General features: G+C 31.2%; 93 protein-coding genes and 1 tRNA gene (1 of these 94 running past the window's edge). 30 read left to right on the top strand and 64 right to left on the bottom strand.

The window, feature by feature from the left end:
* Window positions 1-851, bottom strand: an 851-nt coding sequence (locus tag L0U77_RS03670) for a Clp protease ClpP (protein ID WP_233900759.1), incomplete at its 3' end; no start/stop codon positions are given.
* A 139-nt stretch (window positions 852-990) separates the two neighbouring features.
* Between L0U77_RS03670 and L0U77_RS03665 the strand changes: the two genes are divergently transcribed.
* The 7 genes from L0U77_RS03665 (at window position 991) to L0U77_RS03635 (ending at window position 9,156) form a co-directional block, all read left to right on the top strand.
* Window positions 991-1,437 carry a helix-turn-helix domain-containing protein gene (locus L0U77_RS03665; RefSeq protein WP_193700375.1) on the top strand — a complete coding sequence of 149 codons (447 nt, stop codon included), beginning with the start codon at window positions 991-993 and terminating at the stop codon, window positions 1,435-1,437.
* A complete protein-coding gene (locus L0U77_RS03660; RefSeq protein WP_233900758.1) occupies window positions 1,437-3,020 on the top strand; it encodes a hypothetical protein in 1,584 nt (527 codons plus the stop codon). The genes L0U77_RS03665 and L0U77_RS03660 overlap by 1 nt, the downstream gene beginning before the upstream one ends.
* Window positions 3,020-3,445 (top strand): phage protein Gp36 family protein, encoded by a 426-nt coding sequence (locus tag L0U77_RS03655; protein ID WP_172505908.1) that lies wholly within the window; start codon window positions 3,020-3,022, stop codon window positions 3,443-3,445. Before L0U77_RS03660 ends, L0U77_RS03655 begins: the two co-directional genes overlap by 1 nt.
* A 46-nt stretch (window positions 3,446-3,491) precedes the next feature.
* Entirely contained in the window at window positions 3,492-6,002 is a 2,511-nt protein-coding gene (locus tag L0U77_RS03650; protein WP_233900757.1) for a phage portal protein family protein, read from the top strand.
* Between the two features lie 144 nt (window positions 6,003-6,146).
* A complete protein-coding gene (locus tag L0U77_RS03645; RefSeq protein ID WP_233900756.1) occupies window positions 6,147-8,126 on the top strand; it encodes a phage tail tape measure protein in 1,980 nt (659 codons plus the stop codon).
* Between the two features lie 2 nt (window positions 8,127-8,128).
* A complete protein-coding gene (locus L0U77_RS03640) occupies window positions 8,129-8,635 on the top strand; it encodes a phage virion morphogenesis family protein (RefSeq protein ID WP_193707874.1) in 507 nt (168 codons plus the stop codon).
* On the top strand, window positions 8,632-9,156 hold the full coding sequence (locus L0U77_RS03635) for a hypothetical protein (protein WP_233900755.1): 525 nt from the start codon (window positions 8,632-8,634) through the stop codon (window positions 9,154-9,156). Before L0U77_RS03640 ends, L0U77_RS03635 begins: the two co-directional genes overlap by 4 nt.
* On the opposite strand, the gene L0U77_RS03630 is transcribed toward L0U77_RS03635, so the two are convergent.
* From L0U77_RS03630 to L0U77_RS03550, 17 genes are all read right to left on the bottom strand, one after another.
* Entirely contained in the window at window positions 9,153-9,458 is a 306-nt protein-coding gene (locus L0U77_RS03630; RefSeq protein WP_233900754.1) for a hypothetical protein, read from the bottom strand. The genes L0U77_RS03635 and L0U77_RS03630 overlap by 4 nt on opposite strands.
* Window positions 9,459-9,866 (bottom strand): hypothetical protein, encoded by a 408-nt coding sequence (locus tag L0U77_RS03625; RefSeq protein ID WP_193700410.1) that lies wholly within the window; start codon window positions 9,864-9,866, stop codon window positions 9,459-9,461.
* Between the two features lie 64 nt (window positions 9,867-9,930).
* Window positions 9,931-10,164, bottom strand: a complete 234-nt coding sequence (locus tag L0U77_RS03620; RefSeq protein WP_233900753.1) for a hypothetical protein — start codon at window positions 10,162-10,164, stop codon at window positions 9,931-9,933.
* Window positions 10,165-10,203: 39 nt separating this feature from the next.
* Window positions 10,204-11,253 (bottom strand): nucleoid-associated protein, encoded by a 1,050-nt coding sequence (locus L0U77_RS03615; RefSeq protein WP_233900752.1) that lies wholly within the window; start codon window positions 11,251-11,253, stop codon window positions 10,204-10,206.
* Between the two features lie 45 nt (window positions 11,254-11,298).
* Window positions 11,299-11,457, bottom strand: a complete 159-nt coding sequence (locus L0U77_RS03610) for a hypothetical protein (protein ID WP_193706195.1) — start codon at window positions 11,455-11,457, stop codon at window positions 11,299-11,301.
* Window positions 11,458-11,536: 79 nt separating this feature from the next.
* A complete protein-coding gene (locus L0U77_RS03605; RefSeq protein WP_145993217.1) occupies window positions 11,537-12,103 on the bottom strand; it encodes a hypothetical protein in 567 nt (188 codons plus the stop codon).
* Entirely contained in the window at window positions 12,030-12,530 is a 501-nt protein-coding gene (locus tag L0U77_RS03600) for a hypothetical protein (protein WP_145993216.1), read from the bottom strand. Before L0U77_RS03600 ends, L0U77_RS03605 begins: the two co-directional genes overlap by 74 nt.
* A 7-nt stretch (window positions 12,531-12,537) precedes the next feature.
* A complete protein-coding gene (locus L0U77_RS03595; protein WP_101917429.1) occupies window positions 12,538-13,143 on the bottom strand; it encodes an N-acetylmuramidase family protein in 606 nt (201 codons plus the stop codon).
* The gene (locus L0U77_RS03590; protein WP_101917427.1) at window positions 13,143-13,400 is read right to left on the bottom strand and encodes a hypothetical protein; all 258 of its coding nucleotides are present in this window, start codon (window positions 13,398-13,400) and stop codon (window positions 13,143-13,145) included. The genes L0U77_RS03595 and L0U77_RS03590 overlap by 1 nt, the downstream gene beginning before the upstream one ends.
* A 75-nt stretch (window positions 13,401-13,475) precedes the next feature.
* Window positions 13,476-13,943 (bottom strand): hypothetical protein, encoded by a 468-nt coding sequence (locus tag L0U77_RS03585; protein ID WP_233900751.1) that lies wholly within the window; start codon window positions 13,941-13,943, stop codon window positions 13,476-13,478.
* A gap of 99 nt (window positions 13,944-14,042) precedes the next feature.
* Complete coding sequence (locus tag L0U77_RS03580) at window positions 14,043-14,681, bottom strand: hypothetical protein (RefSeq protein ID WP_233900750.1); 639 nt, start codon at window positions 14,679-14,681, stop codon at window positions 14,043-14,045.
* A 4-nt stretch (window positions 14,682-14,685) separates the two neighbouring features.
* Window positions 14,686-14,856: a hypothetical protein gene (locus L0U77_RS03575; RefSeq protein ID WP_193705848.1), complete on the bottom strand. Its 171-nt coding sequence runs from the start codon at window positions 14,854-14,856 to the stop codon at window positions 14,686-14,688.
* On the bottom strand, window positions 14,853-15,164 hold the full coding sequence (locus L0U77_RS03570) for a hypothetical protein (protein ID WP_193705849.1): 312 nt from the start codon (window positions 15,162-15,164) through the stop codon (window positions 14,853-14,855). Before L0U77_RS03570 ends, L0U77_RS03575 begins: the two co-directional genes overlap by 4 nt.
* Window positions 15,165-15,175: 11 nt before the next feature.
* On the bottom strand, window positions 15,176-15,811 hold the full coding sequence (locus L0U77_RS03565) for an ATP-binding protein (protein WP_232122269.1): 636 nt from the start codon (window positions 15,809-15,811) through the stop codon (window positions 15,176-15,178).
* Between the two features lie 2 nt (window positions 15,812-15,813).
* Window positions 15,814-16,755: an AAA family ATPase gene (locus L0U77_RS03560; protein ID WP_233900749.1), complete on the bottom strand. Its 942-nt coding sequence runs from the start codon at window positions 16,753-16,755 to the stop codon at window positions 15,814-15,816.
* A 5-nt stretch (window positions 16,756-16,760) separates the two neighbouring features.
* A complete protein-coding gene (locus L0U77_RS03555; RefSeq protein ID WP_233900748.1) occupies window positions 16,761-18,857 on the bottom strand; it encodes a hypothetical protein in 2,097 nt (698 codons plus the stop codon).
* A 62-nt stretch (window positions 18,858-18,919) separates the two neighbouring features.
* Window positions 18,920-19,129 (bottom strand): hypothetical protein, encoded by a 210-nt coding sequence (locus L0U77_RS03550; RefSeq protein ID WP_233900747.1) that lies wholly within the window; start codon window positions 19,127-19,129, stop codon window positions 18,920-18,922.
* Window positions 19,130-19,204: 75 nt separating this feature from the next.
* On the opposite strand from L0U77_RS03550, the gene L0U77_RS03545 reads away from it, so the two are divergent.
* Window positions 19,205-19,594: a hypothetical protein gene (locus L0U77_RS03545; RefSeq protein WP_232113437.1), complete on the top strand. Its 390-nt coding sequence runs from the start codon at window positions 19,205-19,207 to the stop codon at window positions 19,592-19,594.
* 690 nt (window positions 19,595-20,284) lie between these two features.
* Here the strand turns inward: L0U77_RS03545 and L0U77_RS03540 are convergent.
* On the bottom strand, window positions 20,285-20,851 hold the full coding sequence (locus L0U77_RS03540) for an RNA methyltransferase (protein ID WP_233900746.1): 567 nt from the start codon (window positions 20,849-20,851) through the stop codon (window positions 20,285-20,287).
* Between the two features lie 64 nt (window positions 20,852-20,915).
* On the opposite strand from L0U77_RS03540, the gene mutS reads away from it, so the two are divergent.
* From mutS to L0U77_RS03515, 5 genes are all read left to right on the top strand, one after another.
* A complete protein-coding gene (mutS, locus tag L0U77_RS03535; protein WP_101918419.1) occupies window positions 20,916-23,525 on the top strand; it encodes a DNA mismatch repair protein MutS in 2,610 nt (869 codons plus the stop codon).
* Window positions 23,526-23,550: 25 nt separating this feature from the next.
* Entirely contained in the window at window positions 23,551-24,867 is a 1,317-nt protein-coding gene (locus L0U77_RS03530; RefSeq protein ID WP_233897539.1) for an MATE family efflux transporter, read from the top strand.
* A gap of 79 nt (window positions 24,868-24,946) precedes the next feature.
* Entirely contained in the window at window positions 24,947-25,723 is a 777-nt protein-coding gene (locus tag L0U77_RS03525) for an enoyl-CoA hydratase/isomerase family protein (protein WP_233900745.1), read from the top strand.
* A gap of 2 nt (window positions 25,724-25,725) precedes the next feature.
* The gene (locus L0U77_RS03520) at window positions 25,726-25,917 is read left to right on the top strand and encodes a hypothetical protein (RefSeq protein WP_193700250.1); all 192 of its coding nucleotides are present in this window, start codon (window positions 25,726-25,728) and stop codon (window positions 25,915-25,917) included.
* Window positions 25,918-26,023: 106 nt separating this feature from the next.
* Window positions 26,024-26,476, top strand: coding sequence for a 6-pyruvoyl trahydropterin synthase family protein (locus L0U77_RS03515; RefSeq protein WP_101918422.1), 453 nt, complete (start codon window positions 26,024-26,026; stop codon window positions 26,474-26,476).
* 239 nt (window positions 26,477-26,715) lie between these two features.
* Here the strand turns inward: L0U77_RS03515 and L0U77_RS03510 are convergent, their stop codons facing one another.
* The 5 genes from L0U77_RS03510 to L0U77_RS03490 form a co-directional block, all read right to left on the bottom strand.
* Window positions 26,716-27,471, bottom strand: a complete 756-nt coding sequence (locus tag L0U77_RS03510; protein ID WP_233900744.1) for an LVIVD repeat-containing protein — start codon at window positions 27,469-27,471, stop codon at window positions 26,716-26,718.
* Window positions 27,472-27,476: 5 nt separating this feature from the next.
* Window positions 27,477-27,962 (bottom strand): hypothetical protein, encoded by a 486-nt coding sequence (locus L0U77_RS03505; RefSeq protein ID WP_233861718.1) that lies wholly within the window; start codon window positions 27,960-27,962, stop codon window positions 27,477-27,479.
* 116 nt (window positions 27,963-28,078) lie between these two features.
* The gene (gene pth / locus L0U77_RS03500) at window positions 28,079-28,645 is read right to left on the bottom strand and encodes an aminoacyl-tRNA hydrolase (protein ID WP_193700253.1); all 567 of its coding nucleotides are present in this window, start codon (window positions 28,643-28,645) and stop codon (window positions 28,079-28,081) included.
* A gap of 115 nt (window positions 28,646-28,760) precedes the next feature.
* Window positions 28,761-29,336 (bottom strand): 50S ribosomal protein L25/general stress protein Ctc, encoded by a 576-nt coding sequence (locus tag L0U77_RS03495; protein ID WP_101918426.1) that lies wholly within the window; start codon window positions 29,334-29,336, stop codon window positions 28,761-28,763.
* A gap of 25 nt (window positions 29,337-29,361) precedes the next feature.
* Window positions 29,362-30,303, bottom strand: a complete 942-nt coding sequence (locus L0U77_RS03490; protein WP_233861716.1) for a ribose-phosphate pyrophosphokinase — start codon at window positions 30,301-30,303, stop codon at window positions 29,362-29,364.
* Between the two features lie 150 nt (window positions 30,304-30,453).
* On the opposite strand from L0U77_RS03490, the gene L0U77_RS03485 reads away from it, so the two are divergent.
* Window positions 30,454-30,535 (top strand) — tRNA-Leu (locus L0U77_RS03485).
* 732 nt (window positions 30,536-31,267) lie between these two features.
* Here L0U77_RS03485 and L0U77_RS03480 read toward each other — a convergent pair.
* The 7 genes from L0U77_RS03480 to L0U77_RS03450 form a co-directional block, all read right to left on the bottom strand.
* Window positions 31,268-32,179 carry a DUF6371 domain-containing protein gene (locus L0U77_RS03480; protein WP_233900743.1) on the bottom strand — a complete coding sequence of 304 codons (912 nt, stop codon included), beginning with the start codon at window positions 32,177-32,179 and terminating at the stop codon, window positions 31,268-31,270.
* Between the two features lie 146 nt (window positions 32,180-32,325).
* Window positions 32,326-33,465 carry an AAA family ATPase gene (locus tag L0U77_RS03475; protein WP_233900742.1) on the bottom strand — a complete coding sequence of 380 codons (1,140 nt, stop codon included), beginning with the start codon at window positions 33,463-33,465 and terminating at the stop codon, window positions 32,326-32,328.
* A gap of 230 nt (window positions 33,466-33,695) precedes the next feature.
* Window positions 33,696-33,992, bottom strand: coding sequence for a helix-turn-helix domain-containing protein (locus L0U77_RS03470; RefSeq protein ID WP_233900741.1), 297 nt, complete (start codon window positions 33,990-33,992; stop codon window positions 33,696-33,698).
* Between the two features lie 274 nt (window positions 33,993-34,266).
* Window positions 34,267-35,655, bottom strand: coding sequence for a tyrosine-type recombinase/integrase (locus tag L0U77_RS03465; protein WP_233900740.1), 1,389 nt, complete (start codon window positions 35,653-35,655; stop codon window positions 34,267-34,269).
* A 270-nt stretch (window positions 35,656-35,925) separates the two neighbouring features.
* The gene (locus tag L0U77_RS03460) at window positions 35,926-36,237 is read right to left on the bottom strand and encodes a hypothetical protein (protein WP_233883098.1); all 312 of its coding nucleotides are present in this window, start codon (window positions 36,235-36,237) and stop codon (window positions 35,926-35,928) included.
* Window positions 36,227-36,601, bottom strand: a complete 375-nt coding sequence (locus L0U77_RS03455; protein ID WP_233897549.1) for a hypothetical protein — start codon at window positions 36,599-36,601, stop codon at window positions 36,227-36,229. Before L0U77_RS03455 ends, L0U77_RS03460 begins: the two co-directional genes overlap by 11 nt.
* Window positions 36,602-36,643: 42 nt before the next feature.
* Window positions 36,644-36,976, bottom strand: a complete 333-nt coding sequence (locus L0U77_RS03450; protein ID WP_101918430.1) for a hypothetical protein — start codon at window positions 36,974-36,976, stop codon at window positions 36,644-36,646.
* Between the two features lie 412 nt (window positions 36,977-37,388).
* Here L0U77_RS03450 and rimK point away from each other — a divergent pair, with 412 nt between their 5' ends.
* Window positions 37,389-38,759, top strand: a complete 1,371-nt coding sequence (gene rimK / locus L0U77_RS03445; RefSeq protein ID WP_233883102.1) for a 30S ribosomal protein S6--L-glutamate ligase — start codon at window positions 37,389-37,391, stop codon at window positions 38,757-38,759.
* Window positions 38,760-38,886: 127 nt separating this feature from the next.
* On the opposite strand, the gene L0U77_RS03440 is transcribed toward rimK, so the two are convergent.
* The 5 genes from L0U77_RS03440 to L0U77_RS03420 form a co-directional block, all read right to left on the bottom strand.
* On the bottom strand, window positions 38,887-40,002 hold the full coding sequence (locus tag L0U77_RS03440; protein WP_233897550.1) for an NTP transferase domain-containing protein: 1,116 nt from the start codon (window positions 40,000-40,002) through the stop codon (window positions 38,887-38,889).
* A gap of 1 nt (window position 40,003) precedes the next feature.
* Window positions 40,004-40,480, bottom strand: coding sequence for a cyclic pyranopterin monophosphate synthase MoaC (gene moaC, locus L0U77_RS03435; RefSeq protein WP_233883106.1), 477 nt, complete (start codon window positions 40,478-40,480; stop codon window positions 40,004-40,006).
* A 4-nt stretch (window positions 40,481-40,484) separates the two neighbouring features.
* On the bottom strand, window positions 40,485-41,726 hold the full coding sequence (locus L0U77_RS03430) for a molybdopterin molybdotransferase MoeA (protein ID WP_233900739.1): 1,242 nt from the start codon (window positions 41,724-41,726) through the stop codon (window positions 40,485-40,487).
* A gap of 63 nt (window positions 41,727-41,789) precedes the next feature.
* On the bottom strand, window positions 41,790-42,830 hold the full coding sequence (locus tag L0U77_RS03425) for an aldo/keto reductase (protein ID WP_233900738.1): 1,041 nt from the start codon (window positions 42,828-42,830) through the stop codon (window positions 41,790-41,792).
* Window positions 42,831-42,959: 129 nt separating this feature from the next.
* Window positions 42,960-44,147, bottom strand: a complete 1,188-nt coding sequence (locus L0U77_RS03420) for a phosphoglycerate kinase (protein ID WP_233900737.1) — start codon at window positions 44,145-44,147, stop codon at window positions 42,960-42,962.
* Between the two features lie 203 nt (window positions 44,148-44,350).
* Here L0U77_RS03420 and L0U77_RS03415 point away from each other — a divergent pair, with 203 nt between their 5' ends.
* The gene (locus L0U77_RS03415) at window positions 44,351-44,773 is read left to right on the top strand and encodes a molybdenum cofactor biosynthesis protein MoaE (protein WP_101918437.1); all 423 of its coding nucleotides are present in this window, start codon (window positions 44,351-44,353) and stop codon (window positions 44,771-44,773) included.
* Between the two features lie 15 nt (window positions 44,774-44,788).
* Here L0U77_RS03415 and L0U77_RS03410 read toward each other — a convergent pair whose 3' ends face one another.
* The gene (locus L0U77_RS03410) at window positions 44,789-47,563 is read right to left on the bottom strand and encodes a PD-(D/E)XK nuclease family protein (protein WP_233900736.1); all 2,775 of its coding nucleotides are present in this window, start codon (window positions 47,561-47,563) and stop codon (window positions 44,789-44,791) included.
* A 76-nt stretch (window positions 47,564-47,639) separates the two neighbouring features.
* Here L0U77_RS03410 and L0U77_RS03405 point away from each other — a divergent pair, with 76 nt between their 5' ends.
* A complete protein-coding gene (locus L0U77_RS03405) occupies window positions 47,640-48,434 on the top strand; it encodes an amidohydrolase (RefSeq protein WP_233900735.1) in 795 nt (264 codons plus the stop codon).
* A 68-nt stretch (window positions 48,435-48,502) separates the two neighbouring features.
* Here L0U77_RS03405 and L0U77_RS03400 read toward each other — a convergent pair whose 3' ends face one another.
* The 12 genes from L0U77_RS03400 to L0U77_RS03345 form a co-directional block, all read right to left on the bottom strand.
* Window positions 48,503-49,483 carry an acyl-ACP desaturase gene (locus tag L0U77_RS03400; protein WP_101918440.1) on the bottom strand — a complete coding sequence of 327 codons (981 nt, stop codon included), beginning with the start codon at window positions 49,481-49,483 and terminating at the stop codon, window positions 48,503-48,505.
* 38 nt (window positions 49,484-49,521) lie between these two features.
* Window positions 49,522-50,253, bottom strand: a complete 732-nt coding sequence (locus L0U77_RS03395) for a lysophospholipid acyltransferase family protein (protein ID WP_233883116.1) — start codon at window positions 50,251-50,253, stop codon at window positions 49,522-49,524.
* A gap of 73 nt (window positions 50,254-50,326) precedes the next feature.
* A complete protein-coding gene (locus L0U77_RS03390) occupies window positions 50,327-50,734 on the bottom strand; it encodes a hypothetical protein (RefSeq protein WP_101918663.1) in 408 nt (135 codons plus the stop codon).
* A 155-nt stretch (window positions 50,735-50,889) separates the two neighbouring features.
* Window positions 50,890-53,646, bottom strand: coding sequence for a TonB-dependent receptor (locus L0U77_RS03385; protein WP_338126506.1), 2,757 nt, complete (start codon window positions 53,644-53,646; stop codon window positions 50,890-50,892).
* 138 nt (window positions 53,647-53,784) lie between these two features.
* The gene (pgi, locus tag L0U77_RS03380; RefSeq protein WP_233900734.1) at window positions 53,785-55,356 is read right to left on the bottom strand and encodes a glucose-6-phosphate isomerase; all 1,572 of its coding nucleotides are present in this window, start codon (window positions 55,354-55,356) and stop codon (window positions 53,785-53,787) included.
* A 20-nt stretch (window positions 55,357-55,376) separates the two neighbouring features.
* Complete coding sequence (locus L0U77_RS03375; RefSeq protein WP_233883119.1) at window positions 55,377-56,642, bottom strand: peptidoglycan DD-metalloendopeptidase family protein; 1,266 nt, start codon at window positions 56,640-56,642, stop codon at window positions 55,377-55,379.
* Window positions 56,643-56,774: 132 nt separating this feature from the next.
* Complete coding sequence (locus L0U77_RS03370; RefSeq protein WP_233883126.1) at window positions 56,775-57,569, bottom strand: DUF3108 domain-containing protein; 795 nt, start codon at window positions 57,567-57,569, stop codon at window positions 56,775-56,777.
* A gap of 101 nt (window positions 57,570-57,670) precedes the next feature.
* Window positions 57,671-58,591, bottom strand: a complete 921-nt coding sequence (locus tag L0U77_RS03365) for a tryptophan 2,3-dioxygenase family protein (RefSeq protein ID WP_233899940.1) — start codon at window positions 58,589-58,591, stop codon at window positions 57,671-57,673.
* A gap of 101 nt (window positions 58,592-58,692) precedes the next feature.
* Complete coding sequence (gene hppD / locus L0U77_RS03360) at window positions 58,693-59,853, bottom strand: 4-hydroxyphenylpyruvate dioxygenase (RefSeq protein ID WP_233900733.1); 1,161 nt, start codon at window positions 59,851-59,853, stop codon at window positions 58,693-58,695.
* Window positions 59,854-60,083: 230 nt separating this feature from the next.
* Complete coding sequence (locus L0U77_RS03355; RefSeq protein WP_233898646.1) at window positions 60,084-61,244, bottom strand: homogentisate 1,2-dioxygenase; 1,161 nt, start codon at window positions 61,242-61,244, stop codon at window positions 60,084-60,086.
* 410 nt (window positions 61,245-61,654) lie between these two features.
* Entirely contained in the window at window positions 61,655-62,461 is an 807-nt protein-coding gene (locus tag L0U77_RS03350; RefSeq protein ID WP_233898647.1) for a formate/nitrite transporter family protein, read from the bottom strand.
* 18 nt (window positions 62,462-62,479) lie between these two features.
* Window positions 62,480-62,815, bottom strand: a complete 336-nt coding sequence (locus L0U77_RS03345) for a 2Fe-2S iron-sulfur cluster-binding family protein (RefSeq protein ID WP_101918450.1) — start codon at window positions 62,813-62,815, stop codon at window positions 62,480-62,482.
* Window positions 62,816-62,990: 175 nt separating this feature from the next.
* On the opposite strand from L0U77_RS03345, the gene L0U77_RS03340 reads away from it, so the two are divergent.
* The 6 genes from L0U77_RS03340 (at window position 62,991) to L0U77_RS03315 (ending at window position 69,370) form a co-directional block, all read left to right on the top strand.
* Window positions 62,991-65,309 (top strand): carboxypeptidase-like regulatory domain-containing protein, encoded by a 2,319-nt coding sequence (locus L0U77_RS03340; RefSeq protein WP_233900732.1) that lies wholly within the window; start codon window positions 62,991-62,993, stop codon window positions 65,307-65,309.
* A 1-nt stretch (window position 65,310) separates the two neighbouring features.
* Window positions 65,311-66,039: a DUF4198 domain-containing protein gene (locus L0U77_RS03335; RefSeq protein ID WP_233899942.1), complete on the top strand. Its 729-nt coding sequence runs from the start codon at window positions 65,311-65,313 to the stop codon at window positions 66,037-66,039.
* A 91-nt stretch (window positions 66,040-66,130) separates the two neighbouring features.
* Window positions 66,131-66,463, top strand: a complete 333-nt coding sequence (locus L0U77_RS03330; protein WP_233861692.1) for a hypothetical protein — start codon at window positions 66,131-66,133, stop codon at window positions 66,461-66,463.
* Window positions 66,464-66,466: 3 nt separating this feature from the next.
* The gene (locus L0U77_RS03325) at window positions 66,467-66,769 is read left to right on the top strand and encodes a hypothetical protein (RefSeq protein WP_101918454.1); all 303 of its coding nucleotides are present in this window, start codon (window positions 66,467-66,469) and stop codon (window positions 66,767-66,769) included.
* Entirely contained in the window at window positions 66,769-68,838 is a 2,070-nt protein-coding gene (locus L0U77_RS03320) for a PepSY-associated TM helix domain-containing protein (RefSeq protein ID WP_233900731.1), read from the top strand. The genes L0U77_RS03325 and L0U77_RS03320 overlap by 1 nt, the downstream gene beginning before the upstream one ends.
* 10 nt (window positions 68,839-68,848) lie before the next feature.
* Entirely contained in the window at window positions 68,849-69,370 is a 522-nt protein-coding gene (locus tag L0U77_RS03315; RefSeq protein WP_233883139.1) for a flavodoxin, read from the top strand.
* Here the strand turns inward: L0U77_RS03315 and L0U77_RS03310 are convergent.
* The 8 genes from L0U77_RS03310 to L0U77_RS03275 all read right to left on the bottom strand — a co-directional run bounded on the left by L0U77_RS03310 (window position 69,367) and on the right by L0U77_RS03275 (window position 74,819).
* Window positions 69,367-69,705: a 2Fe-2S iron-sulfur cluster-binding family protein gene (locus L0U77_RS03310; protein WP_101918457.1), complete on the bottom strand. Its 339-nt coding sequence runs from the start codon at window positions 69,703-69,705 to the stop codon at window positions 69,367-69,369. The two genes, L0U77_RS03315 and L0U77_RS03310, sit on opposite strands and share 4 nt — an antisense overlap.
* A gap of 2 nt (window positions 69,706-69,707) precedes the next feature.
* Entirely contained in the window at window positions 69,708-70,604 is an 897-nt protein-coding gene (locus L0U77_RS03305; protein WP_233900730.1) for a sterol desaturase family protein, read from the bottom strand.
* A 13-nt stretch (window positions 70,605-70,617) separates the two neighbouring features.
* The gene (locus L0U77_RS03300; protein WP_233900729.1) at window positions 70,618-71,673 is read right to left on the bottom strand and encodes an NAD(P)/FAD-dependent oxidoreductase; all 1,056 of its coding nucleotides are present in this window, start codon (window positions 71,671-71,673) and stop codon (window positions 70,618-70,620) included.
* Window positions 71,674-71,873: 200 nt separating this feature from the next.
* Entirely contained in the window at window positions 71,874-72,110 is a 237-nt protein-coding gene (locus L0U77_RS03295; RefSeq protein WP_101918460.1) for a NifU family protein, read from the bottom strand.
* Window positions 72,111-72,138: 28 nt separating this feature from the next.
* Window positions 72,139-73,269 (bottom strand): Mrp/NBP35 family ATP-binding protein, encoded by a 1,131-nt coding sequence (locus tag L0U77_RS03290; protein WP_233897566.1) that lies wholly within the window; start codon window positions 73,267-73,269, stop codon window positions 72,139-72,141.
* Between the two features lie 297 nt (window positions 73,270-73,566).
* Window positions 73,567-73,893, bottom strand: a complete 327-nt coding sequence (locus tag L0U77_RS03285; protein WP_233899948.1) for an MGMT family protein — start codon at window positions 73,891-73,893, stop codon at window positions 73,567-73,569.
* Window positions 73,894-73,904: 11 nt separating this feature from the next.
* Window positions 73,905-74,576 carry a tRNA (guanosine(46)-N7)-methyltransferase TrmB gene (gene trmB, locus L0U77_RS03280; RefSeq protein ID WP_101918462.1) on the bottom strand — a complete coding sequence of 224 codons (672 nt, stop codon included), beginning with the start codon at window positions 74,574-74,576 and terminating at the stop codon, window positions 73,905-73,907.
* Between the two features lie 24 nt (window positions 74,577-74,600).
* Entirely contained in the window at window positions 74,601-74,819 is a 219-nt protein-coding gene (locus L0U77_RS03275; protein ID WP_101918463.1) for a DUF6341 family protein, read from the bottom strand.
* Window positions 74,820-74,861: 42 nt separating this feature from the next.
* Between L0U77_RS03275 and L0U77_RS03270 the strand changes: the two genes are divergently transcribed.
* Window positions 74,862-75,764: a DUF6427 family protein gene (locus L0U77_RS03270; RefSeq protein WP_233897569.1), complete on the top strand. Its 903-nt coding sequence runs from the start codon at window positions 74,862-74,864 to the stop codon at window positions 75,762-75,764.
* Window positions 75,765-75,918: 154 nt separating this feature from the next.
* On the opposite strand, the gene upp is transcribed toward L0U77_RS03270, so the two are convergent.
* Complete coding sequence (gene upp / locus L0U77_RS03265) at window positions 75,919-76,572, bottom strand: uracil phosphoribosyltransferase (protein WP_101918465.1); 654 nt, start codon at window positions 76,570-76,572, stop codon at window positions 75,919-75,921.
* A gap of 60 nt (window positions 76,573-76,632) precedes the next feature.
* Complete coding sequence (locus L0U77_RS03260) at window positions 76,633-77,415, bottom strand: alpha/beta fold hydrolase (RefSeq protein WP_233897570.1); 783 nt, start codon at window positions 77,413-77,415, stop codon at window positions 76,633-76,635.
* Window positions 77,416-77,575: 160 nt separating this feature from the next.
* On the opposite strand from L0U77_RS03260, the gene brnQ reads away from it, so the two are divergent.
* A complete protein-coding gene (gene brnQ, locus L0U77_RS03255; protein ID WP_193706426.1) occupies window positions 77,576-78,862 on the top strand; it encodes a branched-chain amino acid transport system II carrier protein in 1,287 nt (428 codons plus the stop codon).
* Window positions 78,863-78,918: 56 nt separating this feature from the next.
* The gene (locus tag L0U77_RS03250) at window positions 78,919-79,158 is read left to right on the top strand and encodes a hypothetical protein (RefSeq protein WP_101918468.1); all 240 of its coding nucleotides are present in this window, start codon (window positions 78,919-78,921) and stop codon (window positions 79,156-79,158) included.
* 120 nt (window positions 79,159-79,278) lie between these two features.
* Here L0U77_RS03250 and L0U77_RS03245 read toward each other — a convergent pair whose 3' ends face one another.
* The 3 genes from L0U77_RS03245 to L0U77_RS03235 form a co-directional block, all read right to left on the bottom strand.
* Window positions 79,279-79,782 (bottom strand): DUF3575 domain-containing protein, encoded by a 504-nt coding sequence (locus L0U77_RS03245; RefSeq protein ID WP_101918469.1) that lies wholly within the window; start codon window positions 79,780-79,782, stop codon window positions 79,279-79,281.
* A 185-nt stretch (window positions 79,783-79,967) separates the two neighbouring features.
* The gene (feoB, locus tag L0U77_RS03240) at window positions 79,968-82,082 is read right to left on the bottom strand and encodes a ferrous iron transport protein B (RefSeq protein ID WP_233861678.1); all 2,115 of its coding nucleotides are present in this window, start codon (window positions 82,080-82,082) and stop codon (window positions 79,968-79,970) included.
* A 23-nt stretch (window positions 82,083-82,105) separates the two neighbouring features.
* Complete coding sequence (locus L0U77_RS03235) at window positions 82,106-82,330, bottom strand: FeoA family protein (protein WP_101918472.1); 225 nt, start codon at window positions 82,328-82,330, stop codon at window positions 82,106-82,108.
* 137 nt (window positions 82,331-82,467) lie between these two features.
* Between L0U77_RS03235 and L0U77_RS03230 the strand changes: the two genes are divergently transcribed.
* From L0U77_RS03230 to L0U77_RS03220, 3 genes are all read left to right on the top strand, one after another.
* Window positions 82,468-83,616, top strand: a complete 1,149-nt coding sequence (locus L0U77_RS03230) for a DNA polymerase III subunit (RefSeq protein ID WP_233861676.1) — start codon at window positions 82,468-82,470, stop codon at window positions 83,614-83,616.
* A 75-nt stretch (window positions 83,617-83,691) separates the two neighbouring features.
* Window positions 83,692-85,104 (top strand): sensor histidine kinase, encoded by a 1,413-nt coding sequence (locus L0U77_RS03225; protein ID WP_101918474.1) that lies wholly within the window; start codon window positions 83,692-83,694, stop codon window positions 85,102-85,104.
* Between the two features lie 22 nt (window positions 85,105-85,126).
* On the top strand, window positions 85,127-85,909 hold the full coding sequence (locus L0U77_RS03220; protein WP_233897571.1) for an enoyl-CoA hydratase/isomerase family protein: 783 nt from the start codon (window positions 85,127-85,129) through the stop codon (window positions 85,907-85,909).
* Between the two features lie 74 nt (window positions 85,910-85,983).
* Here L0U77_RS03220 and L0U77_RS03215 read toward each other — a convergent pair whose 3' ends face one another.
* Both L0U77_RS03215 and L0U77_RS03210 read right to left on the bottom strand, forming a co-directional pair.
* The gene (locus L0U77_RS03215; RefSeq protein WP_101918476.1) at window positions 85,984-86,649 is read right to left on the bottom strand and encodes an HD domain-containing protein; all 666 of its coding nucleotides are present in this window, start codon (window positions 86,647-86,649) and stop codon (window positions 85,984-85,986) included.
* Between the two features lie 105 nt (window positions 86,650-86,754).
* Window positions 86,755-87,744: an aspartate-semialdehyde dehydrogenase gene (locus L0U77_RS03210; RefSeq protein ID WP_233897572.1), complete on the bottom strand. Its 990-nt coding sequence runs from the start codon at window positions 87,742-87,744 to the stop codon at window positions 86,755-86,757.
* Window positions 87,745-87,995: 251 nt separating this feature from the next.
* Between L0U77_RS03210 and trhO the strand changes: the two genes are divergently transcribed.
* Window positions 87,996-88,401 carry the 5' portion of an oxygen-dependent tRNA uridine(34) hydroxylase TrhO gene (trhO, locus tag L0U77_RS03205; RefSeq protein ID WP_233861670.1) on the top strand. The gene runs 626 nt beyond the window's last position, so only the first 406 of its 1,032 coding nucleotides appear in the window; it begins with the start codon at window positions 87,996-87,998; its stop codon lies off the right edge, out of view.

Below are 88,401 nucleotides of genomic sequence, written 5' to 3'. Positions count from 1 at the left end.
GCGTAAACTTCTCTTTGCGTAGCATCGAATAGTTTATCCTTTTCGGCAGTATCTAAAAGGGCTTTTATTTCACCTTTTTTATAATCCGCCAAGGCAGTTTCAGCAACTTTACGAGCTTGTGTTTCTGTTTGTAATTGAGCTTGTACCGCCGTTATAATAGCAGTATCTGAACTTTGTGCGGTAACTTCTGCTAAGCCTAAAGCCGTAATCAGTGGTTGTTTCATATTTGTTTTTTTTATCGTATTTGCTTTATTAATTGGTGTGGTTAACAAGGCTGCATATCTACTAGATACTTCTGAAATTTGTAAAGCGGTAGGGTCTTCAATAACTACTGGAAGTTTTACAACCGCAGGAATTATTTTAGATACCAAGCCTAAAGCCAAACATTTTTCAGCATCAAACCAATTATCACCAACTAACCATTTTTTTACTTCTGCCTCTGGTAAACCTGTTTTTGCGACTAACTTTCTTACAAAATCTTTTTCCATCGAACGCAATAAGTCTACTTGTTTTTGAATTTCATCGGCAGTACCACGAGGGTTTGCCGATGGCGCATGAATCATTAAATGTCCATTATCTACTATTTCAACATATTCAATAGCAGTTGTAATTATCGCACCCATACTTGCCGCAATTCCATCAACTACCAGTTTTTTAATTTTTGTTGATTTATTTACCGCATTAAAAATCAAATTACCTCCAAAAACATCGCCACCAATAGTATGTATATGTGCCTCTACGTCGTCATATTCAGCTTCTATTCTGTTTAGGCATGAAACAAAATATTCGCCATCACCTTCCCAAATTCTGCCGTATGCTTGTATTTTATTTCTAAAGGTTGTTATAATCATTTTAACGGATGTTTTTACCTAATTTTCAGCAAACATAAAGCTGTAATATGGATATAAAAACTACTTAAGTAATCGTTGCAATACATTGAAAATAAGTAGTTTGTTTTTTTGATTTTTGTTATAAAACACATAATAATCAATGGCTAAAAGAACAAATAATGAACCTATAAGAGCAATCGCACAACGAATGTTCGTGGAGGAAGGACTCAACGCAAAAGCCATTGCCATTGCGTTGGATAAAACAGAACAAACTATCGGAAGGTGGCGTAAAGGTTTTGGTGATAATCCTATTAATTGGGATGAAGAACGAAAACAGTTTTTAGCAACGCCTCATAATATTCGCAAATTAATTGCCAAAGAACTTTCTCAACTTGTAGAAGGAAAAAAAGCCGAGCTAGATATGAAAGCAATTCAGGCGGCTATTAAGGCTTTGCAAGATATGGCAGATGAAACATCTGTAGAAGTTGTATATACAGTATTCAAAGAATTTGATAATTGGATGGCAGAGCAAGAACCTGAAATTGCAATTAGTTTTTTAGAATGGCATAAAAATTATTTATTACACAAAGCAAAACAAACATCATAATGAGCGCTATCGGATTAAATACAGCAATGGAAAAGTTGCTAAAAAGTTATGATGCTCACTGTAAATCAGTAGAGCAATCTACTTTTATAGACCTTAACCAAACACCAGCCGAACGTAGAAAGAAAATAAAAGCCTTAGAAAAAGACTATATTACTTGGTTTCAAGAGATGTTTCCGCAATACGCAAAAGTTGAAAGTGCTTGGTTTCACAAAAAAATAGCAAAGCTTTTAATAGATAATGATGTTTGTAATTTACTAGCTGAAATATATCGGTCTGGAGCAAAATCGGTGCATTTATGTATGGGTATTCCGTTGTATTTGTACGTTACTAAACGAATGAAATTTATGCTTTTAGTTGGGCAAACTGAACCAAAGGCAAAAAAACTAATTTCAGATATTCAAAGTCAATTAACACACAATCGTAGATTTTTACATTATTACGGTAAAAAATTTAAGTTTGGCGATTGGGCTTCTGGTGATTTTACCACAACCGATGACGTTAAATTTATTGCCATGGGTATTGGGCAATCGCCTCGTGGTTTACGTGAAGGAAATGAACGACCTGATTATATTGTTGTTGATGATGTAGATACAAAAGAACGTTGTTATAATGATGTTCGAAGTCAAAAAGCAGCTGAATGGGTTTGGGAAGACTTAAAAGGAACTTTTGATGAAGGTGGTAAATTTCAACGCTTTGTAGTTGCTAATAATAACTTTCACAAAAATACTGTAATCAATCAGCTAAAAGCTGACTTTACGCTAAATAATAAAAAGGCAAAGGAATTTGGTTTTAAGAAAAAACACTTTGTAGTAACCGTAAATGCCGTTAAAAACTTAACCACTTTCGAACCTAATTGGCCCGCAAAAACAAGTGCAGAATATTGGCGTGAAAAATACCATTCTACGCCGCATCGTTCTTTTATGCGTGAATATATGCACAAGCATATTGTGGAAGGTGCTATTTTTAAAAATGAATATATCAGTTATAAAAATAGATTAAAATACAGCCAATATGATGCTTTATGTTTTTATGGCGATTTATCGTACAAAGATGCTGGAGATTTTAAAGCGATGGTTTTCGTTGGAAAAAAAGGACGTGAATTTCATTTATTAGATTGCTTTGTTAGGCAAACATCTCGATACAATGTAGCAAAATGGTTATATGAAAAGGTAGAAGATGAAAATTTACTTCAATACAATATTCAATATATGATTGAAGGACTTTTTGCTCAAGATGAATTTGTAAGCGATTTTGATGCCGTTGGCGATGAAATGGGCTGGTATGTTCCTGTTGTTGCCGATAACAAAAGCAAAAGCGGAAAGTTTGATCGTGTAGAAAGTATGGCAGGATATTTTGAACGTAAAAATGTGTTTTTTAACACTAAAATAAAAGACACCATTGATTGCCTTGAATTACTAGATCAATTATTAGCCTTTCAAAAAGGAAGTGGTGTGCATGATGATGCACCAGATAGTTTACAATCTGCAATTGCAAAATTAAACACGTCCGCTTTTATTAATTCAACACCTCCAAGAACTACCAGCCGAAAAGAATTAATCAAAAAACAAAAAAACAGATTTTAATGGCATTTATAACTGATGACGATTATACCGTTTTGGTACGTAACGAGGTAAAAGAAATTTTACTTGAAAATTATTCTGAAACAAAATTAAGAGGTGCCGAACAAATGGCATTGGCACAAATTAGAAACTATTTAGCAGGTAAATACGACGTAAACGAAATATTTAGTCAAGTAGCTGAAGCTCGAAATAGTCATATTTTAATGATAGTATTGGATTGCGCCTTGTATCATTTATACACAAGTACTGTACCTCGAAGCATGCCCGATATTCGTTCGGCTCGTTATCAAGATGCTATTGATTGGCTTAAACTTGTAGCTTCTGGAGATACCACCGCAGATTTGCCAAAAAAAACAAATGAAGAAGGGGAAGTTTTACAGGGCATAAAATTTACATCAAAACACAAACCCGAAAACCATCGTTGGTAAAAACAATATTTAAAACGGCTTTAAAAGCTATTTAAAAAGAAAGAAAATGAAAGTATTAGGATACGATGTAAATATAAAAAAAGCAAGCATTTTAGCGAAAGCTGAAACTCCAAATAATTCAGGAAAACGAAACCCTGGTATTATCAAAATAGCACAAGGTTTTAAAGATACTAGCCGTAAAGATATTCAGAAATGGAGACAAGCTTTACAATTAATGCAGCATCCAGAAGAACCAAAATTTAATGCGTATTATGATTTAATTTCCGATTTATTAACCGACGGACATTTACAGTCGCAAATACAAATGCGTAAAATGTCAACATTAAATTCCAATTTTCAAGTTATTAATCGTAAAACGAAAGATATTAATGAGGATCTTAGTTTTACTTTACAACAACAATGGTTTTATGAATTTTTAGAACACGCAATAGACCATATTATTTTTGGAACTACATTAATTGAGTTTTCTGAATTTCAAAATGAAAAAATAAAACACACGATTATACCTCGCAGAAATGTTGTTACAACGCAAAAGAAAATATTTCCAGACTTGCAAAAACCTCAATTTATAGATTATGCAAATCCAATGTTTGAAAATTGGTTAATTCAAATAGGCAAAAACGGTGAGCTAGGTATTCTAAACAACATTATTCCGAACCTTATTTGGCTACGTAATGTAATGCAAGCATGGGCTGAATTTTGTGAGAAATTTGGATTGCCACTGATAACAGCAACGACCAATACAACGGACACAAAAACCATTAATAATGTTCACGCCATGCTATTACAGTTAGGCGAAGCTTCCGTTGGTACTTTTCCGACTGGAACAGAAATAAAATTTCAAGAGGCAAACAGAACGGACGCTTACAACACCTATTTACAGTTTATAAAAACCAATATGGATATGGTAAGTAAGCAGTTAGTTGGTTCTACAATGCTATCCGACCAAGGTTCTAATCGAAGTCAAACAGAAGTACACGAACGTACTTTAGATAAAAAAATAGCACAAGCCGATAAGCGTTTAATTTCATTTATAATTAATGACCAATTATTTCCATTACTCGAAGCACAAGGCTACAAAATAAGCCCCGAAGATATGTTTGAATTTAAACCTGCAGAAGAAGTTTTAAATTTAAAAGACCTTTGGAGTATTACTGATGGCTTGCTAAAAAGTGGGCATGAAATACCTTTAGACTGGCTTTCCAAATCGTTCAATATTCCTATTGATAGTAAAAAAAAAAGCATAACGATAACTCCAAATAAACCCATAATTGCACTATCAGAACAGCGTTATCCTACGAGTTGTTGCCCAAGTACAATTGTTGCCGTTGGTGGTGCTATGGGTAGGTTATTAACCAAATTAAACAGCCAATTAATAAAAGAAATATACAATAAATCAGATACTTCAGGTATTGCTGGAAAAATGATTGTTTTGGAAGCTTTGGAGTTATTTAAAGGGTTGAAATCTAAATTTTCAAGCACTACACAATACACAGGACCTGATTTACTAATGCTTCAAATGATGGAATATAATCTGTTTGAATTTACGGCAAGTAAAACCGAAGCTCGACTATCGGCAATGACTAATTTATTAATTGATAAAGAAAATAAAAAGCTTCGCGAGTACAGCGATTTTAAAGCATTGTGTGAAAAAGAAACCAAAGAATTTAACAGCAATTGGCTACAAACAGAATATAATTTGTCGGTAGCCGTTGGGCAAAATTCAGCAAATTATATTCGTATGATTAATGAAAAAGATAACGGAATCTCTTTTGTACAATACCAAACTATTGGCGATGGAAGTGTACGAAATTCACATAGGGCATTAGATGGGCGTATTTTTAATTTGTCTGATAAAAATGCCATGGATTTATTACCTCCAAACGGCTATGGTTGCCGATGTGAATTTGTGCAATATATAGGAGATACCAAAGGAAAAGTAACAACAGGAAAATACGCCAAAGAATTATTAGTAGAACAAGACCCTAAATATAGAAACTCACAATTTGAAGTAAACCGTGCAAATTTAAAACAGGTATTTACAAAAAAACAATTTTATACCGATATAAAAGGACTTCCTGAAAAATTAAATAAAATGACTTTTGATAAATATGGCTTAAAAGCTCATGCAAGTTTTAAAGATTCTTTAAAGAATATTGAACTAGATGATACCATTACGAAAGAAAATGTAAAAGAATTGTTTAAAAAAGAAAAAGGCGAAACCTACATGGGGTTTGAAGATTATTTAGGTAGAAAAATGACTTTAGATAAAGCTATTTTTGATGACCATATAGAAAATCATTATTTAAACGAAAAAGAACAAAGAGATAAAATATTTCCGCATATAAAAGATATTCTTAAAAAACCTGATGAAGTTTGGTATTATGACACTAATAACAATGGTCAAAAATTTCAGTCAAGATATATTAAATTTTATAAGGATAAAGTAATAATAATTGATTGTGATTTAGACGAAAAAAAAGGCTTAAAAATTAAAACTTGGTATCCTATGAAAGCAATAGAAAATAAAATAAGAAAAGGTTTAAAAATAAAATAGAGGTAAGGAATTTATAAAACTTAGCCCGTGTAAACTCATAAAAGAGCCGACTGTATTCACCGCTATGTTCCTCTAACAGTGAGCGATATTAATAGAAGTTTTACAAATTCCTACTACAAATATACAAAATATAAAACAAAGATTATGGCAAAATCAAAAATGACCATGTTATTAGATTTAAGCACCAAACTTTTTGGAGGTAAACTTCAAAAATTACAAAGCAAATTTGATAAATTTGGAACTAAAGTTGGTGGAAAAATAGACAAACTAAGATTAAAATATCAAGGTTTTATTGATGAAATACCAGGATTAGGGCGTGCAATGGATTTATTAAAAAACCCAATGGCATTGGCTACCGTAGGAATACTAGGCGTTGGTATTGCTTTTGGAGCACTCGCCACAAAAGGCGTGCAAGCCGCCGAAAAGTTTGACACTGCTTTTTTGCCCATTAAACAATTGAACCTCGATAAATCAAAAGCAGAGCTCGATAGTTACCGCTCCAAAATTAGAGATGCCGCTTTTGATATTGGTACAAATCTTGGCGATTCTACTAATGCAATGTACGATTTACAATCTGCTACTGTTTTATATGGTAAAGATGCTATTGATGTTTTTAAAAAAGTAGGGCGTTACTCTCAAGCAACTGGAGCTGATTTAGGCGATTCGATGAATTCCACCACAAAAGCAATGAAAGCCTTTGGTATTGGTGTTGATGATATTGATGCCTTATTAGCTTCGAACGCTAAAACCGTGCAAACAGGTATTGTTACTTTTGATGAACTAGCCAAAGTACAAACGGAATATGCAGGTGCAACAAGTGCCGCAGGGCAAAGTGTTGATGTTGGTAATAAGGTTTTTGCGATGTTTACATCGATTAGTAAAAATGCTGATATTGCAGCAGGTCAAACAAAAAACTTTTTTGATGGTTTAGGTGCTCAAGGTTCAAAAATAAAAAAAGAACTAGATATTGATATATTTGGTGTAGATGGCAAAATGAAAGATGCCGATAAGTTATTGATTGATATTAGTCAGAAGTTTAAAAACATGACGGATAAAGAAATAACTGATACCATTAATAAAATTGGAGGTCCTGAAGGATTACGAACCGCATTAGCAAAAGTAAAAACAGGAGCTGATGATATGGTTAAAACTTTTAATGCTTTTGATAGCTCTAAATTCAGCCTAAAAGATGCCCTAAAAAATGCAGAAGGCGACTTTGGTCAAATGAAAGAACTATTTGGTAATCGGCTTGAAATGGTATTTTCTAAAATAGGTGAAAAAATAATACCGATATTGGCTAGTATATTTGGGTATTTGGCAAGGGTTTTGAATTTTATGTATAAAAATTTTAACAGCTTAGAGACCGTATTTGATGCACTTATTATAGGTATAGGAACATATATTGGTTTACTTGGCGTATTAAAAATTCAATCTTTATTAGCCGCCGCTGGTTCCGTAACATTATCGGGAGCTTTAGCTCTTGTTCAGTTAGGTTTACACGGTATTAAACTAGCTATTTTCTCAATACCTATTATAGGATGGATTGCTTTAGCAGTGGCTGGTTTTGTTGTTTTATATCAAAAAGTAGATGGATTTAGAGCTTTTATTAAGGGAATGGTTGGTGTAGTTAAAGGGGTTCTTACAACTATTGGAAATGGTTTTAAGGGGCTAGGTAAAATTATTGCGGGGGCTTTTACTTTAGATTTAGATAAAATGAAGGAAGGAGGAATGATGTTAGGCGATGCACTTAATCCAAACGTACAGGCGGTTAAATTAGGAACTGCTTTTGAATCTGCCTATAATTCTGAAATGGATAAATCGAAGAAAAAAACAGAAGAAACCGAAAAAACGGGTGAGGCTATAAAAGAGCCAAAAAAAGACCTATACGGAAATCCAATTACACCAAAAGGAAATACTGATCCTAAAAAAACATTAACAAAACAAGTTAATAAAGTTGTCGGCGATGCCAAACAAACACGTAATATTTCAATTACTATTGATGCTTTAAATAAAGGTGGTATCAATTTAAAAGGTGGTGCAACTCAAGGAATGACTTTGCAAGATGTAGAAAATTGGTTTAACGAGGCTATGATGCGAGTTGTACGAAATGCCGAAACTAGCTAATTATGTCTGTAAAATTTAAAGGCGATTTTTTTGAGAAACTTCAAAGAATAGATAACAAATTCTTTTTAAGTAAAATGACTTCACAAGCTGGAGTGATTGCGGTTAATTTTTCTAAGGATAGGTTTCGCCAAAAAAACTGGGTGGATACATCACAAGAAAAATGGACTCCTCGAAAACGAAAAAGGGCAGGTTCTATTTTAGTAAAATCAGGGCGTTTAAAACGTTCTATTCGTAAAATTAGCGAGGGTAAATATTATGTACTTATTGGTACGGATGTTCCTTATGCTCAAATACACAATGAAGGTGGCACAATAAAAGCAACCGCAAGAGTAAGAGCGCATAGTAGAACTAGAAAAGGACGGAACCAGCCTATTAAGGTAAAAGCACATACAAGACAAATGAATGCTAAAATTCCGAAGCGTCAATTTTTAGGAGAATCAGCAGTTTTGGCGTTGCGGTTGGAAAATCATATGTATGATAAAGTAACAGACGAAATTTATAAGAAATGAAAGCATTTTATACCGAATTAATCCGAAAATTTAAAGATTCTGATATTAAAAATAAGTTTACAAGTAACAATTTACCACACGTTAAATTTGTAGATTTATATGCAGGGCAAGATTATAATGAAAAAGGTTTTGAAGCCCATTTATTTCCTGCTGTTTTTGTAAAGTGGAGTATTGATTATAAGTCAAAAATGCCCATTGCTACGATTACTTTTCGATTGGCTTACGAACAGCTTCGGGATACCAGTAGCATCAGCCGAGCTTCAGAAAAGAGCCTGCAATTTCTTGACTTTATTACGGTAGTAGATCAAGTTATTAAATCCATAGAAACACCAAATACGGGTAAAATTAAGTTGTTATCTGAAGATTTTAATATTGAAGATACTATTGTAGATGTATATACGCTGGTATATAATTGTACGTATTCAGGCAAAAAAAACACCCTGAAAACGGCGTTTAAACAGGGTGTTATTGATGATGTTAATTTATCGGGTAATTTACATACTAAACTTTTAATTGATTAAATTTTAGTATTTTCTATAAACAAACCGTCTGTACGTTTTTCTACCTGCAGGCGGTATTTTTTTAAATCGGTATAACTATTTAAACGCTTTTTAAAGAATGTTTTAACAGCGTTTTTATATTCCTCTGAAATAGTAGTATCCTTAAAAGTTACGCCATACATTGTTTTTGATACTTCAATAACTCCAGTTAGTTTTATGTTTTCTGTTGGCGTGGTTGGATGCTTTTTAAAAACTTCGCTCTGGTGTATTTGTGCAATACTTAAAAAAGGAAGTAGCAATACTATTAATAGTAGATTTTTCATTTAGTTACATAATTTAAGTCCTAAGTTAATTACAAACCCTAAATCTTTACCGTTCCAAATATTATCATCTTTAATACTTCCCCATCTATTTTTATTAGCTACCATAATTGCATTACCATTTACAGCCCATGCGTTTATTGTTTGTTCCTGCCATAAAATAACTTTGTGACCATCTCTACATAAAAGAACTAAAGAATCTTTTTTAAAGGGGTATTTTTCTTTATATTTTGCTACTGTTAATAATACACGTGGCACCTCTTTTGTTACTTTAGGTTCTTCTGAAAAATCAGCTATATTAGTTAATAAACTAATAAAACAGAATAATAAAAAAATAGGCAAGCATCCGAATTTTAAAATTTTAATATTCTGTTTCTTTCGTTTTTTCATTTTTTCGTCTAACTCTTTCATAATTTATTTTTAATTTCAAATATAAACAAAAAAAACCGCTCCAAAATTGAAGCGGTTTTAAAAATTATTTTTCCGTGAAGCATTGCATACTTAAAGTAGTCAGGCTAATATCTTTTTCTCCTGAAGGAATAGCACAGATATAATCTTTTATATCAAACGTACCATCTGGATTTTTATCTAACGACATCCATCGACTTTCTTTTACCTTTTCGCCTAACTCGGTAATAACACCTTGATAGGTTAATTCATACTTTCTTCCGTTTGGAAATTCTCTAATAAAACCAATTTCTTTACTCATCTTTTTTGTTTTAAAAATTATTATTTTACTTGGTATTAACTATTTTTCAGCGTTAAAAAACACTTTATAATACTTCATCTTTTTAGCTTCATCATATCCTAACTCTAAATATTCAGAAGCGGCATCTGGAGCATCAATATCAATTTTTATCTGAATATTAGTATCTAATTTAATTTCAGATTTAAACTTGCTTTTTTCCTTTTTTAGTACGGCTTCTGATACTTCAAAATTGTTACGAATTAAAACATCGTTTAGCTTTTCAAAATGTTTTTTGTAGTCTTCAAACATTTCTTGGTGTTTTTCATCTTCAAAAACTTCTTCTTTAAAATTATGATAATCTACATTTTCTTGCTCTTTAAAATAATCAACTGTATTGGCTAAAAACTTACTTTGTTCTTGTTTACCAAATTCAGGTTTTATAATTTCTTCAGAAAACTCTTTACACATTTCTAAATAATTTTGGGTGTGTAAATTACCATCATTTGCAAACTGCACGTTTAAGAAGTTTTTAATCCAGTACTGTGCATCGTAATTATTGTTATCTACGGATAACACCACCGTTCCTTCGGCATCGGTTGTATTTAAAATTAAACAACCTTTGTCTAGTTTTTTTGTTGATATTCCTTTTTGAACAACTACATCAAAACTTTCTTCCTCTTTATAGGTTTGAAAAAAATCAACTTTACTTTCTATTTTAAAAACACCAACCGCATTGGTTAAAATATTTTTATATTCGATATTTTCAAAATAAACAACCAATACATCGCCTGTTTTTATTTGAGCTGAATTTGATTGTTCAAATAAATGATTTACAATATTTATTGAATTTTCAATAAATACATCTTCATCATCAAAAATAGCATCGGTGTATTTATTAACTTCATTTAAACGAACATCGGCTTGATGGCTAAATCGGTAACTTTGTGTAAGCGTTTGAAAAGACTTTAATAAAAAAGGCATTAATAATTCATAGCTTTCTTCATCAAAACGAACTAATTCTTCAGAAAATGAATTTTGACCACTGTTAAATTTATTTGCTACTTTATGAATAATACATTTACTAATTTCGGCACGGGTTCTTTTTATCATTTTATTTTTGTTTTAAAAATTATTACTTCACTTATTAGCAAACATTTAAAATAGAATAGAATAAGTTTTTAAATTATCCGCATCGCAAACAATATGTTCACCCTCGTTAAAATTACTCACTAATTCATTGGCTGTTGCTTTTTCACCATAATTATTGTTATCGCGCGTTGCTTTACTTTCTGCATATATTGCTGTTGTGTACATTATTATTAACATATCGTTACGTCTCTTATTTTTCAGCAATTAATCAAAATTTAAAAGCGGTTTAAATCACTTTTAAATACTATTTAAACTTGTTTGAAACACTATTTCGTTTACTTGCTAATCTATTAGCATTAGGGGCTGATTTAAAGTGTTTTTGTAGTCTCGCTTCTAGCTGATAATTAACACTTTGTTTAGCTATATCTGATGATTGTTTACTTAACTGTATGGCTAATTTTTCACGATTATCAGAATACTTTTTAATTTCACGTAGTATCCGTGCAGGTGTTATTTTAAAAACATCACTTTCTTTTAAATTTTTACAGATTACTACCAAATCTTCTAAACGTAAACTTCTGTATTCGTATTTCGATAGTAATTCTACAGCGATTACTTCGGCTTTACCATCGGGCAAAATATTATCAAAATACATAGACACCGCTTTAAATAAGTTTTTGATACCTGTAATTGCTTTGTCTTCATTTATTTTTGATAAAGCCCCTAAACTTGGCGTTCCTACCGTTAATGCTTGGTGCATTGTTAAATTATTATAATGTTTAATAACCAGCCTATTATTAAATGCTGACGCTTCCACCAGCTCCTGAAGTGCTGGCACCATTTGTTTTGATGATTTCTCTGATAATGACATTTAGCCTGGAGTTTATATATTTTAAATCGGTATTATCTTGATGAAACTCTTTTAAAATTTCCCAATTTGTTAAAATGAGTTGCCAATTTTGTAAGGCAGAAGCTTCATTTGTTCCGTTTATCTTTTTTAAATAGGTGATAATTTGCTTTAAAGCTTTTCCATCTGCTCCTGTAAACTTTGGAGGTATTCCTGTTGTTTTTTCATAAAAACGATACCATTCATCTAGAAATAAAGTATATAATGATTTTTCTTTTACCTCTAAACTGTAAGAAACTTTGCCTTTATATTCTGTTTCTTTATTTGGAATTTCCTTTTCATAAGCGGGTAAAATTGCTCCTAAATTGAGTATTACAAACGCATCAAATTTTCCTGATAAATAGGCGATTCTTAAAAACCGCCCATTACGATAGGTTACCTTCAATGTCATTTTTGATTTAACTACATTGATTAGATAGTTTTTTGTCATAACTTTTCTGTATTTGATTTATATAAGCTCGTTTTAGCTTTTTATCGTAGGCATTTTTGTAGTAGGCTCTGCCGTTATAACCTCTTGCAAAACCCTTCCAATCTTTACGGCGAAGTTCATCACTTAAACCAACCGATTTAATAAAATTCACAAACGCTTTTAATTGTGCCTTTTCGCTATTATACATGGCATTAATAAAGGTTTGAATATTTGAAAATCCACATAATTTATAATTGAAGCCCATAATTTGAAACTTCCCCCATGATGCCGATTTTAATGCGGCTTCTCGGTTTAATTTCTCCGCTTCTTGAAGTCTAAAATGCTCTCGTCTGCCACTTATATAACCGCCAGCTCTAGGGTTTGAAATACTAGGGTATTTTTTCGAAAAAACGCCATCGGTAAATTGATGAAATTTATGACGTTCAAATAAAATAACTGGTTCGCCAGTTGGTAAGAAGCCACCCATAGGCGCTTCAACTTCACAGACTGCTTTAATGATAGCGACTTCAACGTCTAAAGTTTTAGCAGCTTCTTTAAAATCTTTTTCGTTTATTTTTTGCTTTATTTTTCTCATTATTTGAATAATTTATATTGTGATTTATTTTCTAATTCAATTTTTTCTTTTTCCGCAGAAAGCAATTTTTTAAGCTCTCTTTTGGCAGGCGTTCCTAAATACGTGTGGTAGGTACGGTAACATATTTTCCACCGTGGATAAATATGTTGCCAGTACATTTCTTTGTAAGAAATATCTTCGTCTTGTTCTCTTAAATAAAGTACAAGCGTTTGAATTTCAATTATTCTCGTATAAAGGTTTTTATTATTATAAGCCATACCAAAGTTTTATTATATTTGCATTTCTCACATTGCAAATAAGTTCTTTAGTCTGGTATGGCTTTGGAACTTTTTTTAATTTACGGAAGGTTTTATTCCGATAAAATTATACCAATCGGCAGTACCTACTTTTGTTTTGCTTTTTTCGAATTTGTGTCGCATACTTTTAAATTGAAGAATTAAAGCAGGAAATTCACAAATTTCATAGCTATTTAAAGGCTTTTTTAAAACGCTTTTATTTTTCATAAACACATTGAACTTTTGCCAATCATTGGGTTTATACAAACCGATATTTTGTGCATCATTTAAAATAATAGAACGCAATCTTTTTAATTCCTGTTGCGTTTGCAGTCGCTGTAATTCTTCTTCTATTGTTATTGGTTTTTTATTTGGAAAAAACAGATAATACAGGGCTTTTAATTCACTTTCTGTAAGTTCTTCAATATCGGAAGTTCTCCTATTGCTTTGCTCAAAAACAGGATACTCTAAACTCGATATGCTGAATTTTGAGTGTAATTCTTCAATCATTTTTTCAGGTTTCATAATTATTATTTTCAAGTTTTATTTGTTCCCTTGGCAAGATTCGAACTTGCTATTATTTTTAAATAATTCACTCCAGTAGTGCAAGGGAGGTGATTAATTTTATACGGTAAATCTAAATTCTAGCTTAGAGGTTCTGCCGTCTTCTTGTTTAATGTATTTCCAGCCACTTACGTACATACTATTTTGAGTTCTAATTTGAGCAGCGATAATTATATCTAAACCTTTATCGAACTTTGGCGAATCAAAATCATCACGCAAACTGTTTAACTCAACTATTTTTGCGGGATTTAAAAACCCTGTTTTCGCATTTCTTTTTAAAGCGATGTTCACTATTTTTGTTAGTTTCAATGCTTTTGCGTTGTCATCTGCCAAACTTGCTAAGTAATCTTTTATCATTTCAACACCTGAAGTTTCAGTTCCGTCAAATTTTATAGATACATTATGTCCAATTGTGATACTTGCAGAACCATCTTTTAAAGTAGATGTGTGGCTGTCTTGTGATTTTTTACCATACACTAATTGCTTCAATTCTTTTAGCGGTTTGTAATCTTGAAAAAGCATTGTTATTATTGCTTCCGTATTTTTTTGATGATCTACAAGCCCGTCAATATTTTTGGTAACAAACTCGGCAGATAGCTCTTTAAAAGTTTTAATATCTTCTTTATACTTCTGCTTTTCTGATTTTTGCTTTTGTTGTAATTTTTTAAGCGTTTCTTGTTCTTCTGGTGATAATGCCATTGTTTTATATTTTAATAATTGTTAATCCTAAGTCGTCCATTGCGCAAAGTTTACTGATGTAATAATCTCGTTTTTGCTTATTTTGTCGATATGCAAAATGCGTGTCTGGGTGATTTTCTAACCATTTATTTTGCGTTGTTACTTTTACTTCTAAAGCTGATTTTGTAATATTCATAGATTTGCTTTTTTTACAGTTGATTTTGAAAGCTTTTTAAATATTTCGCAGATATAGGTGTCGTATATATCTTGAGCCACATCTTTGGAAACTATCTTATAAAAAGGAGCTATTTCTTTTAAAAAAAGAGCTTCTAAATTCAATAATTCCTTTTGCCACCAATTAAAAAGCGGTTTACATATCAAAGCCTTTTGTAACTCTTTTGATGTTGTTGTTTTTTGGTTACACCATTCAAACCATACATTAAATATCATTCTGTTATACTGGCTTGGTGTTAGGCTCAATAATCGTTGTACTTCTTTTTTCATGCTATCCTTTTTTAGTTATCTCCGTGAATTTTTTCATATCCTTCTTGCCATATTATATAGCGACCTCCATTAGGCCCGATGGTTCTACCCTTACAGGTTGCTAAGTATCCACTGATGAAAATTTTCATTTTAGCGTCATACATAATACGTTTTTGTAAATCTGTACTTGGATTTTTTCCCTCGGCGTGTCCAACGATAACGATTATCTTTTTGGTTGCCCAACGTTGTTTAAATTCCCAATATTCATCCCATGTTTTAAAAAAATACGGTGCTGAATCAATAATTACAACATCAGGGCTATTCCTTTTTTCCAAATACTTATTTAACTCTTCTAACTCGTAACGTTGGGCATGAAAACTCCCTTCTACATCTTGCATTTGACAAAGTGAAGTTCTTTCTATAAAATCACTATCGTCTGTTTCTTCTTCTAGTAAATTGTAAAGAGTTTTGTAAGGCGTTGATAACTCTTTTGCTAATTGCATCATAAAAGTACTTTTACCACTTCCTGAACCTCCGTAAGCAAACCAAACACCTCTATTTTGAGGTTGCTTAAATGCTTGGTACCAGTTACCCCCAAAAGGTATTCTTTCAATTGTTTGATTTTGAATATTTGCCACGGTTAAAGGTCTGCGATGTTGTTTCCTCATTTTTAAGATGCTTTTGAAATATTTAAAACCTGCTGTACTAATTCAAGACTTATTTCTGTTTGCAATCTTTCAGCTTCTCGTAAACAAGGCACTAAAACGTCGTGAAGCTCCCCGTAATTATCACAAATTTCACTCAAGAATTTCACTAATAATTTATCTTCAATCTCGTTTAAAAACAGTTTAAACTTCCTATCAATTGTTGGCAAAACTCTAATACCAAACTTTACTCGTCTGTAAAATTGCGGAATACCGTTTTTGTTTCTTTTTCTTAGTTTGTCTAAATTTTCTAATAACTGATTTGTTCCTATTAAAATGATAGAGCAGTATTTATCTAGAGCGTCGTACAATTCTTTCATGGCACATAAAGCAGGTTGCTTCATATATTCAGATTCATCAAATATTATTTGGGGATTAAAACCTTCATCTTTTTGTTTCTTTAGAAAATTAGCGATGTCTCTAATTTTTTTAGACTTGGTTTTACCTGTAGTTATTTTCAGTTTATCAATAACCTTATCAATTAAATCGCCTAAATTATCAGAACTTCCAACGGTAACTACATAAACATCTGATGGGTTTTTTCTTGCAAATAATGTAATCGTGTGCGTTTTACCCCAGCCAGTTTCACCGATTATTAAACGAGTGTATCCAAATTCTTTAGCTTCATTTAAAATAGCTAAAGTGGCTGTTAATTGTGGCGTTGCTCGGTTTACCCAATACACTTTTTTTGATGTATAACCAATTGCACGAGCTAACTTATTAAAATGAGTTGCGGGTATTAAACCCCGCTTTTTATCGGTTTTATAGGTGAAATCATTTTTTAAAATATACCCTACATAAACATCACTAACTCCTGATAACTTTGCTATATCGGCAGGTTTAATTTCATAAGTACCTATATAATTACGTACTGCATCTGCGATTTTTAATTTTTCTGAATTTTCCATTTGATTTATAGGTATTCGTTTACGTTAATTTTACTTGAGTAATAATCTTGTTGCGATTCTTGAAAATTCTTGCTTTTTGCTTTTGCTTCTTTTTTCAAATGTTTTGTTTCAATTGCTTGTGCTTTTGCTAAAGAAATACGTTCGCTACTTTTAATGTTTTTGTGCTGTCCGAGGCTATCAACTATTAAGTGTTTTGCCATGGTATCGTTAAGCTGTGGGTTTTCATTAATTAAATCTTCTATTAAATCGTAATTATTAGCACGAGTTTCAATAATTTCATTTGTTAAGAACTTATTAAGCCCGTTAACTCGTTTTAATTGTTCGTGGTCTTCTGGAGCTTGGTCTGCAATACACATTGCTTGGATGTATTTTTCTTCTAATTCAAAAACTAATTTTTCATCTTTAGAAATAGCAAGAGCCTTACTTAAATCATTTGGATTGTAGAGTACTTTCCAATCTTCGTGGGCGTGGTGGCGAAAAACAGGATTAAAACAATCGTACCATTTTTTTACGCCGTCAATTACTAATGATATTCCATCACCTCGTAATTTATTTGTATTTCCTGTGCTACTACCAAACACTAACATATATTGTTGAAAATCCATAGGTAAACGATGTTCCATTTTCGTATGCACCCAATTAGCAACATAACTATCTCGTTTGGTTTGACGCTCCGTTTCAATAATGGCGGTAATTTGATTTCTACATCCTAATTCATCAGGAAAATAATTACGTATTTTGTTTAGCATTTCTGAATTAGGCTGATTCTTAGAACCGCTATTTACATTATGACCGCTCCAGTTATCGTGAAGTTTTGCATATTTTTTATTGATATATCCAAAATAAGGCTCAATAATTTTAGCTTTAGCATTACCTACTGCGGCGGGTGTAAAATGCTTTGTTAAAGCCTCGTATAACGGGCGTAATTTTTTAATACTGTAATTATCTGATTGAATTTGATAAGGTCTGTGATATTCGCCAAACAGTTCTTTTGTATGGTTAATAGCATTTTGTAAGGCTTCAAATATTAATTTTGGAGTTTCATGCGTACCAATTGCGTATCCTATTGGGTATTTTTGATGTGCGTCTAAAACCACCACAACTGTTAATCTGTTATGAAAAGTAGTTACACTTCTTCCTTCTTTATTAATACTTGTTTTTTGGTATAATAATTCGGCATCCCAACCATCTAATGTCCAATACTTCATTGGTGATGATGGAGCTTTACGTTTATTTTGCATCAGCATATTATTACCTAAATATTTTACACCATTTCGTCCAGAATTTGCAACTAAGCCTATTTCTTTTTTTCGATTTGCAACAGTACCTGGTGTTATGGTTTTCCAATCTGTTAAACGGTTAGCAACGGCATTATATAAGGTTGCTATAATTTCATTATCTAAATTAGTGTGCTTTGCAATTAGTTCATCTAACAGTGCTTGTTGTTCAGATAACACAACTTTAGAGGCACTTGTATTGCCGTATTTTCGTGAAATAATTGCCGTATAACCTAGCTTATTATACTTAGTTACTTTGTGCCGTAAAGAGGTTGGCGTAGTTGGTAAATTATGAGCTACATCTCTAAAAGCATTTACATCTTTACTTAAACTATCCCATATATTTATTTTAACACCCCCTAATGCTTTTACGTATGCTTTTCGGTTTGTTTTTACGGCTATTACGGCATTTAATACCGAGGCGTTATAGGTGTAAAGTTCTATAACTTCAGGGTCTAGTTTTCGTTCGTTGTTTTTACCAAAACGGTGTTGGCAGAAAAAATCGAATGCCTCTCTATCTGCGATATAATGCGATGCAAAATAACTTTGTTTTACTTTTTCAATAGGCTTACCAAAGGTTACAGTAAGTAAATCACGCCAATCTTGATGAAGTGTATTAAATTCGACTAAGGCACTAAAACCTAATGAAGCTCTGCGTAATTGTTGCTCTGTTTGTGTTTTGCTTCTCATTCGCTTACCTAATGCACTCATAGAAATTACGCAGATACTATCTGGCACTCTTAGGTCTTCATCTAAAACTAGAAACTTGATTTTTACGCCAAGCTTATTGTTATGATATTCAAAAGGATTTTGTTGTGTGTTCATAATATTACTATTATTAGTTCCCGCCGTGGTGTCGAAACCACGCAAAGCCGTGGCGGGATTTTCTATTGATTTAGATTATCAACTTCTTCTTGAGTCAATTCAACCGCTCGTTTAACATCTTGTTGAAGTAATTCAATTGCTCGTTTTCTTATATTCTTAGATTTATCAGAATTAAATACAAACACAAGGCTCATATCTACTGTTTGACCAGTACACTCAAATTCTTTAGCGATTTGTTTTTTCAAATCAGGGTGCAGTCGTATTTTTTTCATTACTTTGTTATATTTAATTATTACTACTAATTGACGCCACAAATGTAGTATAAATTTATCCTAACAATCAAATAAATGAGTAAAAAAAATACTAATATCAAGGAGAGAGTTCTTTATTTAGCTGAAAAAGAAGAGGTTAGTAAGCAATTTTTTTTTAGAAAAGTTGATTTAAAGTACAGTAATTTCACAGGAAAATCAAAAGAAAGTGATTTAAATTCAAAAGCAGTAGCGGAAATTTTACTCAAATACCCAAATATAAACCCTTTATGGCTTTTAACAGGAGAGGGTGAAATGTTAAGGCAAGAACAACCAAAACAAGAGGTTAGTAATATTGATTATAAAGAGAAATACTATAAAGTTCTTGAAGAAAAAGATATTCTATCTCAACAAATAATAACACTTCAGCAACAGTTATTAGGCAACACTTCAAATATGGAGGATAACATGAATAGGAGTGTCGGTTAATAGCAGTATGAAGGTTGTTTGGCGTAAATAAAGGGTATTAAAAAACCTAACTACTTGATAATCAATATAAAAACTCAAAAACCCATGTTGTATAGGGGGTACTATGTTTTGTAACTTGCTGATAATCAATAAAAGCAAATGTAAAAAAGTGCATTATGGGGTTGTCTTCGGTTGTTTTTTATACAATGTCGAGGCACTCCATAAGGCACTCCATAAGGCACTGCAATACAAAAATGTACATTTCGTTTTATTTTTAATTTAGTAGTTTTTGGGCTTATTAATTTAGTTGTTTTGTTAATTGTAAAAACCCTGTGTAGCTTGTTAATATTGGTTGTAAGAGGTTTTTACAATGTAAAGAAGTACAAGAAAGTTTTAAATTTTTCTTAAAAATAGAGAAAGTCTTAAAAACAGCTATTTTGGTTAATTTTGTACTTTTCAACTATTTTTAAGGTTTTTGTAAATAGCCAAGGTTTTAAATAAAAATTAACATATTAAATATTAGCTGTAAGCGCTTAATTTAATCCAGAGGTGTTAGTCGTTATAAAAACAACAAAAACCCCACATATAAGGTAAATAGTGGGGTTTTAATGTATGTGAAGTTAAAAAACAATTACGTTTTTAGATGAATAATAAAGGTCCTCTTATTTTAAATATTAATTAATAGGTAAATTAATTAAGGTCTAATTAATGCTAAATGATGATAAGTTCGTTTGTATCTTTTGTTTTGTGGGTTATAATTTTCTGAAATAAATCCCAAATTACAATGCCTGTTGTAACCGATATATTTAAAGAATGTTTGGTTCCTAATTGTGGAATTTCGATACAAAAATCGGAAGCAGAAACCACTTCTTGTTGCACGCCTTTTACTTCATTTCCCATAACAAGGGCATATTTCTGATTTACTTCTGGAGTAAATTCATTAAGCATCGTGCTATTTTCAGCTTGTTCGATGGCTAGAATTTTAATATTTTCTTTTTTAAGTTTTTCAACGACATCGAATGTATTTTCAACATATTCCCACGCCACGGATTCGGTAGCTCCTAAGGCGGTTTTATGAATTTCTTTATTTGGTGGCGTTGCTGTAATGCCGCAGAGATATATTTTTTCAATCAAAAAAGCATCCGAAGTTCTAAAAACTGAACCCACATTATTTAAACTACGAATATTATCTAGAATTACAATAATCGGTGTTTTTTCAGTTTCTTTAAATTCAGCCACGGTAATTCTACCTAATTCATTATTTTTTAGTTTTCTCATAAAAAATCTTACCTTTAAAATCGAATATTTATCTTCGCAAAACTAATTTAAAAAATCTAAAAAATTGGCAAAAACAACGGCAAAAAAGGTAACGCCACTGATGCAACAATATAACGGAATTAAGAAAAAATATCCCGATGCGATGTTACTATTTCGTGTGGGCGATTTTTACGAAACCTTTGGAGAAGATGCCGTAAAAGCATCCAGTATTTTAGGAATCACCTTAACAAAAAGAGGTGCTGGAAGCCAAAGTGAAACGGCTTTGGCAGGATTTCCGCATCATTCGTTGAATACCTATTTGCCAAAATTAGTAAAATCAGGATTACGTGTGGCGATTTGCGACCAACTAGAAGATCCGAAGATGACAAAAACCATCGTAAAACGAGGCGTTACCGAATTAGTTACCCCAGGAGTTGCTTTAAATGATGAGGTTTTACAATCGAAATCAAACAATTTTTTAGCAGCGGTACATTTTGGTAAAAAATTAATAGGCGTTTCTTTTTTAGATGTTTCTACGGGAGAATTTTTAATTGCAGAAGGAACTCAAGAATATATCGATAAGCTTTTACAAAATTTTTCACCAAGTGAAGTTTTGGTTGAAAAAAAATACAAACAACAATTTTCAGAAATTTTCACCGATCGGTTTCATACTTTTTATTTAGAAGATTGGGTTTTTCAAAAAGATTATGGAAATGATGTTTTAAACAATCATTTTAAGGTTAAAAACTTAAAAGGATTTGGTGTAGAAGAACTCCAACAAGGTATTATTGCTGGTGGTGTGGCAATCTATTATTTATCAGAAACACAGCACGATAAAGTTGCACACATACAATCGATCAGCAGAATTGCAGAAGATAAATATGTATGGATGGATCGGTTTACCGTTAGAAACTTAGAATTATATGGCGGAAATTCGCCAAATGCCGTTACTTTATTAAGCGTTATCGACAAAACAATTTCGCCAATGGGCGGACGTTTATTAAAACGTTGGCTTGCCTTACCTTTAAAGGATTTGGTACAAATAAAAGAACGTCATGAGTTGGTACAATTTTTAATTGATAACGAATCTTTTTTTGAAACGGTAACGTATCAATTAAAACAAATTGCCGATATCGAACGCTTAATCTCGAAAGTGGCTACCGCAAAAGTATCGCCAAGAGAAGTTGTTTTATTGAAAAATTCCTTAAAAGCCATTCTTCCGATAAAAATAACCGCAGAAAAAAGCAACAACAAAACCGTACAACAAATAGGTACACAATTGCATGATTGTCAAGAATTAATTGCTAAAATTACCACCGTTCTTTTAGAAGATGCGCCCGTAAATATTAACAAAGGAAATGCTATTGCAAGTGGCGTTTCTGATGAATTAGACGAACTTCGAAATATCTCGAATTCAGGAAAAGAATATTTAGAAAATATGTTGGCTCGTGAAACCGAAAGAACAGGAATTACCAGTTTAAAAATTGCTTTCAACAATGTTTTTGGCTATTATATTGAAGTTCGAAATCGATTTAAAGACCAAGTTCCACAAGAGTGGATTCGCAAACAAACCCTTGTAAATGCCGAACGATATATTACCGAAGAACTCAAAGAATACGAAACTAAAATTTTAGGTGCTGAAGAAAAAATTCAGCAAATAGAAATCGAAATTTTTTCAAAATTAGTCCATTTTATTATTGATTTTGTAAAACCTGTTCAACAAAATGCTCAAAATATTGCCCAAATAGATGTGTTATTATCCTTTGCAAAATTAGCCATGGATAATGCGTATGTCCGTCCAGAAATAGATGAAAGTACTGATATTGATATCAAAAAAGGACGACATCCTGTGATTGAAAAACAACTGCCCATGGGCGAAGAATATATTGCCAATGATGTTGTTTTAAATAGAGAAAATCAACAAATTATTATGATTACAGGCCCGAATATGTCGGGTAAATCAGCAATTTTACGCCAAACAGCTTTAATTGTTTTGTTAGCACAAATGGGAAGTTATGTCCCTGCAAAAAGCGCCAGAATTGGACTTGTTGATAAAATTTTTACCCGAGTGGGCGCAAGCGATAATATTTCCATGGGAGAATCTACTTTTATGGTAGAAATGAACGAAACAGCATCAATTTTAAATAATATATCGGAACGTAGTTTGGTGTTATTAGATGAAATTGGGCGTGGAACTTCTACCTATGATGGAATTTCAATTGCGTGGGCTATTGCCGAATATTTACATGAACATCCATCGAAAGGTAAAACATTATTTGCCACGCATTATCATGAATTAAATGAAATGACTACGACATTTAAACGTATCAAAAACTTTAATGTATCGGTTAAAGAATTGAAAGATACTATTATTTTCTTGCGAAAATTAGTGGAAGGAGGAAGTAATCATAGTTTTGGAATTCATGTTGCAAAATTAGCAGGAATGCCCAATTTAGTCATCAGCAAGGCTCAAGAAATTCTAAAAAAATTAGAAGAAAATAACGCCCAAAAAGAAGTTAAAGAGGTTTTAAAAGATACGCAACAAGAAAATATGCAAATGAGCTTTTTTCAACTAGATGATCCATTATTAGAAGATATTCGAGATGAAATTTTAGCGACCAATATCGATACTCTTACGCCAATCGAAGCCCTGATGAAACTCAATGAAATTAAACGAATGCTTCTCAAAAAATAATTTCTTTAATAAAAGCTTTTAACAAATGCCACAAGATATTAGTTTTAAAAGGATTAATAAATTAGCTTTTCCTGCCTTAATCGCAGGCGTTGCCGAACCTTTATTATCCACCACCGATTTAGCAATTGTAGGAAATATCCCTATAAATGCCACCGAAAGTATTGCGGCTATTGGAATTGTAGGCGCTTTTTTATCAATGCTAATTTGGGTTTTTGGACAAACACGTAGTGGAATTTCTTCCATTATTTCGCAATATGTAGGAGCGAATAAATTAGCAGAAGTTAAAAATTTACCCGCACAAGCAACGGGTATTGTGGTGCTAACAAGTTTGGTAATTTTAGGAATCACGTATCCATTTGCCAAAGAAATTTTTGAATTTTACAATGCTTCAGGAACTATTTTAAACTACGCAATCGAGTATTATAAAATACGTGTATTCGGTTTTCCATTTACGCTGTTCGTAATTGCGGTTTTTGGCACATTTCGAGGACTTCAAAATACATTGTATCCAATGCTTATTGCGATTGTTGGAACGGTGGTAAATATTGTGTTAGATATTATTTTTGTCTATGGAATTGAAGGCTATATTCCTGCGATGAACATTACAGGAGCCGCCTACGCAAGTGTCATTGCTCAAATTATTATGGCATTGGTATCGGCATATTTATTACTGACAAAAACCGAAATATCCTTAAAATTTACACTTCCTTTTAACAAAGAAATCCCAAGGTTTATCAACATGATTTTAAACCTTTTTGTTCGTACAATAGCCTTAAATACTGCCCTATATTTTGCCACTTCCTACGCTACTTCCTACGGAAAACAATATATTGCTGCCTATACTATCGGGCTAAATATATGGCTAATGGGCGCCTTTATGATTGATGGATATTCATCAGCAGGAAATATTTTATCAGGAAAATTATTAGGAGCAAAAGCACATACATCATTACTGAAATTAGGAAACAATTTATTACTTTATGGCTTTGTATTCGGTGTGTTTTTAGCTATTATTGGATTTGTTTTTTATGATTTTATAGGAACTATTTTCACCAAAGAACAAGCTGTATTAGATGCTTTTTATAGTACTTTTTGGATTATTCTAATCATGCAACCTATTTGTGCTATCGCTTTTATTTATGATGGAATGTTTAAAGGAATGGGAGAAATGAAGTATTTACGAAACGTATTATTACTCGCAACAGCACTTGTTTTTATTCCTGTTTTGTTCTTTTTCGATTCGTTGGATTATAAATTATATGCCATTTGGATTGCTTTTTATGCCTGGATAGTTGCTCGTGCAATTCCGTTGATTTTTAAATTTAGAAAAAGATTTTTATAAAATTATCAAAAGGCAAGTTTACTAAGATAATAACTTCAAAATAAATAATATAGCGTACATTGAACATAAAATCATAAAAATGACAACAACGACCACCACACGAGAAAACGGAAGTTTATATACACATATTGAAAATAATATTGCGACTATTGAATTTGGACATCCTGCAAGCAATTCACTTCCAAGAGAATTATTACAGCGTTTGGCAAATGAATTTAATAGTTTATCAAAAAATAATGACGTAGCAATTATCATTTTAAAATCGGAAGGCGAACGTGCTTTTTGTGCGGGTGCTTCTTTTGATGAATTAATCGCTATTGAAACGCTCGAACAAGGCAAAGAATTTTTCTCAGGATTTGCCAACGTACTCAATGCCATGCGTTGTTGTTCAAAATTAATTATTGGGCGTGTTCAAGGTAAAACCGTAGGCGGTGGCGTTGGATTAGTAGCAGCTTGTGATTACGTTTTTGCCACCGAAAATGCCAGTATTAAATTATCAGAATTAAGTATCGGAATTGGTCCTTTTGTGATTGCTCCTGCCGTTACTCGTAAAATAAATGTAAGCGGTTTAGCCGAATTAACCCTCGATGCAACAAGTTGGAAAAATGCCTATTGGGCAAAAGAAAAAGGATTATACGCTCGTGTTTTTGAAACTATCGAAGAGATAGATAAAGAAATTGAAATTTTTAGTAAAAAATTAGCCAATTATAACACGGAAGCTTTATCAGAAATGAAAAAAACCTTGTGGATTGGAACGGAATATTGGCAAGAATTATTACTCAAAAATGCTGAAATATCAGGGAAATTAGTCCTATCTGATGCCACAAAAAATGCCTTATCAAAATTTAAAAAATAAAAATGCGTTTACTATTCTTATTTCAAGAAACAAAAAACATCCTAAATACCAAAAATCCAAAACCAGGACAGGAAATTGCAAGATGGCTTTATGAACATCCAGCTGTTTTTTTAGGAATAGGTGTGCTTATTTCCGTAGGTTTCGTATGGATTATTACTAAAATTGCAAAACAAATTCGTACTTTCGGCGAATAAAAAATTAAATTATGGGTGGAGATTATTTATTTGCCATTTTAGCAGCAGGAGTAGCAATCGTGTATTTTTATAATAAATACAGAGCAAACAAAAAATTTAAGAGATAGTGAATAATATTAGAATAACAAAGCAGTTTACTTTTGAAACAGGACATGCATTATACGGATATGATGGAAAATGTAAAAATGTTCACGGACATAGTTATAAACTTTTTGTAACCGTTACAGGACAACCTATTTCAGATAGTTCCAACGTGAAATTTGGTATGGTAATCGATTTTGGTGATTTAAAGAAAATTGTCAAAGAAGAAATTGTTGATATTTTTGATCATGCAACCGTTTTTAATCAAAATACACCACATATCGAATTAGCCAAAGAGTTAAAAGATAGAGGACATCACGTTATTTTGGTTGATTATCAGCCAACAAGCGAAATGATGGCAATCGATTTTGCTAAAAAAATTAAAGATAGACTTCCTGAAAATATTAAGCTTCACGCAATAAAATTACAAGAAACCGACAGCAGTTTTGCCGAATGGTTTGCAAGTGATAATCAGTAAGAATTAGGTTGAAATATAAAATAAAAAGCGCTATAATTATATAAAATTATAGCGCTTTTTTTGTTTAAGAGCTTGTTTAAAAATCAAATAAAAGCCAAATTATCGTCATGCTGAATTTATTTCAGCATCGCATAAGGCTAAGAACTACGGCAAATCAGGATGCGAAACTGAAATAAATTCAGTTTGACGGATTCGATTTCCAGCTATAAAACGTTTTTAAATGAAATTTAAACAAATACTTAAAAAGTAAAAGTACTTATTTTAGTGAATTTTGCAATATTCGTAGCATCTAATTCATATTGATCAATGCTGTTTTTAGAAATAATAAACGCATGATTATTTCTGATAATAATATCTAACGCGCCTTTTGTCGTAATTTCATCAATATATTTAGAGTCTTTTGGGTTTGAAACATCAAAAATTTTAACCGTATCATCACAAACTAATAAGTAATTATCGGCATATAAACTTAATCCTTTAGGTTGTTTTAAACCTCTATTGTTTAATAATATTGGATTTTTTATATCGGTAATATCGTAGGTTTTTAATTCATTTACCATTCCCTGACAACCAGAATTACTATGTAAAGTTACATACGCATTTGTGCCATTAGCAACCACAGGATCACAAGAGGTAAAATGATTCGATTGCGCTAATTTTTTAGGCAATTCTTTGTTTGTAATATCATAAATAAACATCGCATTTTGTGAACCGATGAATAAATAATTATCAAAACTAAATAAGGTTTCAATATTAAAGCCGACATCAATCGTATTTACTTTTACAGGATTTTTAGTATCAGCAATATTAAAAACAGTTAATTTATAAAAATCAACAGTGTATAAATAAGCATCTTTTAAAATAAAAGTAGCTAAAGAACCACCCATTCCATCACCTGACGAATTGCTTGAAACATCGTTATTGCTCGAATCTTGACTGCAAGAAATTGTAAGCGTCAAAATAGCTATAATTAGTAGTGTATATATCTTTTTCATCGCCTTTATTTTTGTGTCCAATTAACAATAATTTCTTCATTTTTAACCGATTCATAAAAACCATCTGGTGATTCTAATTTCGGAAAAACATTTTCTAATCGTTTATTAATCTTGAAATTAAACGTTTTCAAATCAATACTTAACGAAACTAAATCGGTTGCTTGGTTGATAAAAAAAGTATTATTTCTGATAGCAATATCGGTTGCGCCTGGTATTTTTAAAAATTTCTTTTTGATGGGATTTTTAGGGTCGGAATTATCAAAAATATGAAAGCCTTTTCTTTTATCGTTGATAAAAATATAATTGTCAAAAATGTAAATTTTAGACGATTCACTCATTACTTCCGCATCTTGAAAAACAATAGAAGTGTTTAAATCAGCTCTTTTGATAATTACAGGTTCGTAGGATGATTTAAAACTTTCACCTCCTACACAGCCAGTATCAAAACAACTAGAAAAGATTAAAAAAGAGAATAGTAGTAGTATCTTCATAGTCAAGTATTTAGACATCAAAAATAACACTAATTTTTAAAAAACAACTCTTTATTTATAATAATTATAAATAATTTTCATCAAAAAATAAGCCTAGAAAATAATATATTCTAAGTTTATTTGCCGTTAAATTCATTCATGGTATTTGCCATTCCTCCCGTGATAAAAGAAGTAACAGCGTTTACAGAAGTTGGAATACGTTCAATTAATTCACTTTCTTCCTCTTTGCTCCATGTTCCTAAAACATAATCTACTTGACGACCTCTGCCATAATCTGCCCCAACTCCGAAGCGAAAACGTGGATATGCGCCTGTATTAAATTTTGCTTGAATATCTTTTAAACCATTATGTCCGCCTGAACTTCCTTTTGGTTTGATGCGAAGTTTTCCGAAATCAATATTCAAATCATCGGTGATTATTAATAGGTTTTCAACTTGAATATTTTCTTGTTGCATCCAATACATAACCGCTTTTCCACTTAAATTCATGTAAGTGCTGGGTTTTAAAACAACGACTGTTTTTCCTTTAATTTTAAGTCTAGCAATGTCACCAAGTTTTTCAGTTTCAAAACTAGCATCGTGTTCTTTTACAAAAGCATCTACTATTTTAAAACCTATATTATGACGAGTATTGTGGTATTGTTCTCCAATATTACCTAAACCTACGATTAAAAATTTCTTCATCGGATTTTTATCTGTTGATTATACTTTAAAAAAGCTTTTGTAAAAAAATAAATTCAAAAATAAAAAAAAAGCGTTACACAACGGTAACGCTTCTTCTTTTATTGTATAAAAATTTCTAATTTTCTGCTTCAGCAGCAGCTTTTGCAGCATTACGAGACATACGAACTTGTGCAACTACAGTGTTATCTGGGTGTAGTAAAGTATATTTATCGTTTCTTAACTCAGTAACATATAATTTATTACCAATAGCTAATTCAGTAATATCAGCTTCAATAAAGTCAGGTAAATTAGTTGGTAATCCTTTTACTTTTAACTTACGTAAGTTGTGACGTAAAGCCCCACCTAACATAATACCTTTTGCTACTCCTACTAAACGTACAGGAATATCCATAGTAAGTTCTTTATCATCGAAAATTTGATAAAAATCTACGTGTAAAATAGCATCTGTTACAGGGTGAAATTGGATATCTTGTAAAACAGCATTATATTTTACACCATCTAATTCAATCGTAGCAGTAAATACATCTGGAGTAAATACTAAAGGCTTGAATAATTTTTCAGTTGCTGAAAAGTGTACAAGCTCGTCTCCTCCGTATAATACGCAAGGAACCTTTCCAGCATTACGTAAGGCTTTTGTTGCTTTTTTACCTACGCTTTCTCTTTTTGATCCGTTGATTGTAATTGATTTCATTACTTTGTTTTTATTAATTAATTATTTACATTAAAAATTCATCGCTAATTGACACGTTATTATGAACTTTACGCATCACATCAGCAAATAAAGAGGCGCAATTTACCACTTTTATTTTAGACACACTCTTTTTTAATGGAATTGTATTTGAAACAATTAATTCTGTTAATTTAGAATTCTGAATTCTTTCATAAGCTCCACCAGAAAGAATAGGGTGTGTACAAATAGCACGTACACTTAAAGCACCTCTTTCCATCATTAAATCGGCAGCTTTGGTAAGCGTTCCTCCTGTGTCAATCATATCATCCACAAGAATTACATTTTTACCTTTTACCTCGCCAATTAATTCCATGTAAGCGATTACGTTGGCTTTTTGACGTTGCTTATAACAAATTACCACATCACTTTCTAAAAATTTAGAATACGCATAAGCTCTTTTTGAACCACCCATATCAGGTGAAGCAATGGTTAAATTATCTAAGTTTAAGCTTTTTACATATGGAAGGAAAATAGTAGAACCAAATAAATGATCTACAGGTTTTTCAAAAAATCCTTGAATTTGATCAGCATGTAAATCCATGGTCATAATTCTGGTAGCTCCTGCTGATTCTAGTAATTTTGCCACTAATTTAGCCCCAATAGCTACACGAGGTTTGTCTTTTCTGTCTTGACGTGCCCATCCAAAATAAGGCATCACAGCGGTAATATGCCTTGCAGAAGCACGTTTAGCTGCATCACACATCAATAACATTTCCATTAAATTATCTGCTGATGGAAACGTAGATCCAATCAAAAATATTCTTCTTCCTCGAATAGATTCTTCAAACGCTGGTTGAAATTCACCGTCGCTAAAATGTGTTGTTGTTACATTTCCTAGTGGTATTCCGTACTCTTTAGCAATTTCTTTAGCAAGTTCTGTACTTTGTGAACACGCAAAAATTTTTGGACTTAATTGATCTATAGGCATTTAGAAAATATTCTTTAAAGTTAATGTTGTTGTTAGTGCAAAAGTAAAACTATTTTAAGAGTTTAAAAGTTATTTTAGCCGAATTAATTAAAAAAAATTATAGATTTGCATACCTAAAATTACCTTATTTTATTTCGATAAAATAATAATGCTCGAGTGGCGGAATTGGTAGACGCGCTGGATTCAAAATCCAGTTTTTTCGGAAGTGCGGGTTCGATTCCCGCCTCGAGTACATTTTTACTATTCAATATCTTACAACCAACTGTAAAACAACAACTTAAAATAAAGTACTTTTTATTATTGGTCAGTTTTTGAGCAGTTTGAAAAATTTAAGGTTGTTTTTTGGTTTTATCATTTGCAGAATATTTGCAGATAAATTAAGAATTAACAACCCCCCTTTGGTTTTCGCTTGTACTGAATGAAAAATTCTAATCGGTTGCATTTGCTTCATAACTCAAAGTAGCAAAATATTAATATTTGCATTGCGAAAGGGAAATTTTGCCCAGTCCTTTCAGGTGTGAAAAAAAACGCTCCTTTAATTTGCCGTGGTTATTTTTGGCTTTGGCTTTAAGCTAAAAATTTAGCAAAACGTATTAAAGATGGTCTTTTTTATAATGTAAGAAAAACACACGCGTAACAGATACTCAGGAACTTGTGTATTTGACAAAGTACACACGCGTAACAGATACTCAGGAACTACCAAAATAAGAACCTCAGCAAACGCAAAGAATAATTTAATATACTTTACTGCTGAGGTTATAAGACTGCTTTAAAACGCTTGTTTTTTTATAGTGTCCAGTACTTCAGCTTTTTTTTAACTTATTCTACATTTAAACGGCATTTTAATTCTTTGAAAATCTTTAAAAACTCCTTTAAACTTTAAAAAGTAGTTATTGCCTCCTATTCTGTAAATATTATTACGTTCAATTACTCTTAAATGTTTGTGTTTTTTCATTCTTTTTTTTTATGATAAAAATTGTATCAAATAATCAGTAACATCAAAACCTTGTTCTTTTTCGTAATCCGTTGCTTTGTCTCTTAATAATGTATTAGTAGTAAAATATACATCTTTTGCGAGTTTAGGTATTTTATCATTCCATAAATCAAAACAACCAGCATCAGGAAACAACACTACATTACGCCCCTTTAATACCTTTGTCTTTGCTTCATTTAAATTATTAAGTGAACCACACGCCAACCAAACAAACTCAGGAATGTAAACACTTGAAATAATAGCCGTTTTTTCACTTTCGCAAATTGCTACTGTTTTTGTTTTATCTTCATTTAGTAGATGTTCACCAAAATAACATTGTTCTAAATTAAAGTTATCAATTTTTGAGTGTTCCCAGCCAATATGATTATACGGCTTCTTAACTCGTTTACCGTTTTCAGGATTGTATAACATTGTTTTTCCACTTCTTATTTTTCCGTTAATATCCTGTTGCCAAAAAGTGGTTGCACCGTTCCATTTGTTAGAAGTTCCAATATTGTATTTCTTAGCTAATTTAATTACATCTTCTTCAAACCAAAGAATATTTAAAAAGTCTAAAAAAAAGTTAGGAGCTTTACTGTTTACGCTCTTATTCATAACCTCAGCATTAAAATAAGTTGTTGCTGGTTTTGGTGGTGGTGGCTTTCGTACAAATGGTACTGCCTTTGTTTCAGATAAAATATTATTATCTTGAAAATATTGCTTTGGTTTATAATGATAACCACACTTTACAAGCCTACTGCAAACCCCTACTGCATCGTTTAGATGTTCGTTAGTTTGTGTATCAATGTATCTTGTAAATTGATTAGGTTTATTACAATTTGGGCAACGGTAACGGCTTTTTGTTCCGTTGTATTTCTCTAAAATGTATCTGTAATCATTCATAAAATTAAATAATATTATTCCTATCGGTTTACGGTTTAAACCAGTTTAATAAACCCCTATAATCATCGGTTTACGGTTTATAAGCGTATGTATACGCTTAAACTAAACCGATAGAAAGTAAAAACTGGTTTACTGTTAAACTGATGTTAGTGTTCTTTTTGAGTATATTTTCCTAGTTTGTATGGTGCTTTCGGTTTATCTTGAAGTAACCATTCGTTATTTTTGCAATCTGTAATTAAACTCTTTACTCTATTTTCTCCAATAGTCGATTTAAACTGATTCTTATAAGATAAACCGACTTGACGAACCAATTCAGAATATGAAAAACTTTCACCGTGACTAAATACTTCTTTTAATATCTGATATTTTTTATAATCTTCTAAACTTGAAACATCAAACTTGTTCTTTTTGGTTTCCGTCCTCGCTTCAAAATTATCTGCAACAATTGGAATACCGTATTCGTTTATTTCAAATGCAAAAACTTCGGGTTCAACATCTCTACATTGTAAAGGTGTTACTATTGAAATATCGCTATCGCTTTCACTTTTTGCAACTTCTAAAACCGTTTCAGCTTTATTGATTAATTCAGTACCTATGTGCCCACGTGCATTGGTATCGCTTTTATTTTGATGCAATACATTAACAATGTGAATATTGCGTTCCTCCGTCCATTTTAAGAGCTTACTAGCTACGTTGGTCGCTTGTTCTTCGTCATTTATTGAAGTAACCAAATCTTTTACTCCATCAATAACAACAAAACCGATTTTATCATTTCTGTATATTTCAGTTTCAATAAATTGTAAGCGTTCTGCTGGTGTGAAACTTCTTAAAAAAAATGCGTGTAAATTCTTTGGCTCGTTTTCATTAATTTGCGTACAAATACGCTTTATAGCCTTTTGTACGTGGTATTTACCTTGTTCCGTATCAAAGTATAATACATCGCTTTGATTCTTTGGTAAATCGCTTTTAAATCGTTCTAGTATTAAATCTTTATTCAAGGCAGTTGCTACTGCTATATTAATATAAAATGATTTACGGCTTTTTGCTTTACCGATTACAAGGCTAAAATTTCCGAGCGTTCCAAGTATTGCCGAACCTTCTTTTTGGGTATTGATTAAGCTGTAAGCTATCTGCGGGGGCGGTATTGTTTCGGAAACATCAATTTTATATTGCAGTCGTTTATGTTCGTGGTTGGTTTCTCTTTTATCAATCGCATCATTTGTATTAGCTACACTTTCTAATAACATTTCAGGTGTAATGTTTGATTTATTTTCAATATTAATCATTCTATTTTGTGCCTTTACTTTCGTTTAAATTTTGGCATAAGTAATGCCGTATCGCTTAGGATTAAGCAATTTTTTTAATAATAGGAGCGTATCAAATAGGTACGCTCCTATGTTTTTACATTCTAAAAATTATCTACATAAAAGACTTTATAATAAAGGCTACTAATATTGATAAAATAAAGAGAAAAAAATCAGGTTCTTGCAGAGGTTGCTGAGGTGTTTCCATCAAATTACTTGTTAAGTTTTACAATGGCTTCATTTATACTTTCTCGAGTGTAAAGAACTCTATTTGTTCCCGCAATACTTACTGGAATTAATAATTTACGATGCTTCCAATTATGAAGTGTGGATAAATCTACTTTGAGTAAATCAGCGGTTTCCTGCCTTGTTAAATATTCGGCTGGTTCTTTTGGTTGGAATGTTTTTTTTAATTCCTGCAATTGTTCTGCAACGCCTTTAATGATTGCGTTTTGAAGTTGTTCAGCTGTAATCTGAATTAATTGGATTTGTTGTACTGGTAATGGCATATATTTAATCGTTTTTTTTAAGATTAGCCAAACCATTTAATAAAAGTTGTACTTTTGTAAAATTATTTTATCCTGCAAGATTAATAATTCTATAAAGGTGTTTCTCTCTATTTCGATGGTTTGGAACATCTTTTTTTGTTATTGCTATCTTATTGTAGCTGATGCAAATTTAGTTTACTTTGTTAAAATCCGAAAGCTATACTTATTCACAAATCCCTTGAAGTTTTCAACAAAGGCACTTTTTAATACATTGTAGACACTTTCTCATTGTTCGTTAATAGTTCCTAACTAATTTTAATTTTGCGGGTTTATTTGCTTTGTTATCTTCCATCATTTTATAATAATCATTAAAAACCTCTATGTGTTCGTCTGTATCTTTTTGAATGTATTTCATAAATGTAGCAACCTTTGTGTGTCCTGTTACTTTCATTATTACTGATACTGGCAACTTATTAAAATGTAGGGTTGCGAAAGTCCTCCGTCCTACGTGTGTACTTATGTATTCATATTTCGGGCGTTCTTTTTTCTCGTTTCGGTTTGTATCTTCATTTCTTTTTTTACCTAAAATTAATTCATTTAACTCTGCCTGTTTACAAATTTCTTTAAAGTACTTGTTTAGTTTTTGTGTACTCACTTTGTAAGGTAATCCAGTTTTATAGATTTCTAAAACCTTTGGCAGTACTGGAATTATTACTTTTTTTGAGCCTTTAATTTGTTTTATCTCTATTCTATAATTTGCACCTACTTTTACAAAGTTTTCTTTTTTGATACGTTCAATTAAAGCTGTTCCACGTTGCCCAGTATAACACGCAATTATTAAATATTTACGTGCATTAATTAAGGCTAATGATTCTAATTTTACAGATTCTATTTTTTCAATATCATTTTCAGATAGTGTAATTACGTCCGTGTCCGTATCATAGGTATTAACAACTTTAAATTTTACGGTGTTAAGATTTTCAGGAACGGGAATTTTTTTTGATGCTTCATTAATTACGGCTTTTAGGATTGCTATTTTCTTAACGGCTGTATTATGTGAGTAATCTTCGGTATAAATTAACCAGTCGAAAAACTTTGTAAACCAGTCCGTGTTTAAATTAATAACTTTTGCAGTTTCTAGTGTTTGATTTTCTAGTTTTTGATACCTATTGATAACGTTTTTAAGGTCTTTATAACCTTTGATAGTATTATAAGATAAACCAGTAGTATTTTTTGCGTTGGTTCTTTTAGGGGCTGTATCAATAATAAAATCAATCCAGTATTTCAGATAAAAAGATTCTGTTGTTAATTGGTTCGGATTACTGAAATTATCAATTTGATTAAGTAACCATTCTTTATTTAATGATACTATTTCTTTGTCTCGTTTGTAGCTATTCAGTAGATAAACTTCAAACTCTTTTAATTTACTCTTTACATCTAAAATATTAATTCCATCAATTTCAGCTGGTGCATTTCTTTTGTCTCTTTGCTCCCAAAAGTTTTTTGTAATGTATTCAAGTGATTTTATTTTTAAAGTCTCCTTTGTATCAATTACGGCTCTTAATGAAATATCAGTATAAGGTAAATTATTAGTTTTGTTAGGTATCTTCTCCCTATGATAAAATCGTACTGTTAAATGTGCTTTCTCTTTTGTAGAACGGTAATAATAATTAACGGTTGCCATTGCTTCTAGTTTAGTTGCACAAAAATAACTTTATTGGACAACTTTTGAACAGTTTTTTTGCATTTAGTTCAATTTAGGTGCATTTGCTTTAATCTTTTTGATTCACAAAACAAGCTGTAAAGCCTTTAAAATATAGGGTTGTTTGTAGTATTTGTTGAGGTTGTGAAGTGTGGACAATTTAAGGGGGTGTATTCCCGCCTCGAGTACAAAAAAAATCGAGAATTTCTTCTCGATTTTTTTGATTTATACTTCTTAGTTTTTTTTAAATATTTAATTACTTCCTAATTTTAGAGCATCCAAAACATTGTCATATCTAGGAGTAAAAAAGAAATCTTCTAATATTTTCTTGATATCTCTTTTTTGAGGCGCAGGAGTTTCTTTCTTTTCTGAGATTATATTTGCTGTTATTTGGGGAGCAATTTCTTCTATTATTTCTGAAGTTATAGATTGTTTTATTTCAGGAATAATTTGTAAAACTTTGCGTTTATAAATATCTTGATACAAGGTTATATAATTTGTAAACTCGCTATCAAAAGTATATTTTTTTATGTTTACATCGTTATATACATCACTATAGTTCATTATCTAATTCTTTTTTGTGGCGACTTAATAAGGTTCTGGTAAGTGCTAAATTTGCCTTTTTAGAATCTACCGCTAAATAAATAAAATAGTCACCACTTGGCGATAAATTAATAATATGTATTTGATTTTCTAAATTAAAATAAACATCTTTGATGTCCTCCCCCAATCCTAAGGTACTGATTGCTTTACGCTTTGCATTGATTATTTCTACATTATAAGCACAGGCTAAAGCAGGATCAAAATCAGCCTGAGAAGAATGTGAAATAAGTGATTCTCCAGAAGCCATTTCAGCAATACTAATTGCGATATATCCAGGAATATCTTCTCTTACATTTTTAACTAAATTATCTAAAATTTGTTGCATTTTTTTTGGTTTTTTGGTTTATAGTTTATTTATAGTCTAATCTTAAAATTCTTTCTTTAGCGTAATTTCTAGCAATCCTGTATTTATTTTTTTATCTGATAAGAAAAATAATATATAGCCATTATGTTTAACAATTAATATATTTTCATCATCCGATTTTAGCCTGATTTGTTTTAAAACAGTGTTAAAAAAAGTATTAAAAAAATGATTACTCATATTAAAAATAAGCGTTTGAAACACAATCATTTTATCTTGTAAATCTCCTAAATCATTTTCTTTAGGATAAAAATCAATCACCTCAGCTTCTCCATTTTCTTCTTTTAAAAGAAAGATTGCTTTTGATGCTGTTTTTTTTAAAAGTTCTTTTAAATCCAATTTTTAATTATTTAGTATATGCCAAATCTACAGCATTAAAAAGAACTAATTATTGAACGATACTATTCAATTATAGCACGATAGTTCTTTTATCTACATTTTTTAAAACATCAAAAAAACAACTAAGTCACTAATAATCAATAAGATAATTAAAAGTATAAGAACTTAACAACCAATAAACATTGCACAATAATATGCTATAAAATAACCATTGAATTATCAATTAAAATAGTTGTTAAAGCATCAATAAAGAGATTTTTGTTTCAAAAAAAAATAAAAATAAAATGAAAATAAACGTAAATTAATTGTTGGTTATTTTTTTTTTAAAAGGAAGTTTTGTATTTTAAAAATCATTATTATTGATACCTAGAAATAAAAAAAATTAACCATTTACTTTAAATAAGATATTACATTGAATAATTTAAAAATAGTAGGAAGCGAAGAATGGTGTTCGTTCGAAAATTTTAGTATTCCAGCCATAAAAGCACGAGTAGATTCAGGTGCAAAAACCTCCTCGATACAAGCAAATAATATCACTCCTTTCTTTAAGGGAACTGAAGAATGGGTTCGTTTTGAGGTAAATCCATTACAAGAAAATAGAAGTATCAGTATTGCTTGTGAATCAAAAGTACATGCAAAACGTTCTATTAAAAGTTCTACTGGAATATCCGAAGAACGCCTTGTAATAAAAGCTCCTGTAACTTTAGGTGAAGCTACTTTTGATATCGAATTAACCCTTGCCAACCGAGATTCTATGGAGTTTCGAATGCTATTAGGACGTGAAGCCTTGTCAAACGGTTATTTAGTAAATCCATCAGAAACATATTTGCTTCCAGCCTTTAGTGAAGGAGATATTGATGAAAAATACGCTGCTTTTAAAAAAGAAAAAACAGGTTTAAAAATAGCCTTATTAGCCAGTAATCCTTTGTTATTTAGCAACAAACGTATTATGGAAGCAGGGCGTGCAAGAGGACATGAAATGGTCTTTTTAAATGTGCAGCAAGCCTATATGAAGTTTGATGCCAAAGAACCTCAAATACGCTACAGAGGCGGAAATATTATAGATGAATTTGATGCGATTATTCCTCGTATTAAACCCTCAGTAACCTTTTATGCCTGTGCTTTAATCCGTCAATTTGATGCGATGGGCGCTTATTGTTTAAACTCTGCGGATGCAATTAATCAATCAAGAGATAAATTATTAGCGACCCAATTATTTGCTAAAAACGATATCCAAGTTCCTATTACAGGTTTTGCAAATTCACCTTTAGATACTAAAGATTTAATAAAAATGGTAAACGGAGCACCGCTAATCATTAAATTATTAGAAAGTACCCAAGGAAAAGGCGTTGTTTTAGCAGAAACCACCAAAGCCGCAGAAAGTGTAATTAACGCTTTTAAAAGTGTTAAAACCAATATTCTTGTTCAAGAATTTATCAAAGAAGCCAACGGACAAGATTTACGCTGTTTTGTAGTGAACGGAAAAGTGGTAGCATCGATGCAACGACAAGCAGAAAAAGGGGAGTTTAGAGCAAATATTCATCAAGGAGGATCGGCATCTAAAGTTAAAATTACTTCCGAAGAACGAAAATTAGCCATCAAAGCAGCAAAAGTTTTAGATCTTCCTGTAGCAGGAGTCGATATTATACGCTCTAACAAAGGACCTTTATTATTAGAGGTAAATTCATCACCAGGATTAGAAGGTATTGAAGCCGCAACAGGGTTAGATATTGCTAATATTATGATTGAAGCTATTGAAAGAAAGCTAAAATTCAAGAATTAAAGAGGCTTATTAAAAGCTAAAAAACATATGAATTAAAAGCAAACAGCCCATCTTATTAAAATGGGCTGTTTTTAGTTATAAAATTTTTATTAGAAGCAATTTCCCGCTTTGCACACTCGCTTTTTTGCTAAATTTCAAGCATTTTTTTTGCCATTTCAAACTCTTCAGGCGTGTTAATATTTCGAATCAAATCATCATCAACTTCCACTATTTCAATATCAGAATTAATTAACATTTTTCGAGGGCATGAATATCCTTGAGCAATATATTGCAATAATTTAGTGTATGCTTTTGGCTCATAAATAGTAATTAAAGGCTCAGGAAACTCCCTGTTTTTTCCTTTAATAGCCGTAGCTATTTTACTAGGATTTCTTTTTTCTAACAATAATTTAATAAGCGATTTATCAACAAAAGGAACATCCGTAGCAAGTACCAACCAAGCCGAATTAGGGTCTTTTTGAAAGGCAGAACAAATCCCACTAAAAGGGCCTAAATTTAAAAAAGTATCTTGAATTTCATCCGAAGAAGCTTGTACCGAAGAAGTTTGTACCGAATAAAAAGTTTCTAAAAGAGTACTTTCTAACAATTCTTTAGCGTGTTGTTTTTGCGGTTTTCCGTAATATTCTAATTCCGATTTATCCGTTCCCATGCGGGTACTTTTTCCGCCAACCAAAACCAAACCTTTTACAGGTGCAATATGTTCTTTGATTACATTTTCAATATGTTGTGTAATTTTGTCAATTTCATCAATTTCGTAACAAGTTATGTTTTTTATCTGCGGAAATTTTTCTAGTAAACAATCAAAATAAGGAACATCCGAAGTACGTTTTATAATAAATTGAATGTTGGTTATTTGGTCTAATCTTTTTTCAATAGACGCTTCTTTTTCGGCATCTAAAATTAAAATTTGCTTGGCTCCTTGATAATGATTTCCGTTGATAAACACCAAATCATGATTTATAAATTGCAAGCGTTGTTCAAATTTATTAACTGAACTTGTGGTCTTAATTTCTAAATTTCCTTGCTGATGAAACGTGTATTCGGTTAGTGTATTTTGAGCAACATCTTTGGCATGAGAAGCATCAAAATAGGCTAAATTATAATTTGATAATTTTAAAGAAACATTCTGTACTAAATAGGCAATTATACCGCAATTTGTTCCTAAAATAGCTACTTCATTTGTAGCGAAAGTATCATTTTGTTTTTTAGTAATTTTTGCGTGTTTTTGATGTTTTTTCTCCATTTTAAGCGCTTTTAATATCAGATTTACCACCAGTTTTTTCTAGCAACTTTATTTCTTTAATAATCATTTTTTGATTGATCGCCTTACACATATCATAAATGGTCAAACAAGTTGCCGATGCGCCTGTTAAAGCTTCCATTTCCACGCCAGTTTTTCCTTCGATAGTAACTTTACAAAACACTTCTAAATGTTCATTATCAATAATATTGATGTTAATATCTACGCCGTTAATTAATAAAGGATGACACATGGGAATAATATCTGACGTTTTTTTTACCGCTTGAATACCTGCAATAATTGCCGTTTGAAAAACAGGTCCTTTTTTGGTGATTACATCATCATTTTTAAAATGAGCAATAATTTCTGAACCTAAAAACATCGTAGCTTTTGCAATTGCCGTTCGTTTCGTGATTTTTTTATCAGAAACATTGACCATTTTAGGTTGATTCTGCTCATTTATATGGGTGAAATTGCTCATTATTTTATTTTTTATATCTAATCAAAGGAAATAAATCTCCTTTTTTAAACTCGGTATTTTCTGTTTTAGGAATTTCAATAAAACCATCAGCATTTACCAAACTCGCTAAATCAGCTGAGCCATTTGCTTTTATTGGAGTTGCTAGTATTTGTCCGTTTACGTTTTCTAATTTAACTTGTAAAAAGTACGTAAGATTGGGTTTAAAAATAATATTTTCAGAAAGAACAGCAAATTGTTTATCTTCTTTATTTCCGATTGATTTATAATACCAATCATAAAAATAAACCAAACAATTTACAAAAGTAGCAATTGGATTTCCAGGAAAAGCAAAGACAATTGCATCATTTTTTTTAAGTTTTGGATAAACATCCTGCTCACTAATACCTAAAGACGCTATGCGTCCGAACCAGAAAGGTTTTCCTGGGCGTTGCGCTACTTTATGAAATAATTTATTAACACCTAATTCAGCAAATACTTCGGGTAAAAAATCAAATTTACCTTTACTAACTGCACCGCTACATAATAGTACATCGTATTCTTGTAAATAGTTGCTTATTTTTTCTTTTAAAATTGATTTACTATCTGTAATATGAACAATTTCTGAAGGAATATGTAATTCCTTTAATAAGGAAACCAAGGTATAAACATTCGATTTTCTAATTTGATACTCTAGCGGATTTTCATGTACATCAACTAATTCATCACCAGTAGAAATAATCATTACTTTAGGCTGTTTTGCTACTTTTACAGTTGATTTTCCTACCGTAGCAATTACGCCGATTTCGGCAGGAGAAATAAGGCTGTTTTTATGAATTAAAACATCGTTTTCTACGTTATCTTTTCCTTTCGGATGTACATTTTGATTTGCATTAATTGTATCAATAGTAATTTTTGCAATTCCATTTTCGAGAAGAACATCTTCATATCTTATTACGGTATTGCAATTATTTGGCAACACAGCGCCCGTCATTACTTCAATGCAATTTGCTGAATTTTTCAGGGTTAATTGTACGCTTCCTGCAGGTTGAATTCCTTCAATTTTAAAAGTACGTTCTCCATTTTTAAAATGAATATAATTGATGGCAATTCCGTCCATAGCAACCCGATTGAAAGGAGGGAAATCTCTATCGGCAAGAATATCTTCTTTTAAAATTCGTCCAACAGATTCCATAAAAGGAATTTCTTCTGTTCCAAAATCCAACGTATTTTGTCGTATTATCTCTTTTGCCTCTTGTACTGAAATCATCTTTTTATATTTTAGAAATTTTTAAAAAATATTCTCAAAAATCTTAAAAAATTTATTGTGCAGTTATGGAGCAGGATTTGGAATTAATGCGTGTACTGCTTCAATTTCATTTAAAATTTCTTCGGATAAATCAATATTTATAGAATTGATATTTTCTTTCAACTGACTCATTTTTGTTGCACCGATAATATTACTGGTCACAAACGGTAATTGGTTGATATATGCTAATGATAATTCAGCAAGTGTTAAATCATATTTTTGGGCAATTTTCAAATATTCGGAAACTGCTTTTAACGAACCTTCGTTCATATAACGTGCTATAAAACGTGGAAAGAGCGTTCCTCTTGCTCCTTCGGGATGTTTTCCATCTAAATATTTCCCTGATAAAACACCTTGTGCTAGTGGAGAATAGGCTAATAAACCAATATTTTCACGCATTGAAACTTCACTCATTCCAACTTCGTATCCTCTATGAATTAAGGAATATGAATTTTGAACGGTACTCATTTTTGGTAAATTATGTTCTTCTGAGGTTTGCAAATATTGCATTGTTCCCCAAGGCGTTTCGTTGGATAAACCAATATGTTTTATCTTTCCTTGTTGTATTAAATCATGTAAAGTTTCTAAGATTTCTACATGATTTTCGGCTTCTTTTGCTGATGTTTGATACGGATAATCACGCACACCAAAACAGTTTACGCCACGAGAAGGCCAATGTAATTGATACAAATCTAGATAATCGGTTTGCAAACGACCTAAACTTCCTTCAACGGCATCAATAATATTTTGTCTTGTAAATCCGCCAGTACGAATATGTTTAGTATAATCTCCGCCTCCAGCAATTTTACTTGCCAACACTACTTTATCACGATTTCCTGTTTTCTTAAACCAAGAACCGATTATTTTTTCAGTAGTTCCATAAGTTTCAGGACTTGCTGGAACAGCATACAATTCGGCAGTATCAAAGAAATTTACGCCTTGTTCTAAAGCATAATCCATTTGTTCGTGTCCATCATTTTCTGTATTCTGATTTCCCCAAGTCATGGTTCCTAAACAAATTTTAGAAACTTTTACATTGGTATTTGGTAGTGTTGTGTATTTCATTTTATCAATTTAATTAGCATTCTATTTTTTCGACTATATTTCAGAGCCTGTTTAAATTTTAAAGAATCTGTCAGTTCGAGTGATTTTTTTCTTTCAGATGAAATTTAAACAGGCTCTTAAAAAGATAGCTTATTTTAAAATCGCTTCAATTCCGGGTAATGTTTTTCCTTCTAACATTTCTAACATTGCGCCTCCTCCTGTGGATACGTAACTTACTTTATCACCAAAACCAAACTGTTTTACAGCGGCTACAGAATCTCCTCCTCCAACTAAAGAAAACGCCCCATTTTCAGTTGCTTTTGCAATAGCATTTCCGAGTTCAATCGTTCCTTTTGAAAAATTATCCAATTCAAAAACACCTAAAGGACCGTTCCATAAAATGGTTTTAGATTTAGCGATTACTTCAGCAAATTTTTCTGATGTTTTTGGTCCACAATCAAGTCCCATCCAACCATCAGGAATTTTTGTAGTATCTACAATTTGCGTATTTGCATCATTCGAAAAAGCATCGGCAATTACGGCATCAACAGGCAAGTGTATTTCGGTATTTTTTTCTTTTGCTAATTTCAAAATAGCCAATGCTAAACTTAATTTATCATCTTCAACTAATGAATTTCCAATGTTTCCACCTAGAGCTTTGATAAACGTAAAAGTCATTCCACCACCAACAATAATGTGGTCTACTTTTTCGATAATATTTTCAATAACTCCGATTTTAGACGATACTTTTGCGCCTCCTAAAATAGCTGTTACAGGTTTTTCTGCATCATTTAAAACTTTATTAATGCTTTCTATTTCTGTTGATAATAAATTTCCAAAACATTTATTTTCTTGAAAAAATTGTGCGATAATTGCTGTTGAAGCATGCGCTCTGTGTGCCGTTCCAAAGGCATCATTTACATAAATATCACCCCATTTTGATAACTTTTCAGCAAAGGCAATATCTCCTGCTTTTTCTTCTGAATAAAAACGTAAATTTTCTAATAATAAGATTTCTCCATTTTGTAAATTGGCAACTGCTTGTTGAACTTTATCGCCAATACAATCGTTCACAAACTTAACTTTAACGCCTAAAATTTTGGTTACTTCAGCAACAATATGACGCAATGAGAATGCTTCTTCTTTGCCTTTCGGTCTTCCTAAATGCGACATTAACACACAACTTCCAGCATCTTCTAAAACTTTAATAATTGTTGATTTTGCTGCTTGAATTCTAGTTGCATCTGTTACTTCAAATGCATCATTTAAAGGGACATTAAAATCTACACGAATTAAGGCTTTTTTATTTTTGAAATTAAAATCGTTTAGTGTTTTCATATTTTTTTATCTATTTTTTGAGGTGTTGTTTGCTGTGTTTTGTTATTTACAAAAATAATTATTTAAATCCGATTCGTTTATAGAAGCTTTATAGAATTTGAAGGAATAAACGTATATATTTGTTACTTTTACCTCCTTTTACTTTTTTTTATTATTTTTTATTATTTTTCTTATTTTTCTTATTTTAAAGATATTTTAATTTTATGAATACCACTTTTATCAAAATTACTTCTGACACATTAAATTTACAAGAATGTTATAATTTTGTAGTTGATGATACTTGTGGTGGAATTGCTTGTTTTGTAGGAACAGTTCGAGATTCAACACAACATAAAAAGGTTACTCAGTTAGATTTTTCAACTTATAAACCGATGGCAATTAAGGAAATGCAAAAAATTGCTGATTTAGCACTTACAAAATTTAGCATTAAAAAAATTGCGATTCATCATGCGGAAGGCTTGTTACAAATACAGGATATTCCTGTAATTATTACGGTTTCATCGCCCCACAGACAAGCTGCTTTTGATGCCTGTCAATTCGCTATTGATACCTTAAAAGAAACCGTTCCTATTTGGAAAAAAGAATATTTCGAAGATGGGGAAGTTTGGGTAAATGCGCATCCTTAATCAAGATATATTCTTTTAATATGGCAAATCGGCGGGTTCAATAAAAGGAATATCAATATTGAATATTTCTTTTAAAAATTCGTTTATTTCATCCATAAAATCGGCTAATCTTTCGGGAGTTATTTCATTATCTACGCCACCTTTTTTAGGTGAAAAATTCATATTTAAAAATCCACTTTTCAAGTTTTTAAACGATATAACACCTGCTTCAAAATTATTTGAAGTTTCTAAAGCACTAAGTTGTTTATTTTGAGTGAACAAAAACGCATATAGCATTACTTGAATGGCTTTATGATATTTTAAATCTCTTAAATTTTCAAAATCAGTCAGTTTTAATTTTGATGCATCAACAAGTCCTGTTTTATAATCGATGATTCGAAGTGTACCATTTAATTGGTCTATTCTATCGACTTGTCCGTGTATTTTTATGGGAAAATCGATGCCTTCTACATTTATTTCGGCACTTAAATACTGTTCGGTTGCGATAATTTTTAGTTGATTATTTTCATCTTGAACTATTTTTTTTTCTTTTGATAAAAAGTTCAATACAAAACGATTGGCAACTTCAAAAATCAACCTATTTTTTCCTGTTGAAATAGCACCATTTTTAAAGTGTTTTGAAAAATAATACGTTACTACTTTGGGTGTTTTTCCTTGCATTGTCGCTACATTTTCAGCGGTTAAAAACTGTCCGACAAAGGGTTTGTATAATTCTTTTAGTGCATCATGAACAACCGTTCCCATGGTATTTGTTGCGATGGTTTCTTCTACATTTTCAAACTCGCTAATATTTAAAATTTTCTGTTTATAAAATGCTATCGGATTGTATAAATAAGTAGTTAAAGCCGATGGAGAAATACCTTTTTTGGCAAGTTCTTGTAAAGAAGCTACTATTTTTTGATCTTTCTTAATTTCCTTTAATTCAACAGGCGCTGTAACTAATTTCGGACTGATTGTTTTTTGAATAATATCGGTTCGCATCATTTCCAATTGGGTTACAAAACGACTTTTTTCACCGCTTCCAAAAACATCGTGTTCGGTATTATATAGGATAAAAATATTTTTGGCACGTTGCAATAATCTAAAAAAATGATACGAAAAAAGTGCCTCTTTTTCATTATGAGTAGGCAATCCGAATTCTATTTTCACATCAAAAGGAATGAACGTATTTTGCTGACTACTTGCGGGTAATACGCCTTCATTTACCGAGGTAATAATTACATTTTCGAAGTCTAACATACGAGTTTCTAAAACACCCATTAATTGCAATCCTTGCAAAGGTTCTCCTTGAAAAGACAAACTCTCAGATTGTATTAATTGTTTAAAAAATTGATGTAATGTTTTTAAATCTTGTACATAATTAAATTCGATATGCAAGGTTTGTAATTGCATAAATGCGGTATAAAATCGGAATAAATATTCTTTTTCTAAATCGGTTGCTTTATCTTTTAAAACACTGATTAATGCTAAAATTCGCGCTAAAAATTCGGAAATTGTAGTAAATGGTTTAAACATTTCTGCCATAATTTGTTGTATTTCGGGAGCTAATCCTTCGAAAAAAACAGCTATTTTGGCATTATTTATAAAGGTATTATTTTCTTGAACAATATTCAAAGCGATGGTATCGGCAATATTTTCAAGGGCATCAATTTGCAGAATTTTATAAATTGCAGGATCTTTTACAAACCGAATAATATCTTTATGATAAAATGCATTTACGTCTTTTTTCTGTAATTTTTCTTGATTGATAAATAATTGAAAAATAGCAAAAATCAAGCTTGTTGTCGGAATATCTTTTAGCGGATATCCCATGGTAATATTGATGGCTTTAACACTTTCGGGTAGTGAATTTAAGGTAATTGGCAAGAGCGTTTCATCAGCCAATACTAAAGCGGTATTGTTATAATTTGGTAATTTTGATAAAATTTCACCAGCGTGTTTTATTTGCGTTATATTTTTTGAAGCGCCAATTACTTCTATATTTTTAGGTGTTGCAAAATAATTTTTGATAGTTTCTAGCTCATTTTTGGTGCTTTTTTCATAGTATTTCCAGTTTTTTTTATATTTTCTTAAAAAACTTCCCGCTTGATGACTTCCTTGGTAAAATGTTTTATCAACATCCCAATATACGTTGGCATTTCCTGCGGATAAAAATTCTTGAAATAAAAATTCTTCGGCAGTATTTAAGGCATTAAATCCGATGAAAAAATATTTTTTATCTTGATTTTTTTCGATAAAACTCGCTACTTTCTTCGTTGCTTCTCGATACAAAACACCTTGATATCCTATTTTATTTTCCAATAAAAATTGATAAAAAATAGTGTAAAATTTTTCTAATCGTTCTATAAAAGAGAAATGGTCTTTGATGAGTTCGGTTTCTTTAAATTCTCCTTTTACCGACCATTTTTCTAAGCGATGAATATCTCGCAGATACACGAAAATTTTAGTCGGATCAATTAAATGTTGGTCGATTTCATTAAAATCTTGTAACACAGTAAATGCCCAAGTCGAAAAAACATCAAACGAAACAGGATGCTGTTCAACTTCTTTATAAATCGTATAAAAATGAAATAATAATTGAACAGCATCAGCTTTCTTTAATTCTGAAATTTCTTCTACAAAATTTCCAATATTCAGAATTTCAGGTAAAAAACCTGCTAAAATTTTATCTTTAAAAGATTGTTTTACAAAAACTCCCGCTCTTTGCGATGGAAGTACAAAAACCACATTTTCAAAGGATTTTGTCGTTTTTAAAATGGTTTCTAAGGTTTCAGAAATAAAGGAATTCATAGCGGTTTTTTTAATCAATCCAAAGTACAAATTTTATCTTATTTTTGAGAAGAATAATCACTTCATTTTTTAAATAATGACGACTCACAATACACTTAAAATAGCACTGATTCAATCGGATATTATTTGGGAAAATCCAACAATAAACAGGCTACATTTCCAAGAAAAAATAAACAAACTTTCTTCGGATATCGACTTGATTATTTTACCCGAAATGTTTACCACGGGTTTTAGCATCAAAGCAAATCATTTAGCCGAGACAATGAATGGTGATACGGTGAATTGGATGCTAAAAATAGCAAAAGAAAAAAATTGTGCTATTACAGGAAGTATTATTATCAAAGAAAAAGGCGAAAATTCACTTTATTTTAACCGATTATTATTTGTACATCCTTCTCAAAAAATAGATTTTTATGATAAAAAACATTTATTTACCCTCGCTGATGAACAAAAAGTTTTTACAGCAGGACATCAGAAAAAAATTATAACGTATAAAGGTTGGAAAATTTGTCCTTTAATTTGTTATGATGTGCGTTTTCCTGCATGGGCAAGAAATCAGGAAAATTATGATATCTTATTATATGTTGCTAGTTGGCCGAGTTCAAGAATTGATGCTTGGGATAGTTTATTAAAAGCACGTGCCATTGAAAACATGAGTTATACCATTGGCGTAAATCGGGTTGGAACAGACGAAAACAGACATCAATACAACGGAAATTCGGTTAGTTATGATAGCCAAGGAAAATGTATTGTTAAAAATAATACAGGCGAAGAAGTTTCTTTACTTATTGAAATAGATAAAAATAAACAAGATAAAATCCGTCGTAAATTTGGATTTTTAAACGATAAAGATACATTTATTTTTGACTAATTTTCTTGATATTTTTTACATAAAAAAAGCAATCCTAAGATTGCTTTTTCTAGTATTTTTTTTATTTATTATGCTGGAATCATCCATTTAAAATTGAACTTTGTATCAGGAATTGTCATACGTTCGGTAATTCGATACATTCTATCGGGTAATTTCATTAAATAATCACGGGCTTTTTCAGCTTCTGGCGTTAATCCTGTAATTTTATCAATCTCCCAAGCGGTATTTAATTTTCTGATAATATCAACATAATCAAAACCTGTATAAACACCAACTCTTTGTGCAACAGTTGAAAAATCGTCAAATAAACTTCCTTTTGCTTCAAAAGAATGTCTTAAATGATACGCTGGCATCACGATTTTATGCTTCATCATATGTTGAAAAGCCAACATCATTTCGCTTGGATCAATCGCAAAAATTTGCTTGATAAATTCGGTATATGCCAAGTGATGACGCATTTCATCTCCAGCGATAATTCGAGACATTTTTGCCAACGATTTATGCCCTTTTTCTCTGGCTATTTTCCCTACATTTAAGTGTGAAATATAGGTCGCTAATTCTTGAAAACTCGTATATACGAAGTTTTTATACGGATCACTTGCCGTTCCAATATCAAAACCATCGGTAATTAAATGCTGTGTCGTAATTTCTACTTCACGCATATTTACACGTCCTGAAAGGTATAAATATTTATTCAACACATCACCATGACGGTTTTCTTCAGCTGTCCAAGCACGAATCCATTTTGCCCATCCGTTATCGGGATGTTGGGTAACGCCATCTAAATCCAATAACCAAGATTCATAGGTTGGTAAGGCTTCTTCGGTAATGGTATCGCCTACTAAAACGACCCAAAAATCATCGTCTAATTCTTTCGATAATTCTCTAATTTCTTCTACTTCTGCGATAAAAGTATCTTTTTGTGAGTTTGGTAAAAAATCGGTTGGTTGCCAAATTTTCTCTGCTGGTATTAAAAATTTATCAACAAAAGTATCGATATTTTTTTCCAACGTTTTCATTACTTCCTTTCGGATATTTTGTATTGACATACTATAGGTGTTTATTGTTGTTTGTTTTGTTTCTATTTTTAGCAATCGATTGCTTCTTTAATCGTTTTTTCTACACTGATTGCTAACTCATTAAACGGTAAACTGTTTACTTTTATTGGCTTGTGTGTTTTTATTTTGATAGGACTTCCTAAACCTAGTGGGAATTTACCATATTTAAATACTTTCCATGAATTATTAATCGTTAATGGCACAATGTAAGCTTCAGGATTGTGTTTTGTTATCATTTTTAAACCATTAGGCGAAAATGATTTTGGTTCGCCATTTCTACTTCGTGTTCCTTCAGGAAAAATAGCAGCAGACCAGTTATTTTTAGCTATTCTTTTGGAAAAATTTGCCAATTCGGTTAATGCTTGTCTTGAATCTTTTCTATCGATTAAGGCGGCGCCTCCGTGTCTTAAATTAAAGGAAATACTTGGGATTCCTTTTCCTAATTCTTTTTTGGAAACAAACTTCGGATTGTGCTTTCTAAAATACCAAATAATTGGTGATATATCAAACGTACTTTGATGATTCGACACAAATATTAAAGTAGTATTTTCTGGTAAATCATGCTCATTTTCCACATCCACTCGGATTCCTAAAATTAATAATGATTTAATTAAAAACCAATTCATAATATTCACGACCTGTTGATGTCCTTTTTGACCAAATAATTTTAAGCCCAACCATTGTAATGGATGAAAAATTAGTAGTAATGAAAAGAAAACTACTGCAAATATTGCCGATATAATATAACTTAAAAACTTCATTAGTATCTTTTTAATAGTATACAAAAATAAAAAATCCCGCGAAAGCGGGACTATATATTTCAATTAAAACGAATTAAATCCAATTACTCCAAGGAATCCTTGATAAAATCAGCAATAATGCGATTCCGTAAAAAATAGCAAAGGTTTTAAATTTGTCTTCACTTTTTACTTGTTTCTTATGTTTTGACCAACCAACGGTAATTAATACAATCGCAATTATCATCATTAAAGGATGTTCTAAAGCTAATAATCTTACAGGAGCATCTTTCATTTGGCTTAATCCGCCTTGAAAACCGCCCATAAAATACACCACAAATCCTAGTAATAATTGAATATGTGTGGTTATCAAACTGAATAACCCTAAACGAAATTCTTTATGAGTAAATTCTTTTTTCTGTACCAATCCTACAATGGCATTGACCACTGTATAAATTAATATTCCGACCACTATATATGCCCAATAAGAGTGTAATACTTTAATCATAATATACTTGTTTAATTTTTGTTAGTTCTTGTTAGTTTTTATGTCCTTTTTTGTTACTGACAAATTTAGTGAATTTTATGCATAAAAAAACCACCTCGATTGAGGTGGTTTTTAATAATCTTATTTTGTTTACTATTTAATAAAATTTATTATTAGAAACTAAATCTAACAGAAGCATTCCAAGTTCTTCCAAATCCGAACCATACTTGATTTTGAACATCAATACCATCATTAAGTACTGAACCTTCTCTTTCATGAATGTTTGTTTTCGATTCTGAAATATATTTTGTGTCAAAAACATTATTTACATTTACTCTAAATGATAAAGCGTGTTTGTCATCAAAATTCACTTTATAAGAAACTCCCGCATCAAATAAATTATAATTAGGTAACTCTATAGCACCCTTATTTTCTGGTTTTTCAAACTCTTCATCTATAGGAGAAAAGTCTGCGTATAAATTACCTGCATAATTCCAATCCGTATCTACTTTAAAGTTTTCAAGGATTTCATACGTAAGTCCTAAACTTGCGGTCATTTGTGCTGCATCTCCAACTTTTACATCTTTAAGATATAACGTTGATTCTCCAATTTTTTGTTGATTATCATCAAAAACGGTCGATGTTACATTGTCTTTATAAATCCAATCTCCATAAGAAAATGATCCTTTCACTTTTAGTTTTTCGATTGGTCGAACTGTTACTTCTAATTCTGCACCAGAATGTAATTGCTCAATACCATCAAAATTAGCAGTACCTGAAACTCCTGCTCCTAAATCAACTCCTCTTGTTAACCATCTATCTTTCCAAGAAGTTCTGTATAAGTTTACAGAAGCCGTTACAAATTCCGATTTAAATCCGTATCCTAATTCAAAAGAAGAAATTGTTTCGTTATCTAAATCTTCGTTTACAGTATTCGAAAAATTTGGAAAAACGGCATCAAATTTTGGTTGTCTTTTAATAAGTCCTGCGTTTGCAAATACGTTATGTTCTTCGTTGATATTATAATTAAGTCCACCTTTTACGTATCCTCCTAAAATATCTTCTTTTTCACTTTCTGCATTCGCTTCTGAATAGGCAAAATAATCTATTCGTTGGTATTTTTGATTTGATAATCCAGCTTGTAATACTCCAGATATTTCATCATTTTTATACTCTAAAATTCCGTTAGTACCTAACCAATCAACTTTACCGATATTGTAGTATCCAATTTTAGGAGAATCTACGATATTAGCAAAAGGACTTGCATCAGAAGTTCCTGAAACAAATACACCATATACTGGTTTACCTTTATCATCAAAAGTGGTATTTTTATTTTTATTAGCGACACTTACATAACCATCTAATCCTAATAAATCGTTTACAACTCTGTAGTGGTATCCTGTATATTTTCTATAATCGACACCAACACCAAAAGATAATTCTTCAGTAATATCATATTTCAAGTTAGAAATTACTCCGTACCAGTCATGAGAATTAATTGACGATCTTCTAATAGCAACATTATCGCTAATACCATCTACTTTAGAATATTTATTATTTGTTCCTATTTTTAATCCTTTATAGAATTTATTATTTCCTGTATAAGAAGTTATTGATTTATTATTCGCAACAATTCCATCAAAATCGATAAGTCCTGTTGTAGCATTTCTATAATCTAATTGATTTCCTTTTGGATTTAATACGTCATCAGAAATTGATTTATTGTAAGGATAAATTTCGAAGTTTCTACCTCTAGAACCTGTTCCACCACCACGTCCCCAAGAACCGTAGGCAACAGTAGATAATCCTAAATTATCATTAATATCCCAATCCCAGTTTAACGATGCAATCGGTTTGTTATAGAAATTTCTTCTAAAAGAATATTCTCTTCCGTTTAAATATCCCCAATCGGCGTTATATTTTGTTCCAAAATTTAATTGATCTTCTAAAGTTAATGAAGCTGATCTTTGGTTATGCCATTGGCTTGATCCTGTTAAAGAGAAATTAAATGAATGTTCATCAGATGGCTTATATCCTACAGCTAAAAAGTAAGTATTTCCTTCTCCTTTAGTTCCGTCAACATATCCATCACCTTGCCATGCTCCAAACAAAGCACTAAATGCCCAACCTTTTTCACTTAATCCTGTATTGTATCCGACAACACTTTTAAAGTAATTATCATTTGCTGTAGAAAATTTAGCAAAACCGCCTTCTTTTTTATCAGCAGCTTTGGTTATCACATTAATTGTACCTCCCACAGAAGGAACGGCTAATTTAGAAGCTCCTAAACCTCTTTGAATTTGTACTCCTGAAGCAACATCTTGCAAACCAGACCAGTTAGACCAATATACTTTTCCATTTTCCATATCATTTACGGGTTGTCCGTTGATGATAATCGCAGTATTTGTTTGATCAAATCCTCTTACATTAATTCTAGAATCTCCAAAACCACCTGAAGATTTTGTAGCATATACAGAAGGAGTTGCTTTTAATATTTCAGGAAATTCTTGATTTCCCATTTTTTCTTGAATCTCTGAAGCTCTAATTGTAGAAACAGCTACTGGCGTTTCTCTTTCTTTAGCGATATCTAAAACACCTTTTCCAGTGATTACAATTTCATCTAAAACATTAGAAGGAGCTAATTTAATAGTTCCTACATTACTTTTTGAAGCTGAATACGTAATTTGTTTAGTAACATATCCAATAAAAGACACTATAATAACTCCTGATTTTAGTTTTGTATTTACTACAAATTTACCGTCAAAATCGGTAGCAGTTCCATTGGCAGTTCCTTTTACAAGAATACTAGCTCCAGGTAATGGTTGTCCTGTTTCATCAATTACGGAACCTCTAAGTTTTGTTTGTCCTAAAACTGTCGCTGTTACAAAGAACAGTAGCATTAATACTAGGTTTGTTAAATTCTTCATCATTAATATTATTAATAGTTATATTATTAAATTCAGCGACAAAGGTCTTCCATTTACATCGTGCTAATATTAACTTAATGTTAAGGTTTTTAAGAGTTCCTTAACTAAATTAACAGGAATATTGATATTTAAAGCGTTAAATTATTCATTAATTAATAATTTTTTAGCAAGTTCTTTACCAAGCTCTACACCGAATTGGTCAAAAGAATAGATATTCCAAATAACTCCTTGTGTAAAAATTTTATGTTCGTAGGTTGCGATGAGCATTCCTAAGGATTTAGGCGTTAATTTTTTTAGTGTAATTGCGTTACTTGGTCTGTTTCCTTCAAACACTTTATAGGGTAATAATTTATTTATTTGAGCTGCTTTATTTTGAGTTTTTAATTCTAGATGAATTTCTTCTTTGGTTTTTCCGTATGCCAAGGCTTCCATTTGGGCATAATAGTTTGCCATTAATTTTTCATGTTGGATTGTTAATCCGTGTAATGGTTCTTCAAAACCGATAAAATCGGCAGGAATTAATTTTGTTCCTTGATGCAGTAATTGCATAAAAGCATGTTGAATATCGGTACCAGCTCCTCCCCAAATAACGCCACATGTTTGATACTTGATTTGATTTCCTCCTCTATCGACACTTTTCCCGTTACTTTCCATAATTGCTTGTTGTAAATAGGCAGGAAGTTTGCATAAATATTGGTTATAAGGTAAAATTGCTTCGGTTTCTGATTTAAAAAAATTGTTAGACCAGATACTTAATACACCTAAAATTACGGGAATATTTTCATGAAAATCGGCTGTTTTAAAGTGATTATCAACTTTTTCTGCGCCGTTTAAGAGTTCTTTAAAGTTGTCGAAACCGACGGCAAGGCTAATTGATAATCCGACAGCTGACCATAAAGAGAAGCGTCCTCCAACCCAGTTCCACATTGGGAAAATATTTTTTTTACGGATACCGAAATCAATTGCTTGGTCGATATTAGAAGATACGGCGACAAAATGTTTGGCAATATCAGTAACTTCTGCTGATTTTAAGAACCAATTTCTAATAGTGGTTGCATTAGTGATGGTTTCATCGGTTGTAAAAGACTTTGACACGATTATAAACAAAGTAGTTTCAGAGTGTAACTTGCTTAAAATTTCGTATACATGATCGCCATCAATATTAGATACAAAATGAGAGTTTAATCTATTTCGATAAAACTGTAATCCTTGTACAACCATGCTTGGTCCTAAATCGGAACCTCCCACACCTATATTTACAATATCGGTAATTGGTTTTCCGGTATAGCCTTTCCATTTTTCAGAAATCACTTTTTTACTAAAGGATTTCATTTTTTTTAGGCAAGCTTGTATTTTAGGTTTGATATCTTCTCCATCGACAAAAATGGGGATATCAGAATTGCTTCTTAAAGCGGTATGTAGTACGGCTCTTTCTTCAGTTACATTAATTTTAGCTCCAGAAAAGCATTGATTTATGGCATCTTTTAGTTTGGTTTCTTTGGCTAAGGAGATTAATAAATCGAGTGTTTTTTGGGTAATATGATTTTTAGAAAAATCAAGTTTTAGTTCTTCTAATTGAACAGAGAAGCGTTCTTTTCGTTGTTTATCATTACGAAAAAGTGTTTTTAACTCATACTTTTCAGCCTCACTAAAATGATTCGTTAATTTTTTCCAGGCTTCTGTTTTAGTTGGATTAATGTTCTGTAAAGGCATAATAAATGTACGGTTAATAATTATTTTTCAACAATGGTACTACTTGATTTCACAGCAATAATAGGACTCGAAATTGGTGTTTTTGCAGGCAACTGTATACGTTCTAATTGTTTTTTTAATGGGGCAATATACTCCATAAATATCGGCTTAATTTTAGGCTTTAAAGGTGCTGCAGTGGGAAGTTTTTGTTTAAAAGGATCAACTTGTTTACCATTTTTCCAAAATCGATAACAAACATGAGGACCGCTAGTATTTCCTGTCATTCCTACAAATCCTATAATATCACCTTGTCTTACATAATCTCCTACTTGTACATTTCGGCGTTTCATGTGTAAATATTGCGTTGTGTAGGTATCATTGTGTTTTACTTTTACATAATTCCCATTCCCTCCACGCCTTGCAGAAGCAATTACAGTTCCACTTGAAGTAGTCATGATAGGTGTTCCATATTTTGCAGCAAAATCAGTTCCTTTATGTGGTCGAACTCTTCCGTAAAGGGCTATTTTTCGTCTTAAATTATAACGTGATGAAATACGATATTGAAATTTAATAGGTGATTTTAAAAATGCTCTACGCAACATTTCTCCTTTTTCGTTATAAAATTCGGGTACTTTAGTTATCGAATCACCTACAAATTGATAGGCATATAAATCTTCTCCTTTATGATTAAAAACAGCAGCTTTTACCTTTCCATATCCAACAAAAATGCTATCATTTATAAATTTTTCTTCATAAATTAATTTAAAATGATCTCCTTTTTGTAATCTATAAAAATCGAGTGTCCATGCGTATATATCGGCAACGGTATTGGTTAAATTGGCGCTTAATCCTAAGCTATCCATCGTTACCGATAAATTTGATAGAATTTCTCCTGCAACCTGTTTTTCGATTGTTTTTATTTTTTCACGAACTTTATAAGCTGAAATGATGGAATCATTAAAATTGATAATCGTGGCATCTACTTTATTGTGTTTGTAGATAAATATTCGTGCTTTTTGTAGGGAATCGTTGGAAGTAAGTACGGTATATTTTTTTCCTGAACGAATACGCCTCACATCAAAAGTATCTTTAATAGTGGTAGCTATTTCATTAATTTTAGGATACATCACATGATGACGGTCTAAAATAGCCCCAAAACTTTCACCATTTTTTATGGTGTCATTAATCATTTTAAAATTATCTAAATTAAAACCGTATGCATAGATTGATGCTGGTTTTTCAATTTGTATTGTTTTTTTAATGGTTGATTTTTCTTCTTTTTTACAAGAAAAAAAAATACTAATCATTAAAAAAACAGAAAAAAGGAGGAGACTATATTTTTTCAAAAAAAGTTGTTTAGAATTAAGTTTGCTCGCAAAAATACAAATAAAAAGTTTTGATTATTGCACTTTAACAATAAGTAAACAACTTATTTACTATTAATTTAAAACAAGGTCAAAAGGATTTGCCAAGCCTTTGTATTGATCCAACTCAGCTCTTAGAGAACCTACCGATAAAGAAGCATTTATTTTTACGGGTATTTTATTTTTATCGGCAGTTATCCAGATGGTAACGCTTTCTTGGGCTTTAAATACGCGTCCTGCTTGTACGATAGGTCTAAATTTTTGAGTTTTTATTTTTCCAAATTTTGTTTTTACGATTTCATTTCCTAAAAAACGTAATTTGAATGGATAACTTTTATTATCAAAAAACATATCAATTTCTATTTCTTCGCCTTTTTTCATGTTTTTGGTGTTGTAACTTCTCAAAAAATAGAATGAAGAAATCATATCTTGTACATTTACGGCAGGAATGATGGTATCTTTTTGTTTGATAAAATCTTGAATATGTGCGGTATTTTTTTGTTGATTAAAGCTAATTTGTTTATTTTTTTGATGTCCTCCTTCGTTTATTTTTCGTTTAAAGAGGTATGGTTTTCCTGATTTTTTATCAAAATACGATTGATATTTATCTTCAACTTTAAAAAACCATTTTATCATTCCTGTAGTCCATCCTTTTCCAATTGCATGAAAAACGGGTTTATTTTGTATTGTTTTTTCATGTAAGGATAAGGTTGCGTTTCCTGCTTTTAGGAATCCGCTATAGCTCATTTTAAATTTCAGCCATTCTCCGTGTTTAAAGGCGGGTATTTTTTGTTGATTTTCTTGATTCTTTTGACTAAAAGTAAGCAGACTACAAAATAACAGGCAAATAAATATGATATTCTTTTTCATAATATTAAAACTTATATTTTATATAAGTAAAACAAATATTGTTCCAAAAAAAGCCTGTTTAAATTTAAACAGGCTTTTTATATCTATTTTATATTTTTAGCTTAAAAAACACCCCAATTTTTTAACTCTTCTTCGCTCCATAAATTAGGGAAAAATATTCTTCGTTGATATTTAGGATGCATATATTTACGCCAATTACTTCCTCCAGTAGCTTCTAAATCTTTATCGCCACCACCTAAATATTTTCCTGCCGCATCGTAATGAGCCATCACCCATTTTATATTTACGGTATAATCGTAATGACGCATTGCTTGTATCAGTTCGTCACTTTGTTGTACTTCTTTAGGTAATTCTTTAAATTTTTTAGAAAGATTACAATTTTTATAATTTTCTATCGAATCAATAAACTCTTTTTTATATTTTTTTTCAAATAATTTAATTAAAGTTGATTTTTCTCCTGTTTCATGGTTTACTCCTGCTGCTTGCCAATACAAATGATTATAGGTATTTTCAAGTGAAGCATCGATATCAAAAGTAGCTCTATATCGTGCATCTATCAAGTTAATAATTTCTGTGGATGCAAATTCTATTTGACGATATTGTGCGCTTTGAAAACCACTTGCAGGCGTTAAAGCAGTTCGAAATTTCAAATATTGATCAATATCCATTCCATCTTGCATTACGTTAAAAGAATTGCAAAGCATGTCAAAATAATTACTAACACGCATTAAATGTTTCGAAAATTTTTCGGCAGTAATCGCATCTTTTGTAAGGGCAATTTGATCTAGTTCCCATAAAATCATTTTAAACAATAACTCATTTACTTGATGATACATGATAAAAACCATCTCATCTTTTTCTATTGTTCTAGGAATTTGTAATCCTAATAAAGCATCGGTTTGAATATAATCCCAATAGGTTATTGGACTACTATGAAGCAATCCTTCGAGCATTGTTTCTAATGGAATATCTAATTTTTTATATTTTTCTTCTATTGCTTTTAAAATTTCTTCTTTATTCATTTTTATATTTTATATAAAAATTAGTATTAAAAGAACCATTAAAATAAGCTGTTTAACTTATTATAATGGCTCTTAATTTATCTATATTATAATTAGAATAATTATAACGTTCCTCTTTTTGATTGTTCTCTTTCTATTGATTCAAATAAGGCTTTAAAATTACCTGCTCCAAAACCTTTAGCGCCCATTCGTTGAATTATTTCAAAAAATAATGTTGGGCGATCTTCTACTGGTTTTGTGAAAATTTGTAATAAATACCCTTCTTCATCGGCATCAATCATTATTGATAATTCTTGTAACTTAGAAATATCTTCTTTCATCATACTCATATGTTCTCCTAAACGCTCAGGAATTCCATCATAATATGCTTGTGGTGGTGGTGGTAAAAATTCTATTCCGTTTGCTTTTAATTGTGATACTGTTTTAATAATATCATCGGTAGCAACGGCAATGTGTTGTACTCCTTCACCTTCGTAAAAATCTAAATACTCTTCAATTTGTGAACGTTTTGCTGCTTTTGCTGGTTCGTTAATAGGAAATTTAATTCGCCCATTTCCGTTACTCATTACTTTACTCATTAAAGCAGAATATTCGGTATGAATTTGCTTGTCATCAAAAGATAAAAAGTTTACAAATCCCATAACATCTTCGTACCATTTTACCCAAACGTCCATTTGATTCCAACCAACATTTCCAACCATATGGTCGATATATTTTAAACCTGCACTTGGCGGGTTATAATCTGATTCCCATTCTGTAAATGCTGGCAAAAATACGCCTTTATAATTTTTTCGTTCGACAAATATATGAACTGTTTCGCCATAAGTATAGATACCTGCACGAATTACTTCACCATGTTCATCTTTTTCTACGGTTGGCTCTAAATATGATTTTGCACCTCTTTTGATGGTTTCTTCATACGATTTTCTTGCATCATCAACCCAAAGTGCAACTATTTTTACACCATCGCCATGTTTTACAATATGATCGTTTATTGATGATTTACTATTTAATGGTGATGTTAAAACTAAACGAATCTTATCTTGTTTTAATACATAACTTACAGAATCTTTCGAACCTGTTTCTAAACCTTTATATGCATGCGACTGAAAACCAAAAGCTGTTTTGTAAAAATGTGCCGCTTGTTTTGCATTTCCTACATAAAACTCTACATAATCTGTTCCTAAAAGTGGCAAAAAATCTTGTGCACCTTCAAATATTTTTTCTAAACCGTAATTTACTGATGTTACTTCTTTTGCCATTTTGTTCTGTTTTTTTTGAAGCTTAACAGATTTTTAAAACCTGTAAAATCTTTGTTTTTTTTATAGATAATATCTTTTTAAAGATGATAAATTATTAAATTAACACTAAACTTGGTAAATTAGTTTAGCCCTGATTGAACGGTTTGTTTGAGCTCTTTTTTATTTTTCTTAAAAAAAGCGAGTAGTGAAAGCAGGATTAGCTTCTAATAATTATTTTAATAAATCTGATTTTAGTGTTCTAACCACGATTTATAATAATTTTCATCAGCAATTTTCATGGCTTCTTCCGTAATTTTTAAGGGTTTAAAAGTATCAACCATAACGGCTAATTCTTCGGTTTCTGTGTGTCCGATACTTCTTTCGGTTGCTCCTGGATGTGGTCCGTGAGGAATTCCTGAAGGATGTAAAGAAATATGTCCTTGGTCGATATCATTTCTGCTCATAAAATCGCCATCAACATAATACAAAACCTCATCAGAATCGATATTGCTATGATTGTAAGGTGCAGGAATTGCGTTTGGATGATAATCGTACAAACGAGGCACGAAACTGCAAATTACAAAGGCATTCGTTTCAAAAGTTTGATGCACTGGCGGCGGTTGATGAATGCGACCTGTGATAGGTTCAAAATCGTGAATTGAAAATGCATACGGATAATTATAACCATCGTAACCAACCACATCAAAAGGATGCGAAGCGTAAATCATTTCTATAATTTCGCCTTGTTTTTTTACTTTGATTAAAAAATCGCCTAACTCATTATAGGTTTCTAATTCTTCTGGTCTTCTTAAATCTCGTTCACAAAAAGGAGCGTGTTCTAATAATTGTCCAAAATGATTTCTGTATCGTTTTGGCGTGTAAACAGGCGAATAAGATTCAACAATAAAAAGTCTGTTATTTTCATCATCAAAATCTAATTTGTAAATAATCCCTCTTGGAATTACTAAATAATCGCCATATTTAAAGTTGATATTTCCTAACATGGTACGTAATTTCCCTGTCCCTTTATGGATGAAAATTACCTCATCGGCATCTGTATTTTTATAAAAATATTCTTTTGTTGATGTTTTTGGAGCTGATAAAATAATGTTGCAATCAGTATTTGTTAAAACGATTTTTCTACTTTCTAGATAATCATTTTCTGGCGGTACTTGAAATCCGCGAAAGCGATACGATTGTATATTATTTGCCTTGGCTATTTTAGGCTTTACAGAGTATTGTTTACGTATTTCTTTGACCATAGTTGGTCTGTGTTCATGATAAGAATTGGTAGACATTCCGTCAAAACCAATAGTTCCAAATAGTTGTTCGTAATACAACGTTCCGTCTTCTTTGCGAAATTGCGTATGACGTTTTGGTGGTATTTTTCCTAATTTATGATAAAATGGCATAACTTTTAATGATTGAATTAAAATTTAACGACAATTTTTTAAGCTATTTAATATTTTAAAGATACCTTCTAAATCATGACTTAATTATTCGAAAAATCAGTTATAATGATTTTGGATTTTATCAAAAAAATTAAATGTATTTTCACAAATATACCAAATTTAAAAAACAATATATCTTGTTAAAAATCAAATATTTTTTTAATTTAAAATTAATCTAAATAAAGTTTGTTGTTCACTTTTTAATAAATATATTTGTAGTGTCAAATAAATACAACCCCGTTATTTGTCTCTCATTTTTAATTTGAATTATTTTTCTAATGCAAAAAACTCTGATGTAACATCAGAGTTTTTTATTTTTTGAATTATTTTATAGATGATGATTCGTTTGGTTAAAACGAAGTAAAATAAGATTATTTTTTATTTTTTAAAAAGATAAAATGATACATTAATCCAACTAAAACACTTCCTCCGATAATATTTCCTAAAATAACAGGAATCAGATTTTTTAACATTCCTGAAACACTTAAAAAGTGTGTAGTAATTTGAACATCACTAAAAGTTTTAATCAACAAACCTACTGGAATGATGAATAAATTAGCAATACTATGTTCAAAACCTGCCGCGACAAATAAAGTAATCGGAAATACAATCGCTAAAATTTTATCAGTAATTGTTTTTCCGCCCATTGCCATCCAAACACCAAGACATACCAGAATATTACATAGCATTCCTCTAAAAAAAGCCGTCATAAAAGGCAATCCACATTTTGCATCTGCCATTTTTAGATACGTTTCTGCTATTGCTCCATGATTCATATCAAGATGCCCTGAAAAATAAACCATAACCGCTAAACTTAACGCACCAATCATATTACTAAAGAAAATAATAGCCCAATTACGCATCATTTCTTTGGTAGAAACTTTCTTTTCTGCCCAAGCAATTGCAATTAAATTATTTCCTGTAAATAATTCTGCTCCTGCAATAACGACCAAAATTAATCCCAATGAAAATACAAAACCTCCCAAAATTTGTTTGGTAGCAAAACTATACGTTTCATCAGCCTTAACAATCGTATAAAATAACGCTCCTAAACCAATAAAAGCACCTGCCAAAACACCTAATAAAAAACTTGTTATAAATGGTTTTTTAACTTTTTTAACACTCGACTGTAATGTTTGATGCACTATTTCCTCTGGGCTAAATACTTTTGTCGACATCTATTTTGATTATATATTTTAACTCTCAGGAGCTAATTCAATTTCTAAACCATCCATTTCGGGTCTTATTGGTAATTGGCAACCTAAACGGCTATTATCTTCTACATGAAAAGCTTCGGCAAGCATAGCATCTTCATCATCGCCCATTTCAGGCAATTCATGTGCCGACTTCACATAACATTGACAGGAAGCACACATCGCCATTCCGCCACAAATTCCAATCGTTCCTTCAGGGGCTAATTCATAAGAACGGATAACTTCCATTAAATTCATTGCCATATCGGTAGGTGCAATAACTTCGTGTAAAACGCCTTCTCGATCAGTTATTTTTAGTGTAATATCTTGTACTTCCATTCTATGCATTTAATTTTAATCAACCTTACACAAATATACCAAATTAAAAAAACATTATATCTGCTTAGAATTCAAATAGTTTTAAAATTTTATTTAAAATTAATCTAAATAAACTTTTTAATTCAATAACAAGTAGATACTTTTGCGTCTTTAAAATTTATTAAATCTAAATAAAATGAAAATATTTTTAACATTAATCGTTTCTTACATATATATCGCAAGTTCATTTGCTCAAGTAAGTGGAAAAATAATAGGGAACAACAATAATCCTTTAGAAGATGTAAATGTGATACTAAAAGGTACCCAAAAAGGTACTACAACAAATAACAAGGGACATTTTCAAATTAACAGCATAACCAAAGGACAACATACGCTTGTCGTATCTATGTTAGGTTATAAAAATAAGGAAGTAAAATTTACGATGAAATCTACGAGTAAAATACTACCTCCTATTAAATTAAATGAAAATAGTAACGAACTAAGTGTAATTCATATTCAGGGAAAAAGAGATAAAACAAAAGTAACCTCTTCTTCACTACGATTACAAAATAGTATCCAAAAAATCCCGCAAAACATACAAGTTGTAAGTGATGAAATTTTAGAATCACAGATGATTGCAAATATGCTAGATGCACCTTTTAAAAATGTTAGTGGTGTTACCAATGTTGAACACTGGGGAAATTTCGCAAACCTAAAAATGCGTGGTTTTAGATTACCCGCCTTTAGAAACGGTGTAAATATACAAGATTCATGGGGACCACTATCAGAAGATATGTTTATGGTCGATAAAATTGAATTCGTAAAAGGTCCTTCTGCTTTCATGTTGTCGGCAGGTGAACCAGGAGGATTATACAATGTCGTAACAAAAAAACCTACGTCAAAGAAAACTGGAAAAATTTCGCTACAAACAGGCACGCAAGATACTTATAGAGGTGCTGTAGATTTTGGTGGAAAAATTAGTAATGATGAACGATTCTTATATCGATTAAATGTAATGTACCAATCACGAGGAACTCATAGAAATCATCAAAAATCAGGTACTAGATTTGGAATAGCTCCCGCTTTGTCCTATCAAATAACACCTAAAACAAATTTTTTAACCGAATATTCATTACAGAAAGTTAATGATTATATAGGTAATGCTTATGTATTTAATACTCCAGAGAAAGGATATGCTAGTTTAGATCAAAATTTTTCAATGATCGGTGAAAATTTCCCGCAATCCAATATGACAGAAGTAAGCCTATTAAATAGATTAACACATAATTTTAATAGCAATTGGTCTGCCGAGGTAAAATATGTAATGATGGATTACAAACAAGAAGGAGCATCATATTGGATTAAAGAAATAAATCCGAATGGAAATGTACAATTGTCTGCAAGTAAATCTGACGCTAAATCAGAAGGTAATTATTTTCAAGTATATATAAATGGTAAGTTTTCAACAGGAAATATTGCTCATAAAATATTAGGAGGTTTTGATTTCTCAGAAAAAAGATACTGGGGATTATTTGACAAAAGTATAACTCCTATGAATACTTTTAATTTAAATAATCCAACTTATAGCTCCCTACCTAAAGTGAAATTTAATAGAGATTATAAGAATTTTAAAGAAATGGCATCCTACAAATATGGTAAAAATATTCGCTCCTATTATCTACAAGATCAGGTAAGTATGTTAGATGATAAAATAAGACTAACCCTAGCAGCTAGATATACATTACTAGATCCTATAAAAAGTAAAAGTATTGATAAAATCACCCCTAGAATTGGTTTAAGTATTGATATATTACCTCAATTAACAGCTTACGGATTATTCGATAAATCTTTTTTACCAAATAATGTAGATCCTAAAAATGTAAAACCAGGTACTGTTTTTGATCCTGTTGAAGGAATTATATACGAAGCTGGATTAAAAAGTAATTTATTTAATAATAAATTAAAAAGTACCATTAGCTATTATCAAATTACTAAAAATAATTTAGCATTAACAAGTAAAGAAATAAATCCAATAACTTCAGAACCATATATTTTTCCTGAAAGTGAGATAATATCTAAAGGTTTTGAGTTTGACCTTCAAGGTAAAATTACTGACCAAGTAAGTTTAATCTTAAACTATGCCAATACCAATGTTGAAGATTCACAAGGTAAACGTATCGCTGGTCATGCAAAGCATATAACAAATGGATGGTTTACCTATGATTTTAATGAAAATACCAAATTAAAAGGATTTGGTGTATCGTTAGGATTTCAACATCAAGTAGACAGGTCAACTTGGGCATGGGCTGGAGCCGATCAAAAATCTGATTTACCAGACTACTTTAGAATGGATGGTGCTGTAACTTGGAAAAATGATAAATGGCGCGTTGGTTTAAACATAAACAATCTACTCGATAAATATTTATATTCTGGAGCAAATTATGGCTCATATCTTTATTGGCAATCTGAACCAGGAATCAACGGAAGAATATCATTAACCTACAACTTATTTTAACATGAAAAATAGCATAGTAACCTTAATATTCTTGTTTTCTTTTTCATCCGTATTTGCTCATTATGTATGGATTGAAACAGCGCAAAAAGGAGTTTTAAATGAAGAACACTCCATAAAGATACGTTTTGGAGAATATACGCAAGGGCTTGTAGAAAAAACGAATAGTACTGCTTTTAAAAATTTAAAGGATTTTACATTATGGGTAATTACTCCTCAGGGTACAAAAGAAGTCCTCGATACTTTTATAAAAGATGATTATTATTTAGCTAAATATACACCAACCCAAAATGGTACTTATACAATTGCTTTTGATACTAAAGAAATAAAAGTGTTGGATTATACCATGTATGATTACACTATTTTTAAACCTCAATATCATGCAAAATCAAAATTTTATGTAGGCGATAAATTATCTGTGATAAAAAAAACAAATACTGAAAGTATTGAAATTATTGATCAAACTACGACTCCTTTTTCCTTAAATAGCAAGGTTGAGTTAAAAGTTCTCTACAAAGGAAAACCTTTAATTAATAATGAAATTAGTCTTTTTATGAAAGATTCTTGGCTCAAAAAATTAAAGACAGATAAATTCGGAATTGTTTCTTTTAATCTTCCATTTCAGACTAAGTATACCCTTGAAACTACTTTTGAAGAAAAAGTAGCTGGTATATTTAAAGGAAAAGAATATCAGTTAATTTGGCATTGTGCTACTTACTGTATTGATTTTTAATTCCTAAATTAAGAAAAAAGTTCCCCTATTTTTAGCTTTTTAACCTAACCACACTGTGTTTTTTATTCAGTGTGGTTTAATTTCTATAAAAATGATCGTCTTAATTATTTTATTAAATTTCTTAGGAAGTTTTTGTTTGTACAATACTTCTGAAAAAGCAATATTAAATAATAATATATTTATTGAAAAATGGCTACAAGAAAATAATTTAAAAGCAAAGATTATAGGCATAATATGCTACATTATTTCTTTAGTGTTCTCAATTAACCACTTTGGAATTACCGCAGGTATTTTATATTTATTAATAACAACAACGGTAATACTTTCTTTACTAATTATTGGTATGCCAACTCAAAGAATACATTATAAATACATTTTTATCACCTTTTTTGTTTTGTTTATTATTCAATTTTTAAACCTATAGAAAATGCCAGCAAACCCCAAATATTTAACAAAATCACCAGGGCAAAAATTCGCTAAATTATCCGCAGGTATTTTAGGTGGTTATATTATTACTGCATTAATCCACATGATTTTTGCGCTTATACTTCCATATCATGTAGAGGTCATCATTTTTTCAACATTCACATTTTTTATGATTTGGGTTGTAATGCTTATTATTCCTTATTTATTTATTAATGGATGGAAAATTTGGGCTGGTTATTTAGGTATTATTATACTTTTATATGGGCTCTATTATATTGCTAATCAACAAAATCCTTTTATATAATGAGTAAAAGAAATTATAGTGTTTTTTTTAATACACATACTGTAAGCGGAATAATAATAAGTATCGGTTTATACATCATTTTTTTTGCTGGTTCTTTTTCTTTTTTTAAAGATGAAATTAAACTTTGGGAACAGGGAAAAGAAATAAAACACCATACTGTTTTAGCAACTAATTACAATGCTGTTTTAGAGCAGTTAAATACAACAGAAAATCTTCAGGGTAGAGATGTTTCGATTACACTAACTCAAGATAATGATAAAATTAGAGTTCGTTTAGGTGCAACAAAAGATACGATTACAAATCCTAAAGGAACTACGTCTAAATTTTATTATCTAAATTTAAATGATTTTTCAACAAAGAACTATCAACAAAATTACAGTTTATCCGAGTTTTTATACCGATTACATTTTCTAGATCAAATTCCTCGTCCGATTGGTCTTTATTTGTCTGGTTTTATTGCTTTTTTCTTTGTTTTTGCGATTGTTACAGGAATAATTGTTCATTGGAATAAAATAATTTCAAACTTTTATACTTTTAATCCAAAAATAATACTAAACAGATTGTGGGCAGATGCACATACTGCTTTAGGAGTGATTGGTTTACCATTTCAATTTATGTATGGGATAACAGGTGCTTTTTTTATGATTAAAATTTTTATTTTAATCCCTGCAACACTTTTATATGGTGGAGATAAAGACAAAATGATTACTGCTATATTACCTGAAACAAAATCGTATAAGTGGCAGTCAGCATCAACAGCAAATCCGATTAAAATAAATACGATACTTAAACAAACCACTAAACTTTGGGAGGATACTCAAATTACACGTTTTTCAGTTTCTAATTATGGAGGAACCAATATGAAATATAGTATTGAGGGAAGTTTAGATAGTAAAAAGCGTTTTGCAGGAACTGGAAGAGTTATTTATAATTCTTATACAGGTGCTATTATTTCACATAAAAATCCAAATAAATTAAACTATATAGAAGATGTTTTAAATATACAATACCGCCTACACTTTGCAGATTATGGTGGAATTTCAACTAAAATTTTCTATTTTATCTTTGGTTTACTTACTTGTTTTGTAATTATTACGGGCGTATTAGTTTATGTCGAAGCACGGAATAAAAAAAGTAAAACGCTAAAACAACGATTATACACAGCAAAAGTAGGTCATATATATCTTGCTATTTGCTTATCAATGTTTCCTGTAACTGCCTTAGCATTTTTATTTTCAAGAATAACCTATGGTACATTTGAAAATCCTAAAAATGCGATATATTGGTTTTACTTTATCTCTTGGCTTGTTTTTACACTTTATTTTAGATTTAAGCGTGATAATTATTTCACTAATAAGGCTTGTTTACTATTAGGAGCTATTTTTGGTTTTTTAGTTCCTATTGTAAACGGGATTACTTCTAATAATTGGTTTTGGAAAATGTATGCTAATCATCAGTACGAAATTTTTACTGTTGATATCTTTTGGATAGTACTATCCTCATTTGCTTTACTTTTTTATTTGAAAATAAAACCAAGTATAAAAGAACAAAGTTCATTTTATAAAAACCCCATTGATTACAAAAATTTAGAAGTTGAAAAAAAGGAAGATTCTATAAAAATAACGACGCTTTCTAAAAATAAAAAAAACAATTATATACCTATGAAAACAAAAATTATTAGTCTTTGGATATTGATTATCTTCGGATATATTTTTCATCATATTTACGGATTAGCAACCGTATTTTTTAATCAAACTGTTTTTATTGATGGGTCAACTGGTGAAACGCCAATGTGGGCACATCAATGGCGTATTTTAATGGAAGGAACGGCATTTTTATTTGCTTTATTAACCCTTCAATTATCAAAAAATTGGTTTAAAATAACATCCTTAATTTGGGCAATAATTGTTGCATTATTTAACTGTTATCATGTCATTGAAGAGGTAATAGGACATCCGAACGAACTTTCAAAAATATGGATATTATTACTTACTGCCATTGCTAGTATACTTTTAGTTGTAAACTTAAACCAGTGGAGAAAAACAGCTTTTATAAAAAAACAATCTTAAAAAACAAACTATGAAAACAATCGGTTTAATTTATGGATCAGATACAGGAATGACGGAAGAAATTACGAATTCTATTGTAGATCAGTGGAGTCATAGCGATATAAAAGTAATCGAAGTATCAGAGGCTAAAAAATCAGATTTTGAACAATTTGATGTTCTTATTTTAGGATTATCTACTTGGTATGATGGTGATTTACAAAGTGATTGGGAAGCTTATTTTGATGAATTTAAAACCATCAATTTCACCAATAAAACAGTTGCTATTTACGGATTAGGAGATCAATATGGTTATGGTGAATATTTTATAGATGGTGTTGGAATGCTTGCTGAAGTGATTTTAAAAAATGGTGGAAATATTACTGGTTTTTGGCCAGTAAAAGGCTATGATTTTACAGCATCAAAAGCACTTTACAACAATGATTATTTCTATGGATTAGCCCTTGATGAAGATAATCAACCCGAATACACCCAACAAAGAATTACAGATTGGCTTTCAATTTTAGAAGATCAATTTTCAATATTATTGAATTAGCTCTCAGGAGCTAATTCAATTTCTAAACCATCCATTTCGGGTCTTATTGGTAATTGGCAACCTAAACGGCTATTATCTTCTACATGAAAAGCTTCGGCAAGCATTGCGTCTTCATCGTCGCCCATTTCAGGCAATTCATGTGCCGATTTCACATAACATTGACAAGAAGCACACATTGCCATTCCGCCACAAATTCCGATAGTTCCTTCAGGAGCTAGCTCGTAGGAACGAACAACTTCCATTAAATTCATTGCCATATCGGTTGGTGCAATAACTTCGTGTAATACACCTTCTCGATCGGTTATTTTTAGTGTAATATCTTGTAGTACTTCCATTTTTACAAATTCATTTTTTTACGTAACGTTTTCGCGCGATGATCTTCGCCATCGTGTGACCAACCAGGTGAATTAAATATATAATTTAATTTGTCTGAAAACTTATTGGCGCGTTTAACATCTTTCCAAATAGCAACATATTCATGTGTTGCTACTTTTATAGGATTTTTAGTTTCAATATTTACTGTTAACCCATAAACAGGTTTTTCAACAATTTTTAATTCTTTTGAAAAAGTACCAAAAAGTCGATCCCAAATAATTAAAATACCTGCATGATTACAATCTAAATATCGAATATTAGACGCATGATGCACTCTGTGATGTGAAGGTGTGTTAAATATAAATTCAATTGGTTTGGGTAATTTATCAACCAATTCTGTATGTACAAAAAATTGATATATTAAACTAATTCCCATCATGGTAAACATCATTAATGGATCAAAACCCAATAAGGGTATCCACAACCAAAAAAAGAATTTATGAATTCGCTCCCCTATACCTTGGCGCAATGCTGTTCCTAAATTCATATATATTGATGAATGATGCGGTACATGCCCTGCCCAAAATAACCGCACTTCATGGTTGAAACGATGAAACCAATAGTATGAAATATCATCGGCAAATAGCAATAAAATCCAAGCCCACCATTGACGTTGAACAACATCTTTAAATGGGCTGATTTCATGTATATATACAAATACAATAAAAGCTAAAACCTTTGGAATAAATTCTATAATCGCCGAAAAAACCATCATTAATAGCGATATTCCAGTATCTTTTAGCTCGTATTTTTCTTTTGCGAATTGATATTCAACAAACATGCTTATAAAAAATATAGGCAGGGCAAAATACAAGAGTTTATCTTCTGATAATTGCGCTATATATTCGATAAAAATCATGTTTAAAAAATGTTTATTCTATTTTTTTAATCACCGCCTTTGGCGCTTCTTTTCGAGTTCCGTCAAAACCATCAACACCGCCTACTGTCGTGTATTTCATTACGTATTTTTTATCTGGATAAATTAATTTAAACGCACTCTGACACATTAAAGTTGCTTCGTGAAAACCGCATAAAATCAATTTTAATTTCCCTGGATAGGTATTTACATCGCCAATGGCATAAATTCCTGGAATATTTGTTTGATAATCTAACGCATTATTTACTTTAATCGCATTTTTTTCAATTTCTAAGCCCCAATTTCCGATAGGTCCTAATTTTGGTGATAAACCAAATAAAGGTATAAAATGATCACAGTTTAATACGTATTCTTCTTTATCTTTTTCGGCAATTACAACGCCTTCAATATGGTTCTGCCCAATAATTCCTTTTATTTCCGCAGGTGTTATTAAGTTGATTTTTCCTGCATCTTTTAATTCTTGCACTTTATCAACAGAATCTAAGGCACCACGAAATTCATTTCTTCGGTGTACTAAAGTAACCGATTTTGCAATGTCGGTTAAAAAGATTGACCAATCTAAAGCAGAGTCTCCTCCACCAGCAATTACCACGTTTTTATTGCGATATAATTCTGGTTCTTTAATCATGTATTCCACGCCGTTATCTTCAAAATCGGCGATGTTTGGAATGGGTGGTTTTCGTGGTTCAAAACTTCCTAAACCTCCAGCAATTGCGACTACGGGTGCTTGGTGTTGTGTTCCTTTATTGGTGGTTACGATAAAACTTCCGTCTTCTTGTTTTTCGATAGTTTCCGCACGTTCTCCTAAGGTAAATCCTGGTTCAAATTGCTTGATTTGTTCCATTAATTTATCCGTTAAATCACCTGCTAAAATCTCTGGATATGCAGGAATATCATAAATCGGTTTCTTTGGATAAATCTCCGAACATTGCCCTCCTTGTTGTGGTAATGCGTCAATTAAATGACAGCGAAGTTTTAATAATCCAGCTTCAAAAACAGTAAATAATCCTGTTGGACCTGCCCCTATAATTAGAATATCTGTTGTAATCATTTTTTAAGTATTTAAACCTCCTCTTTTTTTAAATAGAGGAGGTTTTCTTTGTAGTTTACGAGTTGCGTTAGTGATAGAGCGGTTTGTTTAAGCTCTTTTTAAAATATTTTTCATATTTTAAAAAAGCGAGTAGCGAAAGCACGCTCGAACGCCCAAAAATAATATGTTTGTAGTGATTAAAAAATGATAAAAATCAGTTTTTAGGCTACATTAATTACCTCTTCAATAACGGGTGCATACTTTTTTATAGTTGCTTCAACGCCATTTTTTAACGTCATTTGATTTACAGAACAACCACTACAAGCACCCTCTAACTGAACTTTTACAATATTGTTTTCAATAGATAAAAGCTTGATATTTCCACCATCACTTACTAAAAAAGGACGGATTTCTTCTAAGGCTTTTTCTACATTATGCTGTATCTCTGTTGCTGTCATACTCTTGCTCTTGAATTATTACTCTTGATTATTTGGTACTACAACCACTCATCGTAGTTATACGAACTACTTCAGTAGCTGGTAAATTTTCATTTCTTTTTAACAATTCAGCAACCATTGCTTTTGTTACGTCTTTAAAGGCTTTTTCTAAAGGTGTATTTTCTTGTAAAGCCACTGGATGTCCTACATCGCCCGACTCACGAATACTTTGTACTAATGGAATTTCACCTAAGAAACTTGTTTTAATATCTTCTGCTAAGTTTTTAGCACCGCCTTGACCAAAAATGTAATATTTATTGTCTGGTAATTCGGCTGGTGTAAAATATGCCATGTTTTCAACAATTCCTAAAACAGGTACGTTAATACTTTCTTGTTGAAACATTGCAACTCCTTTTTTAGCATCTGCCAAGGCGATATTTTGTGGCGTACTTACTATTACCGCTCCGTTAATTGGAACTGCTTGTACGATTGATAAATGTACGTCTCCTGTTCCTGGAGGTAAATCAATCAATAAGAAATCTAATTCGCCCCAATCTGCATCAAAAATTAATTGATTTAAGGCTTTTGATGCCATTGGTCCACGCCAAATTACTGCCTGATCTGGATCAGTAAAAAAACCTAATGATAATAATTTTACGCCGTAATTTTCAACAGGTTTCATTTTTGAACGCCCATCTACTTTTACAGATAATGGTTTTTCTTTTTCAACATCAAACATTAAATGTTGTGATGGTCCGTACACATCGGCATCTAAAACACCTACTTTAAAGCCCATTTTAGCTAAAGAAACCGCCATATTAGCCGTAATGGTAGATTTCCCTACACCTCCTTTTCCAGAAGCTATCGCTATAATATTTTTGATATTAGGAATTACTTTTCCTTTAATTTCGTTCGGATTTTCTTTTTGAACAACTTCCACTTTTACATTCACTTTTACGTCAAGGCTGTCATCAACATTTGTGTGAATTGCTTTGATTATTTCTACCTCAGCTTTCTTTTTTGCTTGTAAAGAGGGGTTTGAAATAGTTACGTCAACAATTACTTCTTTACCAAAAGTAACGACGTTTTTTATGTTTTCACTTTCCACTAAACTTTTACCTTCTCCTGGAGCCGTTATAGTTTCTAATGCTTTGTATATATCTTGTTTTTTAAAACTCATTTGAGTATTTAATTTAGTTAATGCTAAGTTACAAAGATACATTTTAGCCCGCAGAAAATAAAGGGTTTAGATTGTGAAAATTTATGACGTAATAATTCTATTTTATAGTTTATCTTTAGTACAAGAAATATAAAATTATTTAGAGTTTGTTTAGATATAGAATTAGGTTTTATTACAGATAAAATTATATTAAGTACATAACTTTTCTTGATAAAAACAAAAACAGGATTAAATCAATATTGATTTAATCCTGTTTTATATCATTTATATTTTCTTGAACTTTAACTAAAAAGAGCATTACAATTCATCTATTGGATTCCAAAAAAGAGTTTCGAAATCTTGTATTTGATTTTCAAGCACAACAATTCCTTCACTTTCTAATAATTGCTGCATCAGGTTTGTTCCATCAAAATGATGTTTTCCTGTCAGCAAACCAATTCGATTTACAACTCTGTGTGCAGGAACATCTTTGCTATGTGAATTATTCATTGCCCAACCTACCATTCGTGCCGATTTGGCTGCTCCTAAATACCTTGCAATTGCCCCATAACTGGTTACTCTTCCGTAAGGAATTAACCTTGATACTTCGTACACTTTTTCGAAAAAATTATCATTTTTACTCACTTGAAGTAACGTTAATATTTTAACTTAAAACGGATATACGTAATTGGTTTCCCTTTTTCTAAATATTGTTTTTCGTAAAAAGTTTGCGTAGAAGTTACTTCTTCAGGCGCGCCTTCATTTACATACACATTATGATTTGCGTGTAAAATTTCATGCCCTTCCCCATGTATTAATCCTAAAGTGTATCCGTGCATAAATTCGCTATCGGTTTTTAGGTTCATAATACCACCTTCTTTTAAAATATGATCGTATCTTTTTAAGAATGCGGTGTTGGTCATTCGATGTTTTGTACGCTGATATTTTATTTGCGGATCTGGAAAAGTTATCCAAATTTCATCGACTTCATTTTCTGCAAAAATGTGGTCAACTAATTCTATTTGTGTTCTAATAAAGGCAACATTTTGCAAATTATTTTCGATAGCAGTTTTTGCGCCACGCCAAAAACGTGCCCCTTTAATATCGATACCAATAAAGTTTTTAGCTGGATTTTTTTCAGCTAAGGCGATAGTGTATTCTCCTTTACCACAACCGAGTTCTAAAACAATAGGATTATCATTTTTAAAAAATGTGTTCCATTTTCCTTTTAGAGGAAAATCTCCTATTACTTCTTCTCTCGTAGGTTGAAGTACGTTTGGAAACGTTTCATTTTCTTTGAAACGTTTCAATTTATTTTTGCTTCCCAATATGTCTATAAATATGTCTGTAAATTAAGCTTTATCTTCTGTTCCATTTTTTCGGAAACTCAATGATTGTGACATCCAGTATCCTAATAATAGAATTAAAATAAAAACAAACACCCAGTTAACGGCATTTGAAGTCCACCATCCGGCATCTTGTTTTGCTACTTCTAATCGCAACCATTTGAAAGGCTGTAATATAAAAGTAAATAAATCGCCAATTAATCTAAAAATATTTAATCCTACCATAACTTGATTATCTTTATGTTTGCAAAAGTATAAAAAGAAACTATGTTAGCCAATTTTTTCGGTAAATCAAAACCTGTTAATTTCATCGTGCTTTTCGCACTATTTTTAAGTTATTTTTCTGTTCATCTATTTTCGACTAACATATCGTTAAAAAGTGCAGAAGAATTGCTCGGTTTTCTGATTGTTTTCGGAATTTTCAACTTTATAATTGCCAAGAATAACGTAACGTTTGATAACTCTTATGCTTTTTTATTTTTCGTATTACTTATTGGTTTTTTTCCTGATGTGATAAAGATTAATCCGCTATTTTTAGCTAGTTTGAGTATTTTATTTTTTTCACGAAAAATTTACAGCCTACAAGTGGCATCAAACAAGTTTTATAAATTATTTGACGCAGGTTTATGGCTTGGAATTTCCTTTTTACTAGCACCTTATACTGCTTTTTTTGCACTATTATTATACACGGCAATTTATGTACATCAACAAGTAACGTATCAAACTATTTTACTTCCTTTATTGGGTTTTGGAGCGGTTCTTTTCTTGTTTTTCACGTATTGTTTTTGGGTAGATGAAACGTTTGTTTTCCTATCTCTTTTTGATTGGAATTTATCATATAACATCAATTTTTATCAACAGGCAACTTATTTATTTCCTTTATTATTTATAGGAATTGTTGTTTTTTACGCACTTTTATTGAAGAGTCCGAAAGCGTTATCGGTGTTAAATACGTTTAAAAAAAATTGGATCTTACTTTTTATTCATTTATTAATTTCATCATTTATTATTATTTTAACAACGCCAAAAACAGGAACTGAACTACTTTTGATGTTCTTTCCTGTTTCGATAATTTTGGCAAATGGCTTGGAGTTATTTCAAAAAAAGTGGATTTCAGATGCTGTTATCCTATTATTTTTGCTAGGAACAATACTTATGAACATCTTATAAACAAGTTGTTAACTATTTATAAACGGCTTATCAACAACTTATAAACATCTTAAAAATAGCGTATCAGCTAAGAGCCTGTTTAAATTTCATCTGAAAAAAATATAGTGGCAAAAAATTTTGGAATAAAATTTAAACAGGCTCTAATTAATAATAATTAGATTTTTGTTCCGAAAGCTAAATCACCAGCATCGCCTAAACCAGGTACGATATATCCTTTTTCGTTTAATTTTTCATCAATATCGGCAATCCACAATTCGGTATTTTCAGGAAAATAGCTAGAAATATGTTTAATTCCTTCTTCGGCACCTAAAACGGCTACAATTTTAATTTCTTTAGGCGTTCCAAATTTCTTAATTGCTTGATAAACGGCAACTAACGAACTTCCTGAAGCAATCATTGGATCGATAAGTAATACGGTTTTACCTTCTATGCTTGGCGAGGCGAAATATTCTACTTTAATTTCAGATTTTTCATCATTATTTGGGTGATGTCTGTAAGCGGAAATAAATGCATTTTCAGCGTTATCAAAGTAGTTTAACAAGCCGTTGTGTAAGGGTATTCCAGCTCTAAGGATGGAACATAAAACGATTTCATTTGTTGTTTTATTAACTATTTTTTTTGCTAAAGGGGTTTGAATTTCTTGAGTTTCGAAGGATAATTTTTTACTTAATTCGTATCCTAAAATTTCTCCGATTCGTTCAATATTTCTACGAAAACGCATCGAATCATTTTGCACGGTTACGTTTCTTATTTCTGATAAAAACTGGCTTAAAATTGAGTTTTCTTTAGCTAGATGATAAATTTTCATGGTTCAATAATTTAGGCAAACTTACAAAATCAACCTGATTGATTCTTAGTTAAAAAAATATTAATCAGTCTTAATAAATTCTTTTATTTTCTGAAGAAGTTCTTCTTTTTGTTCGATATGTGGCATGTGTCCGCAGGTTATTTTCACCAAAGGAGTTTGTGTTCTGTGGGCTTCTTCGACAATATTTTCATACGATAAGATTGTATCATTTTTTCCTGCTATTATCATTTTTTTTTTGATATTTTTCAGTACAATTTCTTTATTATTTCGCAATTGCATTCCTTTTGTAGCGTTTATATATCCTTGAAAAGGTGTTTTTAGAGCTTCTTTTTTGAGTGCTTCAATTTCGATAGAAAACTGTTTTTTAGCGACTTTATTAAATAAACTTGAAATTGCTATTTTCACCAAATTTTGATAATTGTTTGTTGCTATTTTACAGGCTTTTGAACGTAATTTTTTTCGTTCGGGGCTATCTTGTTGTGCGGTTGAATTTAGCAAACAGATTCCTTTTATCTGCTTTGGATATTCCTCTGCAAAAGCTAAAGAAACATAGCCTCCCATGGAGTGTCCAATAATATAAGATTGCTTGATATTTAAGTATTTTAAAACAGCTTTTACCGCCAGAGCCATATCTTTCATGGTATGAATATCTCCGATACATTGTGTATTTCCGTGTCCTAATAAATCGATAGCAATTACTCGATTTGTTGTTTCTAAATGTAGTGAAATATGCTTCCACATCTTGGAATTTTCGAGAAAACCGTGTAATAAAACAACGGGGATTCCTGTGCCAGAATCTGAATACGCAATAGCAGTATTTTTATAGCGAATATAGTTTTGCATGTCTCAAAAATAGGATTCTTTTTTTGAAGTATTATCGTAATTTTTTCAATATTTTTGTGTCTTTTTTTTGATGATTTATCATCAAAAAAAACGAAGCAAATCAATAAAATTAAAATCAAGATAAAAATCATCAACATAAATTATAAATACATTAATCAAAATGAATAAAACAACTAAAACCAAAGATATATACGTTACAGGTTTTGCCTTATTTTCGATGTTTTTTGGGGCAGGAAACTTAATTTTACCTCCTTATTTAGGAAAAAACGCCAGTGATTTATGGGGTTGGGTAACTATTGGTTTTTTTATTACTGCAGTTTTCATTCCTATTTTAGGAATTTTAGCGCATGCAAAATTACAAGGTACTATGTATGATTTTGGTAAAAAAGTATCTCCTACTTTTAGTAGTATTTACTGTTTACTTGTTTATACAATTGCGGTAGCATTGCCTTCTCCTAGAACAGCTTCTGTAACACATGAAATGGCAATCGCTCCTTATTTTGAAGTTAGCTCTCTGATTACAAGCTTACTATATTTTAGTTTGGTTTTTATTTTTGTCATGAACAGAAATAAAGTACTCGATTTATTAGGAAAATTTCTAACACCTTTAATTATAGGAATATTACTAATTATTATTTTTGTAGGAATCTTTGTAGCGCCTACAACAATGAATCCATCGATATTTGATGCACCTTTTGTGAGTGGTTTATTAGAAGGATATCAAACTTTTGATGCTATTGGAGCTGTGGTTGTTGGAGGTGTGTTGGTTGTTTCGATGAACTTCAATAAAAATACTTCTTTTGAAGCAAAGAAAGATTTAATTACCAAAGCAGGTTTTATTGCTGGTTTTGGGCTTTTAATTATTTATGCGGGACTTATTTATAACGGTGCATTATTTAATACTGTTTTTAGTGATGATGCGACACGTTCGGAAGTTTTAAGTGCATTAAGTTCACAAACTTTAGGTAATATTGGAACTACATTTTTAGGTGTTTTAGTTGGTTTGGCATGTTTTACCACAGCGGTTGGGCTTATCACAGGTACTGCAGATTATATAAAAGGAATTTGTAAAAATTCTCCAAAAGCTTATATGGCAACGGCTATTTTTGCCTGTGTTGTGGGTATTTTAGTGGGTCAGTTTGATGTGAAATATATCATCAACATTGCCTTGCCTGTGTTGATGCTTATTTATCCGACCACTATTGTTTTAATCATTTTAAACCTACTTACTGAAAAGTATACATCAGGAATTGTTTTTAAAGTTGTTGTTTTTATTACCTTATTTTTCAGTATTCCTGATTTCTTAGATTTTATTATTGATAAAGAACATTTAGCACCGATTAAAGCATTTATTCCGCTTTCAAAAGAGCATTTAGGTTGGGTTTTACCAGCGATTATCAGTTTTATTTTAGTCAATGTTTTTCAATCAAAAAATAGCATAAAATAATATACTCATAATTAATTATCTGTAAATAAAAAACCCGTTATACATCTTTCAAGAAAATGGATATAAGTTACTCATCAACCAGATTACTTTTTAAAAGAGATAAAATAGAAAAATTATCTTTGGAAAATAAAATACGAATATACTCTTCTAATGACCAGCAAACATACGAAATGACAAAAAGAGAGTTCTATGATGTTTTTTCAAATGTTATAAAAACAAAAAGTTATAAAGAAAAAGGAGTTTATCATTATCTTAAAACACCAAAAAAAGCTTTTCAATTTATTGTTGATAATTAAATTTTCAAATAACATCATCTAAAGCATAAAAAAACCCGTTATACATCTTTCAATAAATGTAAAACGGGTTTTTTATTTAATTTTCTATTGTTTTTTTTTCATCAAAAAAAGATAAACTTCCTAAAATCGATATCCTAAATTAAGCCCAACTCTTGGCACAATTTCTGGCGATTCAGAGGTAAACATATTTCTACCCAAACCCGCATATATATCGACCACAAAACCACCTGAAGATACATATTTCGTACCAAATGCCAATCCTAAAGCACCATCGGTATATTTTTCGTATTCTTTTTTATCAGAACCAACTAAATCTTTTTCATTTTCACCACCATTAATTCCCATAAAAACTTCTCCAAAATAATTCCAATTGCTATTATCGGTAAAATAATGACGAAAAAAAGGCGTAATCATCCACTCTTCATTGTATCTAAAATCTTTGGATTTTTTCTCAAAATTAAGCAATGTTGAAACTCCTATGGAAGAACGTTCTGTAGTATAGTATTCGTAAGAAACAGATACTGTTTTAAGGGCTACAGCATTTAGAAAATCGGCTTTAACTTCTTGTTGTGCTTGTGCAAATGAGCCGATAAAAAGTACGGTTATTAAAAGTATTTTTTTCATGATTTTATACTATTTTACAGCAAAAATACAGTTTATTTTTTATTAGGAACACCCGCAATTTGTATTGCAATTATTTTTTTGATATTTTTTTTGATGATTTTTATTTTTAATCTTTTTGATAAAAAATTTATTCAGTAAAAAAAGCACTGCTAAAACTAGGGTTATATAGGTTAAAATTTCTTGCATTAACGTAATAGTTGATAGGCTACAAAAGCCGATAAATATGCCAAAGTTCCCATTCCGATAAGCTGTAACATTGGCCATTTCCAGCTTTTCGTTTCTCTTTTAACGATTGCGAGCGTTCCCATACATTGCATTGCGAAGGCATAAAATAGCAATAAAGAGATTCCCGTGGCAAAATTGAAGCGTTTTTCACCTGTTTCATGATTTATTTCAGAGGCCATTTTTTGTTTGATCGTCGAAATATTATCATCATTATTCTCTACACTATAAATGGTTGCCAATGTTCCGATAAACACTTCTCGCGCGGCAAAAGAAGCGATTAATCCGATCCCTATTTTCCAATCATATCCTAAAGGTTTTACCATTGGTTCGATTGCTTTTCCTGCCATTCCGATATAGGATTTCTCCAATTTTACAGAGGCTATTTTTTGTGATAATTCGGTTTTTGATAATTGCTGATTTGCACTATTTTCTGTAACATTTTTTTCAGCATTTTTAAAGTCCGAAGCACCATTGGAAGCCAAAAACCATAATATAATTGAAATAGCGACTATTATTTTTCCTGCTCCGAATACAAAAGCTTTTATTTTTTCTAGCACATCAAAAAACACATTTTTTATCGATGGAAATTTATAATTAGGCATTTCTATGACAAATAATGCCGTATTTTTTATATCTAATGTTTTATGTAAAATATACGCTCCAAGAATTGCCGAACCAAAACCAAGTGCATATAATCCTAATAATGTCAAGCCTTGTAGGCTTAAAAAGCCAAATAATTTGGTGTCAGGAATTATCAAAGCGATTAAAATAGCATACACAGGCAAACGTGCCGAACAAGTGGTAAATGGCGTAACTAAAATCGTAATTAAACGCTCTTTCCAACTGGTAATCGTTCGGGTTGCCATAATTGCAGGAATCGCACAAGCTGTTCCCGATAGCAACGGAATTACACTTTTACCGCTCATTCCAAAACGACGCATAATTTTATCCATCAGAAAAACAACCCGACTCATATAGCCTGATTCTTCCAAAATAGCGATGAATAAAAATAAAATAGCTATTTGTGGAATAAAAATAAGTACTCCACCAACCGCAGGAATAATTCCATCAGTAAGCAAATCGGTGAACATTCCTGAAGGTAAATTAGCTTTGATAAAAGCAGTTATATCGGCAAATAAACCATCAATAAAATCCATCGGAGCCGATGCCCAATCAAAAACCGATTGAAAAATCAACAGTAATAATCCGAAGAAAATAAAATAACCCAGTATTTTATGTGTGAAAATGGTATCTAATTTTGAACGAATATCCGTTGCTTTTGAAATATCAACTTGATAGGTTTTTTGTAAAATAGCATTGATTTTCTGATACCGATAAATCGTTTCTTTATGTTGATATTTTTTCTGCTTAGAAATATCGTGCCGACACGATTCTAAAGCTTTTTGTTCGGTGGATGAAAGTAATGAAGTATACTGTTTTGTGAGCATCATCCATACTTCATAAGGTAAAAAATTAGGGATTTTAAAAGCCAATTCATCAAAATAATTCGCATCAATTTTGGTAGAAATTTCTTTGAAATTTGAATAAATTTCTAAACTTTTATAGTTTTCAATAACGGCTTTTAAATCAGAAATTCCTTGATTTTTTCTAGCAGATATTAACACAATTTTCGTGTGTAATTCTTTTTCTAAGGTTTCAATATCGATAGAAATTCCTTTTTTTTGCATTTGATCTGCCATATTTAAGGCTAAAATCATCGGAATTTCTAAATCTTGAATTTGAGAGAAAAGCAATAAATTTCGCTTTAAATTCTCGATATCAGCAACGACAACAAGTACATCTGGTTTTTCACTTTTTTCAGAAGTTAGCAAGCTTTTTAGCACAATACTTTCATCCATCGAGGTTGGATTAATACTGTATGTTCCTGGTAAATCGGTAATAATTGCCGAACTTTTTTCAGATAATTTACAAATTCCTGCTTTTTTATCAACCGTAACTCCTGCGTAATTTCCTACTTTTTGATGCAATCCTGTTAATTGATTGAATAAAGACGTTTTTCCCGTATTTGGGTTTCCTATTAACGCTACTTTTATGCGCTGATTATACTTATTCATTCGTTTATCGTTTAATAAAATAACTATATTTTGGTAATTACAATTTGACGTGCCAACTCTTTTCGAATCGCTAAATGGCTTCCGTTTACACAAATATATATCGGATCTTTTAAAGGAGCTATTTGTAATAATTCGACTTCTGTTCCTGGCAAACAGCCCATTTCTAATAATTTTAAAGGGATAGTATCTAACGATTCTTCGGATATAATTCCTCGCTCTCCGATTTGTAAAGTGGCTATTGAATTCAAAATAAAACGTATAATATTGACTCACAAAGATACTAAAATAGAACCATTCTAAACAGTAAATCAATAATAACCTGTTGTTTCTTTTTATTGATTGTTCTGTCTATTGTGCTATCTATTTGAAATCCTATCTTTGTTGTATGACTTTCGATCAAATTATAGGACAAGCACATATCAAAAAACATTTACAACAATCGGTAGTAAACCATCGGATTCCGCACGCCCAACTTTTTGTAGGCAAAGAAGGTTCGGGAACATTGCCTATGGCGATTGCCTATGCACAATATTTATTGTGTTATTCGGCTACGAATCAAGATTCTTGTAATTTAAAATGCAACAAATTACAACATCCCGATTTGCATTTTGCCTTTCCTGTAACCACCAATGATTCCGTTAAAAAACACCCTGTTAGTAATTTATTTTTAGCCGATTGGCGAACTTTTATCGAAAAACAACCGTACGGAAGTCTTTTTAATTGGTTGCAACAAATTGGTGTAGAAAATAAACAAGGACAAATCGGCGTTGATGAAGCGGTAGATATTGTTAAAAAACTAAATTTAAAAGCATACGAAGGCGGTTTTAAAGTGATGATTATTTGGATGGCGGAAAAAATGAATATCGCAGCGTCCAATAAATTATTAAAGTTGCTAGAAGAACCACCTGAAAAAACTGTTTTTTTGCTGATATCGGAAGATGAAGAACAACTTTTAAAAACAATAACTTCTCGTTGTCAGGCGTTAAATTTCCCTTCTTTAAGTGAAACAGATATCGCCAATGCTTTGGTTAAAAATCATCAAGTTTTAGAGAATAAAGCCATTCAAATAGCCCATCAATCGGAAGGAAATTACAACAAAGCGGTACATCTTTTAAATAATAATGCCAATGATGTCATTTTTGAAAAATGGTTTATCATTTGGATTCGAGCCGCTTTTAAAGCAAAAGGAAATGCCGCTGTAATTCAAGATTTAATCGATTGGTCGGAAACGATTGCAAAATCAGGAAGAGAAACTCAAAAACAGTTTTTACAATATTGCCTACAATTTTTCAGACAAGCATTATTACTGAATTATGGAGCAACTGATTTAGTTTTTTTAGAAACAAAAACAGCGAATTTTAAACTCGAAAAATTTGCACCTTTTGTACATAGTGCTAATATTCTAAGCATTGAAAAAGAACTCAATGACGCCCAATATCACATCGAAAGAAATGGAAATGCTAAAATTATTTTGCTAGATGTATCCATTAAATTAACCCGACTTTTACACACTAAAGAAGAAAAAATAATCTAAAAATAATTAAATAAAAAAACATATAAATTGCTAAATATCAACAACACATCTTTACGAATTAGAATATTTCTATCAATGATATTATTGGTATTGTTAGCCTCTGTTTTAATTGTTACGGTAACCATAATTCAATATGAAGAACAAACGCTACATTATAATATTCAGCGATTTAACCGAAAAGAAAATGCCACAAAACACGATATCGAAATTGAATTAAAACGCAAAACAACCTATCCGATTACCACCGATAATTTGGCGAAAATATTTCAAGATCGAATTTATGATATTGCCTATGTTCATAAACTTACCGTGTCGATGTACGACATGAATGGACAACTTTTAAAATCGTCTATTCCGTATAATTTTGATAAAAAAAAAGGCACTAATTTAACCAATTCAATTCTGGGAGAACTTGCTAATAATTCGAATCATAGAATTTTAAAAAGCAGTAACGATAACGGAATTACCTATCAATCTTCATACGCCTATATTAATGATGCTCGTTTTAAACGAATCGGTATTTTAGAGCTTCAAATAGCACAGGATAATGAAGCTCAAAAACAAGAATTACGAGAATTTATATCACGTTTATTACTCGTTTATTTACTGATGTTTATTATTGCGATTGCCTTGGCATATTTTTTATCGAGTTACATCACCCGCTCTATTCAAACAATTTCTGAAAAAATTAAAGAAACTCGTTTACATAAGCAAAATGAAAAAATCACGTTATATGCGGCAAGTTCTGAGATAAATTCATTGGTAGAATCTTACAATAATATGATTGATCAATTGGAGGAAAGCGCTGTAAAACTTGCCCGAAGCGAACGAGAACAAGCATGGCGAGAAATGGCAAAACAGGTAGCACATGAAATCAAAAATCCGTTAACGCCAATGCGTTTATCGGTACAAAGTTTTGAAAGAAGGTTTAATCCTGATGATCCAAAAATCAAAGAAAAACTAGCCGAATATAGTGAAACTCTTATTCAGCAAATTGACGTAATGAGCACTATTGCTTCTGCCTTTTCAGATTTTGCAAAAATGCCCACACAACGTCGTGAAAAACTTGATGTTGTCGATGTTGTAAAACATTCTTTAGATATTTTTACGGAAGATTATATTCATTTTATCCCAAAAGAATCGGAATTATTTGCCTATTTAGACAAAACACAATTGATTCGAGTTTTAACAAATTTAGTTAAAAATGCGACACAAGCAATCGATGAAAAAGAGCCAAATCCAAGAATTGAAGTAATCGTTATTTCTGATGGAAATAATGTAAAAATTACGGTTTCTGATAATGGAAAAGGAATAGCACAAGAAAATAAAGAGTTCATTTTTGAACCAAAATTCACGACCAAAACAAGTGGTATGGGCTTAGGTTTAGGAATGATAAAAAATATAATTGAAGCCTATGATGGTACGATTCACTTTAGTTCAACAGAAGGAATTGGAACTATTTTCACGGTAATTTTACCTAAAACTTAACCAAATAAATTTAATGAATTTCATGAATTTCGAAAACATTTTAGTAGCAAGCACCAACGGATTAGCAACAATTATTATTAATCGTCCTCAAAAATTAAATGCCTTAAATAGGCATACTATTCATGAATTAAGTACCGCTTTTGAAAGTTTAGAAGATGATACGACTATCAACGTAATTTTAATTACAGGAAGTGGTGAAAAAGCCTTTGTCGCTGGTGCAGATATTTCAGAATTTGCCAATTTTAATGGTCAAGAAGCAGAAGAACTGGCAAGACTAGGACAAGAATCATTATTTAATCGTATTGAAAATTTAAGCACACCTGTAATTGCTTTAATAAACGGTTTTGCCTTAGGTGGCGGATTAGAATTGGCAATGGCGTGTCATTTTAGAATTGCTTCGGATACCGCAAAAATGGGCTTACCAGAAGTTTCTTTAGGCGTAATTCCTGGTTATGGCGGTACACAACGTTTACCACAATTAGTCGGAAAGGGCAAAGCTATGGAATTAATTATGACTGCAAATATGATTTCTGCCGAAGAAGCAAAACAATGGGGCTTGGTAAATTATGTAGTTTCTTCGGATGAATTAATGCCTTTAGCAGAGAAATTAGCAAGTAAAATAATGCGTAATTCATCGGTAGCAATTAGTGCTGCAATTAGAGCTGTTAACGATAATTTTAAAGATGGAGTTGATGGATTTAAAACCGAAATTCATGAATTTGGAAACTGTTTTGAATCTGATGATTTTAAAGAAGGAACAACGGCTTTTTTAGAGAAAAGAAAACCTAATTTCCCTGGAAAATAGTACCTATTTATTTTTTAAGAAGTAGCTAGTTTTCTAGCTGCTTCTTTACATTTTTATAATTTGAAAAAATTAAATTATAACACACCTTTAATTTCAGCATCAAACTGAGTTAAAAAACCAAGCATATATTCATGCCGAGCAAGGGCAATTTTCGTACCTGTTTTAGTATTCATGCTATCTTTTAAAAGCAATAATTTTTCATAAAAATGATTAATTGTTGGGGCGGTTGAATTTTTATATTCAGCTTTTGTCATCTTTAAATTTGGTGGTATTTCAGGATCATATAAACCTCTATTTTTAAAACCTCCGTAATTAAAAGAACGCGCAATTCCAATAGCGCCAATAGCGTCTAATCTATCAGCATCTTGAATTACCGCCAATTCTGGAGAGCTAAATTGTTCACCTACCGATAACTTATCTAAACCACTTTTAAAAGAAATATGTTTAATAATATTTTCTATATGAAGAATTATCGAATCATTTACCTGCTGATTTTCTAAAAATTTTCGTGCCATTTTAGGAGCAATTGTTTCATCGCCATTATAAAATTTAGCATCGGCAATATCGTGTAATAAAGCACCTAACGATACTATAAAAATATCCACCTTTTCATCCTTAGCAATTAACAACGCATTTTTATAAACACGTTCTATATGAAACCAATCATGCCCAGCTTCTGCTCCTTGTAAAGTTTTTTTTACAAAGACAATCGTATTTTCTATTATCTGATTTTCATTCATTTTTCAAAAATAAAAAAATCCTGTGCTATAAACACAGGATTTTAGCTCTATATAAAACAGGCTATAAAATTAAGCAACCTATTAAATTATCTCTTAAAGTTAAAACTAAAGTAAGTTATTCGCCACTAAATATTCGGCAATTTGAATAGTATTTGTTGCGGCTCCTTTTCGTAAATTATCAGCAACTATCCACATATTTAAGGTGTTTGGTTGCGATTCATCTCTTCGGATTCGTCCCACAAAAACCTCATCTTTATTATGTGCCAAAATTGGCATCGGATATACATTATTTTGTACATCATCTTGTACAATTATACCATCGGTTTTACTTAGAATTTCACGTACGGTTGCTAAGTCAAAATCATTTTCAAACTGCACATTTACAGCTTCTGAATGTCCGCCTGCCGTAGGAATTCGAACTGCGGTTGCTGTTACTGAAAAAGAATCATCACCTAAAATTTTCTTAGGTTCTTTTACCAATTTCATTTCTTCTTTGGTGTATCCGTTTTCTAAAAATATATCACAATGTGGTAAAGCATTTCTTCCTATTGGATGCGGATACACCATTTCGCCTTCAATTCCTGCCTCTTCATTATCTAATTGCTGAACCGCTTTTACACCCGTTCCTGAAACAGATTGATAGGTAGAAATGACCACACGTTTCATCTTATATTTTTTATGCAAAGGACCTAACGCCATCACTAATTGAATGGTTGAACAGTTTGGATTTGCAATAATTTTATCCTCAGCTGTTAAAACATCTCCGTTAATTTCAGGAACGACTAATTTCTTAGTGTCATCCATTCTCCATGCCGATGAATTGTCAATAACGGTCGTTCCTGCTTCGGCAAATTTAGGCGCCCAAATTAAAGAGGTTTCTCCTCCTGCTGAAAATAAAGCAACATCAGGTTTCATATCCACGGCGGTTTGCAAACCAACAATCGCATATTTTTTTCCTTTAAATTCAATTTGATTTCCTACAGAACGCTCCGATGCAACAGGAATTAATTCTGTTACAGGAAAATTACGTTCCGCTAATATTTGTAACATAACATTACCTACCATTCCTGTGGCTCCTACAACTGCTACTTTCATTTTTTTATATTATAATAAGTTACTATTTCTATACAAAGATTTAAAAAAAATAAATCACTTTTGATGCTTTACTGTGATATTTTCAAAAAAATCTTAAAAAATATCAAATTACTTCAAAAAGTGTATTTTCAAACAGTAAAGTACAAAAAAACAGTACATTTGTATTGATTTTTTAAACAAATCATCACTTTTATTAAAAGTGAATAGCATCATAAATAGAAAAATAAATCAACCTTAAAAACAAGTATAGCATGCAACTGTACAATAAATTAAGCGCAAATGAGCGTGCCGCTTTAATAGACGAAGCAGGAAAAGACCGTATTACTATTTCATTCTATCAATATTATAAGATAGAAAACCCTCAACTTTTTAGAGATAAATTATTCTTAGAATGGAACGAATTAGACGTTCTAGGAAGAACCTACGTTTCTTACGAAGGTATTAACGCTCAAATGTCTGTTTCTTCAGAAAATTTTTTAGCCTTAAAAGAGCAACTAGATTCCATTTCATTTTTAAAAGATATTCGATTAAACGTAGCTGTTGAACACGATAATAAATCATTTTTAAAATTAAAAGTAAAGGTTCGTAACAAAATTGTTGCCGATGGTTTAAATGATGAAACTTTTGATGTAACCAATAAAGGTGTCCATTTAAATG

The organism is Tenacibaculum piscium, from assembly GCF_021390715.1.
Lineage (GTDB): Bacteria > Bacteroidota > Bacteroidia > Flavobacteriales > Flavobacteriaceae > Polaribacter > Polaribacter piscius.
The sequence above is the reverse complement of the archived record's forward strand: the minus strand, read 5'-3'. Positions and strand labels throughout refer to the sequence as shown.

What these genes read in the sequence shown, in the direction of transcription:
- L0U77_RS03350 (WP_233898647.1), bottom strand. Translation starts at nt 62,461, where the DNA reads ATGTCGACAAAAGTATTTAGCCCAGAGGAAATAGTGCATCAAACATTA.
- L0U77_RS03220 (WP_233897571.1), top strand. Translation starts at nt 85,127, where the DNA reads ATGAATTTCGAAAACATTTTAGTAGCAAGCACCAACGGATTAGCAACA.
- L0U77_RS03260 (WP_233897570.1), bottom strand. Translation starts at nt 77,415, where the DNA reads ATGCAAAACTATATTCGCTATAAAAATACTGCTATTGCGTATTCAGAT.
- L0U77_RS03590 (WP_101917427.1), bottom strand. Translation starts at nt 13,400, where the DNA reads ATGGCTTATAATAATAAAAACCTTTATACGAGAATAATTGAAATTCAA.
- hppD (WP_233900733.1), bottom strand. Translation starts at nt 59,853, where the DNA reads ATGGCAAAAGAAGTAACATCAGTAAATTACGGTTTAGAAAAAATATTT.
- L0U77_RS03650 (WP_233900757.1), top strand. Translation starts at nt 3,492, where the DNA reads ATGAAAGTATTAGGATACGATGTAAATATAAAAAAAGCAAGCATTTTA.
- L0U77_RS03565 (WP_232122269.1), bottom strand. Translation starts at nt 15,811, where the DNA reads ATGAGGAAACAACATCGCAGACCTTTAACCGTGGCAAATATTCAAAAT.
- L0U77_RS03455 (WP_233897549.1), bottom strand. Translation starts at nt 36,601, where the DNA reads ATGCAACAAATTTTAGATAATTTAGTTAAAAATGTAAGAGAAGATATT.
- feoB (WP_233861678.1), bottom strand. Translation starts at nt 82,082, where the DNA reads ATGAATAAGTATAATCAGCGCATAAAAGTAGCGTTAATAGGAAACCCA.
- L0U77_RS03395 (WP_233883116.1), bottom strand. Translation starts at nt 50,253, where the DNA reads ATGAAGTTTTTAAGTTATATTATATCGGCAATATTTGCAGTAGTTTTC.
- L0U77_RS03630 (WP_233900754.1), bottom strand. Translation starts at nt 9,458, where the DNA reads ATGAAAAATCTACTATTAATAGTATTGCTACTTCCTTTTTTAAGTATT.
- L0U77_RS03225 (WP_101918474.1), top strand. Translation starts at nt 83,692, where the DNA reads ATGATATTATTGGTATTGTTAGCCTCTGTTTTAATTGTTACGGTAACC.
- L0U77_RS03420 (WP_233900737.1), bottom strand. Translation starts at nt 44,147, where the DNA reads ATGAAAACACTAAACGATTTTAATTTCAAAAATAAAAAAGCCTTAATT.
- pgi (WP_233900734.1), bottom strand. Translation starts at nt 55,356, where the DNA reads ATGCCTTTACAGAACATTAATCCAACTAAAACAGAAGCCTGGAAAAAA.
- L0U77_RS03365 (WP_233899940.1), bottom strand. Translation starts at nt 58,591, where the DNA reads ATGAATAAAGAAGAAATTTTAAAAGCAATAGAAGAAAAATATAAAAAA.
- moaC (WP_233883106.1), bottom strand. Translation starts at nt 40,480, where the DNA reads ATGAGCAATTTCACCCATATAAATGAGCAGAATCAACCTAAAATGGTC.
- L0U77_RS03575 (WP_193705848.1), bottom strand. Translation starts at nt 14,856, where the DNA reads ATGAATATTACAAAATCAGCTTTAGAAGTAAAAGTAACAACGCAAAAT.
- L0U77_RS03660 (WP_233900758.1), top strand. Translation starts at nt 1,437, where the DNA reads ATGAGCGCTATCGGATTAAATACAGCAATGGAAAAGTTGCTAAAAAGT.
- L0U77_RS03635 (WP_233900755.1), top strand. Translation starts at nt 8,632, where the DNA reads ATGAAAGCATTTTATACCGAATTAATCCGAAAATTTAAAGATTCTGAT.
- L0U77_RS03440 (WP_233897550.1), bottom strand. Translation starts at nt 40,002, where the DNA reads ATGGAGAAAAAACATCAAAAACACGCAAAAATTACTAAAAAACAAAAT.
- L0U77_RS03655 (WP_172505908.1), top strand. Translation starts at nt 3,020, where the DNA reads ATGGCATTTATAACTGATGACGATTATACCGTTTTGGTACGTAACGAG.
- L0U77_RS03315 (WP_233883139.1), top strand. Translation starts at nt 68,849, where the DNA reads ATGAAAACAATCGGTTTAATTTATGGATCAGATACAGGAATGACGGAA.
- L0U77_RS03330 (WP_233861692.1), top strand. Translation starts at nt 66,131, where the DNA reads ATGATCGTCTTAATTATTTTATTAAATTTCTTAGGAAGTTTTTGTTTG.
- L0U77_RS03290 (WP_233897566.1), bottom strand. Translation starts at nt 73,269, where the DNA reads ATGAGTTTTAAAAAACAAGATATATACAAAGCATTAGAAACTATAACG.
- L0U77_RS03580 (WP_233900750.1), bottom strand. Translation starts at nt 14,681, where the DNA reads ATGGCATTATCACCAGAAGAACAAGAAACGCTTAAAAAATTACAACAA.
- L0U77_RS03525 (WP_233900745.1), top strand. Translation starts at nt 24,947, where the DNA reads ATGACAACAACGACCACCACACGAGAAAACGGAAGTTTATATACACAT.
- L0U77_RS03645 (WP_233900756.1), top strand. Translation starts at nt 6,147, where the DNA reads ATGGCAAAATCAAAAATGACCATGTTATTAGATTTAAGCACCAAACTT.
- L0U77_RS03495 (WP_101918426.1), bottom strand. Translation starts at nt 29,336, where the DNA reads ATGAAATCAATTACAATCAACGGATCAAAAAGAGAAAGCGTAGGTAAA.
- L0U77_RS03320 (WP_233900731.1), top strand. Translation starts at nt 66,769, where the DNA reads ATGAGTAAAAGAAATTATAGTGTTTTTTTTAATACACATACTGTAAGC.
- L0U77_RS03300 (WP_233900729.1), bottom strand. Translation starts at nt 71,673, where the DNA reads ATGATTACAACAGATATTCTAATTATAGGGGCAGGTCCAACAGGATTA.
- upp (WP_101918465.1), bottom strand. Translation starts at nt 76,572, where the DNA reads ATGAAAATTTATCATCTAGCTAAAGAAAACTCAATTTTAAGCCAGTTT.
- L0U77_RS03510 (WP_233900744.1), bottom strand. Translation starts at nt 27,471, where the DNA reads ATGAAAAAGATATATACACTACTAATTATAGCTATTTTGACGCTTACA.
- L0U77_RS03210 (WP_233897572.1), bottom strand. Translation starts at nt 87,744, where the DNA reads ATGAAAGTAGCAGTTGTAGGAGCCACAGGAATGGTAGGTAATGTTATG.
- L0U77_RS03480 (WP_233900743.1), bottom strand. Translation starts at nt 32,179, where the DNA reads ATGAATGATTACAGATACATTTTAGAGAAATACAACGGAACAAAAAGC.
- pth (WP_193700253.1), bottom strand. Translation starts at nt 28,645, where the DNA reads ATGAAGAAATTTTTAATCGTAGGTTTAGGTAATATTGGAGAACAATAC.
- L0U77_RS03465 (WP_233900740.1), bottom strand. Translation starts at nt 35,655, where the DNA reads ATGGCAACCGTTAATTATTATTACCGTTCTACAAAAGAGAAAGCACAT.
- L0U77_RS03625 (WP_193700410.1), bottom strand. Translation starts at nt 9,866, where the DNA reads ATGAAAGAGTTAGACGAAAAAATGAAAAAACGAAAGAAACAGAATATT.
- L0U77_RS03430 (WP_233900739.1), bottom strand. Translation starts at nt 41,726, where the DNA reads ATGATTTCAGTACAAGAGGCAAAAGAGATAATACGACAAAATACGTTG.
- L0U77_RS03560 (WP_233900749.1), bottom strand. Translation starts at nt 16,755, where the DNA reads ATGGAAAATTCAGAAAAATTAAAAATCGCAGATGCAGTACGTAATTAT.
- L0U77_RS03600 (WP_145993216.1), bottom strand. Translation starts at nt 12,530, where the DNA reads ATGACATTGAAGGTAACCTATCGTAATGGGCGGTTTTTAAGAATCGCC.
- L0U77_RS03345 (WP_101918450.1), bottom strand. Translation starts at nt 62,815, where the DNA reads ATGGAAGTACAAGATATTACACTAAAAATAACTGATCGAGAAGGCGTT.
- L0U77_RS03605 (WP_145993217.1), bottom strand. Translation starts at nt 12,103, where the DNA reads ATGTCATTATCAGAGAAATCATCAAAACAAATGGTGCCAGCACTTCAG.
- L0U77_RS03550 (WP_233900747.1), bottom strand. Translation starts at nt 19,129, where the DNA reads ATGAAAAAAATACGACTGCACCCTGATTTGAAAAAACAAATCGCTAAA.
- L0U77_RS03305 (WP_233900730.1), bottom strand. Translation starts at nt 70,604, where the DNA reads ATGATTTTTATCGAATATATAGCGCAATTATCAGAAGATAAACTCTTG.
- L0U77_RS03530 (WP_233897539.1), top strand. Translation starts at nt 23,551, where the DNA reads ATGCCACAAGATATTAGTTTTAAAAGGATTAATAAATTAGCTTTTCCT.
- L0U77_RS03425 (WP_233900738.1), bottom strand. Translation starts at nt 42,830, where the DNA reads ATGAAATACACAACACTACCAAATACCAATGTAAAAGTTTCTAAAATT.
- L0U77_RS03490 (WP_233861716.1), bottom strand. Translation starts at nt 30,303, where the DNA reads ATGCCTATAGATCAATTAAGTCCAAAAATTTTTGCGTGTTCACAAAGT.
- L0U77_RS03640 (WP_193707874.1), top strand. Translation starts at nt 8,129, where the DNA reads ATGTCTGTAAAATTTAAAGGCGATTTTTTTGAGAAACTTCAAAGAATA.
- L0U77_RS03375 (WP_233883119.1), bottom strand. Translation starts at nt 56,642, where the DNA reads ATGATTAGTATTTTTTTTTCTTGTAAAAAAGAAGAAAAATCAACCATT.
- L0U77_RS03400 (WP_101918440.1), bottom strand. Translation starts at nt 49,483, where the DNA reads ATGTCAATACAAAATATCCGAAAGGAAGTAATGAAAACGTTGGAAAAA.
- L0U77_RS03610 (WP_193706195.1), bottom strand. Translation starts at nt 11,457, where the DNA reads ATGTACACAACAGCAATATATGCAGAAAGTAAAGCAACGCGCGATAAC.
- L0U77_RS03230 (WP_233861676.1), top strand. Translation starts at nt 82,468, where the DNA reads ATGACTTTCGATCAAATTATAGGACAAGCACATATCAAAAAACATTTA.
- L0U77_RS03460 (WP_233883098.1), bottom strand. Translation starts at nt 36,237, where the DNA reads ATGAACTATAGTGATGTATATAACGATGTAAACATAAAAAAATATACT.
- L0U77_RS03295 (WP_101918460.1), bottom strand. Translation starts at nt 72,110, where the DNA reads ATGACAGCAACAGAGATACAGCATAATGTAGAAAAAGCCTTAGAAGAA.
- L0U77_RS03620 (WP_233900753.1), bottom strand. Translation starts at nt 10,164, where the DNA reads ATGAGTAAAGAAATTGGTTTTATTAGAGAATTTCCAAACGGAAGAAAG.
- L0U77_RS03585 (WP_233900751.1), bottom strand. Translation starts at nt 13,943, where the DNA reads ATGAAACCTGAAAAAATGATTGAAGAATTACACTCAAAATTCAGCATA.
- L0U77_RS03385 (WP_338126506.1), bottom strand. Translation starts at nt 53,646, where the DNA reads ATGATGAAGAATTTAACAAACCTAGTATTAATGCTACTGTTCTTTGTA.
- brnQ (WP_193706426.1), top strand. Translation starts at nt 77,576, where the DNA reads ATGAATAAAACAACTAAAACCAAAGATATATACGTTACAGGTTTTGCC.
- L0U77_RS03270 (WP_233897569.1), top strand. Translation starts at nt 74,862, where the DNA reads ATGTTAGCCAATTTTTTCGGTAAATCAAAACCTGTTAATTTCATCGTG.
- L0U77_RS03615 (WP_233900752.1), bottom strand. Translation starts at nt 11,253, where the DNA reads ATGATAAAAAGAACCCGTGCCGAAATTAGTAAATGTATTATTCATAAA.
- L0U77_RS03470 (WP_233900741.1), bottom strand. Translation starts at nt 33,992, where the DNA reads ATGCCATTACCAGTACAACAAATCCAATTAATTCAGATTACAGCTGAA.
- L0U77_RS03370 (WP_233883126.1), bottom strand. Translation starts at nt 57,569, where the DNA reads ATGAAAAAGAATATCATATTTATTTGCCTGTTATTTTGTAGTCTGCTT.
- L0U77_RS03340 (WP_233900732.1), top strand. Translation starts at nt 62,991, where the DNA reads ATGAAAATATTTTTAACATTAATCGTTTCTTACATATATATCGCAAGT.
- L0U77_RS03310 (WP_101918457.1), bottom strand. Translation starts at nt 69,705, where the DNA reads ATGGAAGTACTACAAGATATTACACTAAAAATAACCGATCGAGAAGGT.
- L0U77_RS03505 (WP_233861718.1), bottom strand. Translation starts at nt 27,962, where the DNA reads ATGAAGATACTACTACTATTCTCTTTTTTAATCTTTTCTAGTTGTTTT.
- L0U77_RS03215 (WP_101918476.1), bottom strand. Translation starts at nt 86,649, where the DNA reads ATGAATGAAAATCAGATAATAGAAAATACGATTGTCTTTGTAAAAAAA.
- L0U77_RS03475 (WP_233900742.1), bottom strand. Translation starts at nt 33,465, where the DNA reads ATGATTAATATTGAAAATAAATCAAACATTACACCTGAAATGTTATTA.
- L0U77_RS03665 (WP_193700375.1), top strand. Translation starts at nt 991, where the DNA reads ATGGCTAAAAGAACAAATAATGAACCTATAAGAGCAATCGCACAACGA.
- L0U77_RS03545 (WP_232113437.1), top strand. Translation starts at nt 19,205, where the DNA reads ATGAGTAAAAAAAATACTAATATCAAGGAGAGAGTTCTTTATTTAGCT.
- L0U77_RS03335 (WP_233899942.1), top strand. Translation starts at nt 65,311, where the DNA reads ATGAAAAATAGCATAGTAACCTTAATATTCTTGTTTTCTTTTTCATCC.
- L0U77_RS03245 (WP_101918469.1), bottom strand. Translation starts at nt 79,782, where the DNA reads ATGAAAAAAATACTTTTAATAACCGTACTTTTTATCGGCTCATTTGCA.
- L0U77_RS03325 (WP_101918454.1), top strand. Translation starts at nt 66,467, where the DNA reads ATGCCAGCAAACCCCAAATATTTAACAAAATCACCAGGGCAAAAATTC.
- L0U77_RS03405 (WP_233900735.1), top strand. Translation starts at nt 47,640, where the DNA reads ATGACGACTCACAATACACTTAAAATAGCACTGATTCAATCGGATATT.
- L0U77_RS03540 (WP_233900746.1), bottom strand. Translation starts at nt 20,851, where the DNA reads ATGAGAAAACTAAAAAATAATGAATTAGGTAGAATTACCGTGGCTGAA.
- L0U77_RS03275 (WP_101918463.1), bottom strand. Translation starts at nt 74,819, where the DNA reads ATGGTAGGATTAAATATTTTTAGATTAATTGGCGATTTATTTACTTTT.
- L0U77_RS03555 (WP_233900748.1), bottom strand. Translation starts at nt 18,857, where the DNA reads ATGAACACACAACAAAATCCTTTTGAATATCATAACAATAAGCTTGGC.
- L0U77_RS03250 (WP_101918468.1), top strand. Translation starts at nt 78,919, where the DNA reads ATGGATATAAGTTACTCATCAACCAGATTACTTTTTAAAAGAGATAAA.
- L0U77_RS03595 (WP_101917429.1), bottom strand. Translation starts at nt 13,143, where the DNA reads ATGAGAAAAATAAAGCAAAAAATAAACGAAAAAGATTTTAAAGAAGCT.
- L0U77_RS03410 (WP_233900736.1), bottom strand. Translation starts at nt 47,563, where the DNA reads ATGAATTCCTTTATTTCTGAAACCTTAGAAACCATTTTAAAAACGACA.
- L0U77_RS03570 (WP_193705849.1), bottom strand. Translation starts at nt 15,164, where the DNA reads ATGAAAAAAGAAGTACAACGATTATTGAGCCTAACACCAAGCCAGTAT.
- L0U77_RS03520 (WP_193700250.1), top strand. Translation starts at nt 25,726, where the DNA reads ATGCGTTTACTATTCTTATTTCAAGAAACAAAAAACATCCTAAATACC.
- L0U77_RS03415 (WP_101918437.1), top strand. Translation starts at nt 44,351, where the DNA reads ATGAATACCACTTTTATCAAAATTACTTCTGACACATTAAATTTACAA.
- L0U77_RS03355 (WP_233898646.1), bottom strand. Translation starts at nt 61,244, where the DNA reads ATGCCATTTTATCATAAATTAGGAAAAATACCACCAAAACGTCATACG.